The sequence below is a fragment of the Roseovarius sp. CAU 1744 genome, assembly GCF_039839345.1.
Lineage (GTDB): Bacteria > Pseudomonadota > Alphaproteobacteria > Rhodobacterales > Rhodobacteraceae > Roseovarius.
On the sequence record NZ_JBDOQV010000006.1, the window covers coordinates 1 to 110,822 of the forward strand.

Here is a 110,822-nt window from a genome sequence, read left to right on the forward strand (position 1 = left end):
GACCGCGTGATCACCAATCTCGGCGTGCTCGACGTCACCGGGAACGGCCTGAAAATCATCGAACTCGCCCCCGACGTCTCCCGCCAGGACATCATCAACGCAACCGAAGCCAATATCGTTTGACCCCGGATCACCAGCCAAACGCAGGGGCGGTACTTATGGTGCCGCCCTTTTGCTGTTCAGTTGCCGTTCAGTTCGTCGCCAGGTTCAACGCGCAGCCATCACTGACCAGTTCGGGGCGTGTCTTGCACAGCCCCTTTGCCACCTCGAAGGCCGCCAGCACCTTGGGCACATAGTCACGTGTCTCGGCATAGGGCGGCACGCCCGCATGTTTCTTGACCGCGTTTTCGCCGGCGTTATATCCGGCGATGGCCATGATGGCGTCTCCTTTGAATTCGCCCAGAAGCCAGTCAAGATAGGTGACGCCCCCCTTGATATTCTCGGCGGATGACAGGCTGTCCGTGACGCCGAAACGTTTTGCGGTGTCCGGCATCAACTGCATCAGCCCTTGCGCCCCCTTGCCGCTGACTGCGTCGATGCGCCCCCCGGATTCGACCGAGATGATTGCCAGGACCAGCGCCGGCGAGACATCGGTGCCGACGGTCGCGGTCAGGATATTGGCGCCCTGCGCCTGCGCGATCGTCTGCAATGTCTGCAAACGGGGGCCGGTGATACCGCGGCCATTCGGGCCGTCCGACAGGCTGTTCACCGCCTGCAGGAACCGGTCAGCGGCGTTTTCGCCGACATCCGGCGATACCTTGTCCCAGAACCAGCTGTAATCGCCCACAGCCACCGGTGCGGGCGCGGCCGCGGGTGGCGTCTTGACCGCCAGGATCTTCTTCTGCTCTTCCGGGTCGATCTGGACGGTGATGCGCTTGCGCGTGCCCGGCTTGGGCGGGCTTGCCATCTTGAAGGTAAAATCGGGAAATGCGGGCGGATCATTGGCCTGGGACGGCCCGGCAAGGGCAATAATCGCAAGAATTGCCGCGAATCTGGAAATATACATGGTGTGACGCTGCTCGACCCTGTTCTCGTTGGGCCAAGTATCGCAAAAGTCCGGTTTTTCCGCCAGTATTGTCTGTTTTTCAGAAACCACAAAACTGCCCGCACCCGCCGATTCCTGCGCCGCAGATCGTCCATCGGCAGGTTTTTGACTTTTTTAATTGTTTATTTTCAACGTGATAACTGAAACCCCCGCAAAAAAAAGTAGCGGTGCAAAAAAGGAACTATTGCCGCCCAATTCCTGCCTGATTTGGCTGGCTATATCTTTCCCATACCGCAACGGCAGCGAGCCAACAGAGAGAACGGCTCACAGTTTGCTCAAGCGGTTGCGAACCTAACTAGTGATCCTTTGGAGGGACCAAACATGATTAAGTTTTTCAAAAACTTCGCCAAAGACGAAGACGGCGCTGTAACAGTTGACTGGGTCGTTCTGACCGCTGCAGTTGTTGGCCTGGCCGTTGCAGGTGTTGCCAGCGTTCGTACCGGTGTTACCACCCTGGCCAGCAACATCCAGCTCGAAGTTGAGGCCACAACGGTCGGCGCTCCGGCACCGTAAGCACTGCCTGACGCGAAATTTCGAGGGGCCGCAGGTTTCGCAACTGCGGCCCTTTGTATGACAAACATCTGGAAAGAGAACATCTTCATTTTGTGCGTGCACCTGATTTGACTTGAATGCCAGACCATTGTTGCACGCCAGCAAACAGTAGGGACGAGTTCGACATGAGACTTACAACAATCCGTTCATTTCTGAAGAACGAAGACGGCGCGGTGACCGTTGACTGGGTCGTGCTGACAGCCGCCATCGTTGGCCTCAGCGTCGCTGGTGTTGCGTCGATCACAAACGGTATCAACACCGTCGGTACCAATGTCGAATCGGCGCTGGCCAACACGACCGTCGACAACGGCAACACTCCCTGATTTCGCTTCTCGCAGATTTTGTTGATGGCCGCGGACTTGTCTGCGGCCATTTTATTCCAGGCAGCATTTGCCTTCGGTTGCCAACGCTATGAAAAGATCACTGTTCCCTGTCGCGAAACAATCATCACGCCACCAAGATTTCGCCACATTCGAAAGCAATATGTAACCATTGTATGCGTACCTGACCGGTACCGCGAACGAATAGTAACCGTGAAAGGACTTAGCCATGCGAATGGTTTTCGGACTTGTACTGATTGTGGGTCTCGGACTGGCAGGTTTTGCCGTATATATGGCCAAGAGCTATATTCAGGGCTACCAGCAAGAGCTGGCCAATGAACGCGCCCAACGTGCCCCGGCCATCGAGACGGTCGAAGTATACGTTGCCGACAAACCGCTCAAATATGGCGAAGTGCTGCGCAAGGACAGCGTGCGCCTGACGGCATTCCCCAGGACTTCGCTGCCCGAAGGTATCTATGAAACCTACGAGGCGCTGTTCCCCGAGGGAGAGGACGAGCCGCGCACCGTTCTGCGCTCGATGGAAAAGAACGAGGCCGTGCTGGCCGTCAAGGTGACGGGCCCCGGTGAAGATGCCGGGCTGACCTCGCAACTGGAACGCGGCATGCGCGCCTTCGCGATCAAGGTCGATGTCTCCAGCGGCGTGTCCGGCTTCCTGCGTCCGGGTGACCGCGTCGATGTCTACTGGACCGGTCGCGTGAATGGCGACAACACGCGCACCGAAGGAAATTCTCAGGGTGATGTGACCAAGCTGATCGAAACAGCGGTGAAACTGATCGCCGTCGATCAGGTCGCCAATGGCGATACCACCGGTGCAATCATCGCCCGTACCGTAACCGTGGCGGTCAAACCGCAACAGGTTGCCGCGCTGGCCCAGGCGCAGACCACCGGTCGGCTGTCATTGTCGCTGGTCGGTGCTGAAGACGACACCGTGGCCGAAGCGATTGAGGTGGACCAGCGTAGCCTTCTGGGACTGACCCAGGTACCCGTCGCACAAGCCGAAGCACCCGCACCGGTCTGCACGATCAAGACGCGCCGAGGCAGCGAGACCATCGTCTCGCAGATCCCCTGCACCAACTGATCCCCCTGTAAAATCAGGTTCCGACGGGGCGCTGCTGTTGCGGCGCCCCGTTGCATTTTGGAAACTATTGCAGACAAGACACAATAAATGTGGCCCGAAAGTCTTTGATTCTTGAAAAAATTTTCAATCTGCAGCACAGTGACGGCAATCTTGGGCGTTAAGACCCTATAATCGAGGCGTGATCGGAAAGGCAGGTCACATGAAAATTCATGATCTCTTCAAAGCTGCCCTTTTGGGGCTGGCAGTGGCCGTGGGGCCGTTTGCCATCTCTGTGCAGGCAGAAAACATCAAGGTGGTGCGCAAGGGTGCCACGCGCGACCTGAACGTCGCGATGAACCGCGCGGTCGTTGTCGAAAGCGACACACCCTTCGCCGAACTCAGCATCGCCAACCCGTCGATCGCTGATTTCTCCACCCTCTCAGACAGCACGATCTACGTGCTTGGCAAGACACCGGGGCGCACGACCCTGACGCTGCTGGATGCAACCGGGCGGCTGATCACCAATGTCGACGTGCATGTGACGCCGGACGTTTCCGAATTCAAGGAACGCCTGCGTCAGATCATCCCGAATGAGAAGATCGAGGTTCGCTCGGCCAATGACGGCATCGTGCTGTCGGGCAGCGTATCCAGCACGGCCCGCATGACGCGGGCGCTTGAACTGGCAGAACGGTATGCGCCCGAGCGGGTATCGAACCTGATGGTCGTATCGGGCCAGCAACAGGTGATGCTCAAGGTGCGCTTCGCCGAGATGCAGCGCAGCATTTCGAAATCGCTCAGCTCGTCGCTGGGTCTGAATTACCTGGGCAATGATGTCGTCGTCGGATCCGAGACAGGCAACTTCCTGGTCGGTGGTAACAGCGTCACCAATCCCGTCTTTACGGTCGGCGAAGGGACCGAAGGCTTCCTGTCTGTCGGTCTCGACCTCGGCGACACGGAACTTTCAATCGTTCTGGAAGCGCTTGAAAACAAGGGCGTTGTAAGAACCCTGGCTGAACCCAACCTAACAGCCCTGTCGGGTCAGGAAGCCAAGTTCCTTGCCGGTGGTGAATTCCCGATCCCGGTCAACCAGGACGAAGACACGATCACGATCGACTTCAAACCCTTCGGTGTCGAGCTGAACTTCGTGCCGCGGGTTGTCGATGACGGTATCATCAACCTGGAAATGGCCGCGGCGGTCTCTTCGATCGACACCACCAACAGTATCGTCCTTGACGGGCTGCAGCTTCCGGCGTTCCGCCGCCGCGATGCCTCGACCACCGTGTCGATGCGCGACGGTCAGAGCTTTGCCATCGCGGGCCTGCTTCAGGACGACTTCCGCGACAGCAACGCGCAGGTACCGTGGCTTGGCGATGTGCCGGTTCTGGGCGCCCTGTTCCGCAGCGCCGATTACCAGCGCGCGCAGACCGAACTGGTCATCATTATCACTGCGCATCTGGTATCCCCGACGCGTGGCGAGGCCTTTGCCCTGCCCACCGACCGGGTCAAACTGCCGACCGAGAAGGATCTGTTCCTGAACGGCCGTGTCGCGAAAGAGGTCAGAAGAGGCACGCCCGCTGGTGAAGTCGCCAAGCAGGATTTCACCGGCTCTTACGGCTATGTGATGGAATAATGGAAAGGCAGGGGCACATGAAACATCTTCTTCTCGCAACTGCAGGGCTTCTTGCACTGGGCGCCTGTTCACAGCAGGGCCAGGTCTACAAGTCCTACTTCTCCGAAGCCGGTTCGGTCATTGACGGCGGCAGCTTCGGCAACGCCAACATGCAGAACCACCTGGTGATGACCGGCCAGCAGACCTATGTCGAAAACCTGTCCAACCGGTTCTCGAACGAGGTGCTGAGCACCGTCAACTTCGCCTTCAACTCATCGCAGTTGGACGCGGCGGCGCAAACCACCCTGCGTGAACAGGCGAAATGGATCCGCCAGTTCCCCGAGGTGCGCTTCAAGGTCTACGGCCATACCGATGCGGTGGGCTCGAACGCCTATAACAAGCGCCTCGGTCTGCGCCGGGCGAACGCGGTGGTCAACTACCTGGCGTCGCAGGGCGTCAGCCGCAAGCGCCTGGAAGCGGTCGTTTCCTTCGGTGAGACACAGCCGCTGATCGTGACCCAGGGCCGCGAACGCCGCAACCGCCGGACCGTGACAGACGTTTCCGGGTTCGTGGCCTCGCATCCGATCGTGATGGACGGCAAATACGCCGAAGTCGTGTACCGGGAATATGTGGAAAGCGCAGAGCCGAAAACGCAGCTGTCGACTGTCAGCGAAGGCGAATCAGTGGTCGAGTCGGAATAACCGGCCGCCGCACCGAAATCTCCCTGCCCGGCTTGGTCCGGGCCACCTGAAAAGCCCGCCCCAAGGCGGGTTTTTTTTGTCTCTCGATAACGCACAATTACGATCTTTTGGCCCAAATGTTGCCCAGATTTTAAGTCACTCTCCTTACAACGCTTAGTGCGTTCCCCGTGGAGAGGGGGCCGCTGTGCAAGGCGAGACGGTGAACAGATGATGGACAGCCCACCGGTTACATGCCGCATAGCGCCTACAGGAATAGGACTTTTGGTACGATGACGAGCAGCGCAATAAAGAATCCAGATCCCAGCCCTATCGTTGCATGCACGATCAGCAGGGATGTTCAGAATTTCGATTTGCTGATTGAAGACATGGAGGCCGTCCTGGGGGAATCCTGGGGCGATCTCGGCTTTTCCGAGGCATTGGCGTTTTTCAATCAACCCGAAGCGGAAGCATTGGAGTTTGTTGCGATCGCCGTGGATGAAACCGACGAAGAAGACCTGGTGATGCTGGGTGAGGTCATCTCGCTGGCCAAAGCACGGAAAATCAAGGTTATTCTGATCGCCGAAGATGTCAGCCCCGCGGCGCTGCACCAGCTTTTGCGTCAGGGCGCGGACGAGTTTGTGCCCTACCCGCTTCCCGAAAATGAACTTCAGGCCGCCATCGAACGCCTGCAGAAGCCCGACCCGGCGCCGCAGCCGGGGCATACGCCGTTCAATGATTCGACGCCCGACAGCGACGGTGTCGTGCTGGCCACCCACGGTATGGCGGGCGGCACCGGCTCGACCACTTTGGCGGTCAACCTTGCCTGGGAACTGGCGACCGTTTCCAAGACGGATGCACCGCGGGTCTGCCTGATCGACCTGGATCTGCAATTCGGCTCGGTCTCGACCTACCTGGACCTGCCGCGGCGCGAAGCGGTCTACGAGATCTGGACCGACACCGAATCAATGGACGAGGACATTCTGAAACAGGCCCTCGTAACATTTGACGAAAAAATGTGGGTCTTGACCTCTCCTCCCGACATGCTGCCCCTGGACATGATCACACCCGAAGATGTGAACCGCGTGATCGAACTGGCCCGCAGCAAGTTCGACTATGTCATCATCGACATGCCCTCGACCCTGGTGCAGTGGACCGAAACGGTGCTGACATCGTCGCAGATCTATTTCGCCACGCTGGAACTGGACATGCGTTCGGCCCAGAATGTGCTGCGCCTCAAGCGCGCCCTGAAGGCCGAGGAACTGCCGCTGGAGAAGCTGCGGTTCTGCATCAACCGGGCGCCCAAATTCACCGACCTGAACGGCAAGTCACGCGTCAAGCGCATGGCCGAGAGCCTTGAGATCGGGATCGAGGTGCATCTGCCCGATGGCGGTCGGCCCGTTGGCCAAAGCGCCGATCACGGCCTCCCGTTGTCATCGTCGGCGGCGAAGAACCCGCTGCGCAAAGAGATCGCAAAACTGGCTGCCTCGCTTCACGAATTGGGAAAAAGCGAAGCCGAAGCCGCGTAAAAAGGTAGAGACGAATGTTTTCACGGTACAAGAAACCCTCGGCGGGTGCCGCCAAACCGGCAAACAAGCCGGCGGACGAGACGAAACCAGAAGTAGAAACCCAACCGGTCGAGCAGGGGCAGGCCAGCTCGCTGCGCCGTCCCGTGCCGGTTACGCCCGCCAAGGCCGTCCCCCAGGACAAGGAACGCAAGCGCAAGGAGAGAATGGCGGAGATCAAGCTGGATCTGCACCGTTCCCTCCTGGACAATCTGAACCTCTCGGCGCTCGATACCGCGACGGAATCCGATCTGCGCGCCGAAATCAGCGCCATCGCCGGCGAAGTCCTCGAAGAGCAGAGCATCGTTCTCAACCGCGAAGACCGCGCAACCCTGACGCAAGAGCTCTATGACGAGGTTCGCGGCCTTGGCCCGTTGGAGACGTTGCTGAAAGACGACACCGTGAACGATATTCTGGTCAATGGCCCGCAGCAGATATTCGTGGAGCGCGCCGGCAAGCTGGAACTGAGCGACATCACCTTCAAGGATGAAAAGCACCTGCTCAGGATCATCGACAAGATCGTGTCGGCCGTGGGACGGCGGGTGGACGAATCCAACCCCTATGTCGACGCCCGTCTGCAGGATGGTTCGCGTTTCAACGCGATGGTCCCGCCGATTGCGGTGGATGGCAGCCTGGTCTCGATCCGTAAGTTCAAGAAGGACAAGCTGGGCATTGACGACCTCGTGAAATTTGGCGCGTTTTCCGAAGAGATGGCCGCCTACCTCCAGGCCGCGGTGGCGACACGGCTGAACGTGATCGTCTCGGGCGGTACGGGTTCGGGTAAGACGACCACGCTGAACGCGCTGTCCAGTTTCATCGACAATTCCGAACGCATCCTGACGATCGAGGATACGGCGGAACTTCAGCTGCAGCAGACCCATGTGGGCCGGATGGAAAGCCGCCCGCCCAACGTCGAAGGCAAGGGCGAGGTTTCGCCCCGCGACTGCCTGAAGAACGCCCTGCGGATGCGCCCGGACCGGATCATCGTGGGTGAGACCCGCGGCGAAGAGGTGATCGACATGCTGCAGGCCATGAATACCGGCCACGACGGCTCGATGACCACGATCCACGCCAACAACCCGCGCGACGGAATCAGCCGTCTGGAAAACATGGTCGCCATGGCGGGGATCGAGATGCCGCTCAAGGCGGTGCGGTCTCAGATCTCCTCGGCCGTGAACCTGATCGTGCAGGCCAGCCGGCTTCAGGACGGGTCGCGGCGGATGGTCTCGATCACCGAAATCACCGGGATGGAGGGTGACGTGATCTCGATGCAGGAGATCTTCCGCTTCCAACGTGTCGGCCTGACCGCGGACAACAAGATTATCGGCCACTTCACCGGCACCGGTGTGCGGTCGAACTTCACCGAGCGTTTCCGGCTGTGGGGCTACGATCTGCCGCCCAGCATTTTCGAACCCATCGCCGCGGAGTAAGCGTCATGACCATCAGTGCAGAACCGATTATCTACGGCCTTATTTTCATAGGCGTTCTTGTCCTTGTCGAAGGCCTTTACCTGACCGTTTTCGGGCGCTCGATCAGCCTGAACAGCCGGGTCAACCGCCGCCTGGACATGCTGGATAAATCCGGCAACCGCGAAGAGGTGATGGAAACTCTCCGCAAGGAGATGCAGCAGCACCTCAAGGCGCGCAAGATCCCGCTCTATTCGATATTGTCGACCAAGGCACAGAAGGCCGCGATCGCCTTTTCACCGAAACAGCTGATCATGCTGATGATCGGCCTCAGCGTTCTGGCGTTCCTGGGCCTGTCGGTCGGTACGTCGACCTCGTTGCCGGTGCGCGGTCTGGTCTCTGCCGTGATGGGGGTCGGCGGCGTGTTCACCTGGATCAACATGAAGGCTGGCAAACGCATGGCAATGCTCGAAGAGCAGTTGCCGGACGCGATCGAACTGATGGTGCGCTCGCTCAAGGTCGGCCATCCTTTTACCTCGGCAATCCAGATCGTCGCAAGCGAGGTTGCCGATCCGCTGGGAACCGAATTCGGGGTGCTGTCGGACGAAGCTGCCTATGGCCGCGACATCGGCGAGGCGCTCAAGGACATGGCCGAGCGTCTGGACATGCAGGATATGCGCTTTCTTGCGGTTGCCGTGACGATCCAGCAGCAATCCGGTGGTAACCTGGCCGAGATTCTGGCCGGCCTGGCAAAGGTGATCCGCGCCCGTTTCCGTCTGTTCCGCCGGGTCAAGGCGATCACCGCCGAGGCGAAATGGTCCGGCAAGTTCCTGTCGGGCTTCCCCATCCTGGCGCTGATCGGCATTCAGCTGTTGGAACCGAATTATTATGATGAAGCGATGGAGCACCCGTGGTTCATCCCTGCGGCACTGATCGTGGGCACTTTTCTGATACTGAACCTGATCGTCATGCGCGCGCTTGTGAACATCAAGGTCTGAAAAAGGAATAAGTCATGAAATCTACGGCTCAGATCATTGATGTCCTGACGGACACGCTGGGGCCCTTCGGGCCGCTGATCGCGGTCGGCACGCTGGGCGTGCTGATGATCCTGATAACCATTCCCCTGATGCTGAAGGAGCGTCAGGACCCGCTGGAGAAACTGAAGAAGGCGTCGCGCTCGGGCGTTGTCGAAGAGGCTGAGAAAAAGAAGCGGCTGCGCACCGGGTCGCGGAACGAAAAGCTGGACAAATACGCCAGTTTCCTTGAGCCGCAGGATGCCAAGGCGTTTTCGCAGATCAAGCTGACATTGACGCAGGCCGGTTACCGCCACCGCGACGCAGTACGTTTTTTCCACTTTGCGCAGATGGCCCTGGGCATCGGGTTCCTTATCATCGGCGTTCTCTTCTACATGCTGTTCGTCGCTGGCGCAGAATCCACCACCCAGCAGATGCTGCTGTACATTCTTGGGCCTGGCGGCCTGGGCTACATGCTGCCCAAATATTGGGTCACCAAACGACAGCAGAAGCGCCAGGAAGAGATCACGGACGGTTTCCCGGATTCGCTTGACATGATGCTGGTGTGTATCGAGGCGGGGCAGTCCATGGACCAGTCGATCATCCGGGTCGCCAACGAGATCCGGGCGTCCTACCCGGCCCTGTCGGAGGAATATGAAATCGTCTCGCACCAGATCAAGGCCGGCCGTGACAAACCTTCGGTTCTCAACGAAATGGCCGAGCGGTGCGGGGTGCAGGACATCTCGAGCTTTGTGACCGTCCTCGTGCAGTCGCAGACATTCGGTACCTCCGTCGCGGACGCGCTGCGCGTCTATGCCAGCGAAATGCGTGACAAACGTGTCATGCGCGCCGAAGAAAAGGCCAACAAGCTTCCCACCAAGATGACATTGGCCACGATGATGCTTACAGTTCCCCCACTGCTGATCATCCTGGTTGGCCCGTCCGTTCTGGGCATCATGAAACTGTTCGCCATGGGCGCGAGCAACTAACGAGGTCACATGAAGCACGCGGGGGCGTTTCTGGTACTGTCACTCGCCCTGGCTGGATGCAGCCAGGGCCCTATTTCTGAAAACCCGTATGCGCCGGGGCTGCAAAAAAACGGCGCGGCCGTGGATGGCCTTGTTGTCGGGCACCGGCTGATGGCGGCCGGCGAATATGATCTGGCTCTCGACGCCTTCTCCCGCGCAGCTCTGACACACGGCTTGAACGCAGATGTGCTGGCCGGCCTTGGCACCGCCAACTTGGGACTTGGCCGTCTTGGACAGGCAGAGGATCTGCTGCGAAGAGCTCTCAAGCTTGAGGGCAATTCCCCGGAAATATGGAACAATCTGGGGGTCGTGCTGATCGAACAGGGCAAGAATGCCGAAGCAGAGCAGTTTTTTCGCCGCGCCTATGCGCTGGACAATGGCGAAAGTGACTCAATTCGTGATAATTTGCGCTTAGCACTCGCAAAATTGGAAAATTCTGATTATGGTGAGGCACGAGAACAAGAATACAAAGTGGTACGGCGTGGCAGCGGCGAGTTCGTGATACGCAAGATACCATGATCGAGGCAGAGGCAGTAAAAGGACGCAAAGATGCGCCATCCCATATTCCTTACTTTGTGCGTGACAGGCGCAATTGCGCTGTCAGCCTGTGACAAGAAATCCACCCAGGATGTCGACAGGGCGTTTCAGGACGTTAACGTCATCGACGAAAGCAACCTGAACGACGTGATGCTCACATCCGCCGACCCGAACGAAGGGGTTTCATATTTCCAACGCGCCGCAGCGGCCAATCCCGACCGGATCGACCTGCAACGTGGCCTGGGCAAATCGCTGGTGCGCGCCAATCGCAACACAGAGGCGGTTTCAGCCTGGAAAAAGGTCGTTTCTCACGAGAAGGCCACCGACGATGACCGCGTCGATCTGGCCGATGCGCTGATCCGCAACAATGATTGGGACGAGGCCGACACGCTTCTGGATGCGATCCCGCCCACATACGAGACGTTCAAACGCTACCGGCTCGAGGCGATGATCGCCGACAGCAACGAGGAATGGGAGAAGGCCGACAGTTTCTATGAAATCGCCGTTGGCCTGACGACCCGCCCCGCCGGTGTTATGAATAACTGGGGGTATTCGAAGCTGACCCGGGGCGATTTCTCGGCCGCGGAAAGCCTGTTTTCGGATGCCATCCGGCAGGACCGTTCGCTCTTTACCGCCAAGAACAACCTGATCCTGGCGCGCGGGGCGCAGGGAAAATACTCGCTTCCCGTGATCGAAACCACGCAAGTGGAGCGTGCTCAGTTGCTTTATACGCTTGGCCTATCCGCCGTGAAACGCGGTGATACGACCATCGGCAAAGGCCTGCTGCGCGATGCGATCGACACCCATCCGCAGCATTTCGAAGCCGCGGTTCGCAGCCTGCGCGCGCTTGAAGACAACGTCGTGAACTGATCGGGCGGGCGATCGCTGATGGCCCTGGAAATCACCTCGACCGAGGCCTTGTGGTTCCTGCCATTTGTCCTGCCGATCTGCGTGTGGGTCGCTTGGACTGACCTGAGCCTGATGCTGATCCGCAACAAGGCCGTCGTGACGCTGGTTGCGGTTTTCCTTGTCGTCGGGCTGATTGCCCTGCCGCTGCCGGAATATCCGTGGCGGCTGGTAACGATGTTCATCGTCCTGCTGATCGGGATTGCCATCAACGCGGCCGGACTGGCCGGCGCCGGCGATGCCAAGTTCATTGCCGCCGCCGCGCCGTTCATTGACCCGGGCGATGCCGTCATCCTGTGCATGCTGTTCGCGGCAAACCTAGTGGCGGCTGTCACAGCGCACCGGATCGCCAAAAATACCGGCCTGCGCAACCTTGCGCCGAATTGGGAAAGCTGGTCACGCCCTGAGAAATTTCCGATGGGTTTTTCTCTGGGCGGCACATTGGCGATCTACTTGATTTTGGGCGTAATGTACGGCCAATAAAGAACTTTTTCAGATCTGGTCAAATCAAGGGGCTGCAAATTAGCCCGCCGCTGCCGCATCATCTCCACAATTTCTGCACCTTTCGCCTGCATATTTACCGCGTGCCTGCGTGCGTTGCGCGGGCCTGAGACTTTTGTAATCAAGTGCGGGCCAAAACCGATGAACATGCAAGTGACCCCGGGTGTGCAACCACCGCCCCCTCCTGTCAGCCTCGATGATATGCGGCTGCCCATCGTCATGATGCGCGATATCCTGATCAAGACGATGTTCCGCAAGAACATTGATCTGGTATCCGAACTGGCCACCGCGATCTGCCTGCCGCGCGCGGTAACGCAGGAACTGGTGGATCAGGCCCGCAGCCAGAAACTGCTGGAGGCGACCGGCACGCTGAACGCCAATAGTGGCGGCGAAATGGGATATCAGCTGACCGATGCCGGTAAGGCCCGTGCGCTGGACGCTTTGGCCCAGTCGGAATATTTCGGCGCCATGCCCGTGCCGCTGCAGGTCTATCGCGAACAGGTCAAGCGCCAGTCGATCCGCAATATCCAGATCACCCGCGATCAGCTGACCGGCGCAATGGGCCACCTGGTGCTGCCCGACAGCCTGCTGGACCATCTTGGCCCGGCGGTCAGCGCGGGCCGCTCGATCCTGATGTACGGACCGCCGGGCAACGGTAAATCCAGTATTTCCAACGGCATCCGCGACGCGATGGGCGACAAGATCTATGTCCCCCGCGCCATCGAATACTCGGGCCAGGTGATCACCGTCTATGACCCGATCGTGCATTCCAAGGCCGAGCAGGAGGTGGATGACCCGAACTCCCTGCGGCGCAAGCGCACCTTTGACGCGCGCTATGTCAAATGCGAACGCCCCACCGTGATCACCGGCGGTGAGCTGAGCCTGTCGATGCTGGATCTGGTCTATAACCCGACCGCCAGAACCTACCAGGCCCCGCTGCAGCTGAAATCGACCGGCGGCATCTTCATCGTGGACGACCTTGGCCGTCAGGCCGAACCGCCGCAGGCGCTGGTCAACCGCTGGATCGTGCCGCTGGAGGAATCAAAGGACATCCTTGCCCTGCAATCGGGTGAGAAATTCGAGGTGCCGTTCGACACGCTGGTCATCTTCTCAACCAACTTCCACCCGAACGAGATCTTCGACAACGCGGCCCTGCGCCGGATCTTCTTCAAGATCAAGATCGACGGGCCGGATCAGGCGGATTTCCTGAAGATCTTCGCCATGGTCGCGAAAAAGCGCAAGATGCCGCTGGACGAAGCCGCCCTCGTGCATCTGCTCAAGGTGAAATACCCGACGATCGAGAACATCTATGCGAACTACCAGCCGATCTTCCTGATCGACCAGATGATCTCGATCTGTGAATTCGAGGGCATCCCCTATCAGATGACCCCCGATCTGATTGACCGGGCCTGGGCGAACATGTTCGTCAAACAGGAAGCGATCGCCCACTAAAGCCGCTTTCCTTCGACATGCCGGCACCCTAACCTGCCGGCATGTCCGCCCTTCCACCGCTTTTTCGTGATTGGTTCGCCAGCCGTGGCTGGTCAGCGCATCCGCATCAACATGAGATGCTGGCGCGGGCTGATGATCCGGCACTGTTGCTGATTGCCCCGACCGGCGGCGGCAAGACACTGGCCGGTTTCCTGCCGACGCTGACCGAGCTTGCCGATGGTGGTCACGAGGGTCTGCACACGCTCTATATCTCGCCGCTCAAGGCCTTGGCAGCCGACATCAAGCGCAACCTGCGCACGCCGGTCGATGAAATGTCCTTGCCGATACGGATCGAGGACCGCACCGGCGATACCTCGGCCACGGTCAGGAAACGCCAGCGCGCCGACCCGCCGCACATCCTGCTGACAACTCCTGAAAGCCTCGCGTTGCTGACATCCTACGAGGACGCGCCGCGCATGTTTGCGGGCCTCAAACGCGTGGTGGTCGATGAAATCCATGCGCTGACGGATTCGAAGCGCGGCGATCAGCTGATGCTGGCCCTCACGCGGCTGCAGGCATTCTGCCCCGGGCTCCGGCGCGTGGGGCTTTCTGCCACGGTAGAAGACCCCGAGGCCATCGCCGCCTACCTGGCCCGCCACCCGGACCCGTGCCGCATCCTGATGGCCGATCCCGGCCCCGACCCCGACATCGCAATGCTGGAAACAACCGACCCACCCCCCTGGGCCGGGGGTGGTGGCGCCTATGCCATCCCGGCGGTCATCGAACAGATCCACCGGCACAACACAACGCTGATCTTTCACAACACCCGCGCACAGGCAGAAATTTTCTTTCATAATCTGTGGCTTGCAAATGCCGAAGGCCTGCCCATCGGCATCCACCACGGCAGCCTGGACCGCCAGCAGCGCGAACGGGTCGAAGCGGCCATGCAGCGGGGTGAACTGCGTGCCATTGTCTGTACCGGCAGCCTTGATCTGGGCATCGACTGGGGCGACGTGGACCTTGTGATCCAGGTCGGCGCCCCCAAGAATGTCAAGCGGCTGGTTCAGCGTATCGGTCGTGCCAATCACCGCTACAACGCCCCATCGAAGGCGCTGTTGGTACCCGCCAACCGGTTCGAAGTGGTGGAATGTCTCGCCGCGCTCGACGCGGTCAGGGAACATGACCTGGATGGCACTCCGCGCGGTCCGGGGCCGCGCGATGTGCTGTGCCAGCATATACTGATCCGCGCCTGTGCCGGTCCGTTCGACGCGACGGAACTTTACGCCCAGATAGCCACCGCCGGCGCCTATGCAGCGCTGACACCCGCCGAGTTCGACGATTGCCTGACCTTCTGCGCCACCGGCGGTTACGCCCTCAGGGCCTATGAACAATGGCAGCGCCTGTTACAGCGCCCTGACGGCCTCTGGCAGCTGCGCGACCCCCGCGCGGCGCAGCTTATCCGCATGAATATCGGCACGATCCAGGACAGTGACAAACTGAAGGTACGCCTGAGGCGCACCCGCGGCGGCAAACCCCTGGGGGAGGTCGAGGAAGGTTTTGCCGCCTCGCTGACCCCCGGTGACACGTTCCTGATCGGCGGCCGGATCGTACGCTACGAGGGCCTGCGCGACATGACCGTCGAGGTCAGCCGCGACCGCGGGCGCAAACCGAAGGTGGCGGTTTTCTCCGGCACCAAGTTCGCCACCTCCACCCAGCTCAGTCACCGTATCCTGCGGCTGTTCGATCAGCAAAGCTGGCCGGAACTGCCCGACCACACCGCCGATTGGCTCATGCTGCAGCGCCGGATGTCGCAGCTACCGCAGGAAGGGCGGCTGCTGATCGAAAGCTTCCCGCATGACGGGCGCGAACACGCCTGCATCTACGGCTTTGCCGGGCGCAATGCGCAACAGACGCTGGGGCTGATCCTGACCAAACGGATGGAGGAACTGGGCCTGGATCCGCTGGGATTTGTCTCGACCGACTATGCAACGCTGATCTGGGGGCTGAAACCGCTGACCGATGCCGGCCCGCTGTTCACGCGCGATGCGCTGCGCGAGGGGCTGGAAAGCTGGCTGACCGGCAACACCTTGATGAAACGCACGTTCCGCGCCTCCGCCACCATCGCCGGGCTGATCACGCGCAACACGCCGCAGGCTCGCAAATCCGGGCGACAGGCGACGTTCTCTTCGGACATCCTCTATGACACGCTGGTCAAATACGACCCCGATCACCTGCTGTTGCAGATCACCCGCGAAGAGGCGATGCGTGGCCTGATAGATTTCGGCCGGATCGAAGAGATGATCGCCCGCATCGAAGGCCGGATCGACCTGAACCGCCTGCCCCGCGTGACCCCGCTGGCCGCGCCTCTGTTTCTCGAAGTCGGGCGCACGCCGGTCGACGGTGCCGCGCAAGAAAGGCTGCTGCAGGAAGAGACCGACCGTTTGATGCGGGCGGCCGGGTTGTCAAACTAGCCCTTGTCAACGACCCCGGCGCGCGGCACAAGAACGTATCATGAACGGATACGATTTCACCTTCGCCGGCACCACGCTGACGGCACTGGGTTCGGGCGCGCTCTACTGGGCGGCGCAAGACCTGCTTTGCGTGTCCGACCTGCACCTGGGAAAGTCTGAACGCCGCGCAAGACTGGGCGGCCCGCCATTGCCGCCTTATGAAAGCCGTGACACCCTCTCTCGGCTGGAATCGGACCTGCGCGCGACGGGTGCAGGCACCGTCATCTGCCTTGGCGACAGCTTCGATGACCGCGCCGCGGCGGAGGCATTGCCAGAAGCCGAAAAGCTCTGGATCGCATCGTTGCAGGCCGGCCGCAGATGGGTCTGGATCGAAGGCAATCATGATCCCGGCCCCGTCGATCTGGGCGGCACTCACCTGGCCGAATTCGCAAGAGATCCGCTGACGTTCCGGCATATCGCGAATACCAGGGAAAAGAACGAAATATCAGGGCATTACCACCCCAAGGTCACCATTCCCACCGGCGGTCGCCGTATCACCCGTGCTGCCTTTCTGATCGACGATCACCGGGTCGTCCTGCCCGCATATGGTACCTATACAGGCGGCTTGCGCAGCAATGACACTGCGGTGCAGACCCTGATGCGCCCCGGCGCGCTGGCGGTGCTGACAGGATCAGCCCCCTGCCCCGTCCCGCTACCGCGCACAGCGACCTAGATCAGCCCGGCCTGCTTGACATTGACGCGGTACTTGCGGCTGACGGGGATGCGATCCCCGTTGGCGAGCACGACGAACAGCTTGTAGGAATTCTCCTTCTCAACCGTGTCGATCGCCTCATGGGCAACCCAATGCGAACGGTGCACACAGTATCCGTATACGGGTTCCATTTCGGCCACCGCATCGGCCAGCCGCATCCGCAACGTGACCTCACCATTGGCAGTTACCACCTTCACCATATGGTCATTCGCGCTAAGCCGCAGCACGCGGCCGCGCTTGTCCACGGACAGACGTCGCATTAGCCGTGGCGGTCGCGCGCCCCCGCGCACCGAGCTTCCCCAGGCGTGGCCACGTTCGGCCAGAAAGCCATAGCTTCGATCTTCGATACCGGGCATCACCCGCCGCCCCGCGACGATGATCGCAGCGCATAACATCACGTAGGCCGCAAATACCGGTACCGGCTCGACCTCGCCCGTCGGCAGGAAGTACCACGTCATCAGCCAGACCACCGGCCCGAAAACAAAGGCCGTAAGCACAACAAAGGTCGCATCCAGCAACAGCGGATGTTTCTTTCCGATCAATGACAGGCTGATCGCCCTGATCGTGTAACCGGTCACGATCGAGGCGCTCACCAGCAAGGTCCAATAAAGCCCACGATCGGGCCAGTCCATGCTGAAATATGTGCCGAAAGGCCCGGCAATCGTGCCGATCAGGATCGACGTCACCCAAATAAACAAGGTTAGCGGGGAAAAGAATGTCCGAAAGGTTTCCCGGAAGTTATGGCTTATTCTTGAACCCAAACGCATTCGCTATGCACATTCACCTCTTTAACGTGTATAAACGTACACCATTCCCGTCAACCAACTATTCACACGGGCTGTTCGCCCTCCTAGTATCGGCCGGATATAGCGACGTACAGAATGGGAAATATCCCGAAAATGTCCCCCGACAAGGCCAAACAGATTCGCAGCAGCTTTTCCGCACAATCGTTGATGGCGACACTCGGCGCGGAAATTGCTTTGCTAGAGCGCGGCACAGTCGAAATCCGTGCGCCAATACTTCCCGGCAGCCGGCAACAGCATGGGATCGCCCATGCCGGCCTGACCTTCAGCATCGGTGACAGCGCCGCCGGCTATGCCGCTTTGTCCACCATGCCCGACGGGTATGAGGTGCTGACCACGGAGATGAAGATCAACCTTCTTGCGCCTGCAAAGGGCGACTACCTAATCGCGCGTGGCCGGGTGATCAAACCCGGGCGGCGGCTGGTGATCGTGCAAGCCGATGTCTTTGCTGTCGAAACCGACGAGGAAACCCATGTCGCCCTGCTGACCGGCACGATGATGCCCATGGCGCCGGCGTAAAAAACCCCCAGAGATGCTCCGGGGGTCTATAGGTTTATCGTAGACGGTCTTGCACTGGTCAGGCGGTCAGACCCTCAGGCTCTGACAGGCCATTGGCCCGGCAACAGGCAGTCACCGTGTTCGCCAGCAGGCAGGCGATGGTCATCGGGCCCACGCCGCCCGGTACCGGCGTGATCGCCCCGGCAACCTCCTTGGCGCTGTCGAAATCGACATCGCCCACCAGGATATTCTTGCCGTCCCGTTCGATCCGGTTGATGCCCACATCGATCACCGTGGCGCCCGGCTTGATCCAGTCCCCCGGCACCATTTCAGGGCGGCCGACGGCTGCGACGACAATATCGGCACCGCGGACCACATCGGCCAGATCCTTGGTGCGACTGTGGGCAATGGTCACGGTGCAGCTGTCACCCAGCAGCAGTTGGGCCATCGGCTTGCCGACAATGTTCGACCGTCCCACCACAACCGCATTCAGCCCGCTCAGCGATCCATGATGGTCACGCAGCATCATCAGGCTGCCCAGCGGCGTGCAGGGCACCATTGATTTCTGCCCGGTCCCCAACAGGCCCACATTCGAGATATGAAACCCGTCCACATCCTTTTCCGGGTTGATCGAGTTGATCACCAGATCCTCGTTCAGATGCTTGGGCAGCGGCAGCTGCACCAGAATGCCATGCACCGACGGGTCGTTGTTCAACTGATCGACCAGTGCCAGCAGGTCGGCCTCGGACGTATCCGCGTCAAGCTTGTGCTCGAACGAGTTCATCCCGGCCTCGATGGTCTGCTTGCCCTTGGACCGCACATAGACCTGGCTGGCGGGATCTTCGCCCACCAGCACCACCGCCAGGCCCGGCGTGATGCCGTTTTCCTCTTTCAGGCGCGTCACATGGCCTGCCACTTTTTCGCGTACGGTGGCGGCAAAGGCCTTGCCGTCAATAATCTGCGCCGTCATTCCATCGTCCTCTTGCTGTCACGTAGTTGCGGGAGGGCGGGCGGGGCGATGGGCCCTGTGGGCCCGAGCGTCGCCCCGCCCTCCCGATCAGAACAGGCCTTCGATCTGGCCACCGTCATTCAGGCGGATATTCTCGGCGGCCGGGGTGCGCGGCAGGCCCGGCATGGTCATGATCTCACCACAGACCACCACGACGAATCCCGCACCGGCACTCAGGCGCACCTCGCGGACCGGCACTGAATGGCCGGTCGGCGCGCCGCGCAGGTTCGGATCGGTCGAGAAACTGTACTGCGTCTTGGCCATGCAGATCGGCAGATTGCCGTATCCCTGCTCTTCCCACAGCTTCAGCTGATCGCGGATCTTCTTGTCGGCCAGCACCTCGTCAGCGCGGTAGATCGACTTGGCGATCCGGTTGATCTTGTCCCACAACGACATCTCGTCGCCATAGATCGGGGCAAACTGGCTGGCACCGCTGTCGGCAACCTCGGCCACGCGCTTGGCCAGCGCCTCCGAACCTTCGCTGCCCAGTTCCCAATGGCGGCTGACAATCGCTTCCGAGCCCTGGCTCTTGGCGTATTCCTGCACCGCCGCAACCTCGGCATCGGTATCGGTGACGAAATGGTTCACCGCGACAACAACCGGCACGCCAAAGGATTTCAGGTTGCCGATGTGACGGCCCAGGTTGGCGCAGCCGGCCTTTACCGCCTCCACATTCTCGTCTCCCAGATCGGCCTTGGCCACGCCGCCATTCATCTTCATTGCCCGCACGGTTGCCACCAGCACCACGCAATCGGGCGCCAGGCCGGCCTTGCGGCACTTGATGTTCATGAACTTCTCAGCGCCCAGATCGGCCCCGAAACCGGCCTCTGTCACCACGTAATCGGCAATTTTCAGCGCTGTTGTCGTCGCCGTGACCGAGTTGCAGCCATGCGCGATATTGGCGAAGGGACCACCATGCACGAAGGCCGGGTTGTTTTCCAGCGTCTGCACCAGGTTGGGCTGCATGGCATCTTTCAAGAGCACGGTCATCGCGCCCTCGGCCTTGATATCGCGGCAGAAGACCGGGCTGCGGTCGCGCCGGTATGCCACGATCATGTCACCCAGACGTTTTTCCAGGTCCTCCAGGTCCTTGGCCAGGCAGAGGATCGCCATCACCTCCGACGCCACCGTGATGTCAAACCCACCTTCGCGGGGGAAGCCGTTGGCGACGCCGCCCAGGCTCACGTTGATCTGGCGCAGCGCCCGGTCGTTCATGTCCACCACCCGGCGCCATTGCACCCGGCGCACATCGATTTCCAACTCGTTGCCCCAGTAGATATGGTTGTCGATCATCGCGCTCAGCAGCGAATGCGCGCTGGTGATCGCGTGGAAATCGCCGGTGAAATGCAGGTTCATGTCCTCCATCGGCACGACCTGCGCATAGCCGCCCCCGGCTGCGCCGCCCTTCATGCCGAAGTTCGGGCCAAGTGACGCCTCGCGGATACAGATCATCGCCTTCTTGCCGATCCGGTTCAGCCCGTCGCCCAGGCCCACCGTGGTCGTGGTCTTGCCCTCACCCGCCGGCGTCGGGTTGATCGCCGTCACCAGGATCAGCTTGCCGGATTTATTGCCCTGGACCGAGTTGATGTAATCCTGGCTCACCTTCGCCTTGTCATGGCCATAAGGAAGCAGGTGTTCGGTGGGTATTCCCAGCTTGTCACCAATTTCCTGGATCGGCTTCTTCTTCGCTTCACGGGCGATTTCGATGTCGGATTTATAGCTCATGTTTGGTCCTCGTTTGGGCAACCGGGCTGGAATGTCAGCCCGGGTTTACCGAGTCTTCCATCGTATACAGAACGCAAATCCGACATATACCGCATCTGTTGCGGCGGAAAGCCGGGGAAAAGTTTCTTTTCGGAAACTCGGCGGCCCTGAATTTACAGGCCTAAATCGGCCTGCCCCGCCTCTTTCACACTTTCCCCGAAATGCGACCAGACCCGCTGATCGGGGATGTGCAGCCGCAACGTCTCACCCACCCGCAGGGGCCCTTCCCGTTCAACCCAGGCTGTCACGCCACGGCGCCCCTTGGCGGCGGGTTTGAACGCCTTGCCATGCCCCGGCCGGTCCTTCTCGATCTCCTTCGCCGGGTAGATACATGCCCGGTTCTGCATGTCGATCACCAACGTTGTGCCATCCGCGTTCTGCAACCGGGACGAGGGCGGCACATGGCTGAAATCCGGGATCCCCTCGATCACCATCGATGCCCCCAGCCATTCGGGTTGCAGATGCGGCAGCCCGATCTCGGCGGCGATTACCGCCATCTCCTCGGCCGAGACGATCGAGAACTGCCGCACATTGCGGATCTCGGTGCCTTCGGGATGCTGATCGCGCACCCGCACACAGGAGCGGCGGGTCAGGCCGCCATGCACCTCCCCCGTGGCCCCGGCATAGGTCGTCTCAACCGCCTGCAGCGGGACCGAGCGGATACCCTCCCCGCCCGGCTCGACCCGGCCCAGCCAGGTGATCGTTGCGCTGAAACCGGTTGGCAATAGGGCGGGCATTGCTGGCATCTCCTGATGGTCGGACCAGGCCACTGTCAATGCGCTGCGCCTTTGCGTCAACTCAGAATTTGTGACACCGGCCGCACCGCACCTGATGCCCCTGTCTTCACCTTTCCTGAAATACTCCGGGGTTTGGGGCAGCGCCCCAAGGCCTGCGCGGCCCGAGCGCAAAACGCATCCGGGCACGCGAAGCGACCGCAACTCGAAAACAGTTGCAAGGCGGCTCAGACGGTCAGGGTAAAGAACATCCGGCGAAACGGGAACAGGACCGAGCCGTCCTTGCGGATCGGATAGGCCGCGTGCATGACTTCCTCGTAGCGCGAAATGATGTCGGCCTTTTCTTCGGCGTTCAACGCCTCGAGCACCGGGCGCGCATAGGTGCTCTCGGTGAAGCGGCGCACAGGGTGGCTCCCCTCTTCGGCGCCAAGGCGTTGAAAGTACTCGGTTTCCCACAATCTGAACTGCCCCATCTGGGCCAGCAACTCTTCGTATTTCACCGGCGCCATCACGCCAGGTGTGCCCATTTTTTCGACCCGGTCAGGATACATTTCCTCGGCCAAGGACAGCCAGACGCGATGCGAGGGCGACTTGTTCTGATGCGGCATCTGCACCGCCAGGGTGCCGCCCTTGCCCAGCATCCGCGCCAGTCGGGGCAACAGTTGTTCGTGATTGCCGACCCAATGCAGCGCGGCATTGGAAAAGATCAGCCCCGGCGCCGACCGCGGGTGCCAGTCGCGAATATCCGCCTGCTGGACGCTGCTGTAACCCTTGGATTGCCGCGCCTTGGTCAGCATCGCCGGCGAGGCATCGACGCCGATCACCTTCCGGCCCGCCGCGCGGGCGGACAGCGCCTCGCCCAGGGCGCCATTGCCACACCCGAGGTCAATCACGTCGCCCGCGCCCATCCGGCCCACGGCGTTCAGCAGATCCAGCCCTGGCCGCAGCCGCAGATCGTGAAACCGGGCATAGGCGCCCGGGTTCCAGTCAGATGATCGGGCAGCGCCACTCACGTCGACGGCTCAGGCTCCAGCCCGCCATCGCCGCGGCGCGGTTTGGGCTTGGTCTTGGGAATGGCCGTGACCGACGGTGCCGTGCCGTCCTCGGGCGCATCGCCGTCATCATCGGCTTCGGGCGGCTCACCCTTGATCACACGCTGGATCTGCTCACCGGTCAGGGTCTCGTATTCCAGCAGGCCCTTGGCCAGACGTTCCCATTCTTCCTTCTTGTCGGTCAGGATCTTGAAGGCGCGTTCATAAGCTTCGTCGATCAGGCGCTTGACCTCATCCTCGATCAGCTGCTTGGTCGCCGCTGAGATCGAGAAGCCGCCGGCGGCATTGCCCATATAGCCCTCGTGCGCCTGCTCGTAATCGACATTGCCGACCTTGTCGGACATGCCCCACCGCAGCACCATGGCGCGGGCCAGACCACTGGCCTGCTGAATGTCGCCCGCCGGGCCGTTCGACACGTCGTCGGGTCCGTACTTGATGATTTCCGCGGCCTTCCCGGCCATGGTCATCGCCAGCTTCTCTTCGCATTCGGACTTGTGCCAGTTCAGCCGGTCGATCTCGGGCAGGCTGACCACCATACCCAGCGCGCCGCCGCGCGGGATGATCGTGGCCTTGTAGACCGGATCGCATTTCGGCAGTTCCAGCCCCACGATCGCGTGCCCGGCCTCGTGATAGGCGGTCTTTTCCTTCTGCTCGTCGGTCAGCACCATGGACCGACGCTCGGCCCCCATCATCACCTTGTCCTTGGCGTTCTCGAAATCGTCCATGGTGACGAAACGCCGGCCAACGCGGGCAGCGGTCAGCGCCGCCTCATTCACCAGGTTGGCCAGGTCGGCGCCCGAGAAACCGGGTGTGCCGCGGGCGATGATCCGCAGGTCCACATCCGGGCCCAGCGGGGTCTTGCGGGCGTGCACGGCCAGGATCTTCTCGCGGCCCTTGATATCGGGGTTGGGCACCGTGACCTGGCGGTCGAAGCGGCCCGGACGCAACAGCGCCGGGTCCAGAACATCCTTGCGGTTGGTCGCGGCGATGATGATCACGCCTTCATTCGCCTCGAACCCGTCCATTTCCACCAGCAGCTGGTTCAGCGTCTGCTCGCGCTCGTCGTTACCGCCGCCATAGCCCGCGCCGCGGTGCCGGCCCACGGCGTCGATCTCATCGATAAAGACGATACAGGGCGCGTTCTTCTTGGCCTGTTCGAACATGTCGCGCACGCGGCTGGCGCCGACGCCCACGAACATTTCGACGAAATCCGAGCCCGAGATGGTGAAGAACGGCACGCCCGCCTCACCGGCGATGGCCCGCGCCAGCAGCGTCTTACCGGTACCCGGAGGGCCCACCAGCAGCGCGCCCTTGGGAATCTGGCCGCCAAGACGGCTGAATTTCTGCGGATGGCGCAGGAATTCGACGATCTCCTGCAGTTCTTCCTTGGCCTCGTCGATGCCGGCGACGTCATCAAAGGTGACACGGCCCTGCTTCTCGGTCAGCATCTTGGCCTTGGACTTGCCAAACCCCATCGCGCCGCCCTTGCCGCCGCCCTGCATCCGGTTCATGAAATAGATCCAGACGCCGATCAGCAGCGCGAAGGGCAACAGCGACAGCAAGAAGGTCTGGAATCCCGACTGTTCCTGGCTTTCGGCCGAAACCGGGATGCCTTTCTCGATCAGGAGCTGCGTGACCTCGGCATCCTGCGGCTTGACGGTGATATATTCCTTGCCATCGGAGTCGCGGAAACGGACAGTTTCTCCATCCAGCGTCACCTGGCTGACATTGCCGCCCTCCAGCGCGGCGATGAACTCGGAATATTTCATCGACTTGCTCTGCAGCGTGTTGCCCGACCCGCTGAACAGGTTGAACAGCGCCAGGATCAGCAGGAACAAGACAAGCCAAAAGGCGATATTTCTCGCGTTGCCCAAGGAAACTCTCCTATGAAATCGGTCAGACCCGGTTCTAGCACAGGGCCTGCCTGTCTTAAATAGAGATCATCGCGCCATCTTCAACGACAAACTATAGCCGATCAATGCGATAACAATGAGGCAAAAAAGTCTTCTTCGTCGCGCAGCAGTTCGGCCTGCCAGCCCTTGCCGAAGGATACTGTCGGCGCCGCGATCAGTTTGTCGCCCTGCCAGACCGCGGGTGCTGCATGCTGCGAGGCCTCGGGCAGGCCACTGCTGCGCCAGTCCGGGCATTGCCGCAATCCGTCGGGCCCAAGCGCGCCGATTTCGAGGCCGGAGCCGTTGACCACACCGGTCAGTTGCCAGCGCCCATCCCATATTTCCCCGACCGGCAGGCGCAGCCCGGCGACGGCATTGTATTCCCGCACCACCCGTAGCTGGCTGGGCTCGACCAGAACGCGACACCCCTGCAGGGTCATCCCAGTACCGCCACGGATCGATTCCATCAGCAGGTCGATCGCGCGCCCGCGCGGCACGTATTCCGCATTGCCGATCCAGGCCAGGATCGACTGCAGCAGCCGTCTCTTGACCTCGTTCTGCAATGTCCGGAATTCCTTGCGCGCAATCAGTATGTCGCCGGATTGAAACGCCACCATGTCGCGCGCAGCCAGGAAAACATACCAATAGAGCGTCTTGCGGACCTCTCCCATGTGGTGCGCCACCGTCGAAAGCGTGCTTGCCGTGATCCCCAGCGGTGCCAGTTCCGCCAGCTGCTTGCGGGCGCGGACGCGTTCATAGGCGGTGTCGGAATTTGTCGGATCGTCGATCCACCGCACATCCCTGGCGCGCAGCGTGTCGCGCAGCTCTTTGCGGGTAGTGCGCAGGGCCGGCCGGCAAAACGTAATGCGCCCGTGCTGCCGGGCCGCGGACATGGCGGAAAGCCCGTCGACACCCGCCTCGCGCGCCAGCCGCATCAGGAAGGTCTCTGCCTGGTCGTCCGCGGTGTGCCCCAGCGCGACATGAGAGATCCCGCGCGCCTCGGCCCAGTCCGCCATCAGCCGGTAACGCGCCCGCCGCGCCTGATCGGGCAGGTTGCCGCGGCCATCCCATCCCGTCCATCTGAGGCTGTCATGCGGGATGCCCAGACGTTCTGCGTAGGCGGCCACCATGCGCGCTTCGTCGGCGGATTCGGGGCGCAACCCGTGATCGACCGTCACCGCCCGCAGCCGTGGACCGCCATCGCTTGACCAGTCGTGCAACAGGTACATCAGCGCCATCGAATCGCTGCCGCCAGAGACCGCGATTCCCAGCTCCTCGGGCGCGCGCGGCAGGAAGTGCCCGGCGATCCGGTCCCGCAGCAGCGCGATTCGGCCGGAGTTCACTGGCAGCCCAGTTGCGACATCTTTGCTTGTGCCTGCCCGGCGGCGGCATCCTGCGGGAACCGCACCCCCACCTCGCCCAGCGTGATGCAGGCCTGATCGGACTGGCCCAGCTGTCCCAGGATATTCCCGACACGATAGAGCGCCTCGGCAGCCACCGGTCCGGTTTCGTTGGAACTGAAAAGATCAAGATAGGCGCGCCCGGCCTCTTTCAGATCGCCGGATTTCTCAAGCGCCTCGCCGCGCAAAAGCCCTGCCCTGTCGGTCAGTGGACCGCCCGGATAGGCCTGCTGAAACGCCGCGAACTTGGCGGCCGCCTCGGCAAAGTTGCCCGCTGTCATCGCTGCTTCGGCGGCCTCGAAATCGGCTTTCTCGCCCACTGCCAGTTCTGGGCCGGCTTCCACCGGTTCGACGCCCGCGTCGGTCCCGGTATTCGTCGCCGGCGCCACCCCGCCCAGGGTGCTGCCGGTTTCCAATGTCGAGATATCGCAGCCGCTTTCCAGTTCGCACAGCCGGAATTCCAGATCGCCGATACGGTTGGTGCCGTCGCTCACAACCCGGTCGATGCGAAATTCAAGCTGTTCGGTCTTGGAGGTCAGGCGCTGCAATTCGGCCTCGATCGCGCCCAGCCGGTCCAGGGCCGATCCGCCAACAGACACGTCGCCGCTGGCGCCGGTTGTGCTCAGCTCACGCTTAAGCCGCTGAATCTCAACGTAAAGGATCGAGAGCTCCTGGCGGATGTCCGCCAGTGTCTCCTCATTCTGCGCCCACCCCCCGGCGGGGAAAACGACGGCCACCAAGGCCAGCACAGCAACAAATCGGCGCATGGGGGATCCTCCGCGCTTAGCTTACCGGCGTGACCGATACCACGGTCACCGCCCGGCGGTTCTTGGCATAGCAGGCTTCTTCGCTGCAAATCTCGATGGGCCGCTCCTTGCCATAGCTGACCACCTTCAGGCGGTTTGGCGCAACGCCCCGGCTGACCAGGTATTCCTGGACCGAGTTTGCCCGCCGTGCGCCCAGGCCGACGTTGTATTCGCGTGTGCCCTGCTCATCCGCGTGGCCTTCGATCACGGCGTTGAATTCGGGATTGGACATCAGCCATTGCGCCTGTCCGTCCAGCGTGGTCTGCGCGTCGGGCGACAGGTTGGACTGATCGACCTGGAACAGCACGCGGTCGCCCACGGTTTGCTGGAAATACAACGGTGATCTCGGGTCTTGCGCACTGCCCGGGGCATGCGCCCCGCTGCCGGCACCACCCGCGCCGCCGCCATTCGCCCCGCCGAAACGGTCGGCATTCGTGCAGGCCGCCAGCGCCAGCCCGGCGCACAGGATTACTGTCTTGCTCAGATAAGTCATAGGTTTGCCCCACTCGTTTGTTTCATTGCCCTGTCCTCTTCTATCACAGCACATCCGCCATGAGAATTGCGGTATTTGTCTAATTCTGCAGGGGCGACCAGGCGGGATCGCTGGCCCCGGTATCCGTTGGCACGGGTTTCAGGTTGCGGCCGCTGATATCGACCGAATAAAGGCTCGCCCGGCCCGATGCGCCCTGGGTTTCACGGGTAAACATGATGACCCGTCCGTTGGGCGCCCATGTCGGCCCCTCATCCAGGAATGAGGCCGTCAGCAGCCGTTCCTCGCTGCCATCCAGCCGCATCACGCCGATATGAAACCGGCCCTTGGATTGCTTGGTAAAGGCCACCAGGTCCCCCCGCGGCGACCAGACCGGCGTGCCATAGCGCCCCTGGCCGAAACTGATCCGGCGCGCCTCGCCGCCGCCCGACGACATGACATAGAGCTGCGGCGTGCCCGATCGGTCGCTCTCGAACACGATCTGGCGGCCATCGGGGCTGAAGCTGGGCGCGGTCTCGATCGAGGGCGCGCTTGTCAGGCGCGTGCTGGACCCGGTGGCAAGGTTCATGCTGAACAGATCGGTATTGCCGCCCTGGGTCTGCGAAAAGATCACCGTTTGCCCGTCCGGCCCGAAACGCGGCGCGAAACTCATCGTGCCGGCCTGGGTCTGCAGCACGCGGCGGCTTACATTGCCGATGTTCAACTCGTAGATGCGCGGCTCGCCGGTCTCATAGCTGGTATAGAGGATGCGGTCGCCCGTCGGCGAAAATCTTGGCGCCAGCACGATCGAGGAACTGTCGGTCAGGTATTTCACGTTGGCGCCGTCGTAGTCCATGATGGCCAGGCGCTTGGAGCGCGCATCCTTGGGGCCCGATTCCGCGACAAAGACCACCCGGCTGTCGAAATAGCCGCCTTCGCCGGTGATCCGGCTATAGACCTGATCGGCCACCTTGTGCGCCATGCGCCGCCACCCATCCTGGGTACCTACCAGCTGCAGACCCTGCCCCAGTTCCTGCCCGGCAAAAACGTCGTAGACCCGGAACCGGACCACCAGCTTACCCGCCGCATCGACGCTGACCGCCCCGGTGATCAGCGCCTGGGCGTTGATCGCCTTCCAGTCGGCAAACTGCACCGGGCTTGAGAAGCTGGTGATCTGGCTGATGAACGCCTCGCTGGGCAGTTCGCGGAACAATCCCGTACCGCTCAGGTCAGCGGCGATGACCCGCGCGATATTGCGCCCCAGCTCGGCCGCCGCCCCGGTATCGGCGACGAAATCGGGCACGGCATAGGGCAAGGGCTCGATCACCCCTTCGTCGATCTCAATCCGCAGCGGCCCCGGGCTTTGCGCGGCCAGCGGCGCGGCAAGAAGCGTCAGCGCCATCAGGAGGGTCAGAAACCGTTTCATCATTTGATCCTCATGTTCTCGGGATTGAATGTCATCTCAATATCACGCCAGTGATCATATTTGTCGCGGGGAAGATCAAAGCCATTTGCCCCGCAGCGCAAAACCGCCCGCCTGGCGGCCTCGTAGGCCTTGCTGACCGCGCCGCCCGATCCGCCCGTTGCGCTGAGTTGTTTGATCGAGGTGGGTTTGCCGGCACTGTCAAGCGTGACCCCCACGACGACGGTCACCTGCAACGCGTCCGTGCTCAGGCTGCCGACGTTCCAGCAGCGCTGGACCGCCACGCGCAGCGCATCCTTTTCACCGCGCGTCATCGGCGGCCCGCTGGGCGTGGCCGTCCCGGTCTCGGCGCCGCCGATGGCGGCGGCCACCGCATCATCGACCGCGTTGTTGTCCACCGCCGGCTCGTCGGGCGCCTGCTGCGCGGTCTGGGTTTCCGCCTGCGGTTCGGGGCGCGCCGGGCGGGTTTGCGGCCGCAGGGACCGGCTGGGCGCCGCCTGCGCCGGCTCCTCGGCCTCGGTCACGATTTCGGTGGTGGCCTCCTCGGGCGCCGTCGCATCGGTTTCCTCGCGCGGGGTATCTGCCGCCTGGTCCGGCACGGTCTCGGGCTGGACCACGTCATCCACCTGCGTATCCGGTTCGGGCTGCGCCACCGGCTCTGGTGCGACACGGTCGGCATCCTGCGGCTGCGCCTCGGGCGCCACATCGGGCACCAGCACGGCCGTATCTTCCGCGGGCGGAGTCAGTTCCGGTGCCTCGTCACTCACTTCCGCTTCGGCAGGGGGCGTGACCTCGGTCACTTCCGGGCGCGTGTCGGGCGGCGGGGTCGCGGCCACTTCTGGCTGCGTGATCTCGGGCTGGTCATCGGCCCCGGACCCCAGATCAGGCGCGCTCTCCTCCACCTCGGGCGCCTCGGGCGCGGCAATATCCACGGCGGTTTCCGGCGCGGTCTGCGGCGCGATCAGGGCCGCGTATTCCTCGCCGGATATCGCGGTCACGTCGGTCACTGCGAAAGGCAGCGGCTCGGCCCTGAACACGCCGCCGAACAGCGCCCAGCCAATCAGGGCCAGATGTCCCGCCCCGGATATGATCTGACCGGTATTCACGCGCGCCGTCAGCCGTCCCGGCCGTCCAGCGTCGGACCGCCGGTATCGGTGACCAGACCGATATCATTGAACCCGCCGCGATTGAGCGCGCCCATCACCTGAACCACATCCGCGTAGGAAACCGACCCGTCGGCGCGCAGATAAACCCGCGCACTGTCTCGTTCGGCAGCGATCGCCTGCAACTTGGACACCAGTTCGTCACGCGCCACTTCGGTGGTCTGGATCGTCACGGTACCGTCGGCGGTTACCGTCACGGTCAGCGGCTCCTCCTGTTCGCCCGGCAGCGCCGCGGCAGCGGTCTTGGGCAGTTCGACCGGCACGCCCACCGTCATCAGCGGTGCCGCCACCATGAAGATGATGAGCAGCACCAGCATCACGTCCACAAAGGGCGTGACATTGATCTCGGCCATCGGACGCGAACGCCCCCGGCCCCGCCGCCGGCGTTCACCCTCACCGGATTTCTGAATGACACCACCTGCCATCGTCTAGCTGTCCAACTGACGGCTGAGGATGGTGGCGAACTCGTCGGCAAAGGCCTCGTACCCCGCCACGATCCGGTCGCTATCGGCGCTGAGCTTGTTGTAGAAGATCACCGCCGGGATCGCGGCCAGCAGGCCCAGCCCCGTGGCCAGCAGCGCCTCGGCAATGCCGGGCGCGACCACCGCCAGGTTGGTGCTCTGTTGTTCGGCGATCTCGATGAAGGCGTTCATGATCCCCCAGACCGTCCCGAAAAGCCCCACGAAAGGCGCGGTAGACCCCACCGTCGCCAGAACCTGCAACCCGTGTTGCAACCCCTCGCTTTCCTTGGCGATCGCCACATCCATGCTGCGGTCGATCCGGGCCGTGGCCCCGGCGATCAGCCCGCCATCGTTGCGATGCGAACGCCGCCATTCGGTCATGCCGGCGGCAAAAATCTTCTCCGACTGACCGCCGGGTTCCGGACCGATCTCGTCGAACAGCTGGTCAAGCGGTTCGCCCGACCAGAAGCGGCGGTCGAATATATCCGCCTCCCGATGCGCCTTGCGATAAACGATCATCTTCTGGATGATGATCGACCAGGCCCAGAACGAGGCCACGATCAGCATCAACATGACGATTTTCACGATAAAGGTTGCGCGTGCGAATAGCGCCCACATGGAGAAATCAATCTCCTGTGCCATTGCCAGGGTTTCTGCTTCCATCTGCCTGCTCTTTTTGTGACTGCCCGGTTGTTCCCAAGCTTATTGAGGGGCAAACTAGCCGATTTTAAAGGGGAAGGCCAATCACATCGCACGATTGGCGGTATTTTCCCGTGTTTAATGCAGCATCAGGCGGATATTTGCCGGCAATCGCGCCGGTTGACCCGCCTCGTTGATGCAGACAACGGTCACGACGGCCTGAAACAGCAGTTCCTCACCGCGCGTCACCTTCTGGTCCAGCACGAGCCGCGCACCGGTGACGGCCTGCGTCGTGGTCTCGACGATCAGGGCATCGTCGAACCGCGCCGGCGCAACGTAATCCGCCTCGACCCGCCGGACGGCAAAGACGATCCCGTCATCGCGCATCGCGTTCTGGTCGATCCCGATTTCCCGCACCCAATCGCTGCGGGCGCGTTCGATGAACTTCAGGTAATTGGCGTAATAGACGATCCCGCCCATGTCGGTATCTTCGTAATAGACGCGGATCGGGAAATGGTGGGCCATGGCCCGGACCCTACGACCAGTCCTCGCCACAAGCAACTGTTCTCAGATAGAGTTCGCTACGCTCACGCAGATGCGTTTTGCGCTCGGGCCGCGCAGGCCTTGGGGCACGGCCCCAAACCCCGGAGCGGTTACCAAGGGACGAACTGTCGATTGAGGCTTCCCACCCCTTTTCCGGGCGCGGGGTGGGCGGGTGGGCGCGTCCGGAAAAGGGGTGGGATCAGCCCAACGGATAAGAGGCCAACGCATCATAGATTGCGCCTTCGGGCGTCAACGTCGATTGATAAAGTACGAACTCGCGAACGGTAAATTCCGGCAGCGAGAACGCGCCGGCCCGGGCCAGAAACCCATACAGTCTTTCGATTTCGCCCGGCGCCTTGCGCTGCCGGAGCCGCGCCAAAGTCACATGCGGGCGGAATCTTTCGCGCGGCAGGTGGATTCCGGCTTTGCGCACCGCGCCGCGCACCCGCGTCCGCAATCCGGCAAGGTCCGGATCAGCGGCCACCGACGCATAGACAAGCCGGGCCTTGTCACCGCCAAAGACATCCAGACCGGAAATCCGCAGACGGGGAACCGGCAAGCGGATCGCGGTCAGTTCCTCGTGCAGCGCGGCCAGCGCCGCCTCGGGCTGCTCGTCCAGAAAGGCCAGTGTCAGGTGCAGGTTCTCCGCCGCCACGCACCGCCCCACCGTCAGCGACCCCTGCACGCTCTGCAGCGCCTGAACGACGTCCTGCGGCAGCGGCAGACCGATGAAGGCGCGTATCACGGCTCAGTTCCGTCGGGCTTCCTGCAGCCGCGCAAACAGCCGCAGCGCGTGGCTTGGATCCTGCGCGACGGGCGGCAGGACCGGGTCATAGCTCACCCGGATCAGATCGCCGATTTCAGGCCGCAGGATCACGCCGCCCCTGTCGGGCAACGCGGCCAGCGGCGATCGTTCGGCAAAGGCCCGGTCCGACCACAGAACCATTGCCTGCACCATCTGGCTCAGCGCCAGGGTGTCTGCCGGCACGGCGGACAGGTCTTCGTCCATTCGAAGAAACACGAAACACGCCTTGATGGCGCCGTCCTCGTCAAACCGGAAAATCCGGTACTGATTGGCGTCCGCACCCTTCAGCCAGTCAACCAGCGGGGCCAGATCGGGGATCAGCCGGTCCAGGTCGGGCACGTCCTTCAATTCGTCCCATTGCCGAAAAAAGAAGAACATCAGGTTGGCGCCGAGCTCTGGGTCGGTCTCGGCCACCTGATGCCCGGCCAGCGCGGCAACCGCCTCGACCGCGCCCTTGACGACGCTCAGCGTCGCGTCCTCGACCCCAAAGACAATCGGCGCGATCGGCCGCCCCCAGCGGGCAAACAGAAATGTCCCGTCCGCACGGGTGAACAGTGCTTCGATCTCGTCGGGTTGCATGACCTCGGGCTCCTGTCTGTGACCGCGCCGGACATATCAAACCCGCCCCCGGGGTCAACGCCGCTGTGCCTGATCCCTTCGAAACACCGGCAGCCAAACCCGTGGATTACTTGCCGAACAGGTCGCTTTGCGTCTTTCCCGACGGTGCCGCCAAACCCAGGTGTCGCCAGCCGCGTTGTGCCAGCATCCGTCCGCGTGGCGTTCGCTGGATCAACCCCTGCTGCAGCAGGAAGGGTTCGATCACTTCCTCCAGCGCATCGCGGCTTTCCGAGAGCGCCGCGCTGATCGTCTCGATCCCGACCGGGCCGCCCTGGTAGGCCTCGGCGATCAGCCCCAGATACCGCCGGTCCGCCCCGTCGCATCCCAGTTGGTCCACGCCAAGCCGCGTCAGCGCATGATCGGCCAGATCGCGCGTGACCCGCCCGTCCCCTTCGACCAGCGCAAAATCCACCACCCGCCGCAGCAGCCGCCCGGCAATCCGCGGCGTGCCGCGGGCCCGGCGCGCAATCTCGCGCGCGCCGTCCTCTTCGGCCGGTGCGCCCAGCAAGGCGGCATTGCGGCTGACGATCTCAAAGAGTTCATCTTCAGTATAGAACTGCAGGCGCACCGGGATGCCGAAACGGTCACGCAGGGGCGTCGTCAGCAGGCCCAGCCGTGTCGTGGCGCCCACCAGCGTGAAGGGCTGCAATTCGATCCGCACGGTACGCGCCGCCGGACCCTCACCGATCACCAGATCCAGCTCGAAATCCTCGAGCGCCGGATACAACACCTCCTCCACCGCCGGATTCAGCCGGTGAATCTCGTCGATGAAGAGAACATCATTACGTTCAAGATTGGTCAGGATCGCCGCCAGATCGCCCGCCTTGGCCAGCACCGGCCCCGAGGTCATGCGAAACCCCACACCCAGTTCCTTCGACAAGATCTGCGCCAGCGTGGTCTTGCCCAGGCCGGGTGGGCCGTGAAACAGCGTGTGATCCATCGCCTCGCCCCGCTGACGGGCAGACTGGATAAAGACCTTCAGATTGGCCCGCGCCTCGGCCTGGCCGATGAATTCGTCCAGAGCCTGCGGCCGCAGGCTGCGATCCTGGTCGTCCGGCAACGGATCGGCGCGCAATGTCGGATCGGGCTCGGACATCCCCTACCCCTTCGGTGCCAGCAGTTTCAGCGCCGCGCGGATGAGCGCGGGGGTATCCGCCTCCGGCGCGTCGCCCGCGGCCTGCGCGACCGCGCCGGCGGCCTCTCCCGGCGCATAGCCCAGGTTGCCCAACGCGGAAAGCGCCTCGGCCTGGGCGCCGGAACCTGCCAGCGTGGCCGCGGCTGCCGGTATCTCAGCCGGGGTTACCGGATCGTCGCCATCCGTGTCGACCACCGGTGCAGGCGCGGCCCCCATCGCCATCACCTGCGGCGCCTTGTCTTTCAACTCGTTCACCACGCGCTGCGCGGTTTTCGGGCCGATCCCCTTGGCGGCCTTGACCGAATGCCAATCCCCCAGCGCGATTGCCCGACCAACGCCATCGGGCCCGAGCGTGCCGAGGATGGCCATCGACGCCTTGGCACCGATCCCCTGCACACTCATCAGCAGGCGATGCCATTCCTTTTCCACCAGCGAGGTGAACCCGAAGAGCTGCAGGTTGTCTTCACGCACCAGCAGGTCCGTATACAGCGCCACATGCTCGCCGGCACCCGGCAGCGCTTGCAGGGTACGTTCATTGCAATAAACCAGATACCCCACGCCGCGCACGTCAATCAGCGCATGGTCTTCGGCGCGGTAATCGACACGCCCTGCAATTCTGCCGATCACGCGTGCTGCCTTTCGGCCCGGCCTTGTGCGGGGCGCGCATGATGCGCGTGACAGATGGCAATCGCCAGCGCATCCGCGGCATCCGCGCTGGCCGGATCGCAACCCGGCAATTGCACCCGCACCATATGGCCGATCTGCGCCTTGTCCGCATGGCCCACACCTACGACCGTCTTTTTCACCCGGTTGGGCGCGTATTCCCCGACGCTGACCCCGAACTGCGCCGGCACCAGAACTGCAACGCCCCGCGCCTGACCCAGTTTCAGCGTTCCGGCGCCGTCCTTGTTGACAAAGGTCTGCTCCACCGCCGCGGTATCCGGCGCGTAGGCCTCGAACACGGCGGTGAGCTGCTGATAAAGCGACAGGAGCCGCGCCGCCATATCGTCACCGCGCGATTTGCAGACCCCATTGGCGACGTGGCTCAGACGGCTGCCCGCCACGTCGATCACGCCCCAACCAAGGTTGCGCAACCCGGGATCAATTCCTAAAACCCGCATGAATCTGCCCTGCTCTTATTGTGTTTTCCCAGCACTAGCACGAAACGGGAACAAACACCAAGCAGAATGCGCGGCCTCGCGCGTGACCCATGCGCGCCGACCGGCGCAGAACTTTGCAAGACAACCGTATGCAGACAGGACAAGCCATGCAGTTTCTGCATAGGGACAATGCAGTTTTCGCGTGTTGTCAAATGACCGGGCCGGGACTAGCTCGGCGCCGAGACATCAAACTGTTACAAATGGCGCCGCGCCCACAAAAGAAGGAAGGTCATCATGGCCGCTATCGACACAAACCGTACTCTCGCCACCGCCGGCATCGTTCGCCAGGCCATCGAAAAATGCATCAGCGCCGTCGCGACATATTTCGAGATTCGCGCGACCCGTCGGGCATTGGCCCAGCTCTCGGATCGGGAACTCGACGATATTGGCCTCAATCGCGGCGATATCGAGCATATCGGTTTCCATCACTGACCAGCCGGTTGGCGCGGGCAGTGCCCCCGGCCCGCAGCGTTGCGCAAAAAACATTGGCCCCGCGTCGAGAGAATCCGCGGGGCCTTTTGCTGTCCTTGTGCCACCGTTCAAAAGTTTTTCTAGGCGCGGGCCGCAAGGACTGATTTAATCGCCACGACACGGTGGCGGCAAAAATCAGGACCGGCACCCGAATTCAACAGCCCAGGGGTGCCACCAGATGTCACGTGACGAAGTAGCTGACGCATTCACCCTGCAACGCCGCAACCCTGCGGGTGGCACGCAGCCGCTGACCCAATGGGGTTTTCGCAACGAGACCGACCCGCTGACCGACGTGCTGCTAGGCTCACCCGCGCATCTTTTTCACCGCGCCACCTCTTCGCTTTCGCGCAAGCATCTGCGCGACGCGCCCTGCAACATCCAACTGGCCCAGGCGCAGCACACCGAACTGGTCGACGCGTACCGGCATTTCAACGTCAATGTCCACATGCTCGAGGCCGAACCGGAACTGACCATGCAGGTTTATTCCCGCGACAGCAGCTGCATGACGCCCTATGGCGCCTTTATCACCGCGATGTCGCAATGGTGGCGTCGGGGCGAAAACTATGCCGCGATCCGCGCCTATGAAAAGCTCGGCATCCCGATTTACGACATGGTCACTGCCGGCACTTTCGAAGGGGGTGATTTCAACGTGATCGAAGAAGGTTGCGTGCTGATCGGCTGCGGCGAGGCGCGCACCAACGAAGCCGGGGCAAAACAGGTGGCCGGATGGTTCAAGGCCGAAGGTTGGGAAGTGCGCATCGCCCATATCGACGAATACTACGTGCACATCGACCTGATGGTCGTGCCGGTGGCAGAAAAGCTTACCGCCGTTTGTCTCGCCTGCACCGAACCGGCGATCGTCGACTGGCTGCGCGCCAAGGGGCACGAGATCATCGACGTGCAGTTCGCGGACACGATGGCGCTTGGCTGCAACCTGATGTCACTGGGCAATGACAAGGTGATTGCGCCCGCCTCGTCAACCACGTTGATCGACCAGCTGCGCGCCCGCGGCTTCGAGGTGGCGGCCGTTGAAACCGGCGAGATATCCAAGACCGGCGGCGGCATCCACTGCATGGCCCAGGCCCTGCGCCGCAGGGGATGATCCCTTGCGGTATTGCGCCAGCCTGGTTGCATCTGCGCGATCAAACCTACGTTGGACGAAAACGGAATTTTCGAAAATTCCGTATCGGAAAATTTTAATTTTCCGTCTCGTTTTCTTCGAAGAAAACGGTTCCTTCATGAACGGTGCAGGCGACGGCAAAGAGCTTGTGCGGAAATGCGGTGACAATCGTTTCTGGGCGCACGTGGGCCGCCGCATGGCGAAGCTGCCGGCCATCCGCGCGCTCTAGGTAATCACGCGTATTTACTCAGAGGCTGCATTGTCGAAGGATAGAGGCATGGTGTGGTGCGAGTTTCGAGTATTATTCGACGTGAGTGGTTAACCAGTAAATCAGCCTTATGTATTGTTGTTGTCTTTCCCGTGTCCTGCATCCCCAGCCAGGCATAACGCAGATCATACATTCGGGCTAGATCAAGTTCGGCGTTGCAACAGGTGTCCCAACACGCAGGTTGCAACGCTTCTTGTTTGTGCGGATGATTTTTCGCTCGGCCCAAAAATCAACCCCGCGCCGAAACATGGCGCGGGGGATTTTTTATTTCAAGAAAATCACCTTGCGTCTGGAGTTCACCGCGTAAGTGATACCGAGTTGCGCCGCGCATCCTGACCGGGACAGGCATCGGACACGCTGCAGATTTCGGAACTACTGCAGGAACGGGCGCAGATACTGGGCAATACCGACGGTGATCGGGTCGGACTGCATCATGAACGCGCCTGCCTGTTCAACCAGTGTTCCTTCATTGAGCGCTGCAACGCGCTTGTCATAAATCGCCGAACCGGTATGGGCCATTACCATACCCTTGAACACGAAGAAGCCGACGACCAGCAACACAATCGCACGAAGCGGGATGCCGCGCTGACGGCGGGCCGGACGGAAAACGATCAGGCCGTCCTTGTCGACCGTACCCTTATATCCATGCGCCATCCTGGTGCGCTTGCGATCTAATTTTTTCAGTCGGGCTTCGAACCCGGCGTAATTGCTCATAGTATCGTTCATAGCAGTTTCCTGCGGTCTCGGCCCCCACCGCGATAAAGAAAAAACTAAGTTTGAAATGTGGCAAAAGAAAGGCAGATGCCCGGAAACGACTGATTTATAACTTATTTTCCGATATTTTTAGCAAGCGTTGTCGTCGTCCAGTCGCCAATCTCGCAGCGATCCTCCAGACTGTTTCCAGCCCGTGAATAAACCGCGATCACCTCGTCGGCCTGGCTGTTTAAAATGCCGGACAGAATCACCCGGCCTCCGGGCCGCATGCTGCCGGTAATATCGTCCGCCAGGGCGATCAGCGGTCCCTTGAGGATATTGGCGAAGATCAGGTCGTAGGGCGCCGATTCGACCAGTTGCGGATGATCCAGCCCGGCCGCTTCGATGCAGCGCACCCGCCCCGCCAGGCCATTGGCGCTCACATTGGCCTGCGCCACGTCGACGGCCACCTCGTCAATGTCGCTTGCCAGAATGGTCGCATCCCAGATCCGCGCGGCCGCCATCGCCAGCACCGCGGTGCCGCAACCCACATCCAGGACCGCGCGCGCATCAAACCCATCAGTCACCAGCCTGTCCAGCGCCCGCAGACATCCCAGCGTGGTGCCATGATGGCCGGTGCCAAAGGCCATCGACGCCTCGATCAACAGCGGTTCGGCCCCCTCGGGCACCTTGTCGGCATCATGGCTGCCATAGACAAAGAACCGGCCCGCCTCGACCGGCACCAACTCGCGCCGGACTTTCGAAACCCAATCCGTTTCCGGCAGTTCGGACACCGCAAAAGACCGCGCCCCGTGCAGCGTGGCCAGCAGCGCCAGCCCGGCCTCGTCCGGGGGGGCGTCGAAATAGCCACCCACTTCCCACAGGCCCGAGCCGTCCTCGATCTCGAAAACCCCCACGCCCGTGGGTTCCGGCGTCAGCGCCTCCAGCGCCTCGGCCAGCGCCTCGGCGGGGCCTTTGCCGGTCAGGGTGGTCAAAGCGGTATAGGTCGGCATCGCGCAGGTCCCTCTACTCGGCCACAGCCGGGGCGAGGGACGAGAATATCGTTTCGTTGCCCTTCACCGGGTGGCGCGGGATCAGGCAGGCCAGAACCAGCGACACGAACGCCATCGCCGCGGCCAGCAGGAACACCGCCGCGGGCGAGATCAGCCAGAGATAGCCCAGGGCCGCCGGCAGGAACACCGCCGCGATGTGATTGATGGTAAAGGCCACGGCGGCGGTGGGCGCGATATCGCCCGGGTCGGCGATTTTCTGGAAATAGGTCTTGAGCGCCAGTGCCATCGAAAAGAGCAAATGGTCGATCACGTAAAGCGCTGCCGCCAGTAACACGCCCCAGCCAAAGAAATAGATCCCGCCATAAAGCAGAAAGACGATCACCAGCCCGACATATTCGAAGATCAGCACGTTGCGTTCCCCAAAGCCGAAAACCGCCCGCCCGACCAGCGGGGCAAAGATCATGTTGGCAACCAGGTTTATCAGGAACAGCGCCGTGACCTCATGCACCTGGAAGCCGAATTTCTCGACCATCATGAATCCGGCGAAGACGATGAAGATCTGCCGCCGGGCCCCGGCCATGAACTGCAAGGCATAGTAGAGCCAGTAACGGCGGCGCAGGATCATTTTCTTGATCTGCGGGTTGGGGGCCTCGAACTGCGGATAGGCGAAGAAAGCGAACAGAGCCGCAAGCGCCGTGAAACCGCCGGCGATCAGGTAGACGGTGTTATAGGTCAGGCCCAGTGTTTCCCATGTCATCACGATCAGAACATAGGCTACCAGCGTCGCCGCAGACCCTGCCGCGACCAGCCAGCCCAACACCTTGGGTGCCTGCGCCTTGTCCAGCCATTGCAGCTGCAGAGACTGGTTGACCGTCTCGTAATAGTGAAACCCGATCGAACTGAGCATGGTGATGGTCAGGATCCCCCCCAGCGACGGGAACCACGCCGTCACCGCCGTGGCAGCGCCAAGCAGGATCAGGGATACAAGGCCCAGCACCTGCTCGCGCATGAAGATGATGATCGCGATAACCCCGATGGCGAAAAAACCCGGGATTTCGCGCACCGTATGCAGCCAGCCGATATCCGAGCCGTCGAAATTCGCCGCCTCGATGACAAAATTGTTGAGCAGCGCAGACCAGGTCGCAAACGCCACCGGCATTGCCGCCGCCATCAGAAACAGCAGCGTGACAGGACGGCGCCAGAGCGGCAGGTGGCGCGCCTCGGCCAGGGGAACGGTCTTGGTCATATCCGTCCTTTACGCCCATCGGCGGGCAATGGCGAGGACTGGTTCTGTGCGCCAGCTCACAGTTGGGTTAGGGCATTGTACCGACTTGCCGGCAATATTGTATGGCCCCTCTGGCACCGGCCCGCGCACTGCGCTAGCGATTGGTCAGTCATGACCCGAGGTGCTTCATGCCCAAGATCAAGATCGCCCTCAACGGTTTCGGCCGCATCGGCCGTACGATCCTGCGCATCCTGCTGCAGAATGGCCGGGATTTCGACCTGGTACTGATCAACGAGATCGAAAACCTGGATACCTGCGCCTACCTGTTCCAATATGACAGCGTTTTCGGACCATTCCCCGGATCGGTCACGACAGGTGACGCCTGCCTGACCGTCAATGACCGCACCATACCCTTCCTGAACACCGCCGACCTCAGCACGCTCGACCTCTCCGGCGTCGATCTGGTGCTGGAATGTACCGGCATGGGCGGCGCGCGCGCGGTGGCCGAGCGGGGGCTGAAGGCGGGTGCGCGGGCGGTTCTGGTCTCGGGCCCCGCCTCCGAAGCGGATATCACGCTGGTGATGGGAGCGAACGAGCAGGAACTGGCAGATCAGCGGATCATCTCCAACGCCTCGTGCACCACCAACGCGCTTGCCCCGCTGGCGAAGCTGCTGGATGACGCCTATGGCATCATCAGCGGGCAGATGACGACGGTGCATTGCTATACCGGCTCGCAACCCACGATCGACAAGCCGCGCGACGCCCCTGAACGCTCGCGCGCGGCGGCGCTCTCAATGGTGCCGACAACCACCTCGGCACAGCACCAGACCGGGCTGGTGCTGCCGCATCTCAAGGGCCGGATCGAGGCCCGTGCCATCCGCGTACCCACCGCCAGCGTGTCGGCCATCGACCTGACCGTACAGACCCGCGAAGAGGTAACCGGGGATGCCGTCAACGCGCTGATGCACAGGGCTGCGGCGCAAAGCCCTGTCTTCGGCTGGACCGATCAGCCGCTTGTTTCCGCCGACCTGCGCGCCCGGCCCGAATCCATCATCCTGTCGGGACGTGAAACCTCGGTGTCGACGGGCGGCCTGCTGCGGGTGTTTGGCTGGTACGACAATGAATGGGGATTCTCTCAGCGCATGCTCGACATGGCGCGGCGCATCGGCACCCGGCCCCGGTAACTCATTCGAGCGCGCCTGCGCGCGCACAGGATCTCTCGTCGTCCGCCTCCGGCCTCCTCCTCGGCGCTCTCGGGCAACTGTGACGTATCGAACGCAGGTTGCATTTCGGGGGTCCGGGGGGCGCCCCCCGGGGCCTGCATGGCCCGAATGCAAACTGACCGGCGTGAGCGACAGCGAACTCCGCCTGGCACCCCCCTGCGATCCGCTTGGGTGCGCCACATCCGCCCTTACAAAACCCGCGGATGGCACATAGAAAGACGACATGATTTCGAATCCGGGGAAGAACATGAAAATCGCAACCGCCGCCTATCCGCTCGATGCCACGAAGTCATGGGATGACTATGCGGACAAGATCACCACTTGGGTTGCGGAGGCTGCGCAACATGGCGCCGATCTTCTGGTTTTCCCGGAATATGCGGCGATGGAACTGGCGATGCTGTCGGGTCCGGAGGTGGCCGGTGATCTGCAGGGCTCGCTGCACGCGGTCTCCGGGCGCATCGCCGATGCGGATGACCTGCACGCCGAGCTGGCCACCAAGCACGGCGTGCACATCCTGGCCGGAAGCGCGCCTGTCTTCGATGACAAGGTCGCCGTCCGTCCGGTCAACCGCGCGCGCCTGTTTTCGCCCACCGGCGGGCGCGGTATCCAGGACAAACAGATCATGACCCGGTTCGAGCGCGACCCGATGGAGATGGTTCCCGGCGGCCCGCTGCGCCTGTTCGAAACCTGCCTCGGCAAGATCGCCATCCTGACCTGCTATGACAGCGAATTCCCCCTGCTGGGCCGGGCCCTGGCCGATGCCGATCTGATCCTGGTGCCGTCCTGCACCGAGACGCTGTCGGGTTACTGGCGGGTCCGGATCGGCGCGATGGCCCGCGCGCTGGAGGCGCAATGCGTAACGGCGATGGCCTCGCTTGTTGGCGATGCCCGATGGAACCTGGTGGCTGACATCAACACCGGCATGGGCGGTATTTTCGGCCCGCCCGATGCCGGTTTTCCCGATACCGGTGTGCTGGCCGAAGGCACGCTCAACACGCCCGGCTGGACCTACGCGGAGGTCGACCTTGGCGCCATTGCCCATGTCCGCACCGATGGCCGGGTCCTTGGCCGCGCCCATTGGGCCGAACAATCGGGCCGCGACACTCCTGTCACATCTGAGCGCCTTGGATGATTATCCCCTTGAAAATCGCCTCAAACAGGACCATTTAAAGGCGCGTTCCGCCGCTTGGCGGAGAATCCACAAGTAGGAGAGACCATGGCCAAGGAAGATACGCTCGAATTTCCCGGTGTCGTCAAGGAACTCCTGCCTAACGCGACATTTCGGGTCGAGCTTGAAAACGGCCATGAAATCATCGCGCACACGGCAGGCAAAATGCGCAAGAACCGCATCCGGGTTCTTGCGGGTGACAAGGTGCAGGTAGAGATGACGCCCTATGATCTGACCAAGGGCCGGATCAACTATCGCTTCAAGTAAAGGTGAGGTCTGCATCCCGGAGGATGGCAACCCGATTTCGGACAAGATGCAGAAACACCGGCATAAAACGCGCCTGATCCTGGGGTCAGGCAGTCCGCGGCGTCGCGAGTTGCTGGCGCAGTTGGGTATCGTGGCCGATGACATCCGCCCGCCCGACATCGACGAGACGCCGCAGCGGGCCGAATTGCCCCGTCCCTATTGCATCCGAATGGCTCGTGAAAAGGCGCTGGCCGTCAAGTCGGGCGCCGATGACATCGTTCTTTCGGCCGATACCACCGTGGCCCTGGGCAGGCGGATCCTGGGCAAACCGGAAACCGCGGCCGAGGCGGCCGAATTCCTGCTGTCCCTCTCCGGGCGGCGCCACAAGGTTATCACCGCCATTGCGGTACGCCGTGGTGACAGGCTTTGGGAGCGGGACGTTGTCACCACCGTCAGGATGAAACGCCTCTCGGACGAAGAGTTGAACGCCTACCTTGCCAGCAATGACTGGCAGGGAAAGGCGGGCGGCTATGGCATTCAGGGGCCCGCGGGCGCCCTGATCCCCTGGATTCAGGGATCCTTTACCGCGGTCGTCGGCCTGCCCCTGGCGGAAACCGCCGCGCTTCTGAGCGCCGCCGGCTACCCCGTGCACGAGGACGCAGTATGAAAGGCCGCACCATCGCCCTGGATCACGTGAACAAGACCGAGGCCGCCGCGCTTCTGGTCGATGGTCGGCTTGAGGATCTGTTCCTTGACCACGACACCCCGTCGCCCGGCACGATCTACCGCGCGGTCGCCGGCCGTCCGGTCAAGGGACAGGGCGGGATGTTCGTGAACACCCCCGACGGCCCCGGGTTTCTGCGCCAGGTCAAGGGGCTTTCGCCAGGTGACAGCCTGCTGGTCCAGGTAACCGGCCACGCCGAACCCGGCAAGGCGATGCCGGTGACCGCGAAAATCCTGTTCAAGAGCCGCCACGCGATCATCACGCCCTCCGCGCCGGGCATCAATATCTCGCGCGCGATCCGGGATGAGGAAATCCGCGTCAGCCTGCTGGAGATCGCTCATGAGGAAATGGCAGGGCGCGAAATGGGGCTGATCCTGCGTTCCTCCTGCGCCGAAGCCGCGGCCGATGACATCGCCCACGACATCGCCCAGATGCGTGACCTAGCCACCGCAGTGACCGGCGATGCCTCGGGCGAAGGCACGGAAAAACTGCTCGATGGTGACAGCCCCCATACGCTGGCCTGGCGGGAATGGACGGACAAGGCCGACATCGTCACCGATGACGGGTGCTTTGCCGATCTCGGCATTCTCGACCAGATCGACTTGCTGCGCGACGCCAGGGTGCCCCTGCCCGGTGGCGCGTGCATTTACATCGAGCCCACCCGCGCGCTGACCGCCGTGGACATCAACACCGGTGCCGACACCTCCCCCGCCGCCGGGCTCAAGGCCAACCTGGCCGCCGCCAGGGAACTGCCCCGGCAGCTCCGTCTGCGTGGAATCGGCGGCCAGATCACCCTTGATCTTGCACCGATGAACAAGAAGGATCGCCGCCAATTCGAAACCGCCCTGCGCGCCGCCTTCCGCTCCGATACGGTGGAGACCGCCCTTGTCGGCTGGACGCCGCTTGGCCATTATGAACTGCAACGCAAACGCGACCGTATCAGCCTGAATGAGTTCGCCATATGAGCTGCCCTATCTGCGAAAAAGACACGATTGCCGCCTATCGTCCCTTCTGTTCCAAACGCTGCGCGGACATCGATCTGGGCAAATGGCTCAAGGGTGAATACGCCGTTCCGTCACAAGATCCCGAGGACGCGGAAGAGGCCCTGGAACAGGTGATGCAGCAATCACCGAAACCCCATTGAAAAAGTTTCCAATCCCTCTGGACACCCCGCCCCGCCTCGCCTAGAACGCCTGCACCCGAACGCCCACGCGTTCCCCGTGCCCGGGTAGCTCAGGGGTAGAGCAGTGGATTGAAAATCCTCGTGTCGGTGGTTCGATTCCGCCCCCGGGCACCACAGCATCAGCTACCACATTGGTTTTGATCCAGCTTTTGGCAGTTGCCAGGAGCCGTAGACCGTGTCGGAGACCATTTCCCGCCCCCTCACCTTCGGAAAAGACGGTGTTTTCTACTTCAGCAGACGCATCCCGTAGGAGCTGAAAAACCACTACACAGCACCGCGTATTGCCTGCTCTGGACCTGTCGCGGAATTGTTGCGCTCCTTTGACTTGGTATTTTGCTACAAAGGAGAGTCATCATGGCATCGAATCCAACCCCGGAATTCAGCGCCGAAGCAGTGGGCGTAGCCTTGACGAGCGGGTTGCTGCTTGTCAGTTGGGTGCTGCATGTCCCAGTCTTCTTTGAAGAACGAGCCGCCATCGGCACAGCCGTTTCTCTTTTGCTTTAGGCGGTTTTTCAGAAAGTCGGACGTAGGATGACCATCCTCAGCAATTCTTCAACAAGCTACAGGCATTTATCTCAAAGCTGTCGGTTCGCGGTTGCCGGAATTTGGTGAACGCTTAGAGGGCGGGGTTCAGCCAGTCCCTAGGCCAGCAACTATGCCGCCGCGTGAGACAGGTCTTTCAGAAGTTCATCGACCTGCTCTTTCGCCGTTGCAATCGATCGGCTGTGCCGCGCATCCCCGAACTCCTGGTATTCTATTGAGACGGAATGGATCTGCTCTGCACCAAGGTACTTTGAGACCGTCGTCAAGTGCGGGACGAGGTGCCCCATCTCCTCGCGCGTTCCGCCCTGGGCGAAGCCGAACTCGCCCGAACTGGTAAGAAGCACAAGCGTCTTGCCCGACAAAACCGGTTCGAGCGGGTAGTCCCCCCGCGCGAGATCGAAGGTAAAAGTTTCGTTCACGCGAACCACCTGGTCAACCCAAGCTTTCAGCGCCCCAGGCATGCCGTAATTGTACATTGGCGTGGCGATGACGATCACGTCCGCCTGGCTGACCTCCGAGATCAGCTGGTCGGACAGTGCGAGCATCTCGTGCTGCGCGCCGTTCCGCTCGGCCCGGGGCGTGAAGGCCGCGGCGATCCAATCCTCGGAGATGATGGGAGGTGGGTTGGTTCCGACGTCGCGATGTCTAACGTCGCCCACCCCGTCGCGCCCCGTCCAGCCGTTCACGAACCTGTCTCCAAGCATGCGCGAAAGCGAGCCGTGCTTCCTGGCGCTCGCATTGATATAGAGAATGTTGGTCATTCCTCTGACTCCTTCGATTTGTTGGCCCGGGCGTCGTGCTGAAGCGTTTTGCGTTTCGCCGTCCGGGCGCGTTTCATGTCCATCCGAGATGCGGTTTCGAAGGTGGTGGTACAAATGCAAAATTTCTAATTACAATGAAGTTTTTTTCATCTATTAGGTTCCATGTTCCAGAATCTTCCCTCCCTGGCTGCGCTGCGGGCGCTGGAAGCCGCGGTTCGGCTTGGCAGCTTCAAGGATGCTGCCGGCGAACTGTCCGTTTCTCCGACGGCAGTTTCCCACCATATCAAAACTCTCGAGCATAAGCTGGGTGTCACTCTCTTCGTTCGCGGCACCCGTAGGGTGACGGCGACGACGGCCGGAACACACCTTGCCGAAGCGGTGAACCGGGGCCTTTCCGGGATTGTCGCTGCGGTAGATGATCAACTCGAAGGTGAGAAAATATTGACCGTCTCCACCACGCCAGCGTTCGGCGCGCTATGGCTTGTTCCCCGCCTTCGACGGTTCCAGAACCGGTTCCCCCGCTATCGGGTACAATTAGAGACCGACACTGCCCTGGTCGACCTGACGCGGGACCGCCGTGTCGATATCGCGATACGGTATGGCACAGTACAGGCGGCGGGCCTGACTGATACGCTTCTTTGCGAGGAAGCCTTCGGGGCCTTTGCCGCACCGGGCTACCTTCAGACGGAAAGCGACGCTGCGGCATTTGATTTCATCGAAACCAGATGGCGGCAAACCGGGCTGCACCGGATCGGCTGGTCGGAATGGTTCGCGGCTGCGGGATGTCCGAATATGGCAATGACCGCGCAGGTACGTAGTTTTGAACAGGAACACCACATGGTGCAATGCGGTATCGCCGGACAGGGCATGATCCTGGCCAGCACGATGTTGGTGTCGGATTTCGTTAGGCAGGGGCTGCTGTCTCCCTATCGCCCGGAAATCCGGTTGCCCGGCATGGCCTATACGCTGCTGACCACGCCTGAGGCGGCGGCGTCCCGCAAGTGCCGCGACTTTCGCAAATGGATCACCTCCGAGATATCCAGCGCGTAAGTGACCTATATGGCTCGTACTGCCGTTCACTTTGATATTGCAGCATGGCTAGACAGAAATGTGGGCCCCGGTTTTTTGGGCCCACATCAGGATCACACTCTCAGGCAATCAGAGGTCTTCAATCTGTGTCGAACGGATGCCCGGCCAGCTTTCGAAGGCGCCGGTGATCACCGCTTCCTTGTCTTCGAGGTATTTCTCAAAAATGGCCGCGTTGACGAAGAGGTAGAGCTTGCCATCGACGATGTCCGCGTAGCGAACGTCTCCGTCAAGCTTCTTGCCCACGTAGACACCAAAGGCGCAGAAGCCGCCGAACTGGGGCAGATAGGACTCGGGGGCGGCGTCGAAGCGGCTCTTGGTTTCGGCTGAGGCAAAATAATAGTCGACACCATCATAGGCTGACGTATGAACCGCATCGCCGATTGCGGGAGCCTCGCCACTGAACATCGACACAGGGTCAATGCCGTGCATTCCCAGTGAGTTTCCCGTCAGGGTGAGGCCATTGACGACATTGTATTCGTCCGCGGCAAAGGCATTTGCGGTATGGTGAAGTATCGCGGCAGAGGACAGAACAAGAATGGTGATCCAGGTACGTACGGTTTTGAGGGTTGTCGGGGTCATTTGTAGCTCCATAATTGAAAGGTTTAGGATCGGGTTTTAGGCGCCCGCTGCGATCCGCTTGACAGCATCGTCTGTCCACCAGACGCCATTCGCGACCATCCGGAAATTTATGATGGCAGCGAGATAGCCATCGCCCTCGGGCACTTTCGCGCCGGCGGTGGCGTCCCGCACCACGGCGACCTCATAGCCGAGTTCAAGCAGGTCATAGAGATGCGCCTGCGTGCAGAGGTTTGCGGACATGCCGGCCAGGATCACCTTGTCGACCCCGCGCTTCCTGAGCTGCAGGTTCAGGTCGTTCTGCGCCGGGCTGTAGACCTTGTGGGGCGAGCAGACGATGGTTTCTCCATCCTCGATGTATTTCTTGTATTGTGGCATCCAGTCGGCGCCGGAGCCGTCAAAGTTATCGAGATTCAGCGGGCCGGGACGGTCGAACATGCCGATGCCATGCATCGTCGCTTCGAGCGTGCCCTCGAAGTTCCACTTGTGGTCGTGCGGATAGTAGTAATGCGGCGAGATGAAAACCGGCATGCCCGCCGTCTTCGCCGCGATGAAAAGCCGCTCGATATTGTCGACCGTACCCTGTTCGGTGACGCTTTCTCCGACCACGCCCCAAGTCACGCCGTCCTCCGACAAAAAGTCGATTTGCGGGTCGGTTACGACAAGGGCGGTACGTTCGGGATCAATTGTCATGTCGATCTGCGGCAAACCCGGCTTTTCCGGATCAGCATAGAGCGCGCGAGCCTCGTCGGTGGCGGCTGAAGCGCTTTGACCGGTGATGGCCACAGCGCCAGCCGCCGCCGCACCGGCTGCGCCAGCCAGTACACGACGGCGGGCTTGATCAACATATTCGTGGTCAATGCCGCAGTGGCAGTCTTGATCGTGTTTGTGTTTCATGTCTGGTCTCCTTTGTTTTGGTTGAGACGGCGCAATTCGTTCTGCGCTGCCAGGTCGGCGGACTGTTCTCCTTGCATGTCGGCACATCTGTCCGGTTCACGGCGGTCTGGACGCCGTGGGGGCAAGGGGAAACTCCGCTTTCCTCGGGAACCGGCGCCGCGTCTGCCGCGCCAGAATTCTGCTTTCGATCCGGTGCCTTACAGCCCCAGTTCGGACAGGCCCTGGTGATCCTCAGGTCTTGGCCCGTCGGGGCGGTTACCTTCGAAGGCCCGAATTTCCTTGGTCAACCGACAGTCAAGTTCGCGGGTCCGTTTCGCGGTTAGAAATTTTACGATTGCCACGCGCCCACTGATGAAGTCGGCGCGGTTTCGCCAGATGCTGTTTGGCCTATAGGCTGGTGCGGCCTTTTCAGGCGATTTCGAATTCCAGCCGTCTTCGGCCATGCGGACATCCTTTATGGCAGTATCCTGGATGAAAGGAAGAAGGGACGGTCGGGACATGTCTGCTCTTTCTCTTTGGCGGGGAAAGGCGCCCCGGCCGACGAGGCAGGGAGGAAGACAGGGCCGGGGCGCAGTTTTGACCGGAAGCTCGTCGCTTCCGGTCGCTGCCGGTAAATGCACGAGAGCCCCGGTAGTCGGGGGAACGGCTGCAGCAGGGGTGGGAGGAAACCCTGCATCGGGAGCCATGGGGCTTTGGGGATGTGTCATGCGGCAGTCCTTGAAAGGCGTTAAAATAGTTAACCGATCGGTCAATCTCTTAAGGGTGTACAAATCTGTTAACCCTGTCAACCGTGAATTTAATCGACCGAAAACGCTACATAAGATGGTAAATTTTACGTGTGTTTTAGGGTACATGACCGATTTTACTTGAGGCGGTCGCCACCGAAGGCTAAAACTGATCGGTCAACTATTGAGGCGAATCATGCAAAAAACAAAACGGGACGAACTCGTTCGCAAGGCGCTCGACACTTTTTATCGCAACGGCTTTCACGCCACGGGAATGGATATGATCGCCAAGGAAACCGGCGTATCAAAAACATCCATCTACAAGCATTTCCGCACCAAGGAAGACCTCATCCTTGCTGTTCTCAGGTTGCGCGACGAGAACTTCCGGAACTGGTTGTTCCGGCGTATAGACGAGCTGTCCGACACGCCGCGTGAAAAACTTCTGGCAATCTTCGATGCGCTCGAAGAATGGTTTGCCATGCGTGAATTTCGCGGCTGTATGTTCATCAAGGCAAGCGCCGAATACCAGGAACATGATGATCCCATTCACGCCCAATCGACGGAACATAAACGCCTTCTGGCAGACTACTTCAGCAAGTTATGCAAGGTAGCTGGCGCGACAGAGCCAGAGCAACTTGCCCAGCAGATCCTGGTTTTGAAAGAAGGGGCGATCGTGATGGCCGTGCTGGGTCGTGGCCTTGAGGCCGCAAGAGATGCGAAGAACACCGCGCGCGTCCTGATCGACGCACATATGCCAGCGACGGACTAGCCGACACCCCAAACGGGTCGGCCAACGCCGCCACAATGCGCGGGACCACTGCGACGCGCGCGGTCATCGCCAAAGTTGTCGCGATCCCTTGTTATGCTGGCGGCGCGCGCCCCCCAGATATCCGTGATGGTCTTTGCACAATCCAGCGCCAGGCCCCGCACGCGTAACTGACAGGCAGATAGTTTCCAGTTATTTGTCAACCGATCGGTAAACCCGCCTAAGTTTAAATTCCTACGGGATCAGGGCGGAATTTTTCAGAATTGCGTTATTGTTAAACCGAGTTGCGCGACAGGATATTTCGCATCTTTGCAGAACCTAAGTTGAAAAAACGCTGTACAACGCACAAAAGTCTGGTTTCGGAAAGGACCGGGTAAATCCGCCGCTCGTCAGGGTTTTGCCGGTATTCCGTTCATCGCAATCACGCGGTGTTCAGCCCCGACGCGACGTTGATCGTCTCGCCCACACCCGTAAATCGGCCAGCGCCTTGACGGTGGCCGCCAGGGCCAGAACGCAAAGTGCCGCCTTCGACATCGTTTCCATCGTTCCCTCGATCAGCATGGCATGGACCGCGCTTCCCACGACGACGACCGCCGTGAAAGCCGTGTGAACGCGGCGCCAGGTACGCAGATGCAGGTTCAACCGTCGGCGGAAGGCGGCGAGAAGCGCCGCGGCAAAGGCGGCCCACATGGCGATCACGCCCCAGGCGGAAAACGGCGTCGGCGAAACGAATAGCAGCGCATCGATCACATCCGGCGGGCTGGTGAGCCAGAGCGCCGCCACGTGGATCACCACCGCTGCGATCAGCCCGCCACCGACCCAGCGGTGCATCCGCCGCCCGCGTGACCGTGGCAGGCCGGGCAGATACCCGGCCACCAGCAACGGCTGAACGAGCAGCAGCGCCATTGCGATTACCCCGGCAAAACCGGCAGCTATGTAGACGGGTTGGCGCCAGGCCAGAAGAGGGCTGGTCGCGGCGGCGGCGACTGGAACGGTCACAGCGGCGGCCAAAGCGCACCATATCAGGGCCTTTCGGACCCATTTCATCTCGTACAAGTTCACGTCGGTCAGGCCGGCTGAAGGATGAAATGGGCCTCCAGGCTGATATCTTTCGCGCTGGCCATCACCGGACGCAGAAACACGGTTTCAAAGTCGCCGCTGTCATAGGCCAGATGGCCATGCGGCTGACCAAAGGCGGGTACGATCTGGGGCATCTCGAGCCGGAATACGCCATCCGCATCGGTAAGCGTTGCACCATGGCTCTGCGGATCACGCTCGTGCCCCTCGGTCGTATGCGCCCATATCTGAATGCGCTGGCCCGCCAGCGGCGCCCCATCGCCCGCGCGCCGCACGGTGCCCGTCATCCAGAAACCACCGCCGCCGATCTTTTCCACGATCGGCGCACCGGGGCGGTAATTGTTGGACCCGCCCCGCATCGAACGCGTAGCGGTAAGACCCTTTGCACGGGCGGGAACAAGGAGGCCGGAAACTCCGGTCGCCACCACGGCGCCCCCCGCGGCGACAAAGTTTCGACGGCTGAACGGCACTTTGGTCATTGGGATTTCTCCTGTCGGACGTGCAATTCCTGGGGTGATCTACACCGATCTGACGCGCCCACGCGAATGTCTTGCGCGATTGCGAATGATACCAAAATAGAGGAACCGGCGCATCCGATAAACCTGACCCACAGATTCGTGATGACCCGATCGGCCCCTTCCCGCCGGTGGCGGACAGCCTGCGCTGCGGCCCGCCGGTTTCATGCACCACATGCGCCATCTCGCGAAGGTTGCGGGCGCCCTCCTCCGGGTCGTCGAATGCTCCTGCGGCCATCCGGCCCGGTCGCCTGCCCGCGATCAGTTGCCTAAAGTTGACATAAAACCGTTCCTTGAATCTTGGCCGGGCCGGTCGCTGAAAACACTAACGTAATGTTTTCGTGGCATTGGGGAATGTGCGACACCTGAAGGGAAAACCGAACGATGACGTCACCCGCGTATACGGGTTCCGCGGCCGCCGTGCCGGACACCCCGCCCGATGGCGGGGTCACGGACCTGCGCAGAACCCAGTCCGCGCAGGACGCCATCGCCGAAGTCATCGATTCCATGGAACAGGGGGTTCTGGTCTGGTCCGAGGACGCGGTCTGTGAAATGTACAACCAGCGCATCTTTGACGTGCTGGAGCTTGGGCCGCGGGATCTGCATCCCGGCATCCGCCGCTCGGAATTTCTGCGCATGGCGGTCGCGCGGGGTGAATTCGACGCCGAAACCGCCGCCAAGGCCGAAAAGCGGTTCGAACAGCTTGCCCCGTTCTCCTTTGACCGGGTGATGCCGTCAGGCGCAGTCATCGCAACCACCGCGCGGCCCAGGAAATCAGGCGGGTTCGTGGTGACCTTCACCGACGTGACCGAGGCGCGGCGCAAGGAGCTGGAGCTGGAGGCGCAGCGCGAGAAATCGCGCGCCGCGGAAATCCGGGCGAACGAGGCGCTGGCGCATGAGCGTGACCGCAAGAAAGAGGCGCGCGGGCTGGCGCAGCTGGATGAATGGCTGCAAAGCTGCAAGTCACTGAATGAACTTCTCTTGGTGGTCGGAAGGTTCCTCAGCCGGCTCTTCGAAGGTTCTGCCGGCGAGCTTTACATCTATAGCAATTCCCGCGACGTGCTGGATGGTGCCTGTTCGTGGGGCATTGACAGCCCCAAGGCGCATATTCAGCCGGATGAATGTTGGGGGCTGCGCCGCGGGCGGCTGTATCAATACGAAACCGGCCAGGTCAATTTTTCCTGCAACCATGTGTCTGACGCGATCACCGATGACCATGACGGGCGCTATCTGTGTATTCCGATCATCGCGCATGGCGACACCGTGGGCCTGCTGCACATCCGATTTGCACGGACTGGCACGGATGAGCAGGATGCCGTGATCGCCCCCGGCCTGGTAGAGTTCGCGATACGCTGTTCGGAACGTATCAGCCTGGCCATCGCCAATGTCAAACTGCGCGACGAGTTGCGCGATCAATCCACGAAGGATCCGTTGACGGGTCTCTATAACCGCCGCCATTTCCTGGACCGGTGCCGGCGCGAAATCAGCCATGCCGAAAGATGCGGCCAGCCGCTCGGGCTGATCTCGCTCGATGCGGACAGTTTCAAGAAGTTCAACGACACCCACGGCCATGATGCGGGCGATCAGGTTCTGCGCGGCATTTCCGATGTGATGATGGACATGTTCGGCGGGGCGGAAACGGTGGCACGGTTCGGCGGCGAGGAGTTTTCGATCCTGCTGCCCGGCGCCACGCCTGAGACGGCGCTTGAGCGCGCCGAAGCGTTACGCGAGCGGATCGAAAACAACGTGCTGCGATATGATGACCGCGCCCTGCCCAAGGTCACGATTTCGGCCGGTGTTTCGGCATATCCTGCCAACGGCACCTCTCCGCAGGAGCTGCTGCGCCAAGCTGACCGCGCGCTTTACCAGGCCAAGGATAGCGGCCGAAACCGGGTTGTCCTGGCCGCGGCGCCACGTCCAGCCGCGCCGGTGGCAGAAGACGGATGAGGCACCCCGGGGCCGAACCCAACTTGCGGCAATATCCGCCTGACTGCCGGCGAATCCGCGGGTTTGCCCAAAAGGTAAGGTTCTCCTGACTTGCGGCAACTGCACCTCTGCCGCATCCTGACTCCATTAACCATTTGTTTGTTTATTTGTACCCGCGCCCCGGGGCAGCAAGCCTCGGGGCGCACCTTAAGGTTATGTTTTTTCAGTTGTCTTTCTCCGCTGGAAGGGGAGTAGCATGTTTGCCCTGTTTTTTGGATTTGCATTTTCACTGACAACCGCCCTCATTGTCATTCTGGGCGACTACCTTATCAAACTGGCAGCAGATGACGGGCAACCGGTACATTCGACACTGGTCATGACCGGCTGCGCGCTTTACGCCGTGTCGGCGGTGCTGTGGTATTTCGCGCTGCTGCACGTGACACTGGCGCAGGCGGGGGTGGCCTATTCCATGCTGACGCTGCTGGCACTCTGCGCGCTTGGCGCGATGTATTTCGACGAACAGCTCTATTTCAGGGAATATGCCGGGATTGCCTGTGCCCTGCTGGCGATGGTCCTGATGGTGCGGCTCGCCTGAGCCGGCCTAGACCGTCATCGCCTGCGCCTGCAGGTTGCGGTAGAAAGGCAGATGGTGGTCCAGGAATTCCTGCAGCTGAGGCGCCTCGCGCGCGCACGCCTCGAACTCGCGCTGCTTGCGCGCTGCCTCCCCCTCGTCAACCGGGCGAATGCCGGCCGAAGAGCTGACCGCGCCATGCCAATCGCCGACCTGTTCCCAGTCTTTCGGAATGTCCGATTGCCATTCAAACGCATCCTGGCGGAATGGCAGGCCGATACGCGCCCACAGCGCCTGCATGATCCCGACCGTATCTGCCTGCACGGATTCGGCTTCGATCACCAAGGGCTGCAAACCGTGATGCCGCAACCCCTCATAGAGCCGCCATTGCGCCTCGATCCCGATCTCCTCAAGCGTCATCGTCGGGTCCAGCCGATAATAGGACAGGATCGACGCGACGGGGTTCCGGATCAGGAACAGATGTGTCAGCCGGTCGACAAACGCCGGATCAGAGAGAATCTGCGGGGTGACGTAATAGGCCATGTCCTTGAAAAAGACCGGCCCCTGCCGCGCCCTTTCCAACAGCATGTCGCGGATCGCCTCGTAGGTAACGGGGTGATCGTCCTGAACATCGAAATGCGGCATCCTGGCCACCTGGCGGTGCACATAATAGTCGTACATGAACGGCTCATGCGCGCACCACAGATCGCCGCGTTCGCGCATGACCCGCTCGGTGGCGGTGGACATGGATCGCGGATGTGACCAGAGAACAATAACCTTGTGCATTTCCAAGGGCTAGCACAGGGTTCCTGATGCGCGCCAGCAAATTGACATCAGCGCAATACATGAACGGCGCATTTCGCATGACGCACCACCTTTGCCGCGGTCGACCCCAGCATCAGGTCCTGCATACCCGGGCGGTGGCTGGCGATCACGATGCAATCGACATCATGCGCGGTGACCCAGTCCAGCAGGGTTCGACCGGCATGGCCCGAGATGACGGCGCAGGTAGCATCCGGCAGGTCGCGGGCCATTTGCGCCAGCGTATCCAGCATCGACCTGCGCTGTTTCTCCATGAACTCCGGCGGCAGGAATGACGCCGCATAGCCCGGGATCTGCTCGATCACATGTACAAGATTGATTTTGCCGGCATCATCGGCCAGCGCCCTGGCGATTTCGACCGCGCCCTGGGCATCTCTTTCGGCATCGAACGAGATTGGAACAAGGATGTTGCTGTACATCGGGACCCTCCCTTTGGTGGATTTCCCAATTGTCGCATGATTGTCGGCGGACCGCCTTGATACAAATCAGTCGAAGGTTGCAGCCACCTCGTACATCACCGGTTCGAAACTCTTGCACAACCCGTTGATCTCGCGATTGCGGCGGCGCATCTCATCACTGCGCAGCATGGCCAGGAAATCCTCGCGCTGCCGCCATTGTGAATAATTGGCAATCCGGGTCTGGGCGTCGTTCACATGCAGTCCCGCGGCGATGAACCCCGCCTGTTTCGAGATGAACTCCTCGTAGGCGGCGGTCAGCAGGTCCAACAAGTCCTGACAGGTTCCCGGCGTCATCTCGAATGTGGTGATAACGGTCTGATGGCTTTCGGATTTGGCTATGACAGGCATGGAATTCCTCCTCGATAAACCCAGCCTAACAGGTTGCGCGCGCCGGGCAAATTCTTTGCCGCCTTAACATTCGCTTTACCCTTTTTAAGGATGGTTAACGCGGAGGTAACCATGCTGCGCCTGGCCGTTCTATTGCTGGTCTTTGCCACGCACGCCCAGGCGGGCCCCTGGCCGCGCGGCAAGGGCAAGGTGTTCTATTCCGCCCATGCGAACGGTGAATATATCGAGGAATTCGGCATCATCCGGCAATATGGCTCGATCTACGCGGAATACGGGCTGACCGACAAGATTACCCTCGGCGTCGATTATAACGGCAGCGAGATCGCCACCGACAAGGCCATCGCCTTTCTGCGGATTCCCCTGGGCAGGACCGACCGCACCTACAGGTTCGCCGCCGAGCTGGGCGCGGGCCTTGTGGATGGTGAAACGGTTCTGCGGCCCGGATTCTCTGTTGGCCGCGGCATCACCTGGCGCGACCGCAGCGGCTGGATCACGCTGGATACGCGGGCCATCCTCGGCGAGGCCTCGGCAGGGATGCGGATCGAATCGGACTTCACCTTCGGGATCAGCGCCACGCCGCGCACCAAGGTCATCCTGCAATTGCAGGGCGGCATTCAATCCGAGGGCGATGATTACCTGAAATTCGCGCCTTCGGTCGTCTTCGAACTCAAACAGCGCAAGGCGCGCAGCAAACGAAAGAAACGCAAAGGCAAACAATATGTGGAATTTGGCATTACTACGGGCATCGTGAACTACGAAAATTACGGCGCCAAGCTGGGCATCTGGCGTGAGTTCTGATCAGGCCGCGCCTTCCACGGCCTTTCGGATGCGTACAGCGTTGATTTTCCACCCGTCTACAAGCCGGGTCATCTGGTATTCAAGAATATGCAGCGCGCCATCCTGATCGCGGATCATGACGTTTTGCCACAACAGCCCGTCCACCGTTTCGATCGAGAGAAAGTTCATCTCGGCCGGGCGCCAGACCATCGGATAGCCCTTCCGGACCATGACCCCGAAATTCTCGGGCGTGCCGAAGACCTGGCGTATCGTCGGGCTGGCATAGCTGAAAGCGGTCGTGAAATCATCCACCTGGAACGCCGCGATCTGGGACGAGATCACCGACCGGATCGCCGCCTCGTCCGCGCGGGCGGGACCGCACAGAAAAAGCGCGGCACAAAGGGAAAGGAAAATCTGTCGCATGGGTACCTCCGCGCTTTAAGCTAGCCCGCGCGCGCCCCGGATCAAATCGGCGGGCCCGCAAGGCCAGATTGAACTGGATCAACACTGCCGCTCATGTTTATCTGCGCCCACAACTTCGCCGGAGACCGCCCATGCACCCCCTGACCACCTACGCCGCCGTGATGCTTGTCGCCGGGATCGGAATACCGGTGCTGGCCGCGCTGAATTCCGCGCTCGGCACGCGGTTGGGGTCGCCCGTTGCGGCCGCCGCGATCCTCTTTTGCGTGGCACTGTTCAGTACGCTTCTGGTCCTGATCCTGAATCAGCCACGGGCGGTCATGGGGGTGACGAGCGCCCCCAAGCACCTGCTGCTGGCAGGCTGTCTGGTGGCCTTCTACGTGCTGACCATCACCTGGGCGGCACCGAAATTCGGCGTCGGCAACGCGGTGTTCTTCGTCCTGCTGGGCCAGCTTATCAGCGCCGCGGCGATTGACCATTTCGGTCTCTTCGGCGCTCAGGTCTCACCGCTGTCGCTGACACGCGCAAGCGGCATCGCGCTGATGGCCGCCGGCGTCTTCGTCACCCAACAGGTCTGACACCCCGGGATCACCCCTGCCCTGCCAGCGCCCGCAACTGCGCCCAGACCGCATCCTCCAGCGGGACCGGATCGACCTCGCGCTTGCTCTGCCCCGGCATCCGCGCGCCGTCGTCCAGCGCCACGCCCGCTGCCACCTGGTTCAACCGGTCGCGGAAATCGCCCGAAACAGATGGATCCATCAGCAGGTAATACTGGCCCAGATCATGCGGCGGCCCCTCGGGTGACTTCAGCGGCTTGACATCGCGGCTGACCACCCCCCCGGTCATGCCCGCCGCCAGGATTTCGGCCATCAGGCCAAATCCCCAGCCCTTATAGCCGCCCATGCTGACCAGCGATCCGCCCAACGCCGCCTCGGGGTCAGTTGTCGGGTTGCCATCGGCGTCCACCGCCCAGCCTTCGGGGATCTTTTCCCCCGCCGCCTTGGCCATGGTGATCTTGCCCAAGGCCACGGTGGTGGTGGACTGGTCGAACTGCATCGCGATCCCGCCCTTGCCGTCCGGCACAGAAAAGGCGATCGGATTGGTGCCGATCACCCGTGTCTTGCCCCCCGGCGGCGCTACAATCGGCGACGCGTTGGTCATCCCCAGCGCAATCAGACCTTCCGCCGCGATTTGCTCGGTAAAGAACCCGAGCGAGGTGCAGGTATGCGCATGACCCACGGCAAGGCTCGCCACGCCGCACTCGCGCGCGGCCGCAAGCGCCTCTGGCAGGCCCCGGGCGAATGCGGGTTGCGCAAACCCGTATTTCGCGTCCACCATCACCGCGCCCGGCCGCGGTCGTGTGACCACAGGTTCGGCATCGCCCCTCACCCGCCCGGTCCTGAGCTGTGCGCAATAGCTTTCAAGGTAATACAGCCCGCAAATCTTGTTGCCCACCGCTTCGGCCTTGCGCACCGCGCGGGCCACCTCGGCGGCAATCCAGGGCGCCGCCCCGTGACGCTCCAGCGCGGCCCGGGTCAGCGTTTCGATCTGATCAAGTGCAATATTCGGCATGTGTCCTCCGGTCGTCCGATGGAACTGTGAAGAGAGGATCCGGCCGGGTCAATAACTCCGCATCGTATTCGTCCGATTGGGCCTTCTGCAAAACGGACGGAGTCGCCGTTCATGATCCGTCGTTCAAGCAGCGCGGTGACAGAACTCGCAGGGTTCGCTTTGAGCTTAACACAGCCCTCTGTCAGTGTTCACGAAACCAGCTGGCCGCCGTCCAACTTCACCACCCGGTCCATCCGCGCGGCAAGCTCCATGTTATGCGTGGCAATCAGCGCCGCCAACCCGGTGTCGCGCACCAGATCGACCAGCGCCGCGAATACCTGGTCCGAGGTGCCGGGATCCAGGTTGCCCGTCGGCTCATCGGCCAGTAGCAGCCGCGGCCCGTTTGCCAGCGCCCGGCAGAACGCCACCCGCTGTTGCTCGCCCCCCGACATGGCCGAGGGGCGGTGCCCCGCCCGCTCCGCCACGCCCACCCGCGCCAACAGGTCATAGGCCCGGGTTTCGGCCTCGGATTTCGCAACCCCGTTGGCCAGCTGCGGCAGCACGATGTTCTCCAGCGCCGAAAATTCCGGCAGCAGGTGGTGGAATTGATAGACAAAACCCACATCCCGTCTGCGCGCCACCGTACGCCGGCGGTCGCTCAGACCGTTCATCCGCGTGCCCCCGATCGCGACCTCGCCGCGATCAGCGGTGTCCAGCAGCCCGGCGATATGCAGCAAGGTCGATTTTCCCGCCCCCGAGGGCGCCACCAGCGCCACCATTTCACCGCTGGCAATCGCCAGATCAGCGCCGTTCAGTACCTGTACCGCGTTGCTCTGACCCCGGTTATAGGTCTTCTCGACACCCTTGAGGGCCAGCATCACCTCACTCATAGCGCAGCGCCTCCACCGGGTTCATCCGCGCCGCCCGCCGCGCCGGGAAAATCGTGACCACGAAGGACAGGCCTAGCGACAGTGCCACCGCCGACAGCACATCGCCCAGTTGCAACTGCGCCGGCAGATGGTAAATCCCCCGGATCGACGGATCCCACGCCTGCCCGCCCGACAGCCAGTTCACCAGCGAGAAGATCGGGTCGATATAGACGGCAAAGAGGCATCCCAGAATGACCCCGAACACCGTGCCGATGATGCCGGTGAAGGCGCCGCAGATGAAGAAAACCCGAAGGACCGAGCCCTCGGTCAGCCCCATCGTGCGCAGGATGCCGATATCGCGGCCCTTGTTCTTGACCAGCATGATAAGGCCGCTGGTGATGTTCATCGCCGCGATCAGCACCAAGATCGACAGGATAATGAACATCACGTTATCCTCGATATCCAGCGCGCGCAGGAACCCGCCGCTGGCGTCGCGCCAGGTCCAGACCTGGCTGCGTTCGCCCGCCGCGCGCAAGAGATCGGTTGTCATCCGGTCGATGTCTTCGGGATCTTCGACCATCACCTCCAGCTCATCGGCGCGCCCCTCGCGGTTGAAGAAGCTCTGCGCCTCGGCAAAGGGCATGTAGATGCGCGTGCGGTCGATGTCATAGCGCCCGGCGGAAAAAACATAAGCCACGTCATAGACGTTGACCCTGGGCAATGTTCCGCTCAGCGGTGTTCTGACGCCATTGGGGTTTATGATCTTGATTTTGTCACCAACGGTTAAATTCAGATCCTGTGCGATCCCGGATCCGACTGCCACCGCAGCCTGATCCGCCCCCTCTCCGACACCTTGCGTGATCTGAAAATCATCAATGTTACCAATTCCGGTGTCGGGATTGTTTATCCGGGGGATGGTCTTTAGGTTTTCCAACGTGATGCCATAGATTTGCACCCCAGTGTTTCGGTCCCGCGAGTTGGCCATGACCTGCCCTTTGATGAGCGGTGCCACGCGGGTGACACCGGGCACAGCCCGAACCCGTTCGGCCATCGCATCATAATCGTGCAGGGCGCGGTCAATATGGCCGGTCTGGCTGTCGACGACCCCGGCGTTGTAGATCGTCACATGGGCGTTCGCGCCCAGGATGGTATCTACGAACTCTGCCCGGAACCCCGCCCGCACCGCCAGGGTCGCAATGAGCGCGAAGACCGCCAGGGTGATCCCGATCAGGCTGATCCAGGTCATCACGCTGACGCCGCCCTCGGCGCGTTTGGCACGCAGATAGCGCCAGGCGATCATCCACTCGAACGGGGCGAAGGGGGCGGGGCTGGTGGCCACGGGCGAAACCTCGGTCTGTCAGTTCGCGCGGACACTGCGCGCGCCGGCGGGCAAGGTCAAGGTCGGCCAGCGGGAAATTCGCCGCGCTCGGGCCGGCGGGGGCCCTGCCGCCCGCGCATTAATCTGCGGCAAGCGCGTTCGGCATGTTCATCACGCGGGCGCCCTGCGCCGCAGGACGGCCCGGCGCAGGATCGCCCGCAGACTGCCGAAGACACACAGACCGGCCAGAAAACCCGCCAGGCCAAAGCCGACACCATCCATCGTGACCGGGACCGCAGGGCGGAAATCCTGCCAGGCCTTGTGCGCCACCTCCCGGTCGGTCATCCGCCATATCATCGCTGCCCGCCGGGCCGGAGCTTCGGGGCGCAAGACATTCAGATCATAGGATAGTTTACGATATCGGGTGAATACCTGACGCATTGATTCCGCCCGCGCCCCGGCCATCCCGCCGGCGCGTGCCATGTCCGCCAGCGCCTCCTGCCGGGTCAGCCCCAGCGCACCGGCATCGGCGTCAAACCGTTCCACCACGCGCGAAAGCTCGTCCACGGCACCTGCAAGACGTTGCGTATATTGTTGAGAATATTCGGGTAATTGCGAAAATGCCACGGCACCCGCAAGCCCGCCGACGACTGTCACGGCTCTCAAGATCATCTGTTACCTGCCTCTTTTTCGAAACAGTATAACCGATTTCAAGGATTTCGCGAAACGCTGCGTGCGCCCATCACCGTCACAGGCCCCGCACCTGATGGTCGGCATAGATTTTCGCAATCTTTTCAACCGCCTGTTCCGGTGGCAGTTCCTCGCTTTCGCCACTGCGGCGGCTGGTCAGTTCAACCACGCCATTCTTCAGACCGCGTGGCCCCACAGTGATGCGCCAAGGCAGCCCGATCAGGTCCATGGTGGCAAACTTGCCCCCGGCCCGCTCGTCCCGATCATCATAAAGCGGTTCCAGACCAATGGCTTGCAGCGCGTCATAAAGGCTTTCACACGCGGCGTCGGCCTCGGCGTCACCCTGTTTCAGGTTGACGATCCCGGCGTGATAGGGCGTCACCCCTTCGGGCCAGATGATGCCCTTGTCGTCATGGCTGGCCTCGATGATCGCGCCCACCAAGCGGCTGACGCCAATGCCGTGACTGCCCATATGCACCGGCACCGGCTTGCCATCGGGGCCCTGAACCGTGGCCCCCAACGGTTCGGAATATTTGGTCCCGAAATAGAAGATCTGCCCCACCTCGATGCCCCGGGCCGAGCGGCGGCGCGCCTCGGGGATCTGGTTGAATTTCTGTTCGTCATGCGTTTCGTCGGTGCGCGCGTATAGCGCGGTGAACTCTTCCATCACCGCGCGGCACTGGTCGACATCATCATAATCGATCTCGCGTTCGCCCAGCCGGATATCGGTCACGGCGCTGTCATAGAACACCTCGGATTCGCCGGTCTCGGCCAGCACCAGGAATTCATGCGTATCATCCCCGCCGATGGGCCCGCTATCGGCGCGCATCGGAATCGCCTGAAGGCCCATGCGCTCGTAGGTCCGCAGGTAGCTGACCAGGTGCCGGTTATAGGCGTGCAGCGCGTCTTCCTTCGTCAGATCAAAGTTGTAGCCGTCCTTCATGTAGAATTCGCGGCCCCGCATGACGCCGAAACGCGGGCGCACTTCGTCGCGGAATTTCCACTGGATCTGATACATGGTCAGCGGCAGATCCTTGTAGCTGCCCACATGCGCGCGGAAGATATCGGTGATCAGCTCCTCAGCGGTCGGCGTGAACAGCATATCGCGATCATGCCGGTCCTTGATCCGCAGCATCTCGGCGCCATAGGCATCGTAGCGCCCGCTTTCCCGCCACAGATCCGCCGACTGGATGGTCGGCATCAGCATCGCCATGTGACCGGCGCGCGCCTGTTCTTCATGCACGATATTTTCGATCTTCCGCAGCACCTTGAAGCCCAGCGGAAGCCACGAATAGATCCCGGCGGCGGCCTGTTTGATCATGCCCGCGCGCAGCATCAGCCGATGGCTGACGATCTGGGCCTCGGCGGGGTTTTCCTTGAGTACCGGCAAGAAATAACGGGACAGGCGCATCGGTGAACCTCGGGTAAGATACGTTTTGTCCCGTTTATGGCTTTGCGATAGGGCATACAAGCCATCACCGGGCCGTTTTCGCGCCAGCACCCTTGAAAGCACCGCGCGGTTGGGCGATGTGTAGGGACGGTAAACTTCCGAGGCGCGCATGGCCCTGCCAGTCAGGACACAAATGAAATACTGGGGGATCGCGTCGGCGATTTTCCTGCTGGCGCTGTGGTTTCTGGGCGACGTGATCCTGCCCTTCGTGCTGGGCGGCGCCATTGCCTATTTCCTTGACCCGGTGGCAGACCGGCTGGAGGCGATGGGATGTTCGCGCGCGCTCTCGGTGGCCATCATCACGCTGGTGGCGCTGCTGATCTTTGTGGTGATGGCGCTGTTGGTCATCCCCACCCTTGTCGAACAGGCAATCGCGCTGTTCAATGTCGCGCCGCAGCTGACCAAGGACTTGCAGGCGTTCATGGCAGCCAAGTTTCCGCAGCTTCTGGATGCGGATTCCACCGTTCACAAGACGCTGCTGTCTGTCGGCGAGACCATCCGCGAGCGCGGCGGGCAGTTGCTGGAATCGGTGCTGAGTTCGGCGGTTTCCATCCTGAACGTGGTGATGCTCTTCGTGATCGTGCCGGTGGTGGCGTTCTATCTGCTCTACGACTGGGATAACATGGTGGCCAAGGTCGACGACCTGCTGCCCCGCGATCACGCCCGGGTTATCCGCAACCTGGCCCGCGAGATCGACAAGACCCTTGCCAGTTTCATCCGGGGCATGGGCACGGTCTGTCTGATCCTGGGGACATATTATGCCATCGCACTGATGCTTGTCGGCCTGCAATTCGGGCTGGTGGTCGGCGCGCTGGCCGGGCTGGTGACCTTCATCCCCTATGTCGGCGCGCTTCTGGGCGGTGCGCTGGCCATCGGGCTGGCGCTGTTTCAGTTCTGGGGGGACTGGATTTCAATCGGTCTGGTCGCCGGTATCTTCGTCCTGGGACAGGTGATCGAAGGCAACGTGCTGACCCCCAAACTGGTTGGAAACTCGGTCGGGCTTCACCCTGTCTGGCTGATCTTCGCGTTGTCGGTATTCGGCACGCTGTTCGGCTTTGTCGGAATGCTTGTGGCGGTGCCGCTGGCCGCCGCCATCGGCGTGCTGGCGCGATTTGCCATCGGCCAGTACAAGGACAGCCGCCTCTATCGCGGGCTGGACAATCAGGACAGCGCCTGATGCCCCAACAGCTTAGTTTCGATCTGTCGGTGCGTCAGGCATTGGGGCGCGAGGATTTCTTTGTCTCGCCCGCCAATGCCGCTGCTGTTGGCATGATCGAAGGATGGACGGGATGGGTGGGGCGCAAATTGCTGCTGACCGGCCCCTCCGGTGCGGGCAAGACCCATCTGGTCCATGTCTGGGCCGCTCTGGCCGAGGCGCGGATCATCGCCGCCGGCGATCTTGCCCCGGATGCTGTACCGGCACTCGCCACGCGGAATGTCGCTGTCGAGGACGCGCATCTGATTGCGGGAAACGGCGCGGCGGAAGAGGCGCTGTTTCACCTGCATAACTTGGCGCTTGCCGAGGGGCATTCGCTGCTGATCACCGCGGACCGGCCGCCGCGACGCTGGGGGCTGGCGCTGCCCGACCTGGTCAGCCGCATGCAGGGCACGGCGCTTGTGGCGCTTGATCCGCCCGATGACGAACTTCTGGCGGCGGTGATGATGAAGCTTTTCGCCGACCGGCAGCTTGCCCCCGCACCCGAGACCATCCCCTATCTGATCCCCCGGATGGCGCGCTCCTTCGACGCGGCGCGCCAGGTCGTAACCGCCCTCGACAAAAGCGCCCTGGACACCGGCCGCCCGATCAACCGTTCCCTGGCCCGGCAAGTGCTGGACAAGTTGGCCAAGTAGCGGCAGAATCGTCACCTTCCTGTTACACTCACCGGTCAGAAGGCCCCCATGTCAAACGCAGATTTCCTGAAATCCCCCCTGCCCGAACCGGTTGATCTGCCCGATATCGACATTGCCGGCCCTTCCCGGTTCTATAACCGGGAACTGAGCTGGCTGGGGTTCAACTGGCGGGTACTGGAAGAGGCGCAGAACCCGCGCGTTCCACTGCTGGAGCGGCTGCGGTTCCTGTCGATCTCGGCCAACAACCTGGATGAATTCTACAACGTCCGCGTGGCCGGGCTGCGCGAACTGGCCCGTGCAGGCAACACCACCCCCGCCGCCGACGGGCTGACCCCCGCCGAACAGCTGGTGCTGATCAACGAGGACGCCCGCAAGCTGCTGCAGGCCCAGCAATCCACGTATGAGACCCTGCGCCGCGAAATGGAGACCGAGAACATCATCATCCTCGACAGTGCGTCGGTCGAGGATGAAGACCGCGAGATACTGGCGGATGTGTTCCTGAACAACGTGTTCCCGGTTCTGTCGCCGCTGGCCATCGACCCGGCCCACCCGTTTCCCTTCATTCCCAATCTCGGCTACTCGCTTGCCCTGCAACTGGAACGCAAGAAGGACAAGCGCCCGCTGCAGGCGCTGCTGCCGATCCCCGCACAGATCGACCGTTTCGTTACCCTGCCTGCCCCCGAGGGCACGCACCGCACCCTGCCGCTCGAAGAGCTGCTGCTGCTGCATCTGGACAGCCTGTTCCCGGGGTACAAATACAAGGGACATTGCGCCTTCCGCGTGCTGCGCGACAGCGATCTCGAGGTCGAGGACGAGGCCGAAGACCTGGTGCGCGAGTTCGAAGTCGCCCTGAAACGCCGCCGCCGCGGCGAGGTGGTGCGCATGAAAATCTCCTCCGGCGCGCCGCAGGAATTGCGCGACGTGATCATGGAAGAGCTGCATGTCGATCCTGACGAGGTGGTCGAGGTCGAGGGCATGATCGGCCTGCGCGACCTGGGCGAGCTGGTGCTGGACGACCGGCATGACCTGCTGTGGCCGTCCTTCACGCCCCGCGTGCCCGAACGGGTGCAGGACCATGACGGCGACATGTTCGCCGCGATCCGGCAGAAGGACATGCTGCTGCATCACCCGTATGAGACATTCGACATGGTGGTGCGGTTTCTCAACCAGGCGGCGCGCGACCCCAACGTGGTGGCGATCAAGCAGACCCTTTACCGCACCTCGAAACTTTCGCCCATCGTCGAGGCGCTGTGCGAGGCCGCCGAGGATGGCAAATCCGTGACCGCGCTGGTCGAACTGAAGGCGCGGTTCGACGAGGCCGCCAACATCCGCCAGTCCCGGCGGCTGGAGCGCGCGGGCGCGCATGTGGTCTATGGCTTTCTTGACCTCAAGACACACGCCAAGATCAGCACCGTTGTCCGCCGCGAGGGCGACAGCCTGGTGACCTATACCCATTACGGCACCGGCAATTACCACCCGATCACCGCCAAGATCTACACCGATCTCAGCTTCTTCACCTGCGATGCCAAGCTGGGACGGGACGCGACCAAGGTGTTCAACTTCCTCTCGGGTTACGCGCAGCCCGAGACGCTGGAGAACCTGGCGATCTCGCCGCTGACGCTCAAGCAGAGCCTGCTGGACATGATCGCGGCCGAGGTCAAACACGCAAAAGACGGCAAGCCCGCCGAAATCTGGGCCAAGATGAACTCGTTGATCGACCCCGATGTGATCGACGCGCTCTATGCAGCCAGCCAGGCCGGGGTGAAGATCAGCCTGGTGATCCGCGGCATCTGCGGGCTCAGGCCCGGGATCAGGGGCCTGTCGGAAAACATCCGGGTGAAATCCATCGTCGGGCGGTTCCTGGAACATTCGCGCATCGTCTGTTTTGGCAATGGCCACGGGCTGCCGCACAAGAAGGCGCGGGTGTTCATCAGTTCGGCCGACTGGATGGGCCGCAACCTCAACCGGCGCGTGGAAACGCTGGTCGAAATCGAGAATCCCACGGTCAAGGCGCAGATCACCAGCCAGGTGATGGCCGCCAACATGGCGGATGTGGCGCAAAGCTGGGTCATGTCCGCCGATGGCAGTTTTCATCGCACCGCGGTGCCCGAAGGGGAATTCGCCTTCAACTGCCACAGGTTCTTCATGGAGAACCCGTCACTGTCCGGGCGCGGTTCGGCCGGGGCATCCGACGTGCCGAAACTGACCCATACCGAAGATTGACCGATCTGCAGGACTGTCGCATAGAGGTAACCAGTGTATCCGGGAGATGTGATGGACGGCAGCAACGAAAGCAGCCAGGGCGACGGGGGCCCGTTCGGCAGGCCGCTATTTGACAAGCCGTCAGCGCGGGCGCTGAGCCGGGTCGGGGTTGTCGATATCGGGTCGAACTCGGTCCGGCTGGTGGTGTTCGACGGCGCGGCGCGCAGCCCGGCCTATTTCTTCAACGAGAAGATCATGTGCGCGCTTGGCGCCGGCATGTCGGAAACCGGGCGGCTGAACCCGGAAGGACGTGAGCGGGCATTGGCCGCGCTGACCCGGTTTCGGTTGCTGGGCGACAGTATGGGAACCGGCCCCCTGACGATGGTCGCCACCGCCGCCGTGCGCGAGGCCGAAGATGGCCCTGAGTTTTGCGAGGACGTCAGGAAAGCCACCGGCGGCAAGGTCTGGGTGATCGACGGCAAGGAAGAAGCCCGCCTGTCCGCGCAGGGCGTGCTTCTGGGCTGGCCCGGCTCTTATGGGCTGGTGTGTGATCTGGGCGGCTCGTCGATGGAAATGGCCGAGATCAATGGCGGCCATGTCGGGAAATGCGTCACCTCTTCGCTGGGGCCGCTGAAACTGCGCGACCTCAAGGGCGGCAAGACTGCCCGCAAGAAACATATTGAAGAGACGCTGGCCGCGATGCGCGCCGAGATGGGCCCGCAAAACAACCGCCTGTTCCTTGTGGGCGGGTCGTGGCGCGCCATCGCCAAGATCGACATGGAGCGGCGGGGCTATCCGCTGCATGTGCTGCACGAATACCGGATGTCGGCCAAATCCGTGCGCGACACCGCGCGCTACCTGGAGATCGCCAATATCGAAGAATTGCGGCTGCGCGCCGGTGTCTCGACCGCGCGGATGGCGCTGGTATCGCACGCCGCCGAAGTCCTGCGCGAGATCGTCAAGACATTCCGGCCCCGCGACATCGCGATTTCCAGCTATGGCATCCGCGAGGGGCTGCTCTACGAGCAGATGCCGCAACAGTTGCGTGATCGCGACCCGCTGATCGAGGCCTGCAGATTTGCCGAGGCAAAGGACGCCCGCGTGCGCGGTTTCGGCAAGGTGATCTTCAACTTCATCCAGCCGCTTTTCCCGAAAGCCAAGCCCGAGGAGATACGGTTGTTCAAGGCCGCCAGCCTGCTGCACGATGTCAGTTGGCGGGCGCATCCGGATTACCGCCCCGAGGTTTGTTTCGACAACGCCACCCGAGCCAATCTGGGCGGGCTGAAACATTCAGAACGCGTCTTTCTCGGGCTGGCGCTGTTGTATCGTTATTCGAACAAGCGAGAGGGGACGCGTTTCGAAGACCTGTATCCGTTGCTGGACCCGGAAAAACAGCGCCAGGCCGAAATCCTGGGCAAGGCCATGCGGTTCGCGGCGATGTTATGGCTCAGCAAGGAAGCGGAACTGGGTGAGCTGAAATGGCATCCGCGCAAACGGCTGCTGGAACTACGTTTGTCGCCGGAAAGTACGCCGCTCTTTGGCGAGGTGGCGCAGGCGCGGTTCCTGTCGCTTGCAGGGTCGCTGGAGGCGGAAACGCTAATCAAGACTGCGCGGGCCTGAGCGCCTCAGATATCCACTTCGCCCTGCGGTTCTTCCAACTGCTCTTCGGGCGTCTTTCGGCGCAGGATGATATCGCCGTTTGGCAGGATTTCGGGCGGGTGATAGGCGGTCCAGTCCTCGACCTTGTCCACCAGATCGGCCAGTGCCGGCCCCATTTCCTTGACGAAATCACGCAGGGCGGGCTGCATCTCTTCGGCCAGGCCGCGCAGGTCGTCCATCGCCGGTTCCATCTCCTCGATGATACCGCGGAAAAACAGCCTTGCCCCCTCTTCCATCAGCGACAAGCCGTCGTCCTCGCCGGCCTCCTGTGCCGATACCGGCAGAGACAGGGTTGAGATCAGTGCAACGGGCAGAACGAGATGTCTCATAGCCAAGAATATAGGTGCCGAATTTGACAATTGAAGGTCATATATCAAGGTCGATCGTGACCGGAAAGTGATCCGAGGCGGTAATCAGCGCATGGCGCAGCTCGGGCAGGGTCCAGCAATTGGGGTCATCGAACGGGTGCCAGATCCGCCATTCCGGGGTTTTCGCGCGCAGGCCCGGCGATACCATGATGTAGTCAAGCAATGCCTGAATATAGCGCTTCTCGGATGACAGGTAGAACCGCGAGGTGGTGTTGATCGCCCCGATCCGGCGTTGCAGGGCGCGGCGCGCATGGGGGTCATAGAGGCCCAGCTCGGGTGCTGCCCCCTCGCCCATCAGGATTTCGACCGATGAATGACCAAAGAGGTTCTCATATTCGTCCAGCCCCGGCCCGTCATTCATGTCCCCCATGACGATCAGGTGTTCGCCCGCCCGCAGATGCGCTTCGATCCGCTGCCGCAACCATACCGCCTGCGCCTGCTGCTTGCGGCGGTTGGCGATGGCCTTGCGCATGATCTCGTCCCGGCTGCGCGCGCCGTGCGGCGCCTTGGATTTCAGATGCGCCCCGATCAGGCGCAGATCGGTGCCGTTTTTCGTTCTGGCCGCAACTTCGAGCGGCGGCTTTGAAAACCCCACCAGGTCCTCGGTATTGTCGATGTCCAGGTCGATCCGGAATACCCCGTCAAACCGCGGCGCATCGCGCGACCCCTTCTTGCCGGTCTCGTCGCCCTTCGGATCGTGACGCGCGGTCAGAACATCCGGGTCGTACATCAGCGCGATTTCCTGCTGGGTTTCGTTTTCGAACCCCACCAGCGCCCTGTTTGTGCGCAACCCCATGGCGCGGGCAAAGTTCTGCAGCGCCGGTACGGTGGCGCGGCGGCCGTTGTGATCGGGCGCCTCGATCACCATGACCGCGTCTGCATCCATCGCGGTAAAGACGATGCCAAGCGCCGCCAGCTGGTCCGAACGGGTGACATCGTGCCGGCGCGACCATTCGCCGTCATCCAGCAGATTGCCGTCTTGGTCAAAAAGTGCGTTGAACCATTCCACGTTATAGGTGGCGATCCGCATGTCAGGCCCCTTCGCTGATTTCCTCCCAGGCGCGGTTGATATCGACCAATCGTTTTTCCGCCAGCTTGATCGCCTCTTCCGGGACGCCGCGCGCCATCATCCTGTCGGGGTGGGTTTCGCGCACCAGGCGCCGCCAGACACGGCGGATTTCCTCTCGCGGCGTATCGGGTTTCACCCCCAGAACCAGGTAAGGGTCCGGCTTGGCATCCGGCACGAAACGGCTGCGGATACGGGCGAATTCAGGCGCGGGGATCCGGAAAATCTCGGCCACCCGTTCCAGAAAGAGATCTTCGTTCGGGTGGTAGACCCCATCGGCCATCGCGATGTGGAAAAGGCCTTCCATCAGGTCGAACAGCGCCCCGGTTTCCGCCCCGAACATGCCCCGGATGCGAATGGCATATTCCTCGAATCCGGCAACGTCCTGGCGGGCAAGGTTAAAGACCCTGGCGGCGTTGGCCTCATCCTCTTGGGCAATCTGGAACACCTCGCGAAAGGCGGTCACCTCGTCGCGCGTCACCAGCCCGTCGGCCTTGGCCATCTTGGCGCTCAGCGCGATTACCGCGATGGTAAAGGCCACGCTGCGTTCGGGCGGGGTGCGCAGGCGGTCGAAAACCGCGCTCAGCCCCTCGCCGCTCGCCAGCGCGGAAAGCGCCTCGGATATGCGTGACCAGATCGACATGAGTGGCACCCTATCGCCATCCGATCGGCTTGTCAGGCGGGGCTAGAGAAGTTTCTGCATCAGGACCAGGTCCATCCAGCGCCCGAATTTCCGGCCTGCCTCGGGCACCGTCGCGACAAGGCGATAGCCGATCTTCTCGTGAAAGGCGACTGCGCGGGGATTCTCGCTGCTGATTCCGGCGATCATCGAATGAATCCCTGCAGTTCGCGCATGTTCTTCAAGCGCCGTCATCAATGCCTGCGACACGCCCGTGCCCCAGGCATCCGGCGCCACGATCACCGTGTTTTCCGCCGTGAACGCATAGCCCGGCCCGCTGCGGAAAGGGGCGTAGGTTGCATGGCCCAGAATGTCATCCTCGTCGGCGGCAACCAGATAGGCCCTGCCCTCGGAAAGGCAGGTTTCGATCGTCCGGGCCAACCCGGTGGCGTCCTTTTCCACGGTTGTGAAGGTGATCGCCGTATCCCTGATCTGCGGGTTCCAATAGGCACAAATCGCTCCGGCATCCCCAGACGCGGCGGCGCGGATGATCATGTCAGTACTCGGCGGCCCGCAGGGGTCGTGAATTCTGCGCTGAATGCCGCTTCGCCCTTTTCGATCACCACCCTGTCATCGGCCAGGTCCGCCGCCAGCACAGCGCGCAGCTGCTCCGCCTCGGGATGGCGGATGGTCAACCGCATCAAACGGCAGCCAGAGGCGTCCAGGCGCTGCGCCGGATGCGCGCTGCCGGCCCATTCGATCAGCGCGGGAAACGCGCCATCATGGGGCAGGATACCGTCTGCGGGCACCGCCATCTGCCAGCGCAGATCACCGCGTGACAGGGCAACCGGGTCGCCCGCCCCCCGATGACGCGCTACCGCCGCCACAAGATCATTTGTCCGGCAAATCCAGTTGCTTATCCGCGGATCACCCGTGAACCGATCCAGATCGAACCAGCGCGGATAGCCCGGCATCGGCGCCTCCGGGTCGGTCGAGATCACCTCGAGGTAAAGCCCGTCCGCCAGCCCCAGCAGCAGGTTATGGGTGCTGAAATGAGCGTGTTTCCCGCCCGGCTGCAATGCCACGCCAAGGGCGTCTTCGACATATGCGCGCCCCTCCTCCAGCGTCTCGGCTGCAACCGCCAGGTGATCCAGTTCCAACATTCCGCGCCCTCTTCTTCGGTCACTGACCGTAAGCAACAAGGCTCAGGACTGTCCAGAGCGTCACCAGCACCGTCGGGTAAAAACTGGCGGCGAAGCCGAACGCCCGAAGCGGCGGCGACAGGTGGTAGCCGGCCCAGAAGATCAACCGCGCAAACGCGAAGTTGAGGCCCAGCACCACGATCACCCCCGGCCCGTGATCCGCCAGAACAACTGCCGCAGCGGGCCAGACGCACAGCGCCAAGACACTTTGTTCGGCGGTATTTCCCAGCACTCGCTGGTCGATATCGGCCGCACTGCCGGGCGCGAAGGCCGCGCCATCAATGATGGTATCATCAAAAAACCGGCGCTGCGCCAGGCGCCCGACCATCAGCAGCATGACGATCCCCGGTGCCAGAAACGCGGTCATGATCGTTGGCATCAGGGTGAAGATCGGCAGGCTGACGAATCGTGCCGCAACCCAGAGAAGCCCGACCGACCAGAGCAACCCTGCCGCCATGCCGACCAGAATAAGGCCGCGCTTGGTCATGGTGCGGGTGGCTCCCACAATTCGACCGGATTGCCCTCGGGATCGGTGATCCGGGCAAACCGGCCGGTTTCGGGTGTGTCCCATTTCGCGGGGCGGGTTTCGACCGCGATTCCCGCATCCGTGAGCCGTGCGATCAGTTCATCCAGCCCCTCGACCCGCAGGTTAAGCATCCATTGCCGGGTTTCCGGCCAGTAATCGGTCTTGGCCTCGAATGGGGCAAAGACCGAAACACCCGCCTCCTGCGGCCAGGGGCCAAAGCTGGTGATCCCCAGATGGGTCGCATACCAGCCGGCCAGCGCCGCCGGGTCGCGCGACCGGAAGAACACCCCGCCGATGCCGGTGACGCGGCCCGCCATATCAGCCGCGTGCCGTGCCGATCAGCTGCAGGATATTCTGCGCCGCATCGGGGATGTTGGTGCCCGGCCCAAAGATCGCCTTGACCCCCGCGTTCTTCAGGAAATCGTAATCCTGCTGCGGAATGACGCCGCCGCAGATCACGATGATATCGCCCGCGTCCTTTTCCTCGAGCACCTTGATCAGCTGCGGCGCCAGCGTCTTGTGCCCCGCCGCCTGGCTGGAAATGCCGATCACATGCACATCGTTGTCAATCGCATCCTGCGCGGCCTCTTCGGGCGTCTGGAAAAGCGGCCCGACATCGACGTCAAAGCCGATATCGGCGAACGCGGTGGCGATCACCTTGGCGCCGCGGTCATGGCCATCCTGGCCCATCTTGACCACCAGCATCCGTGGACGACGGCCCTCTTTCTCGGCAAAATCCTCGACCGATTTCTGGATCGCGGCAAAGCCCTCGTCCCCTTCATAGGCCGCGCCGTAAACACCGGCCAGCGTTTTCACCTCGGCACGATGCCGCCCGAATTCCTTTTCCATCGCCATACTGATCTCTCCTACCGATGCCCTTGCGCGCGCGGCCTCGACCGCTGCCGCCAGCAGATTTCCACCTTCTTTCGCCTGCCGCATCAGATCATCCAATGCAGCCTGGCACGCCGCCTCGTCGCGGCTGGCGCGGATCTTCTCGAGCCGGGCGATCTGGGCCTCGCGCACCTTGGCGTTGTCGATGTCCAGAATGTCGATCGGGTCTTCGCGGTCCTTGCGGTACTTGTTGACGCCCACGATCACCTCGTCGCCGCGGTCGATCATCGCCTGCCGGGTGGCGGCACTTTCCTCGATCCTCAGCTTGGGCATGCCGCTGGCTACCGCCTTGGTCATGCCGCCCATCTCCTCGACCTCCTCGATCAGCTTCCACGCCTCTTCGGCCAGATCGGCGGTAAGCTTTTCGACATAATAGCTGCCCGCCAGCGGGTCGACGACATTGGTCACACCGGTTTCTTCCTGCAAAATCAACTGTGTGTTGCGCGCAATTCGCGCGCTGAAATCGGTGGGCAGGGCAATCGCCTCATCCAGCGCGTTGGTATGCAGCGATTGCGTGCCGCCCAGCACCGCGCTCATCGCCTCGTAGGCAGTGCGGATCACGTTGTTATAGGGATCCTGCTCCTGCAGGCTGACACCGCTGGTCTGGCAATGGGTGCGCAACATCTTGGAACGTTCGTTCTTGGCGCCGAACTCGGTCATGATCCGGTGCCACAAGAGCCGCGCCGCACGCAGCTTAGCCGCCTCCATGAAGAAATTCATGCCGATGGCGAAGAAGAAGCTCAGCCGCCCGGCAAACTTGTCCACGTCCATGCCCGCCTCGATCGCCGCGCGCACATATTCGCGCCCGTCGGCCAGCGTATAGGCCAGTTCCTGAACAAGGTTCGCACCGGCCTCCTGCATGTGGTAGCCCGAGATGCTGATCGAGTTGAACTTGGGCATCTCGTTCGAGGTGAATTCGATGATGTCGCTGACGATCCGCATCGAGGGTTCGGGCGGGTAGATATAGGTGTTGCGCACCATGAATTCCTTCAGAATGTCGTTCTGAATGGTGCCCGACAGGACCGATTTGTCATGCCCCTGCTCTTCGCCCGCGACGATGAAGCTGGCCAGCACCGGGATGACCGCGCCGTTCATCGTCATCGAAACGCTGACCTGATCCAGGGGGATGCCGTCAAACAGGATCTTCATGTCCTCGACGGAATCGATCGCGACACCCGCCTTGCCCACATCGCCCACGACGCGGGGGTGGTCGCTGTCATATCCCCGGTGGGTGGCCAGATCGAAGGCGACCGAAACGCCCTGCTGGCCGGCGGCCAGGTTGCGGCGATAAAACGCGTTCGATTCCTCGGCCGTCGAAAAGCCCGCATATTGGCGAATGGTCCAGGGGCGGCCCGCATACATCGTGGCCTTCACCCCGCGGGTGAACGGCGCAAATCCGGGCAAAGAGCCCATATGGTCCAGCCCGTCAGTATCTGACTGGGTGTAGAGCGGCTTGACGGCGATCCCTTCCAGGGTCTGCCATGTCAGGTCGTCCAGCGGTCGCCCTCTCAGCTCCTTTTCCGCCAGGTCACGCCAATCGTCGGTCGTCTTTCCCATCTTCTTGTCCTCTTTTCGTATCACCGGCGCGCGGATGTTTCCCCGCCTTTGCCGGTCCGGTTTCGTCAATCAATCGGGCCAGGTCATCGGCCCCCGCACGCAGCCAGAATAGATCGTCCGCATAGGCTTCGCGCAGCATTCTGACCTGGTCCCTGTCAAATATCTGCCAGCGGCCATCGCCCTCTGGCACAAGTTCGGGGTCTTCGCCCCTTTTGGTCAGCATCGCCCGCAATTCGGCCCGGCCAGGTGCACGGTTCAGCCATTCACGGGCATGGTGCACCGGTGGGGCCGATACCCCTGTCATGGCGGCAAGCCTGTGTTCGGGCAGGCCGCCGAAAACTTCGAATGGCTGCACCTGAATCTCGACCCCGCCCACCGCGCAGGCCAGGTCCGTGATGACGTCACGCCAGCCGCGGCGCCGCGCCGCCACACGCGCCAGCACATCCGCCGCTGGCACCGGATGCCCCTGCGCCACCGAATGGGCGGCAATCGAACACCAGAAACTGTCCTGCGACCGTATCGACAGGACGATGCGCGTCAACCGGCCGCCAAAAACCTCGGCATAGCGGGCCATCCGTTCGCCGATACCGCTGTAAAGGCACCCGTCCTCCAGCAGGTGTTCCGGCGCCCCGATCACGTTTTGATCGCTGATGACAAGCTGCCGGACGCCCCGCGCGCGCGCCAGGTCCAGGTTGTCGGCAAGGCGCGCACGGGCGCCCGCCAGCTGTGCATCCGGCGGCAGCGCCGCATCGGCGCACACGCCGGTCGTTTCACGCGCCGGTGTCCAGAACCCGACCCCCGCAGCCCCGAGCCGTGTGAGGCCGGATCGCATGTAGTGCTGAAAGCTGGCCGAGCCCGTTCTGTGGGCCCCCAGATGCAGGATTACGTCCATCGTGCCTGAACCTTTCGCCGTGCTGCCGGATGATGGGCCATTTGAAATGTCATGACCTGCATTCTGACACTCCAAAGCTATCAACGAGATTAATGTTCAAATTTTCGCGGCCCCAGGCACGATTCCTGTTCGCAATCCGGATCCAGACCCTTATATTTTGGCAGACAGGAGAGGTGATGGAAAAGTTTTTACCCTTTGTTCTTATGATGTTGCTTGCAGGCCCCGCCCTTGCGCAAGAGGCCACAGATGACGAAAGCATGTTTGAACATCCCCGCATCATGTCCGGCGAAACGGTGGATTTGAGCGAATTTTTATGGATAAACCGGCCTCTGATCGTCTTTGCCGATACCCCGGCCGATCCGCGCTTCATCCAGCAGATGGAATATATCGAGTCGCGTCTGGATGCGCTGGCCGAGCGTGACGTCATCGTTCTGACCGACACCAACCCCGCAGCCAAAGGCACGCTGCGCAAGCAATTGCGTCCGCGCGGTTTCATGCTGGTGCTCATCGGCAAGGACGGCATCAAGTATCTGCGCAAACCCTTCCCCTGGGATGTGCGTGAAATCACCCGCACCATCGACAAGCTGCCCATGCGCCAGCAGGAAATCCGTGAGGGGCTTGGCGGCAGCTGACCCTGCGGCGTCACAACCATTCCACCGCCCCCATCGCCACGACCAGAAGGCCGGTATGCGGATCCATCAGCATGATCGTCGACGGATCGGCATCGTAGGCCAGCACCGTGCGCGGATTGTCCAGCGCATAGCGAAAGGCGCTTTCGGTATGCGCATTCATGCACATCCGCCCCTCGAGCGCCGCGCGCCGCATGTTCATGCCCGTGGGGCGATCCGTGTTCACGATCTCGGCCAGCGCGACATCCGGTGCCAGGGTCGGATCGTGCAGCGCGACCGCACCGCGCCGCGACAGCATGCCCGGCACCTCGGGCGCGGCCGACACAACGGAAAGCGGTGCTTTCACCTCCATCTGGACCAGCCGGAAAACGGCCGCCGCACAGTCACCGGTGGCGTGAAAGGCGACGGTCTCACCAATGGCAAACCACCGCTCCATCCGGTTGCGCAGGGCGCCTTCATCCTCGCGCCAGCATCCGGCCAGGGCGGCCAGCACCAGGCCAGTCAGCACGATACGTGCCCGCCCGCCTGCCGCATATGATCCGCCCCGTTGGAACATCAGGTCACTCGAACTCCATGATCACGTCGTCAACCGCAAGGCTGTCACCCGGACCGGCCTTGATCGACGACACGATTGCCTTTTTCTCGGCCCGCAGGATGTTTTCCATCTTCATCGCCTCAACCGTGCACAACGCCTGGCCCTCCTGCACCTCGTCCCCCTCGCTGACATTCACCTTCACGATCAGGCCGGGCATCGGGCACAACAGCATCTTCGATGTATCAGGTGGCAGTTTCTCGGGCATTAACGCCGCCAGTTCCGCCTGGCGGGGGGTGCGCACATGCACCTTCAGCTCCGCCCCGCGGTTGCGAATGCGAAATCCGCCGCTGATCTTGCCCACTTTCAATATCAGCGGCGTGCCGTCGACGCTGAGCACGGCCAGGTGGTCGCCGGGCGTCCAGTCGCTTTCGACCTTCATCTCGCCACCCGCCGCGAACCTGACGTTCGCCCCGCCGCGATAGGCGTCGATCGTCACGGCGTGATCCTCGCCCTGCAGCGTAACCACCCACTCCTCGCCCACATGACGTTCGTGGTTGTCCATCCGGCCCGACACGCGGGTGCGCCTGATCTCGGCCACCCGGTGCATGGCGGCGGCACTGGCCGCGATCCTGCGCAACGTATCGCCGTGCAGCGTCACACCCTCGAACCCGTCGGGATATTCCTCGGCGATAAAGGCGGTGGTCATGTCGCCCGAGACGAATTTCGGATGGTCCATCACCGCCGCCAGGAAGGGCAGGTTATGGCCGATCCCCTCGATCTCGAAACTGTCCAGCGCCACCCGCATTTCCTCGATGGCCTCATCGCGCGTCGGCGCCCAGGTGCAGAGCTTGGCGATCATCGGGTCATAATACATGCTGATCTCGCCGCCCTCATAGACGCCGGTATCGTTGCGCACGGCGCGCGCATCCTCGGCCACCTCTAGGGGCGGGCGATACCGGGTCAGGCGTCCGATCGAGGGCAGGAAACCGCGATAGGGATCCTCGGCGTATAGCCGGTTCTCGATCGCCCAGCCATTGATGCCCACATCGGCCTGCCTGATCGCAAGCTCTTCGCCATTTGCCACACGAATCATCTGTTCGACCAGATCGACCCCGGTGATCAGTTCGGTAACCGGATGTTCGACCTGCAGGCGGGTGTTCATCTCGAGGAAATAGAAATTCTTGTCGCCGTCGACGATGAACTCGACCGTGCCGGCGCTGGTATAGCCCACCGCCTGGGCCAGCGCGACAGACTGGTCGCCCATCGCCTTGCGCGTGGCCTCGTCCAGAAACGGGCTTGGCGCCTCCTCGACGACTTTCTGGTTGCGGCGCTGGATCGAACATTCACGCTCGTTCAGGTAGATTCCGTTGCCGTGGCTGTCGCACAGCACCTGGATCTCGATATGCCGCGGCTGGGTGACGAATTTTTCGATGAAGATCCGGTCGTCGCCGAAACTGCTGGCGGCCTCGTTCTTCGAGCTCTGGAACCCCTCGCGCGCCTCGTCATCGTTCCACGCGATGCGCATCCCCTTGCCGCCGCCCCCGGCGCTGGCCTTGATCATCACCGGATAGCCGATCTCGTTCGAGATCTTGACCGCCTCCTCGGCATCCTCGATCAGGCCCATATAGCCGGGCACGGTGCTGACCTTGGCCTCCTGCGCGATCTTCTTCGAGGTAATCTTGTCGCCCATCGCCTCGATCGCGCCCTTGGGCGGCCCGATAAAGGCGACGCCCTCTTTCTCGAGCGCCTCGGCGAATTTGCTGTTCTCGCTCAGGAATCCATAGCCGGGATGCACCGCCTCGGCGCCGGTCTGACGGATCGCGTCCATCACCTTGTCGATCACGATATAGGATTCGGACGCGGGCGGCGGCCCGATATGCACCGCCTCGTCCGCCATTTTCACATGCAGCGCGTTGCGGTCGGCGTCCGAGTAGATCGCCACCGTCTTGATGCCCATCTTGCGCGCGGTCTTGATGACGCGGCAGGCGATCTCACCCCGGTTCGCGATCAGGATCTTCTTGAACATATCTCATCCCCTCTATCAGTCTTGGGCCGCGCGGCATCGCGCACGGAATTGACAAAAAGAAAACCACCGGCGCGCCCGAAGGCACCGGTGGTTTCTGTCTGAACGGTCGCACCCGTCAGGGCGCGGAAATATCTGCTAGCAGCGGTTCGGATAGGCCTGGCAATAGGCGACGTTGCCCGCCGCGCCGACCAGCGCGCCCGTGGCGACGTTGCCGCCGACGACAACCGCCGTGCCGGCCCCCGCCCCCGCACCGATAAGGGCCTGCTCGCCAAAGGTGTCGCCACAGGCCGAAAGACCGGCACAGGCCGCGACGGCCAGCATGAATTTGGATCTGATACGCATAGAAGATAGCCTCGTGTCTGCTTCTCGTTGTTTATTGCGCGATTCAACGCCATTCCGGCGCCCGGGTCAAAGCATATCGACCGGGCGGCAAACCGGTGCGCAGCGCGCCGCCGATCCGCAGCAGCCGCCTCCGGGCGCAAAAAAATGGGCGGCCTGTACCGTAATGCACAAGACCGCCCGTAAGGGGAAGGGTAACGGATTAGACTATGCGTCTCGGTCCATTGGGGGGGGACCGCCACTACGCCCTTGATGCTGCACGCAAATTCGGGGCGATCCAAGCGCATTACGCGCGCCACAACCGCATCGGCTGTATTTCGCGTATTCACACAACTTTTGGGCAGAAACACGCCGTTTTCGCAACCGGGCGGAGAATATGTCGCATCAAATACGCGTTTTACGAAGGTCATTCGCCTGCCTCCGTGCCATCAAAGGCGTCCGGAAACGCCGCTTTGGCCGCCGTGATGTCCAGTCTCAGCAACGCCTCGTAGCTTTGCGAATCAAAGGGATCTTCCGCCGCTACCACCTCGCGGCCCAGCAGCCAGCTCAGCCGGCCCGCATCCAGATTGCCGCGTTCAAACGGCTGATCGCCGAAATGCTCCCACAGCGCCTGGACAAAGGCCGCATCCGCGCGCCGGTCGGCAGGTTTCCGGTCGCGAAACCGTTCGCGGCGGATCAACGGCGTGGCGCCCTTGGGATTGGCGCGGCGGATGGTGAACTGAAAATCGGTACCCGGCAGGCGGCCCGGAAACCCGCGATGCTTCAGCATGATAGATCCTCCGGCGTCGGCGCGCGCGCCCGATCGGTCCGAACCGACGGCCCGCATCGCTTGCGGCTAGTATTCTCCGGTCTGCTCAGGCGCGGCCGAAGCGGGCTCGACCACGACGAATTCATTCTCGGCCGGCCGGGTGCAGGCTGCGGCCAGCCCGATGAGGCCAACGGCCATGATGAAGCTGAAGCCCTGTGACATGCCTGTCTCCTGTTGTGCTGGTCGTGGATTTGCCGCATCAGAAAACCTCCCATTTGCAGGTGTCTTCCTCGATGCTGTAGGCCTCGAACACCTGGCTGACATCCGGGTCGATGACCCCGAATTCGCTTTCGCGGTCGGCCAGGGAAATAATGATCTGTGACGGCAAGGGCCCGACATTTGACAGCCTGGGCAGGGCGAAGCTGTTGCAAAGATGCTCAAGGTCGGCGCTTACCGCGTCGAAATCCGCCTCGGCGGCCGAAAACGCCGGCGCAACGAAACGGAACCGATAGACCAGCCCGCCCCCGGGCCTGTCCCACAGGGTTTCCTGCAGATAGGTCTCAAGCCCCGAGGGCAGCACGACCGTGTCCGCATCGCTCGCCCAGACACCACCGGGAAAGGCAGCAGCGGCAAGGTATGTCAGCACGCCCCTCATCCGGCCCACCGTATCCAGCGGGCCCGGTTCGCCGGGTCATTCAATACCGCGTCGATCCGCGCCTCGGCCTGCTCCCGTGGAAAGCGGCCAGCCACCTGCCCCCCCGCAGTCACCTCCAGCCCCGAGGCGATGCGCGTGACCCGCACCGCCGGCGCGAACCCGCGAAGGTTGCTGAGCGCCCGCCAGACATCCTGCCGCACCTGCCGCGCAATCCGCAGCCGCGACCCGCCCTGCAGCGTTGTCGAGACCGCCAGATCAAACCGCACCGGCAGCCGCCGCGCCAGGGTCAGCACGTCGCCATCGCGAAGGATATGCCAGCGGTTGCGGGGCATCCGGTCTCCTTGTTCAGACTGTCTTCAGAGCGGGATATTGTCGTGTTTTTTCCACGGGTTGCTCAGTTTCTTGTTGCGCAGGGACGCAAACGCCCGGCTGACCCGCATCCGCGTGTTATGCGGCATGATCACCTCGTCGATAAAGCCACGTTCGGCCGCGACGAAGGGGTTGGCGAACCGGTCCTCGTAATCCTTGGTATGGGCTGCGATCTTGTCGGCATCGCCCAGATCCGCGCGGTGAATGATCTCGGTCGCGCCCTTGGCGCCCATCACTGCGATCTCGGCGGTGGGCCAGGCATAGTTGAAATCGCCGCGCAGGTGCTTGGACGCCATCACGTCATAGGCCCCGCCATAGGCCTTGCGGGTGATGACCGTGACCTTGGGCACCGTTGCCTCGCCATAGGCAAACAGCAGCTTGGCGCCGTGCTTGATCACCCCGCCATATTCCTGGGAGGTTCCCGGCAGGAAGCCCGGCACGTCGACGAAGGTCAGGATCGGGATCTCGAACGCGTCACAGAACCGCACGAAGCGCGCGGCCTTGCGGCTCGAGTCGATATCCAGGCACCCGGCCAGCACCATCGGCTGGTTTGCCACCACGCCCGCGGTCTGCCCCTCCAGGCGGATGAACCCGGTGATGATGTTCTTGGCAAAATCCTCTTGGATCTCGTAGAAGTCGCCTTCGTCCGCGATCTTTTCGATCAGCTCCTTCATGTCATAGGGCGTGTTGGCATTGTCGGGGATCAGGGTATCGAGGCTTTCTTCGACCCGGCCCGGCGTGTCGAAGAACGGACGCACCGGCGCCTTGTCGCGGTTGTTCAGCGGCAGGAAATCGACCAGCCGCCGCACCTCGGCCAGCGCCTCGACATCATTCTCGAACGCCCCATCGGCGACCGAGCTCTTGCGGGTGTGGGTCGATGCGCCGCCCAGTTCCTCGGCGGTGACCTGCTCGTTGGTCACCGTCTTGACCACGTCGGGGCCGGTCACGAACATGTAAGAGGTGTCCTTGACCATGAAAATGAAGTCGGTCATCGCCGGGGAATAGACCGCGCCACCGGCGCAGGGGCCCATGATCACGCTGATCTGCGGGATGACGCCCGAGGCCATGATGTTGCGCTGGAACACGTCCGCATATCCCGCCAGAGAGGCCACGCCCTCCTGAATGCGCGCGCCACCGGAATCGTTCAGCCCGATCACCGGCGCGCCGTTCTGCATCGCCATGTCCATGACCTTGCAGATCTTCTGCGCGTGGGTCTCAGAGAGCGATCCGCCGAACACGGTGAAATCCTGGCTGAAGACATAGACCATGCGGCCATTGATCGTGCCCCAGCCGGTGATCACGCCGTCGCCGGGCATCTTGACCTTGTCCATCCCGAAATCGGTGCAGCGATGCGCCACGAACATGTCAAACTCTTCAAAGCTGCCCTCGTCCAGCAGCAACTCGATCCGTTCGCGGGCCGTCAGCTTGCCCTTGCCATGTTGCGCGGCAATGCGTTTTTCGCCCCCGCCAAGGCGGGCCTCGGTGCGGCGATCTTCCAGTTGCTGAAGGATATCTTTCATGGCGCTCCCCTTTTTCGGTCGTTGCATGAACATAGGGAGTTTCGGCCCGATGGGGGAAGTAAAAACCAGCAAATTTGCAAACCTTTGAAAACAACAAAGAGCTAATATGTAAATTTGCTAATCTTCCACCGACAGGCGTGGACTTCCCCGACCCACGACCTTACCCAAGGCACATGGCTCACAATGTCAATGTCCGGTTCCTCGATCGCCGGACATCACCCCATATCCTGACGCTGATCTTGCTTGCCGGGCTTTCCGCCCTGGCGATGAACATCTTTCTGCCCAGCCTGCCCGGCATGACCACCTATTTCCAGACCGATTACCGGCTCTTGCAGCTGTCGGTCGCGCTCTACCTGGGAATCAACGCGGGGTTGCAGCTGGTTGTGGGGCCGGTATCGGACAAATGGGGGCGGCGCCCGGTGATCTTGTGGGGCACGGTGGTGTTCCTGCTGGCCACGCTGGGCTGCGTTCTGGCCACCAACGCGTATGTCTTTCTGACCTTTCGCATGTTGCAGGCGACAATCGTGGTGGCGATGGTTCTCAGCCGCGCGATCGTGCGCGACATGGTGCCGGACGAGCAGGCCGCCAGCATGATCGGCTATGTCACCATGGGCATGGCCGTCGTGCCGATGATCGGGCCGGCGATCGGCGGGATGCTGGACGCGGCGTTTGGCTGGCAGGCAAATTTCTGGCTGCTTATGGCGCTTGGCCTGCTGGTCCTGTGGCTGACCTGGGCCGATCTGGGCGAAACCGCACCGCTCTCGGGCCGCACTTTCCGCCAGCAGTTCAGCGATTACCCCGCGCTCTTTGCCTCGCCGCGGTTCTGGGGCTATGCCATGGCCTCGGGCCTCTCTTCGGGATCGTTCTTTGCCTATCTGGGCGGCGCGCCCTTTGTCGGAGACCAGGTCTTTGGACTGCCCCCGGAAAAGTTGGGCTTTTACTTTGGCGCCCCGGCAATCGGGTATTTCCTGGGTAATTTCCTGTCCGGCCGGTTTTCGGTGCGAATTGGCATCAATCGCATGGTCTACTGGGGCACGCTGTTCAACGCCGGCGGCATCGGCCTGAACCTCGCGCTGTTTTACGCAGGCCTGGGGACTGAAATCAGCTTCTTCGGCCTGATGACCTTCATGGGCCTGGGCAACGGCATGGCCATTCCCAATGCCACCGCCGGGGCGCTTTCTGTCCGCCCGCATCTTGCCGGCACGGCCAGCGGCCTGGCCGGGGCGCTGATGATCGGGCTGGGCGCGGCACTGTCGGCGCTGGCCGGCGCACTGCTTACCCCGCAAAGCGGCGCCTTCCCGCTGCTCTGGATCATGCTGACCACCGGCCTGCTGGCGATCGTCACCATATTGCTGGTAATCCGCCGCGAACGCAGCCTGAGTTCGCCCTGACCCCCTTGCGCCCGCATCTTTGCAAACCTATCCTGCTGGAAAGCAAACTTGCAAAGGCAGAAACGGACTCATGCCGACACAAAAGCTCTATGCAGGGGCCAAGCTGCGCGAGACCCGGCAGCGGCTGGGGCTGACGCAAAAGGATTTCGCCGCCAAGCTGGGCGTCTCGCTGCCCTATCTCAACCAGATGGAGAACAACAATCGCCCGGTCAGCACGACCGTGGTGCTGGCGCTGGCGCAGGAATTCGGTTTCGACGTGACCGAGCTGAGCACCGGCGATGCCGAACGCATGGTCAGCGACATGCGCGAGGCGCTGGCCGATCCGATCTTCGGCGACACCTCACCACCGCTTGCAGATTTACGACTTACCGCCTCGAACGCCCCGGCGCTGGCCCGGGCCTTCCTGGAACTGCACAGCGCCTATCGACAGACCCATGAACGCCTTGCCTCACTGGACGAAGCCCTGGGGCGAGAGGATTCCCGCACCCAGTCCAGCCCCTGGGATGAGGTGCGCGACTTCTTTCACTATTGCGATAACTACCTCGATGCGGTCGATCGTGCGGCGGAACGCTTCGCCACCCCCACCGGCACGCAACGCACCATACGCGATATCGCCATTGACCGGCTGTCGGCGCTTGGGATCACCGTCGCCGATGCCGACACCGATCAGTTGCGGGTCTTCGACCGGTCGAACGGGACGCTTTATGTGTCGTCCCGCGCAGCCCCCGAAACGCGCATCTTTCAGATCCTGCTGCAACTGGCGCTGCTGACGCAGGACAAACTGCTGGAGGCAACGCTGAATTTCGCCAACTTCCAGTCCGACGCCGCGCGCGCCATCGCCAAGATCGGCCTGGCCAATTATTTCGCCGGGGCGGCGCTGATGCCCTATACCCGGTTTCTGGACGCCGCCCGCACCACGCGGCACGACCTGGAGGTGCTGTCGAACCGGTTCGGCGCCTCGATCGAACAGGTTGCGCACCGGCTATCGACCCTGCAGCGCCCCGGTGCCAAGGGGGTGCCGTTCTTCTTCGTGCGTGTCGATCAGGCCGGCACGATCACCAAGCGCCACTCGGCCACGCGGCTGCAATTCGCCCGGTTCGGCGGTGCCTGCCCGCTTTGGAACGTGCACCGCGCCTTTGAAACCCCGGGGCGGTTCCTGCGGCAACTGGCCGAAACACCGGACGGCGTGCGCTATATCAGCCTGGCCCGGGATGTCTCGAAATCCGGCGGCTCCTACGGGGCGCCGGTGCGCCGCTTTGCCATTGCCCTTGGCTGTGATGTCAAACATGCCGAGGCGCTGGTCTATGCCGATGACATGGACCTGACCAATGCCCGGGCCTACGAGCCCATCGGCATCTCGTGCCGCATCTGCGAACGCACCGATTGCCATCAGCGCTCGGTGCCGCCGCTTGAACGCCGCCTGTCGATCACGCCTGATGAACGCGGCGTCCTGCCCTACAGGGTCGGCTGAGTTTCAGGCCGATAGCATCCGGTAGATTTCATCCTTCAACGCGCCGCGCTTCTTGCGCATGTCCACTTCGGTCATTTCCCCGACAGGATCAACGCTGGTTTCGGCCCGGTGCACCGCCCGGTTGATCTGATGGTATTCGTCGGCCAGGCGCGCGAAATGCGCGTCGCTCGCCTTCAATTCGGCAATCCGCGCATCGAATTCAGGGAATTCCTCGTGCAACTCGTGGGGGGTATGGGACATTTCGGGCCTTTCCTCTTGGTCGTTTCCAATGGGATAGACCCCTCCGGGCAAGCCGGCTTTGACACGGATCAATTGCGACGCCCTGCGGACCTGTGGAGCTCAGCGGCGGGCCGCGCGCCACCCCGCCGCCCGTGCCTCGGCCACGCTGCAGAACCAGCGTTCGCCATGGTCGCTGCGGATCGTTGTTGCGTCGTAGAATTGCTGGCCCGGCAGATGAAAGATGCGCGCACCCGACTTCGAGATATTGCCCTTGATGACACATCCGGCATCAGGGGCGGCGGATTGCGCCACTTTCGTTCGGCGATGCTCTGCCGGGCGTTGGAACGCCCCCGAATGCAGGCCCAGATGCGCCCGTTTCGCCGCACGTTCATCCGCGACATAGGCGTGAGAGTATCGGCGGAAGGCCACTGCCATGCCGTTCCGCACCAGATCGCGGCCCATATCCCGGCCACCCACCCGGCAGGTGGCCACGACCCGGTCATAATGATCCCTGTCCATCGCGTCACAACTGGCCCGCACACCCTGATAGCGCGCCCGCGCCGCGCGGCTGGCCCATGTGCCGCAATCCCAGTCCTGCCCCTGGGAGGTCTGGCAGGTCTGGCCAATCTCGGGCGCGTCGATGCCGTGCAGGCGCACCCGCACCCCGCCGACATCGAGCGTGTCCCCGTCGATGACCCGTACCACGCCCTCCACCCCTGCCAGGGCGGGCGCGGCCAGCAACACCAGAACAAGAGTAGAACAAATCCTTAACATCCGGTTAATATCCGGGGCATTGCGCCGGATATCAAGCGGTTAGTTCCGGTAACGTTAACGCTGTGCTTCGCGCCAGCGCGGGCTTATCCACGGTTCGGCATTGTCTGCCGCAAGCGGTGTCAGACCCAGGACGTGGTCGGCCATTTTCTCACCCACCATGATCGACGGACCATTGAGGTTGCCATTGGTGATCTGCGGGAAAATGCTGCTGTCGGCAACGCGCAGCGCCTCGACGCCGATCACCCTGCCCTCGGGGTCAACCACGGCCTCCGGATCATCGGCGCGGCCCATCCTGCAGGTGCCGCAGGGGTGATAGGCGCTTTCGGCATGTTCGCGGATGAAATCATCCAGCTGCGCATCACTCTGCACCTCGGCGCCCGGCTGGATCTCGTGCCTTGCAAAGGGCTTGAACGCGTCCTGCGCAAAGATCTCACGCGTGAGCCGGATACATTTGCGGAAATCGACCCAATCGCTTTCTTCGCTCATGTAATTGAACCGGATCACCGGGTCGGCGGCCGGATCGGCGCTGCGCAAGGTGACTGCCCCGCGCGATTTGCTGCGCATCGGGCCGACATGGGCCTGGAACCCGTGCCCCTCGGCGGCCGCCTTGCCGTCATAGCGCACGGCGATGGGCAGGAAGTGAAACTGGATATCGGGGTAATCCACCCCCTTGTCCGAGCGGATGAAACCACAGCTTTCGAATTGGTTGCTGGCGCCGGGCCCGCCGAAACCCATCAGCCAGCGCGCGCCGACATAGGCCTTGCCCGCAAGGTTCCAGTACCGGTACAGGCTGACCGGCTGGCTTGCCGCCATCTGGATATAAAGCTCCAGGTGATCCTGCAGGTTGCCGCCCACCCCGGGCCGGTCCGCCACCACCTCGATGCCGTGTTCCGCCAGATGCGCGCCCGGCCCCACGCCCGAGAGCATCAGGATCTTGGGCGAGTTGATGGCCGAGGCCGAGATGATCACCTCGGCACGCGCCCGGATGAGCTTGCGCTTGCCCCTGACCGTCGCCTCGACCCCCACGGCGCGGCCTTCCTCGATGACCACGCGATGCACGAGGCCGCGGATGATGTCGCAATTCTCCCGCTTCAGCGCGGGCTTCAGATAGGCATTCGCGGCTGACCAGCGCTGACCGTTCCGGACGGTCATCTCGAAAGGGCCGAAACCTTCCTGCTTTTCGCCGTTATAGTCCTCGGTCAGTTCGTATCCCGCCTGCCCGCCGGCCTCGACAAAGGCGCGGGTCAGCGGGTTGGACATGGTGCCCCGGGTGATGCTCAGCGGGCCGTTGGCGCCGCGCCAGGCCGGATCGCCGCCATGGCCTGCATCGTCCCAGCCTTCCATGCGCTTGAAATAGGGCAGCACATCGGCATAGCCCCAGCCATCGGCCCCCTGGTCGCGCCAGTGATCGTAGTCGCGGGCATGACCGCGCACATAGACCATGCCGTTGATGCTCGATGACCCGCCGATCACCTTGCCGCGGGGACAGGCCAATTGCCGGTTGTTCAGATGCGGCTCGGGCTCGCTCTGGTAACCCCAGTCATACATCTTCATGTTCATCGGATAGCTCAGCGCGCCGGGCATCTGGATGAACGGGCCGATATCGCTGCCGCCATGTTCGACAACCAGCACTGACTTCCCGGCCTCGGCTAGGCGATAGGTCATCGCGCAGCCGGCGCTGCCCGCCCCTACGACAACATAATCTGCTTCCATGATACCCCCCTAGTTCTCAGTCGTCGCATTGGCGCGACGGGGTGGGCGGGCGGGCGGCGCGCCAATGCGACGATACCGCCCCCGTCCGGCAGCCTGCCCCGATGAAACCCGCATCACTCGCCCCTCGGGAAACGCTGGTTTTCCTCGACCACGTTCAGATCCATGTGGTTGCGCATGTAGCGCTCGGACGCCTTCTGCAGCGGCTGGTAATCCCACGGGTAATAGCCACCCTTCCGCAGCGCCTCGTAGACCACCCATCGCCGCGCCTGGCTTTCGCGCACCTCGGCATCGAACCGCTCCAGGTCCCACCGCGCCGCGGCCTCGGCCCGGAACCGTTCCAGCGTATCGAAATGCGCCGGGTCCCCGGCCAGGTTCCGCAACTCGTGCGGGTCGGCCTCGAGGTCGAAAAGCTGCTCGGGATCAAGCCCGCAATTGGTATATTTCCATCTTGCATGGCGCAGGCAGATCAAAGGCGAATAAGACGCTTCGGCGGCATATTCCATTGTCACCGGGCTCTGCCGTTGCGCGCCCTGCCCCAAGGGCTTCAGGCTTTCGCCCGCGACCCAGGGCATCACCTCGGCCATGTCCACCCCGGCCAGATCGCACAGCGTCGGACATATGTCGACGGTGCTGACCGGGGCGCCGATCCGCCCGGGCGCCATCCCCGGCGCCGAGATCATCAGCGGCACCCGTGCAGAGCCCTCGTAGAAGCACATCTTGAACCACAGCCCGCGCTCGCCCAGCATGTCGCCGTGATCGCTGACAAAGAGGATCACCGCCTCCTGGCGTGTCGCCTCCAACGCGGCCATGACCTCGCCGATCTTGTCGTCCAGATACGAGATATTGGCGAAATAGGCGCGGCGCGACTTGCGAATGTCATCCTCGGTAATGTCGAAGGACCGCCAGTCATTGGCGTCGAAGATCCGCTGCGCATGGGGGTCGTGGTCTTCATACGCCATCGCCGGAACCTCCGGCAGCAGATATTCGCAATCCTCGTAGAGATCCCAGTATTTCCGCCGCGCCACATAGGGGTCGTGCGGATGGGTAAAGCTGACCGTCAGGCACCAGGGCCGGTCGTCATGACCGCGCGCCAGATCATAGACCTTGCGGGTGGCGTGATAGGCCACCTCGTCGTCATATTCCATCTGGTTCGAGATCTCGGCCACGCCCGCCCCGGTGACCGAGCCCATGTTATGGTACCACCAGTCAATCCGCTCGCCCGGTTTGCGGTAATCCGGCGTCCAGCCGAAATCGGCGGGGTAGATATCGGTGGTCAGGCGTTGCTCGAACCCGTGCAGCTGATCGGGGCCGACAAAATGCATCTTGCCGCTCAGACAGGTCTGATAGCCCGCGCGGCGCAGGTGATGCGCATAGGTCGGGATATCGGCGGAAAATTCGGCCGCGTTGTCGTAGACCCGGCTGCGCGAGGGCAGCAGACCGGACATGAAACTCGCCCGGCCCGGCGCGCAAAGCGGCGAGGCGGTATAGGCATTGGCAAATCGCGTCGAGCGCGCCGCCAACTTCTTCAGGTTGGGCGCGTGCAGCCACTCGGCAGGTCCGTCGGGAAAGAGCGTTCCATTCAGCTGATCCACCATGAAAATCAGGATGTTGGGGGCGTTCATTCACGTGATCCTTCAACAAGGCTGGACTCGAGGTAGTGCAGCAGAACATCAATCGCCGCAGAGGGTGACATCGGATCCTCGCGCAGCGCCTGGCGGATGTAGAGCCCGTCGATCATCGCCGCCAGACCACGGGTCAACATGCGCGCATCTGTCCCCGCGATCGGGCGGAAGGCGTGCAGCAGGTTCGACCGCAACCGGCGTTGGTAGATATGCAGAAGCCGCCGCGCCTCGTCGGATTTTTGCGCCTGCACATAGAAATTGAGCCAGGCCGAGACAAACTCGGGCCGGAATTGCGCCGGGGCAAAGCTGGCGCGGATGATCGCCTCGATCCGGTCGCGCGGGGTTTTCGCCATCAGCAGCGCACCGCGGACCTCGGCCCCGAACAGCGTCAGGATGTGGCGCATGGCGGCGGCGAAAATCTGTTCTTTCGATCCGAAATAATGATGCGCCAGGGCGCTGGACATGCCTGCCCGCTTGGCGATCTGGCTGACGGTGACATCCAGCGTCCCCTGCGCGCCGATCTCATGGATCGTCGCCTCCACCAGCGCCGAGCGGCGTATCGGCTCCATCCCCACCTTCGGCACTGTTTTCCCCCTTGATTTCGGATTGCCAACTCGTCGTAATCGTGTTTAATTGACTCGTCAATCAATAAAAATACGGTGCCCCTTGCCCGCCCAGCCATCACCCGCCTGTCACATTGACCTTGCACACAGAGACGGCGTCGGCCTAATCTCGGACCGTTCAACGATTGTCGCTGTGCAGCGGGTACATGCCTGAAAATGACGAAAACAACCGTTCCCTTGACGAATGTTTCCGCAGGCGGTGCCGTGCGATCGACAAAATGGAGAAGGTTCCCCTGCCCCGCAGTGGCGACACCCAGTGAACTCAAAACTATCAGGGAGATACAATAATGACGATCCTAACCAATGGCGGCCTGAACAGGCGCCGCTTCTTGCAGACCACGGCCGCAACGGCCATGGCCGCGACCCTGCCGCTGGGCGGTGCGATGGCCGCACCCAAGCGCGGCGGGCACCTGCGTGTCGGCAAGGCCCACGGCCAGACCACCGACACGCTGAACCCGGGCACCTGGGAGAACGGCTTTACCATCGGCATGGCCTTTGCCATCCACGGCCGGTTGACCGAGGTGAAGGCGGACGGATCGCTGGCGCCGGAACTGGCCGAGAGCTGGGAGGCGACGCCGGATGCGAAATCGTGGCGCTTCAAGATTCGCCAGGGCGTTAAATTCCACTCGGGCAAGGACCTGACACCCGAAGATGTTGCGGCCTCGATCAATTTCCATCGCGGCGAGAATTCGACCTCGGCTGCCGGCCCGCTTGTGGCACCGGTCGAGAATATCAGCATCGATGGCGACACGGTCGTGTTCGACTTGTCGGGCGGCAATGCCGACTTCCCCTTCATCCTCAGCGACTATCACCTGACCATTCACCCGGCCAAGGATGACAGCATTGATTGGGAATCGGGAGATGGCTGCGGCAGCTACATCTTGAAGAACAAGAATTTCGGTGTCTCCTGCCAGATGGAACGCAACCCGAACCACTGGCGGGATGACGTGGCCTTCTTCGACAGCATCGAGATGCTGGCGCTGGTCGACCAGAACGCGCGGACAACGGCGCTGGTCTCGGGCGATGTCGACGTGATCGACCGTCTTGACCTGAAGACCGTTGGACTGCTGGAGCGCAACCAGAACATCAAGATCAACTCGGTCGCCGGCACCCAGCATTTCACCTTCGCCATGTCGACCAATCAGGCGCCGTTCGACGATAACAACGTGCGCCAGGCGCTGAAATACGCGATCAACCGCGAAGAACTGGTTGAAAAGATCCTGTTCGGCTACGGTTCGGTCGGGAACGACGTTCCGGTTGGCCAGGGTCAGCTCTATTACAACACCGAGCTTGAGCAGAAGACCTATGATCCCGACAAGGCCAAGTGGCACCTGAAAGAAGCCGGTATGGACAGCCTGTCGGTCAGCCTGTCGGCTGCCGATGCCGCCTTTGCCGGTGCGGTCGATGCGGGCGTCCTGTTCCAGGCTTCCGCCAAGTCGGCAGGCATCAATATCGACGTCGTCCGCGAGCCGAACGATGGCTACTGGTCGGATGTCTGGATGAAGAAACCGTTCTCGGCGGTTTACTGGTCGGGCCGTCCTGTGCAGGACCAGATGTTCGCGACCGCCTATTCCTGTGGCGCTGCGTGGAACGACAGCTTCTGGTGCCACGACCGGTTCGAGGCGCTGATGGTCGAAGCCCGCGCCGAACTGGACTCGGACAAGCGCCGGGACATGTACTGGGAAATGCAGGACATCGTATCGAACCAGGGTGGCGTGATCATCCCGATGTTCGCGAATTACGTCTTCGCGACATCGACCAAGGTGAAGACCTCGGGCGATCTGGCCTCGAACTGGGACATGGATGGCGAACGCTGGGCCGAGCGCTGGTCCTTCGCCTGATCCGGGCACCATCAGTATCGGAAAAGGGCCGGGTTACCCCCGGCCCTTTTTTCGTCCGGTTATGAGCTTTCCGGGCATTGGCATGGCCGATATTGCCAAGACCCATGCACTTGACGCAGAGTTGTCAGAACCATTGGGGCAGCCCCGTGGGAACGAGCAGAAAGCCGAAGAACCGCCCCGATGACCAAGAAACGCCTGAACTTTTTCATCTTTGTGCTGCTTGTGGGCGCGACATTCGGTTTCGGCTATTGCGGTTGGACGAAGGCGCTGGCGCAGGTGTCCGATTTACCGCCGCTGGAGGTGCTTTACCGTACCCTGCTGGCCTTTACCGGCGACAGCATCTACGTGGCCGATCCCGAAGACGGCCAGGCGGGATTGAACTGGATGTTGGGCGTCGCGCGGATTACCGGGCTGGGGGCAACGATTTCCGCGCTGTTCGGACTGGCGCTGGTGTTTCTGGGCGGGGTGGCAAAGCGCTTTCGCGCCGCGCTTGCCCGTGGCCGCCATGTCATCATCGGCGCCTCGGATTTCGCGGTAGATTATGCAGCGCGGCAGGGCAAGATCACGATTTTCGACACCGAAGAAAACCTCGAGAAGCTCGATCCGCAATCGCGGGATGCGGGCGGGCTGTGGCTGCCGGACCGGATGGATGACGACACCGCGACGGGGCGTGCGATCGGGCGCGCACCACGCCAGGTCATTTTCGGCAGCCCCGACGCGATCACCAACGTGCATCGCGCCCGCCTCTGGCTGAGCGAGGTGCCCGAAAAACGGCGGCGGAACACGGAACTGACGCTTCGGGTCGAGGACAATTCGGTCGCGCGCGATCTGTCGCTTCTGTCCGGGGAATTCGGCAACGCCAAACTGATCTCGCGCGGCGAGATGGTGGCGCGGTCACTGGTCACCGGCATGGCGCCGACGCAGCTCGCGCATCTGCGCGGACAGAAACAGGTCCACATCGTTCTGATCGGGCTGGGCAAGGTCAACCTGGCCGTGGCCGAGGAATTGGTGCTGCGCTGCCATCGCCCGGGCCTCTTGCCGCTGCGCCTGACCATCCTGGACAACCGCCTTGGATGCGCGCAGGCGCGGCTTCGGGCTGAACGGCCTGACCTGCTGAACCCGGAATTCCGAAAGTTCGGGCCCCATATCGAGTTTTTCGAGATGGATGCGCTGGAATGCTGTGCCGACGGGCAGGCCGACCTGCTGATTGCCGCAGAATCCCAGACGCCCGTTACCGCCCTGGTGGTGGCCGCAGGCGAGGATGAGCGCAACGTCGCGATTGCCATTCGGCTGCGCCAGCTTCAGCTGGAAAGGCTGTGTCTCAAGGCGCCGATCTACATGCGCAGCGACAGCCTCACCTCGATCGCGCCTGAACCGGTCGAGGATCTGACCGGAGGGATCGTGGCGTTTGGCGGGCGGGTTCTGGATGCCGAAGACCTTGCCCTGGAGGACATCTACGAGGCGCAGGCCAAGGCCATTCACGACCGCTGGCGCGAGACCCTGGGGGACAAGAAAGCGCCGGAAAACGCCTGGGAAAACCTTAGCACGCGCGAGCGCAGGTCAAGCTACCGGGCCGCGCTTGCCTCGGTCGAGATGTTCTATGCGGCGGGGCTTGTGCCGCCATTCGGCATGTCGGTGGCCGGGCTGAGGGCGCATGAAACACCGGTGGACCAGATCCTTGGCGATGACGAACTGCTGCAGCCGCTCTGGCGGGCCGAACATGAACGCTGGAACGCGGAACGCCGCGCCGAAGGATATCGGGGGCGCGTCGATGGCCCACGCGATAACGAGAAAAAGCTGCATCCGCTGATCGTTCCTTGTGACGATTTGCCGGAATCCGAGCGGAACAAGGACCGCAACAACGTGCGCATGGCGCTTGAAAACGGGCGGCAGCGGTTCAGGGACGCCCGGCGCAGCCCGTGCTGGCGCGCGGTATTGCGGGTCGGGGTGATGGGCCCTCTGGCTGTGGAAGAGGCGATGCTGGACCGGCTGGAGGAACAGTTTCGCGCGGCATTTGAAGCTGATGTGCTGCCGGGCATGGGCGAACGGGAGCTGGAAATCCTCAGCCCCAATGCACCGGGTTTTGACCGGATGGCCACACAGCGCCTGCTGACGCTGTGGCACGGGCTGACCGGGCGGCAGGCGCGCGTGTTGCTGTTCAATTCGGCGCGTGTCCCGCTTGTCGACCGGATCGCCGCCGAACACCTGGCCGGCGGGCCGCTGGACCAGCGCGACCGCGCCAAGATGGCGGCAGTGCTGGACCGGCTCGGCCAGGAATCTACCGCGCTGCAGGCTGCTGCCGCCGGCCAGATACGCAGGTTGGACCTGCGCCCGCTTGCTGTTTCGGACGCGGATCTGGACAGCGACCGCGACGCCTATTTCGGCACTGTCAGGCGGGTGCAGGATCAGATCATGGGGCTGGCCGACATGATGATCTTCGAGACCAATGGCGGCAAGAGCCGCTGGACATCTGCGGCATGCGACGCGTGGAAGCATCCCCGATCCGTCAAGCTGCGCCTGTCATAGGGGGTCACGTTCGCTGACCGGCCGAACGGGCGCCGGGTGTTCGCCGCAGCCGGGCCGCAACAGGCGATAAAGGTGGATGCCTAGCCCTGGCTTTGGGCTGCGGCCTCCTGATCCTTCACGCTGGGCGGTGTCCAGCCCCGTTCAGAGCGTTCGTGAAAGGCGCCTTTGCCACGCGCGCGCATCTGCGCGGACTGTTCGTCCATCAACTCGCGCGCACGCGCTAGGTAACCCTCATTCTCATGCACAGGGATATCGGGATCGTAGAGATCGGCAAGTTCGCGCATGGTGCGCTGGTTCTCGGCCACGAAGGCGCGCGCGGTACGCTCGGCTTCGAACGGGTGCATGCCCAGGGCCTCATAGGCCGAGCGGCCCGCGCGGACCGAACTGTCGAACGTGTCGCGGATAATGTCGCGGCAGCCGGCGGCCCAAAGCTCGTAGACATGACCACGGTCCATCGCACGGGCGGTGATATGAACCTGCGGATGGTTCTGGGTGACATACCGCACGAGTTCGGTCGCGCCGTGCCGGTCATCTATGGCGATAACCAGCAGAGAGGCAGAGCGTATTCCCGCAGCCTCCAGCAGGTCCGGGCGGGTTGCATCGCCAAAGAAGGCGCGGACACCGAAGGCGCGCAGCATTTCAAGTTGTTTCGACGAATGATCGAGAACCGTCGTTTCATGCCCGGCGGTCACCAGCATCCGGTTGATGACGCCGCCGAACCGGCCGTGGCCCGCGATGATGATGTGACCGGGCGCCGAAATCTCGTCGGCCTCTTGCGATTCCGCCGATTGATAGCGCGGCAGGACGACGCGGTCATAGAGAATGAACAGAAGCGGTGTCAGCATCATCGACAGCGTGACCACCAGCGTCAGCCGCGGCGTGATGTCGGGTGGCAATACCGCGTTGGCGGCGGCGAACGAGATCAGGACAAAACCGAATTCACCGGCCTGCGCCAGGCCCATCCCGAACAGCCACCCCTGTTCGTCCCGCACCCGAAAGATCCGGGCAAGCACCAACAGCACACCGGCCTTAAGGGCCATCACCCCCAATGTCAGCCCGACGATCAGTAGCGGTTCGGCAACGAGCAGGCCAAAATCGATGGCCGCCCCCACGGTCATGAAGAAAAGCCCGAGCAGCAGCCCCCGGAACGGGTCGATATCGCTTTCGAGTTCATGCCGGTACTCACTGTTGGCCAGAACGACGCCGGCAAGAAACGTGCCAAGCGCGGGTGACAGCCCCACCAGCGTCATCAAGAGCGCGATGCCGATGACGAATGTCAGGGCGGCGGCAACAAAGATCTCGCGCAGATTGGCGTGCGCGATGAACCGGAACGCCGGGCGGGTCAGGAACATGCCGCCCGCGACGACGAGTGCGATAGCCGCCAGCGTGACCAGTGCGGTCTGCCAGCCGCTGAGCCCGTCAACCAGGGACATGGCCGCGCCGTGGCCGTCATCGCCATGCCCTGCCCCGGCGCCGTGATCGCCCAGGGCAGGCAGAGCAAGCAGCGGAATGAAGGCAAGCATCGGGATGACGGCGATGTCCTGAAACAGCAGGACCGAGAAGCTTGCCTGCCCGCCGTCGCTTTTCATCAGGCCCTTTTCGTTCAGCGTCTGCAGAACGATGGCGGTCGAGGACAGTGCAAAGATCAGCCCGATGGCAACAGCGACCTGCCATTGCAATCCGAAACCGACGCCCGCAGCGGAGATCAGCGCCGTGGTCAGCCCCACCTGCAATCCGCCCAGGCCCAGAAGCCGCGCGCGCATCTCCCACAAGAGCCTGGGTTCCAGTTCCAGCCCGACGAGGAACAGCATCATGACCACGCCGAACTCGGCGAAATGCTGGATCGAGATCACGTCCACATGCAGCAGCGCAAGGATCGGACTGAGGAGGATGCCCGCGATCAGGTACCCCAGGACCGAGCCAAGGCCGAGCCGCGATGCGATGGGCACCGACACCACACCGGCGATGAGAAACAGGAAGGCCAGAAGCAGAAAATCGGTCATCGTCTCATCTTTCGATCAATGGCAGGGTGTCGTGGGTAAGGATCTCGGACCGGATGGCGCGGGGCAGATCCAGCTGGTTGTCGCGCAATGCCGCCAGCAGTCGCCTGAACCCCCGCGCATGGGGGTCGGGGTCGGCGCTCAGGGCGCCGTGCTGGACATAGGGCGCCGGGAAGTGCATCTGACACAGCCGCGCGGTCTGTTCGAACGGGGTCAGGAATGTGCGTAAGGGGAAGTGCTGATAGCCCTCCGGGCTGTACGCGGTTTGCGGTCCTCCGGCCGAAATCGCCAGCACCAGCGATTTCCCCTTCAGCCGGTCGCCGCCTTCGCCATAGGCAAAGCCATGTTCCAGAACCAGGTCGATCCACTCTTTGACCAGCGCCGGGCAGGAATACCAGAAAAGCGGGAATTGCAGCACGATGATATCATGCTTCAGCAGGCGTTCCTGTTCGGCCTCGATATCGATGATGTACCGCGGATTCTCGGCATAGAGATCGACGCTGGTTATCCCCTCGACCGATTGCGCGGCGCGCCATTGCGACATGTTGATGCGCGATGAGGCCAGTCCGGGATGCGCGAAGATATGAAGCACGTTCGCCACGGCAAGCTCCTTTCTGTTTCGTCCAGTAGGGAACATGATTTCTTGAATGACAAGCCTTGCGGGCGGCGATCTGAGTTGGGGAAACCGACCTGCGCCACGCGCAGGATCCTGTCCGCACAGGTCATCGGGGCCAAGCTGATTTTCGGGGAATGTCGGGCGACGCCGATCCTGGCTGTCAGCACGGCCGTGTCGACGGTACCGAGCGGTTTGCCGATGTCGACGCCCAGGATGATCCAACGCATCTCGGTCCCACCCTCCGGCGCGGCAAGATCGTGGCGACACCGCCCCCTATCTGGTTCCGCAGGACCGGCATTCCGCTGTAGAGAGCATTCCGAAAAACTTGCCGATGCTCGGCCACCGCCGCACGGGCCGCACGCGCAGAACCAGGATGATCATCGAGCGGCACGATGAAACGAACCGCAATCGAGGTTTTCTGCGCGCCGAAACGTTCCGGTGATCGCCCTAAGATGTCACGAATGCGCCGTGTATGCGGACAAGTGCAGTCGACATATCAGACGACCTTGACCTTGCCCGCGCCATGGCCCAGCAGATTGCCGATGTTCTTTCGAACGGGGGCGCAAGATTCCGTGCCATGTCTCGGCCTCCGAGATAACTGTCGCGATTGCGACGGCAACGCATGGGCGTCACCGCGATCTGCACCTCGTCATTTCAAGTGATTTTGTCAGTGTGACGCGGGTTTTGATTTGAAGTCCTGAAAATCCGCCACTGCGTGGCACTCCTCAGATCACCCGGGGAAGGAATGCGGCCAGGTCATGTGCCTGGCCGCCTCCTCTTCAGGCAGCCTTTTCGGCAGGTTGCCAGGCAAATTTCTGAAACGGCTTGTCAACCGGCGTGTCGGCGAGGTGGTTGGTATAGTTCGACATCACTTTCTGCGCATAGCCAAGGATCACCTCAAGAATGTTCTTCCGGGTGTAGCCCGCGTCAAGAAAGGCCTGCACCGATGCGTCATCCAGATTGCCACGGTCGCGCACGACCTTCAGTGTGAAATCCCGTAGCGCCTCAAGCCGCGCGTTGGGCAGCGGTGTCTGGTTGCGCAGCGCATCGTTGACCGCGTCATCCACGCCCGAGCTCTTTGCGATGGCCGAATGGGCGGGAACACAATAGTGGCAGGAATTCTCGACGTTGATGGCTTGCCAGACAACTGTCAGTTCGTCCTTGTCGAAGCTCGTCTTCTGAAAAAGCTCATGCGCCACCTGATAGGTTTCCAGCAGTTGCGGAGATTCGGCCATCACAGCGTGCAGGTTGGGAACCATTCCAAAGGCAGCAACGGAATTGTCCAGCAGCGGCTTGGCGGCGTCGGGGGCGGTGTCTTGGTCGTAGAGTGTGAATTCGGTCATCTCAGATCTCCTTTGTGTGGTCACGGCGCAGCTTCTGCGCCTGACATCCGGAGAAGTAAGCAATTTGAGTGATCGCTCAATACTTGATTTGAGCAATCACTCAAATGTGAACATCTTTACCGAGAACCTCACGCGACAAATCGGTAAATTGATCCTATTCTGAAGCTCATGACACGAGCACGCCCATATGACAGGGATGTGGCCCTGAACGCCGCGATGCAGCTTTTTTGGCGAAAAGGCTATCACGCCACCTCGCTGAAGGATCTCGAAGCGGCGCTCAAGATGAAGCCGGGAAGCATCTATGCGGCCTTCCAGAGCAAGGAGGCACTGTATCTGGCCTCGCTCGAGCGCTATTACCATAGCACCTGCGAAAGCCTTCAGACCAAGATTGCAGAAGCGGGATCACCGCTGGCCGGGCTGGCCGAATTTCTGCGCGGCTTTGGTATGGCCCGCGAAAACCCGAATGACTACAATGTCTGCATGGTCGTGAAGTCGATGATCGATGCCACCGCCGAAGACGCAAAGATCGGGGAAATAGCCAGGGAATACCTGGACCTGATGTCCGACGAATTCGCCGCGATTTTCCAGCAAGCACAGGATCTGGGGGAACTGGATTCGGATGCCGATATTTCCTATCTGGCCCGCAGATACCAGATGAACCTGACGGCGCTGCGTTTCGAGGCACAGCGCGGCGGCACGGATGCGACACTGGCGAAACTGGCAGAGGAAATGGCCCACGACGTGGAAAAGCTGCGTGTCGCCTGATCGGATCCGTTGCGGCGCTGTCGTCTTTTTTACCCCGGCGGCCGCTCAGGTGTGATCCGACACCTGAGCTTTCAGAAAGCTCACGTTCACGGCGAGGCCGGGCAACAGCCATTGAAAGAGCTGCACAACCGACAGAACCTCGCCACTAACAGCGTCCTGTTCAGCCGCCTCGCGCAGGGCCTCCGGCGTCAGTCCCGTTGCATTGGGCAGATCCCGGGCCAGATCCACGCAGCGCTGGTGTACGGCAGTGACCGCGCCTTCGTAGCGCGGATCAGCAATCGCAGGGCGCAGCTCTTGCCAGGCCAGCGCGAAATAGCTGGGCCAGCGCGCCAGCGCCCGGTAGTCGGTGTTGACGAAGGGAAGGCCCAGCACCTTCTTTATGTCGCCATAGACAGCGCCAAGCGTCGGGTCCGCGTGATGTTCCTCCATCAAGACCGGTCTCGACGGTGGTTGAACCGGCGCGGAAACCGAGCCAACCTGCCCCTCACCCGTCCAGTGATGCCCTTCGAGCAGCAAGCGCGCGAGCGCGGCCATCAGCAGATAGGGCATGTTGCCGCCGTCGAAGATTTCGACACAGTCGTTGATTTCCGCCAGATTCTGCGATGTGTACCCCAGGGCCCCGAGCCTTGGTACGATCGTGGTCGGGCCAAGTTCATTCGCCTGCGCTTCGGCGGTCTGGCGCAGGACGGCGCAGGCGTCGCCGAATGCCGACGACAGGGCGATCGGCTCCAATGCGGACCACAGGCGTTGGTAAAATTTGGGGTATTGGGCGAAGGACATCGCCACAACCCCCATCCATGGCACGCCAAGCCCCACCTTGGTCTCTTCGTAAACCCGCAAAAGCGCGCCCTCGGCCATGACCTCGGGCACAGGGTTGATTGCGGGAATCGGGTCCGGCTTGAAGCGAGGCAGCACCTTATTCGGCATCAGTGAAATCCTGCGGCAGGCTTTCGCTCCACTTGCGCAATTCGTCGAGGAAATGCAGCGCCGAACACCCGAAAGGGGTGATCGAATACTGGACGGATACCGGAGAGGTTTCGAGCACTTCGCGCCTGACCAGACCCTGGCATTCCAACTGGCGCAGGCGTTCGGTGATCATCTTCTTGCTGGCCCCGGCGATCATCCGTGACAAGTCATTGAAACGAACGGGTTCGTCTTTCAGGTGCCACAGGATGGACCCCGTCCATTTGCCGCCGATGATCCGCATCCCGCGCTCGATCGCGCAGGGTTCGTCACAGGCCTCAACGGCGTTCCGGCGTCCCTTGTTATCTTCTTTCACATGCGCGCGCACAGGTGCCTCCAATTAGGTTACCAAAAGTTAACTGGTTGCTTTTTGTTTTCACCATCATCATCTAGGGACCGAAGCAGCGGCATGTCAAGCCGTACTGCGGCAAAGCAAGGAAGCGACCATGAGCAAAATACTGATCCTTAACGGCCATCAGCCATACCCCTTCTCCGAAGGAAGTTTGAACGCGGCATTTGCAGCACATGCACAGAAGCTGCTGGAAGACGCGGGAAACGAGGTACGTGTCACCAAAGTGACCGAAGGGTACGACGTCGAGCAGGAAGTCGCCAACCATATCTGGGCCGACACGGTGATCATGCAGTTCCCGATCAACTGGATGGGCGTGCCCTGGTCGTTCAAGAAATACATGGACGAGGTCTATACCGCGGGCATGGATGGGCGCCTGTGCGCCGGTGACGGCCGTTCGACCGACGCGCCGAAGGCCAATTACGGCATGGGCGGCACGCTGAATGACACGACCTACATGCTGTCGGTGACGTTCAACGCGCCGAAGGAAGCGTTCAACAACCCCGATGAACCGTTCTTTCAGGGCGCCAGCGTCGACGACCTGCTGTTGCCCGTCCACCTGAATGCGCGTTTTTTCGCCATGACGGCGCTGCCGACCTTTGCGGCCTTCGATGTGATGAAGAACCCCGAGATAGAAAGTGACCTCGCCCGGTTCGAAGCGCATCTGAAGGATGTTTTCACGCCAACCGCCACAGCGGCTGCGGCCTGAACGCCCCGGTCGGGCTGTGCCTGCCAGAAAGCCTGGCACAGCCCGACCGGCCATATCGACGCGCAGTCAACAAGGAACACCTGGAATGCCACAGCCTGATATCCACCTCTATACCGCGGCCACGATGAACGGCTACAAGTCGGTCATTTTTCTGGAAGAGGCCGGCGTGCCCTATGACCTGACCTTTGTCGATTTCGCGAAAAAGGAACAGCACGCGCCGGCCTACCTGAAGCTTAATCCAAACGGCAAGATCCCCACCATCGTGGACCGGTCGGAAGATCGGGCAATCTTCGAATCCGGCGCCATCCTGTGGCACCTGGCCGAGAAATACGGAAAGTTCCTGCCCACCGACCCGGTCGCACGGTCCGAAGTTCTGCAATGGCTGTTTTTTCAGGTCGGCCATGTGGGGCCGATAATGGGCCAGGCGATGTATTTCCAGCGTATCGCCGCCCCCAACGGCCATGAGGAGCCGTTTTCGATCAATCGTTACGTGACTGAAAGCCGCCGCTTGCTGGAGGTGCTTGATAAACGCCTCGAGGGGCGGGACTGGATCGCCGCCGCGCAGTACACCATCGCCGACATGGCGACATACCCGTGGGCACGCGCCTTTATCTGGGCTAAGGTTTCCGTCGACGGGCTGCCTAACCTTCAGGCATGGTTCGACCGCATCGACGCGCGCCCGGCGGTGCAGAAGGCGCTGACGATTCCAAAGGCGCAGCCGGCCTTCTGGGGGCACGCGGACGAAACCGAGTTCCTCAGGGAAAACGCGGCGCGGTTCGCGTCAGACGTGAAAGGATGAAAAAGTGAGCGAGAAAGAAAACCCGATCCGCGTTGACATCGTCTCGGACGTGGTCTGCCCGTGGTGCGCGATCGGCTATTACCAGCTGGCAAAGGCGGCCACCGAAACCGGTATCGAGATCGAAGTTCACTGGCACCCGTTCGAGCTGAACCCGCAGATGGCGCCCGAGGGCGAAAACCTGCGTGAACACCTGGCTGCCAAGTACGGCACCACGCCCGAGGGCTCTCGCCAGGCACGTGAGCGCCTGACCGCTCTGGGCGACGCGCTTGGTTTTGCCTTCAACTACGCCGATGACATGCGGATGTACAACACCTTCAGCGCCCATCAGCTGATCGACTGGGCCGAGGAACAGGGCAAGGGGCACGAGATGAAACTCGCGCTCTTCGCCGCGTTTTTCACGCGTCGTGAAAACGTCGCGGACCTGCAGGCGCTGGCGGATGTGGCCGAGGGTATCGGGCTTGACCGCAAGTCGGCGCTTGCGATGCTGGAAAGCGGTCAGCGCGTCGATACCGTGCGCGAGAAAGAAAGGTTCTGGACCTCGCGCGGGATCACCGGAGTTCCGGCAATGATCTTCGACCGGCAGCATCTGGTGACCGGCGCGCAGGGCGAGGATAACTACGCCCGTATCCTTGAACATCTCAAATCGGCGCAGGCGGCATGACGGACGCCCCCGAGATTCACCGCGAAGAAAACGACAGCAAGGGCCGCTACTGGCTGCAGATCGACGGGCACGAGGCCGAGCTGACCTATTCCCGGCTTGGCGGCGCGGCCATCATCATCGACCATACAGGCGTTCCGGACGCCCTTCGCGGACGTCACGCAGGCCACGCACTGGTGGCCCGCGCGGTCGAGGATGCCCGCAAGGAAGGCCGCAAGATCGTGCCACTTTGCCCCTTTGCCAAGGCTCAGATCGCGCGTCATGCCGAGTGGCAGGATGTATTGCAATGAACCGTGTCCGCCCGGGTAAGGCGACCGTGGGCCACCCGGTTTCAACACGCGCATTGGGCTGCCGGCGAGGTTCGCAAATGCCCGGCGCAAGGCATGCGCGCCGAAACTGCCTCTGACGCAAAAAATTTCTCCCGAGGGTCTTGCGGCGGCACGTGCGAAGACTTAGAAACATACCAGATGGTATCTTTCAGCGGAGTGCCCCTCATGCCCCAGCTTGTCGCCTACGGATTTCTCGGCCTTGCCATCCTCAGCGAAGTCACGGGATCAACGCTCTTGCAAAAGAGCGAACAGTTTTCGAAGCTTTGGCCGACGCTCGGCATGGCGGTATGTTTTGTCATTTCCCTGTTCTTCCTGTCGCAGGCGCTCAAGGTCATTCCGCTGGGGGTGGCCTATGCCTTGTGGGGCGGGCTGGGGATTGTGCTGACCGCTATCATCAGCGTTGTCATCTTTCGCTTCACGCTCGATTGGGCGGCGATCCTGGGGATCACGATGATCGTCGGCGGCGTGATCGTACTGAACGGCTTTTCGCAGGTCGCGGCCCACTGAAATGGGCACGGCCCACCACCGCCGCAAACGCCCGGCCGAGATCCGCCGCGCCCTGCTTGACAACGCCATGCAGATCGCCGTCGATCAGGGTCTGGGCGCGGTCACCGTGCAGGCGGTGGCCGCGGCGAGCGGGGTCACAAAGGGCGGTTTGTTGCATCACTTCCCGTCGAAACAGGCGTTGATCGACGCGGTGTTCTTAGACCTGCTTGACCGGTTCTCCGAGGATCTCGAGGAACGCATGCGGGACGATCCGGTTGCCCCGGGGCGGATGACACGGGCCTATCTTTCGTCCGTCCTTGATCTTGGCGCGGATGGCGGCCCGACAGCGGCGTTGTCGATCCTGATGCTGGCCGATGCGCCGCTGCGTCAACGATGGGCCGACTGGACCGAGGCACTGGTCTCGCGCCATCGCGCCACAGATGACAGCGTGGATCTGACGCTGGTGCGGCTGGCCGCCGACGGTATCTGGTTATCGGATCTAGGAGCGGTGCCCGTGCCGCAGCGGGAAAAGTTACTGGCGCGGCTTCAATCAATGGCAAGCGGCACGCACGAAGGCGGCTGACCGATCCCAGCCTTTGGCCGGTCCCACCCCTTGAACAAGAAAAAGCGGCGCCCGTTTGTGCAGGTGCCGCCTCTTTCCAATGTCACATTGGCGCCATTCAGCCCGGACAGGCAGCGCCGGATTCGACCCAGTGTTCGGCCAGTTCGGCAAACACCTCCCAGGTGCCCGGCGCGGCCTCGCGCCCTGGTCCCGGATTCCACGCCCAGCCGACAAGACTGTCATCCCCCATGTGATGGGCCACTTCCTGCAGGCTACGGCCACCATTGCGTTCGGGGTCTTTCAGCTGGGCGCAGATTTCGATCGTGCTCAACCCGATCCAGCCCATGCTTTGCGGCGCAAGCTGCCAATGCCCGTTGCCCGGCACCGAACCGCTCTCGCCGAGGAATTCGACGTTTTCGGCACTGTGGCAGGTGGTGCATCGCATCGCCACGACACCAAAATTATCCTCGGTCCGCTTGACCGGCGGTGAATGCGGCCTTTGCGTGTCGCCCTGCAGCGGCCCGCCGGTCACCGGATGACAGTTCATGCAGCGCGGATGGGTTATGACTTTGGCCATCTCGTCGAACAACGCCGCCGAGCGGGCGGATTCCGGCTCGATGCTTGCGAAGCTTTCGGCTGTTTTCAGCCCGTTCACCTCTTCTGCATTGGCGGACAAGGTGTTGGTCAGCACAACGGCCAGGGTGATCGCGCCTGTCAGGATGCCCGTGTGTTTGTAGAACTTCATATTCTCGATCTCCTTCTAGACGCGCACCAGCGGCAGCCGACGCACCGGCGTGCCCGTCAGGACACGCCAGGCGTTGCTGACGGCGGGGGCGATGGGCGGGGTGCCGGCTTCGCCGATGCCGCCGGGATTGTGGGTGTTCACCGCAAGCTCGATCTCGACCTCGGGCATTTCGTTGATCCGCAGCAGGCGGTAACTGTCAAAGTTCTCCTGCGCGATGCGGCCATCCTCGGCAAAGGTGATCTCGTTGAACAGCGCCGCACTCAGGCCGAACCCAAGCCCACCTTCGATCTGGGCCTTGACCACGTCCGGGTTGACCGCGATGCCGACATCGGCAGCAACCCAGACCTTGTGCACGCGGGGTTCGCCACTCAGCTCGGACACCTCGGCGATATAGGCAAAATGAGACTCGTAGCTGGGATGCAGCGCAACGCCGTAAGCCTTGCCATCCGTCCCGTTCACCCCCTGCCAGTTCGCCATCTCGGCCACGCGTTCCAGCACCCGGCGATCCCGCGGGGACTTGTCGCCCAACAACTCCAGGCGCCCTTCGACCGGGTCCTTGCCCTGGCCCTGCAGCACCTCGTCCAGGAACACCTCGTTGGCGAAGGCCGTGTGCGAATGACCGACCGATCGCCACCACAGATGCGGCACCTTGCTGTCGGTATGCACCCAGCGGGCCTCGAAGGCGCCGAAATCGTAGGGTTTGTGAATCGCTCCCTCGACCGAGAACGGGTCGACACCGTTCTGGATGATGGCCTCAAAGGCCGATCCGCCCATGATGCTTTCAGTCGCGAACGTGTTTTCCCAGCCGATGATACGGCCAGTTTCGTCCAGCGCAGCACGGTGGCGATGCACGACCTGCGGACGGTAATACCCACTCTGGATATCATCGCTGCGGGTCCAGACCAGCTTGTAGGTACCTTTGCCACCCGCCTTGGCCACTTGTGCCAGCTCCTGCGCGAATTGCCCGTCGTATTGCGCACGTCGGCCAAAGCTGCCGCCGGCCAGCAAGGTATTGATCGCCACGTTTTCCAGCGGGATGCCGAGGATGTCGGATGTGACCATCTGGTCGACGCTTTGCATCTGGCTGCCCATCCAGATCTCAGCCCCGTCTCCGCGGTGCTCGATCACGCCGTCCAACGCTTCGAGCGGTGCGTGCGCCAGGAATGGCAGGCGGTATTCGGCTTCGATCACCTGGGTCGGGTTTTCGAACGCGCCACTCAGATCGCCATAGGTCTCGGCCACGACGCCTTCACCGTCGCGCGCGGCAGCGGCGACCTCTTCCAACTGCGCTTCAGCCGACCGGGTTTCGGCCTCGCTCAGATCCCAGTCGATCTCAAGCGCATCGCGCCCCTTGAGGGCGGAATAGGTGTTTTTTGCATAGACCGCGACGCCGGTCGGGATCTGCGCGACCTTTTCCACACCATCGACCGCCAGGGCCGCCGTGGCGTCGACCGACGCGACCTTGCCGCCGATCCAGGGCGAGTGGGCCACGACGACGGTCAGCATGCCCTCGCGGTAGACGTCCAGCGTGAACTGGGCCTCGCCGGTGGTCTTGATCGCGCTGTCGAGGCGGCGCACCTCTTCCTTGCCGATCAGGACGAAATCGGCCGGGTCTTTCAACGTGGGCTCGGTGGGCGGCGTGCTTTCGCTGGCCGCGGCGACCAGTTCGCCGAATTGCGCGGTCTTGCCGCTATTGGCGTGGCTGATCACACCGTTGGCAACGGTGAGCTCCTCCGCTGAAACGCCCCATTCACGGGCGGCCGCATCAACCAGCATCGCGCGGGCGGCGGCACCGGCCTGGCGCATCTGGGTAAAGGCGTTGCGAACCGAGGTCGACGCGCCGGTGCCCTGAATGCCGAAGGCGAAGTTCTGATAGGTTGCCGTGTCGGCGGGCGCGTGCTCGGCGCGCATCTGCGACCAGTCGGCATCCAGTTCCTCGGCGACCAGTGTGGCGAACCCGGTGAACGGGCCCTGACCGAATTCGATGTGTTTGACGATCACGGTCACGGTGTTGTCTTCGCCGATACGGACAAAGGCATTGAGGTCAACGGGACCGGTTGCAGCTGTTGTGGCCATCCTGTTGCCCATGGGCAGGTGCGCTCCGATGATCAGCGCGGCACCACCGGCAAGAAAACCACGGCGGGAGGGAGAGAATGCGGTCATGGGTCAGCCCTCCAACATCTTGGCAGCTTCGTGGATCGCTTTGCGAATACGCACATAGGTGGCGCAGCGGCAGGCGTTGCCGGCCATCGCATAGTCGATATCCTCATCGGTCGGATTGGGGATCTCGGTCAGCAGCGTGGCGGCGGCAATGATCTGGCCGGACTGGCAGTAGCCGCATTGCGGCACGTCCAGGTCGACCCACGCCTTGCGCACGGCGTCCGCCTCGGGGCCCTCCAACGCCTCGATGGTCTGAACATCCGATCCCTCCAGCGCCTCAACAGGTGTCACGCAGGACCGCACAGGCATACCATCGACCATCACCGTGCAGGCACCACATTGCGCAATGCCGCAGCCGAACTTGGTGCCTGTCAGGCGCAATTCGTCTCGCAGCGCCCAGAGAAGCGGCGTATCGCCGGGCACGTCAAGCGCGACCTCTTTGCCGTTTACTGTCAATTCTGTCATCAATCTTTCCTCTTTTCGGGTTGGCCGGCTGAATGCACGTCGCGACGCCGTGGAAATGCCGTTCATCGCTACGGCGACCAGATCACGCTGAGATTTGAACGATAAGGTTACGAAACTCAACCGGTTTACTTTTAGTAACCTACAAATTTTACTTCACTTTCACATTTCACCGGCAAACGTGCATAAAATTGCGTGAAACACCGCCAATTCGAGCGTTGAGTGCCACGTTTGCCGCCAGCGCCCGGCTTGCCGCCTGTTCTGAAAGTTTCGATTGCACGAAAATTTCTCCCTCAGCTTGCCAGTTCCACGGATGCGTCCCTGAGCGTTAAGTCGTGAAGTTCGAGCGCATCACCGTTCAGGCGAACGGCCTGCTTGCGCCGCCAGTCGCCCATCTCTTCGGGGAAGTCGCTGCGCATATGCGTACCGCGCGATTCCCGGCGCCGGCTCATCGCCAGGCACATCGCCTCGGACAGGCGGGCCACCCGCGCCAGACGCCGCGCTTCGGCGAAACCGCCCAGATCGGCCCAGCCGAGCGCCGCGATCTCTGCCTGCAGCGCGCGCAGCTTTTCCAACGTGTCATCCAGAAGCGCCGCGTTTCGCGCAGGGCCAAGACCGCTTTGGGTCAACTGACGCACCCGCGCCAGCAGATCGGCAACCGATCCGCCGTTTCCGTTGCGACGGATGGCTGGCGGATTGCCGGTGTCACGCGCCATGTTCGAACGCGGCTGCAGGTTTGCGGCGGCGTGACGACCGGCGATGGCGCCAAAGGTCATCGCCTCGACCAGCGCCGTGCCGCCGTGACGGTTGGCGCCATGAACACCGCCGGCGACCTCACCCACGGCATATACGCCGGGAATGGTGGTCTGACCGTCCGCATCGACCCGCACGCCACCGATCGTGTAATGTGACGACGGGGAAATCCGCACCGGCCGCGAACGGTAATCGGGCACGTGTTTCGACAGGAATGTCGCGGTCAGAGAATCCGGCGCCCATTCCTGATCAGTGGTGTCGCGGAAATCAATAAAGACCTCGCGCCCGCTGATGATTTCCGACTGGATGATGAAGCTGAGGAAATCCCAGTTGTGCAACGCAGCAAGCGCGGATTGACCCGGCCCCATATGTTTGAGGATCAGGTCTTCATCATCCGAGTTCACCAGCTTCGCCGTCGATGGATAGTCAGGATAGAGGAAGATCGCCGGCGCGCCTTCTTCGTTCACGGCAAGCGGGTAGAACTGGATGAATTCCATATCGACCAGCTCGGCCCCGGCCTCCAGCGCCATCGACTGCCCATCGCCCAGCAGGTTCTGCGGCGTGTCGGTGAATTCGTAGACGCCCTGCATCCCCCCGGTGGCCAGTATCACCGCGCGCGCCGCAATCCAGACCGGCTCGCCGTCGATATCGGCCCAGACGCTCGGGCCATCGCGATGCAGCGAAAGCGCAGACCCCCTGATCCGCCGCACGGTGCTGGCCTTGACCGCCTTGCGCAACTGCGAAAACAGCGCCGTGCCGTGGGTCGAGGAGAACTCCATCATCAGCCCGGTCATGTCTTCGGCGCCATCCGCGCCGTAGGTGTCCTCGAGGATGTCCTTACCGCGCATTCCCGTTGACCGCCGCACCCGAAAACCCCGCGGCGCGCGATCGACCGGGATGTCGTATTTGGCGATGATCGCGCCCATCTCCGCGGGGGCGTCATCGACCAGCCGGCGAAGCAACGCGGTATCGCATAACCCCTTGCCGGTGACTTCCGACATCGCGTCGAACACGTCATCCTGGGGAAAGCCGTCATGGGCCGCATAGGTGAGAAAACCGGTCGAGATCGCCGTCGAGGAAGCCTGCCCGTTAAAGAGCAGGACAACGTCGGCCCCCGCCTCGTTTGCCGCAAGGGCGGCGACCTGGCCGGCGCTGCCCTCTCCAATGACAAGAATGTCGGTTTCGATGATGTTGGTCACGTTCGACTCCTCAGCTCTTTCCCAACACGTTAAGGCGATGGCGCTGCGGAAAGATCAGAAGCCGGGTTTTTTGCCCGAATTTTAATTCGTTTTGTTTCAGCTGGTTAACAAGACCGCAGAAAACTTGCGTCGCGAAATGGTATCAGATTTGATATCTATAGGGTCAGATTTGATACGATGTCCATCCCCGGAAGAAGGTGCTGGAGCAAATGGAATCACTGACCGGCGAAGATGTTCTTGAGACCCTCCCCTTTGGCGTCCTTCGCGTAGAGGACGACCGGATTTCATACGCAAGCCGGATGTTGCGCAGCCTCTTCGACGGCGCGCTCAGTACCCTGCCGAAGCTGATCGAGGCCTACCCGGAGCTGGACGATCTGCACAAGCTCGACGGCGCCGGCAAATCACCTGTCTGGCTGAATGTTAACGCCACGATCTTCTGCGTCACCAGCCAGCGCCGGGAGATCTTTACCGAATACTATTTCCTGCCCAGTTGGTTCGTTTCAGGTACCGACACCGGCCTGGAAGCGCTGCAGAACCACTATGATGATTTCGTCGAGATCTTCGAGAATTGCTTTGACGGCATTTATGTCGCGGATGGGGCGGGCCGCACCCTGTGGCTGAATGCCGGTTTCGAACGCTGCTACGGGCTGAGCGCACGAAACTTCCTGGGTCGCAATGCCAGCAAGCTTGAGCGCGAAGGCTATGTGGAACCGCTGATTACCTGGAAAATCATCTCGACCAAGAAGCGCCAGACGGCCCTTCAGACCACGAAATCCGGCCGCAAGGTGCTTGCCACGGGCATTCCGTTATTCGCGCAGGACGGGTCCGTCCGGCGTGTCATCATCAACTCGCGCGACACCACCGAACTGATCGAGATGCAGGACAAACTGAACGCTGCAGAGCGCGAGATACAGAATTATGAACGCGAGCTACGGCAAATCCGCGAAAGGGCCGCGCAGGACGGCGAGCTGATTTGGTCAAGCGACACGATGCAGGAGGTCGTGCGCCTGGCCATGCGCATCGCCGGAACCGATGCCGCGACGTTGATCACCGGGCCCACCGGTGCCGGAAAGCGCAAACTGGCAGACCTGGTATTTCGCTACAGCAAGCGCAGCAAGAAAAGGGTGCTGCGCGTCGGGTTCGGGAACCTGCCCGAGAGCGCGCTCGACGCGGAACTGTTCGGCCGGGCCGATAGCCCGCCGGGTCGGCGCGACGATGGCTTGCTGGCGCGCGCTTCCGGCGGCACCCTGGTGCTGGAACGTATCGACCTGATGCCACCGCTGATCCAGGAAAAGCTGTCCAGCTGGATCCGCAACGAGGAGACGCGGCGCCGGCACAAGGGG

117 protein-coding genes, 1 tRNA gene and 1 pseudogene (1 of these 119 running past the window's edge) are annotated in these 110,822 nt (G+C 62.1%); 50 read left to right on the forward strand and 69 right to left on the reverse strand.

Annotated features, from left to right (window positions below; translation table 11 throughout):
• A pseudogene (locus AAFO92_RS12790) lies at positions 1-123 on the forward strand (succinyl-CoA--3-ketoacid-CoA transferase); the annotation flags it as partial.
• Between the two features lie 67 nt (positions 124-190).
• Here the strand turns inward: AAFO92_RS12790 and AAFO92_RS12795 are convergent.
• Positions 191-1,006: a lytic transglycosylase domain-containing protein gene (locus AAFO92_RS12795; protein ID WP_347535700.1), complete on the reverse strand. Its 816-nt coding sequence runs from the start codon at positions 1,004-1,006 to the stop codon at positions 191-193.
• 360 nt (positions 1,007-1,366) lie between these two features.
• Between AAFO92_RS12795 and AAFO92_RS12800 the strand changes: the two genes are divergently transcribed.
• The 15 genes from AAFO92_RS12800 to pdeM all read left to right on the forward strand — a co-directional run bounded on the left by AAFO92_RS12800 (position 1,367) and on the right by pdeM (position 16,851).
• Positions 1,367-1,558 carry a hypothetical protein gene (locus AAFO92_RS12800; RefSeq protein ID WP_347535702.1) on the forward strand — a complete coding sequence of 64 codons (192 nt, stop codon included), beginning with the start codon at positions 1,367-1,369 and terminating at the stop codon, positions 1,556-1,558.
• A gap of 164 nt (positions 1,559-1,722) precedes the next feature.
• Positions 1,723-1,920 carry a hypothetical protein gene (locus AAFO92_RS12805; RefSeq protein WP_347535704.1) on the forward strand — a complete coding sequence of 66 codons (198 nt, stop codon included), beginning with the start codon at positions 1,723-1,725 and terminating at the stop codon, positions 1,918-1,920.
• A 226-nt stretch (positions 1,921-2,146) separates the two neighbouring features.
• Positions 2,147-3,016, forward strand: coding sequence for a Flp pilus assembly protein CpaB (gene cpaB / locus AAFO92_RS12810; protein WP_347535706.1), 870 nt, complete (start codon positions 2,147-2,149; stop codon positions 3,014-3,016).
• A 199-nt stretch (positions 3,017-3,215) separates the two neighbouring features.
• The gene (locus AAFO92_RS12815; protein WP_347535708.1) at positions 3,216-4,625 is read left to right on the forward strand and encodes a type II and III secretion system protein family protein; all 1,410 of its coding nucleotides are present in this window, start codon (positions 3,216-3,218) and stop codon (positions 4,623-4,625) included.
• A gap of 17 nt (positions 4,626-4,642) precedes the next feature.
• The gene (locus AAFO92_RS12820) at positions 4,643-5,305 is read left to right on the forward strand and encodes an OmpA family protein (protein ID WP_347535710.1); all 663 of its coding nucleotides are present in this window, start codon (positions 4,643-4,645) and stop codon (positions 5,303-5,305) included.
• Between the two features lie 269 nt (positions 5,306-5,574).
• On the forward strand, positions 5,575-6,810 hold the full coding sequence (locus AAFO92_RS12825; RefSeq protein ID WP_347535712.1) for an AAA family ATPase: 1,236 nt from the start codon (positions 5,575-5,577) through the stop codon (positions 6,808-6,810).
• A gap of 14 nt (positions 6,811-6,824) precedes the next feature.
• Positions 6,825-8,276: an ATPase, T2SS/T4P/T4SS family gene (locus tag AAFO92_RS12830; RefSeq protein ID WP_347535714.1), complete on the forward strand. Its 1,452-nt coding sequence runs from the start codon at positions 6,825-6,827 to the stop codon at positions 8,274-8,276.
• Between the two features lie 5 nt (positions 8,277-8,281).
• On the forward strand, positions 8,282-9,250 hold the full coding sequence (locus AAFO92_RS12835; RefSeq protein ID WP_347535716.1) for a type II secretion system F family protein: 969 nt from the start codon (positions 8,282-8,284) through the stop codon (positions 9,248-9,250).
• 14 nt (positions 9,251-9,264) lie between these two features.
• On the forward strand, positions 9,265-10,254 hold the full coding sequence (locus tag AAFO92_RS12840; protein ID WP_347535717.1) for a type II secretion system F family protein: 990 nt from the start codon (positions 9,265-9,267) through the stop codon (positions 10,252-10,254).
• A 9-nt stretch (positions 10,255-10,263) separates the two neighbouring features.
• Positions 10,264-10,812, forward strand: a complete 549-nt coding sequence (locus tag AAFO92_RS12845; protein ID WP_347535718.1) for a tetratricopeptide repeat protein — start codon at positions 10,264-10,266, stop codon at positions 10,810-10,812.
• A gap of 30 nt (positions 10,813-10,842) precedes the next feature.
• The gene (locus tag AAFO92_RS12850) at positions 10,843-11,700 is read left to right on the forward strand and encodes a tetratricopeptide repeat protein (RefSeq protein WP_347535720.1); all 858 of its coding nucleotides are present in this window, start codon (positions 10,843-10,845) and stop codon (positions 11,698-11,700) included.
• A gap of 18 nt (positions 11,701-11,718) precedes the next feature.
• Positions 11,719-12,219 (forward strand): prepilin peptidase, encoded by a 501-nt coding sequence (locus tag AAFO92_RS12855; RefSeq protein ID WP_347535722.1) that lies wholly within the window; start codon positions 11,719-11,721, stop codon positions 12,217-12,219.
• Positions 12,220-12,378: 159 nt separating this feature from the next.
• Entirely contained in the window at positions 12,379-13,689 is a 1,311-nt protein-coding gene (locus AAFO92_RS12860; RefSeq protein ID WP_347535724.1) for an ATPase, read from the forward strand.
• A 41-nt stretch (positions 13,690-13,730) separates the two neighbouring features.
• Entirely contained in the window at positions 13,731-16,139 is a 2,409-nt protein-coding gene (locus tag AAFO92_RS12865) for a ligase-associated DNA damage response DEXH box helicase (RefSeq protein ID WP_347535725.1), read from the forward strand.
• 40 nt (positions 16,140-16,179) lie between these two features.
• Positions 16,180-16,851 (forward strand): ligase-associated DNA damage response endonuclease PdeM, encoded by a 672-nt coding sequence (gene pdeM, locus AAFO92_RS12870; RefSeq protein WP_347535727.1) that lies wholly within the window; start codon positions 16,180-16,182, stop codon positions 16,849-16,851.
• Here the strand turns inward: pdeM and AAFO92_RS12875 are convergent.
• Positions 16,848-17,576: a LytTR family DNA-binding domain-containing protein gene (locus AAFO92_RS12875; RefSeq protein WP_347535729.1), complete on the reverse strand. Its 729-nt coding sequence runs from the start codon at positions 17,574-17,576 to the stop codon at positions 16,848-16,850. The two genes, pdeM and AAFO92_RS12875, sit on opposite strands and share 4 nt — an antisense overlap.
• A gap of 213 nt (positions 17,577-17,789) precedes the next feature.
• Between AAFO92_RS12875 and AAFO92_RS12880 the strand changes: the two genes are divergently transcribed.
• Positions 17,790-18,212: a PaaI family thioesterase gene (locus AAFO92_RS12880; protein ID WP_347535731.1), complete on the forward strand. Its 423-nt coding sequence runs from the start codon at positions 17,790-17,792 to the stop codon at positions 18,210-18,212.
• A 58-nt stretch (positions 18,213-18,270) separates the two neighbouring features.
• On the opposite strand, the gene folD is transcribed toward AAFO92_RS12880, so the two are convergent.
• The 18 genes from folD to ruvC all read right to left on the reverse strand — a co-directional run bounded on the left by folD (position 18,271) and on the right by ruvC (position 35,225).
• The gene (gene folD, locus AAFO92_RS12885; protein WP_347535733.1) at positions 18,271-19,161 is read right to left on the reverse strand and encodes a bifunctional methylenetetrahydrofolate dehydrogenase/methenyltetrahydrofolate cyclohydrolase FolD; all 891 of its coding nucleotides are present in this window, start codon (positions 19,159-19,161) and stop codon (positions 18,271-18,273) included.
• Between the two features lie 87 nt (positions 19,162-19,248).
• Positions 19,249-20,925: a formate--tetrahydrofolate ligase gene (locus AAFO92_RS12890; protein WP_347535735.1), complete on the reverse strand. Its 1,677-nt coding sequence runs from the start codon at positions 20,923-20,925 to the stop codon at positions 19,249-19,251.
• Positions 20,926-21,077: 152 nt separating this feature from the next.
• On the reverse strand, positions 21,078-21,701 hold the full coding sequence (locus AAFO92_RS12895; protein WP_347535737.1) for a sulfurase: 624 nt from the start codon (positions 21,699-21,701) through the stop codon (positions 21,078-21,080).
• A gap of 224 nt (positions 21,702-21,925) precedes the next feature.
• Positions 21,926-22,645 (reverse strand): methyltransferase domain-containing protein, encoded by a 720-nt coding sequence (locus tag AAFO92_RS12900; RefSeq protein ID WP_347536373.1) that lies wholly within the window; start codon positions 22,643-22,645, stop codon positions 21,926-21,928.
• Between the two features lie 62 nt (positions 22,646-22,707).
• Entirely contained in the window at positions 22,708-24,624 is a 1,917-nt protein-coding gene (ftsH, locus tag AAFO92_RS12905; RefSeq protein WP_347535739.1) for an ATP-dependent zinc metalloprotease FtsH, read from the reverse strand.
• A gap of 101 nt (positions 24,625-24,725) precedes the next feature.
• Positions 24,726-25,985, reverse strand: a complete 1,260-nt coding sequence (gene tilS / locus AAFO92_RS12910) for a tRNA lysidine(34) synthetase TilS (protein ID WP_347535741.1) — start codon at positions 25,983-25,985, stop codon at positions 24,726-24,728.
• The gene (gene ybgF, locus AAFO92_RS12915; protein WP_347535743.1) at positions 25,982-26,809 is read right to left on the reverse strand and encodes a tol-pal system protein YbgF; all 828 of its coding nucleotides are present in this window, start codon (positions 26,807-26,809) and stop codon (positions 25,982-25,984) included. The genes tilS and ybgF overlap by 4 nt, the downstream gene beginning before the upstream one ends.
• Before the next feature lie 16 nt (positions 26,810-26,825).
• A complete protein-coding gene (gene pal / locus AAFO92_RS12920) occupies positions 26,826-27,341 on the reverse strand; it encodes a peptidoglycan-associated lipoprotein Pal (RefSeq protein WP_347535745.1) in 516 nt (171 codons plus the stop codon).
• A gap of 79 nt (positions 27,342-27,420) precedes the next feature.
• Positions 27,421-28,743, reverse strand: a complete 1,323-nt coding sequence (tolB, locus tag AAFO92_RS12925) for a Tol-Pal system beta propeller repeat protein TolB (RefSeq protein ID WP_347536375.1) — start codon at positions 28,741-28,743, stop codon at positions 27,421-27,423.
• On the reverse strand, positions 28,743-29,846 hold the full coding sequence (locus AAFO92_RS12930) for an energy transducer TonB (RefSeq protein WP_347535746.1): 1,104 nt from the start codon (positions 29,844-29,846) through the stop codon (positions 28,743-28,745). The genes tolB and AAFO92_RS12930 overlap by 1 nt, the downstream gene beginning before the upstream one ends.
• Positions 29,847-29,854: 8 nt before the next feature.
• On the reverse strand, positions 29,855-30,328 hold the full coding sequence (gene tolR, locus AAFO92_RS12935) for a protein TolR (protein ID WP_347535748.1): 474 nt from the start codon (positions 30,326-30,328) through the stop codon (positions 29,855-29,857).
• A gap of 3 nt (positions 30,329-30,331) precedes the next feature.
• A complete protein-coding gene (tolQ, locus tag AAFO92_RS12940) occupies positions 30,332-31,027 on the reverse strand; it encodes a protein TolQ (protein WP_347535750.1) in 696 nt (231 codons plus the stop codon).
• 114 nt (positions 31,028-31,141) lie between these two features.
• Positions 31,142-31,528: a tol-pal system-associated acyl-CoA thioesterase gene (gene ybgC, locus AAFO92_RS12945; RefSeq protein ID WP_347535752.1), complete on the reverse strand. Its 387-nt coding sequence runs from the start codon at positions 31,526-31,528 to the stop codon at positions 31,142-31,144.
• 217 nt (positions 31,529-31,745) lie between these two features.
• Positions 31,746-32,291 (reverse strand): RNA 2',3'-cyclic phosphodiesterase, encoded by a 546-nt coding sequence (gene thpR, locus AAFO92_RS12950; RefSeq protein ID WP_347535754.1) that lies wholly within the window; start codon positions 32,289-32,291, stop codon positions 31,746-31,748.
• 3 nt (positions 32,292-32,294) lie between these two features.
• On the reverse strand, positions 32,295-32,930 hold the full coding sequence (locus tag AAFO92_RS12955; RefSeq protein WP_347535756.1) for a hypothetical protein: 636 nt from the start codon (positions 32,928-32,930) through the stop codon (positions 32,295-32,297).
• A gap of 106 nt (positions 32,931-33,036) precedes the next feature.
• Positions 33,037-34,065, reverse strand: coding sequence for a Holliday junction branch migration DNA helicase RuvB (gene ruvB, locus AAFO92_RS12960; RefSeq protein WP_347535758.1), 1,029 nt, complete (start codon positions 34,063-34,065; stop codon positions 33,037-33,039).
• A gap of 3 nt (positions 34,066-34,068) precedes the next feature.
• Complete coding sequence (ruvA, locus tag AAFO92_RS12965) at positions 34,069-34,731, reverse strand: Holliday junction branch migration protein RuvA (RefSeq protein ID WP_347535760.1); 663 nt, start codon at positions 34,729-34,731, stop codon at positions 34,069-34,071.
• Complete coding sequence (gene ruvC / locus AAFO92_RS12970; protein ID WP_347535762.1) at positions 34,728-35,225, reverse strand: crossover junction endodeoxyribonuclease RuvC; 498 nt, start codon at positions 35,223-35,225, stop codon at positions 34,728-34,730. The genes ruvA and ruvC overlap by 4 nt, the downstream gene beginning before the upstream one ends.
• Positions 35,226-35,498: 273 nt before the next feature.
• Between ruvC and AAFO92_RS12975 the strand changes: the two genes are divergently transcribed.
• Together AAFO92_RS12975 and AAFO92_RS12980 are read left to right on the forward strand one after the other, a co-directional pair.
• Complete coding sequence (locus AAFO92_RS12975; RefSeq protein ID WP_347535764.1) at positions 35,499-35,696, forward strand: DUF1127 domain-containing protein; 198 nt, start codon at positions 35,499-35,501, stop codon at positions 35,694-35,696.
• Positions 35,697-35,913: 217 nt separating this feature from the next.
• Complete coding sequence (locus tag AAFO92_RS12980) at positions 35,914-36,837, forward strand: dimethylarginine dimethylaminohydrolase family protein (protein ID WP_347535766.1); 924 nt, start codon at positions 35,914-35,916, stop codon at positions 36,835-36,837.
• Between the two features lie 658 nt (positions 36,838-37,495).
• On the opposite strand, the gene AAFO92_RS12985 is transcribed toward AAFO92_RS12980, so the two are convergent.
• The 3 genes from AAFO92_RS12985 to AAFO92_RS12995 all read right to left on the reverse strand — a co-directional run bounded on the left by AAFO92_RS12985 (position 37,496) and on the right by AAFO92_RS12995 (position 40,075).
• Entirely contained in the window at positions 37,496-37,849 is a 354-nt protein-coding gene (locus AAFO92_RS12985) for a hypothetical protein (RefSeq protein ID WP_347535767.1), read from the reverse strand.
• A 101-nt stretch (positions 37,850-37,950) separates the two neighbouring features.
• Positions 37,951-38,829 (reverse strand): 50S ribosomal protein L11 methyltransferase, encoded by an 879-nt coding sequence (locus tag AAFO92_RS12990; protein WP_347535769.1) that lies wholly within the window; start codon positions 38,827-38,829, stop codon positions 37,951-37,953.
• A 13-nt stretch (positions 38,830-38,842) separates the two neighbouring features.
• Positions 38,843-40,075 (reverse strand): MFS transporter, encoded by a 1,233-nt coding sequence (locus tag AAFO92_RS12995; RefSeq protein ID WP_347535771.1) that lies wholly within the window; start codon positions 40,073-40,075, stop codon positions 38,843-38,845.
• A 167-nt stretch (positions 40,076-40,242) separates the two neighbouring features.
• Here AAFO92_RS12995 and AAFO92_RS13000 point away from each other — a divergent pair, with 167 nt between their 5' ends.
• From AAFO92_RS13000 to AAFO92_RS13035, 8 genes are all read left to right on the forward strand, one after another.
• The gene (locus AAFO92_RS13000; protein ID WP_347535773.1) at positions 40,243-41,238 is read left to right on the forward strand and encodes a glyceraldehyde 3-phosphate dehydrogenase NAD-binding domain-containing protein; all 996 of its coding nucleotides are present in this window, start codon (positions 40,243-40,245) and stop codon (positions 41,236-41,238) included.
• Positions 41,239-41,524: 286 nt separating this feature from the next.
• Positions 41,525-42,409 carry a carbon-nitrogen hydrolase family protein gene (locus AAFO92_RS13005; RefSeq protein ID WP_347535775.1) on the forward strand — a complete coding sequence of 295 codons (885 nt, stop codon included), beginning with the start codon at positions 41,525-41,527 and terminating at the stop codon, positions 42,407-42,409.
• Between the two features lie 84 nt (positions 42,410-42,493).
• Positions 42,494-42,712, forward strand: a complete 219-nt coding sequence (infA, locus tag AAFO92_RS13010) for a translation initiation factor IF-1 (RefSeq protein WP_005978431.1) — start codon at positions 42,494-42,496, stop codon at positions 42,710-42,712.
• Between the two features lie 46 nt (positions 42,713-42,758).
• The gene (locus AAFO92_RS13015) at positions 42,759-43,358 is read left to right on the forward strand and encodes a nucleoside triphosphate pyrophosphatase (protein ID WP_347535781.1); all 600 of its coding nucleotides are present in this window, start codon (positions 42,759-42,761) and stop codon (positions 43,356-43,358) included.
• Entirely contained in the window at positions 43,355-44,380 is a 1,026-nt protein-coding gene (locus AAFO92_RS13020; RefSeq protein WP_347535783.1) for a ribonuclease E/G, read from the forward strand. The genes AAFO92_RS13015 and AAFO92_RS13020 overlap by 4 nt, the downstream gene beginning before the upstream one ends.
• Positions 44,377-44,559, forward strand: coding sequence for a DNA gyrase inhibitor YacG (gene yacG, locus AAFO92_RS13025; protein ID WP_347535785.1), 183 nt, complete (start codon positions 44,377-44,379; stop codon positions 44,557-44,559). Before AAFO92_RS13020 ends, yacG begins: the two co-directional genes overlap by 4 nt.
• 78 nt (positions 44,560-44,637) lie before the next feature.
• A tRNA-Phe gene (locus AAFO92_RS13030) sits at positions 44,638-44,712 on the forward strand.
• A 240-nt stretch (positions 44,713-44,952) separates the two neighbouring features.
• Complete coding sequence (locus AAFO92_RS13035) at positions 44,953-45,102, forward strand: hypothetical protein (RefSeq protein ID WP_347535786.1); 150 nt, start codon at positions 44,953-44,955, stop codon at positions 45,100-45,102.
• 149 nt (positions 45,103-45,251) lie between these two features.
• Here the strand turns inward: AAFO92_RS13035 and AAFO92_RS13040 are convergent, their stop codons facing one another.
• Positions 45,252-45,902 carry an NAD(P)H-dependent oxidoreductase gene (locus AAFO92_RS13040; protein WP_347535788.1) on the reverse strand — a complete coding sequence of 217 codons (651 nt, stop codon included), beginning with the start codon at positions 45,900-45,902 and terminating at the stop codon, positions 45,252-45,254.
• A gap of 162 nt (positions 45,903-46,064) precedes the next feature.
• Between AAFO92_RS13040 and AAFO92_RS13045 the strand changes: the two genes are divergently transcribed.
• Complete coding sequence (locus AAFO92_RS13045) at positions 46,065-46,952, forward strand: LysR substrate-binding domain-containing protein (RefSeq protein WP_347535790.1); 888 nt, start codon at positions 46,065-46,067, stop codon at positions 46,950-46,952.
• Between the two features lie 108 nt (positions 46,953-47,060).
• Here AAFO92_RS13045 and AAFO92_RS13050 read toward each other — a convergent pair whose 3' ends face one another.
• The 3 genes from AAFO92_RS13050 to AAFO92_RS13060 all read right to left on the reverse strand — a co-directional run bounded on the left by AAFO92_RS13050 (position 47,061) and on the right by AAFO92_RS13060 (position 48,964).
• Positions 47,061-47,570, reverse strand: coding sequence for a YHS domain-containing (seleno)protein (locus AAFO92_RS13050; RefSeq protein ID WP_347535792.1), 510 nt, complete (start codon positions 47,568-47,570; stop codon positions 47,061-47,063).
• 36 nt (positions 47,571-47,606) lie between these two features.
• A complete protein-coding gene (locus AAFO92_RS13055) occupies positions 47,607-48,464 on the reverse strand; it encodes a cysteine hydrolase (protein WP_347535794.1) in 858 nt (285 codons plus the stop codon).
• Between the two features lie 197 nt (positions 48,465-48,661).
• Entirely contained in the window at positions 48,662-48,964 is a 303-nt protein-coding gene (locus tag AAFO92_RS13060) for a DUF1348 family protein (protein WP_347535796.1), read from the reverse strand.
• Between the two features lie 421 nt (positions 48,965-49,385).
• On the opposite strand from AAFO92_RS13060, the gene AAFO92_RS13065 reads away from it, so the two are divergent.
• Positions 49,386-49,958: a TetR/AcrR family transcriptional regulator gene (locus AAFO92_RS13065; RefSeq protein ID WP_347535798.1), complete on the forward strand. Its 573-nt coding sequence runs from the start codon at positions 49,386-49,388 to the stop codon at positions 49,956-49,958.
• A gap of 429 nt (positions 49,959-50,387) precedes the next feature.
• Here the strand turns inward: AAFO92_RS13065 and AAFO92_RS13070 are convergent, their stop codons facing one another.
• Both AAFO92_RS13070 and AAFO92_RS13075 read right to left on the reverse strand, forming a co-directional pair.
• Complete coding sequence (locus AAFO92_RS13070; RefSeq protein WP_347535800.1) at positions 50,388-51,002, reverse strand: ferric reductase-like transmembrane domain-containing protein; 615 nt, start codon at positions 51,000-51,002, stop codon at positions 50,388-50,390.
• A 20-nt stretch (positions 51,003-51,022) separates the two neighbouring features.
• Positions 51,023-51,511: a twin-arginine translocation pathway signal gene (locus AAFO92_RS13075; RefSeq protein WP_347535801.1), complete on the reverse strand. Its 489-nt coding sequence runs from the start codon at positions 51,509-51,511 to the stop codon at positions 51,023-51,025.
• 420 nt (positions 51,512-51,931) lie between these two features.
• Between AAFO92_RS13075 and AAFO92_RS13080 the strand changes: the two genes are divergently transcribed.
• Both AAFO92_RS13080 and AAFO92_RS13085 read left to right on the forward strand, forming a co-directional pair.
• Entirely contained in the window at positions 51,932-53,494 is a 1,563-nt protein-coding gene (locus tag AAFO92_RS13080) for a diguanylate cyclase (RefSeq protein ID WP_347535803.1), read from the forward strand.
• A 235-nt stretch (positions 53,495-53,729) separates the two neighbouring features.
• Positions 53,730-54,068: a hypothetical protein gene (locus AAFO92_RS13085; protein WP_347535805.1), complete on the forward strand. Its 339-nt coding sequence runs from the start codon at positions 53,730-53,732 to the stop codon at positions 54,066-54,068.
• A 6-nt stretch (positions 54,069-54,074) separates the two neighbouring features.
• Here the strand turns inward: AAFO92_RS13085 and AAFO92_RS13090 are convergent, their stop codons facing one another.
• From AAFO92_RS13090 to AAFO92_RS13100, 3 genes are all read right to left on the reverse strand, one after another.
• Positions 54,075-54,830 carry a hypothetical protein gene (locus tag AAFO92_RS13090; protein ID WP_347535807.1) on the reverse strand — a complete coding sequence of 252 codons (756 nt, stop codon included), beginning with the start codon at positions 54,828-54,830 and terminating at the stop codon, positions 54,075-54,077.
• A 47-nt stretch (positions 54,831-54,877) separates the two neighbouring features.
• The gene (locus tag AAFO92_RS13095; RefSeq protein ID WP_347535809.1) at positions 54,878-55,285 is read right to left on the reverse strand and encodes a universal stress protein; all 408 of its coding nucleotides are present in this window, start codon (positions 55,283-55,285) and stop codon (positions 54,878-54,880) included.
• 66 nt (positions 55,286-55,351) lie between these two features.
• Positions 55,352-55,672 carry an antibiotic biosynthesis monooxygenase gene (locus AAFO92_RS13100; protein WP_347535811.1) on the reverse strand — a complete coding sequence of 107 codons (321 nt, stop codon included), beginning with the start codon at positions 55,670-55,672 and terminating at the stop codon, positions 55,352-55,354.
• A gap of 111 nt (positions 55,673-55,783) precedes the next feature.
• Here AAFO92_RS13100 and AAFO92_RS13105 point away from each other — a divergent pair, with 111 nt between their 5' ends.
• Positions 55,784-56,470, forward strand: coding sequence for a hypothetical protein (locus AAFO92_RS13105; RefSeq protein WP_347535813.1), 687 nt, complete (start codon positions 55,784-55,786; stop codon positions 56,468-56,470).
• Here the strand turns inward: AAFO92_RS13105 and AAFO92_RS13110 are convergent, their stop codons facing one another.
• Positions 56,471-56,872, reverse strand: coding sequence for a DUF4864 domain-containing protein (locus tag AAFO92_RS13110; RefSeq protein WP_347535815.1), 402 nt, complete (start codon positions 56,870-56,872; stop codon positions 56,471-56,473).
• Between the two features lie 131 nt (positions 56,873-57,003).
• On the opposite strand from AAFO92_RS13110, the gene AAFO92_RS13115 reads away from it, so the two are divergent.
• A complete protein-coding gene (locus AAFO92_RS13115) occupies positions 57,004-57,447 on the forward strand; it encodes a DMT family transporter (RefSeq protein ID WP_347535817.1) in 444 nt (147 codons plus the stop codon).
• Positions 57,448-57,457: 10 nt separating this feature from the next.
• Here the strand turns inward: AAFO92_RS13115 and AAFO92_RS13120 are convergent, their stop codons facing one another.
• The 5 genes from AAFO92_RS13120 to proS form a co-directional block, all read right to left on the reverse strand.
• Positions 57,458-58,441 carry an Ldh family oxidoreductase gene (locus AAFO92_RS13120; protein ID WP_347535819.1) on the reverse strand — a complete coding sequence of 328 codons (984 nt, stop codon included), beginning with the start codon at positions 58,439-58,441 and terminating at the stop codon, positions 57,458-57,460.
• 188 nt (positions 58,442-58,629) lie between these two features.
• Complete coding sequence (locus tag AAFO92_RS13125; RefSeq protein ID WP_347535821.1) at positions 58,630-59,310, reverse strand: ABC transporter ATP-binding protein; 681 nt, start codon at positions 59,308-59,310, stop codon at positions 58,630-58,632.
• Entirely contained in the window at positions 59,303-60,628 is a 1,326-nt protein-coding gene (locus tag AAFO92_RS13130) for a lipoprotein-releasing ABC transporter permease subunit (RefSeq protein ID WP_347535823.1), read from the reverse strand. The genes AAFO92_RS13125 and AAFO92_RS13130 overlap by 8 nt, the downstream gene beginning before the upstream one ends.
• A 150-nt stretch (positions 60,629-60,778) precedes the next feature.
• The gene (locus AAFO92_RS13135; RefSeq protein WP_347535825.1) at positions 60,779-61,279 is read right to left on the reverse strand and encodes a DUF2937 family protein; all 501 of its coding nucleotides are present in this window, start codon (positions 61,277-61,279) and stop codon (positions 60,779-60,781) included.
• A gap of 76 nt (positions 61,280-61,355) precedes the next feature.
• The gene (gene proS / locus AAFO92_RS13140; RefSeq protein ID WP_347535827.1) at positions 61,356-62,708 is read right to left on the reverse strand and encodes a proline--tRNA ligase; all 1,353 of its coding nucleotides are present in this window, start codon (positions 62,706-62,708) and stop codon (positions 61,356-61,358) included.
• A gap of 148 nt (positions 62,709-62,856) precedes the next feature.
• Here proS and AAFO92_RS13145 point away from each other — a divergent pair, with 148 nt between their 5' ends.
• From AAFO92_RS13145 to AAFO92_RS13160, 4 genes are read left to right on the forward strand one after another with little or no spacing between them, the layout of a single operon-like run.
• Entirely contained in the window at positions 62,857-63,924 is a 1,068-nt protein-coding gene (locus tag AAFO92_RS13145; protein WP_347535829.1) for an AI-2E family transporter, read from the forward strand.
• Positions 63,924-64,598, forward strand: a complete 675-nt coding sequence (locus AAFO92_RS13150; RefSeq protein WP_347535831.1) for a DnaA/Hda family protein — start codon at positions 63,924-63,926, stop codon at positions 64,596-64,598. The genes AAFO92_RS13145 and AAFO92_RS13150 overlap by 1 nt, the downstream gene beginning before the upstream one ends.
• A gap of 48 nt (positions 64,599-64,646) precedes the next feature.
• Positions 64,647-66,821, forward strand: coding sequence for an RNA degradosome polyphosphate kinase (locus AAFO92_RS13155; RefSeq protein WP_347535833.1), 2,175 nt, complete (start codon positions 64,647-64,649; stop codon positions 66,819-66,821).
• Between the two features lie 51 nt (positions 66,822-66,872).
• Positions 66,873-68,420 (forward strand): Ppx/GppA family phosphatase, encoded by a 1,548-nt coding sequence (locus AAFO92_RS13160; protein ID WP_347535835.1) that lies wholly within the window; start codon positions 66,873-66,875, stop codon positions 68,418-68,420.
• A gap of 5 nt (positions 68,421-68,425) precedes the next feature.
• On the opposite strand, the gene AAFO92_RS13165 is transcribed toward AAFO92_RS13160, so the two are convergent.
• The 9 genes from AAFO92_RS13165 to AAFO92_RS13205 are packed head-to-tail and all read right to left on the reverse strand — an operon-like array spanning position 68,426 to position 75,580.
• Positions 68,426-68,788, reverse strand: a complete 363-nt coding sequence (locus AAFO92_RS13165; RefSeq protein WP_347535837.1) for a hypothetical protein — start codon at positions 68,786-68,788, stop codon at positions 68,426-68,428.
• Between the two features lie 37 nt (positions 68,789-68,825).
• Positions 68,826-69,857, reverse strand: coding sequence for an endonuclease/exonuclease/phosphatase family protein (locus tag AAFO92_RS13170; protein ID WP_347535839.1), 1,032 nt, complete (start codon positions 69,855-69,857; stop codon positions 68,826-68,828).
• A 1-nt stretch (position 69,858) separates the two neighbouring features.
• Positions 69,859-70,536 carry a molecular chaperone DjiA gene (locus AAFO92_RS13175; protein ID WP_347535841.1) on the reverse strand — a complete coding sequence of 226 codons (678 nt, stop codon included), beginning with the start codon at positions 70,534-70,536 and terminating at the stop codon, positions 69,859-69,861.
• A 42-nt stretch (positions 70,537-70,578) separates the two neighbouring features.
• Entirely contained in the window at positions 70,579-71,067 is a 489-nt protein-coding gene (locus tag AAFO92_RS13180; RefSeq protein ID WP_347535843.1) for an N-acetyltransferase family protein, read from the reverse strand.
• On the reverse strand, positions 71,064-71,675 hold the full coding sequence (locus tag AAFO92_RS13185) for a VOC family protein (RefSeq protein WP_347535845.1): 612 nt from the start codon (positions 71,673-71,675) through the stop codon (positions 71,064-71,066). Before AAFO92_RS13185 ends, AAFO92_RS13180 begins: the two co-directional genes overlap by 4 nt.
• A 19-nt stretch (positions 71,676-71,694) precedes the next feature.
• A complete protein-coding gene (locus AAFO92_RS13190) occupies positions 71,695-72,201 on the reverse strand; it encodes an MAPEG family protein (RefSeq protein WP_347535847.1) in 507 nt (168 codons plus the stop codon).
• Positions 72,198-72,557 carry a VOC family protein gene (locus AAFO92_RS13195; RefSeq protein WP_347535849.1) on the reverse strand — a complete coding sequence of 120 codons (360 nt, stop codon included), beginning with the start codon at positions 72,555-72,557 and terminating at the stop codon, positions 72,198-72,200. Before AAFO92_RS13195 ends, AAFO92_RS13190 begins: the two co-directional genes overlap by 4 nt.
• Position 72,558: 1 nt before the next feature.
• Positions 72,559-74,688 (reverse strand): methylmalonyl-CoA mutase, encoded by a 2,130-nt coding sequence (gene scpA / locus AAFO92_RS13200; protein ID WP_347535851.1) that lies wholly within the window; start codon positions 74,686-74,688, stop codon positions 72,559-72,561.
• Positions 74,660-75,580 carry a hypothetical protein gene (locus AAFO92_RS13205; RefSeq protein WP_347535853.1) on the reverse strand — a complete coding sequence of 307 codons (921 nt, stop codon included), beginning with the start codon at positions 75,578-75,580 and terminating at the stop codon, positions 74,660-74,662. Before AAFO92_RS13205 ends, scpA begins: the two co-directional genes overlap by 29 nt.
• 29 nt (positions 75,581-75,609) lie before the next feature.
• Here AAFO92_RS13205 and AAFO92_RS13210 point away from each other — a divergent pair, with 29 nt between their 5' ends.
• The gene (locus tag AAFO92_RS13210; RefSeq protein ID WP_347535855.1) at positions 75,610-76,212 is read left to right on the forward strand and encodes a DUF4174 domain-containing protein; all 603 of its coding nucleotides are present in this window, start codon (positions 75,610-75,612) and stop codon (positions 76,210-76,212) included.
• Between the two features lie 10 nt (positions 76,213-76,222).
• Here AAFO92_RS13210 and AAFO92_RS13215 read toward each other — a convergent pair whose 3' ends face one another.
• The 8 genes from AAFO92_RS13215 to AAFO92_RS13250 all read right to left on the reverse strand — a co-directional run bounded on the left by AAFO92_RS13215 (position 76,223) and on the right by AAFO92_RS13250 (position 82,401).
• The gene (locus AAFO92_RS13215) at positions 76,223-76,765 is read right to left on the reverse strand and encodes a hypothetical protein (protein ID WP_347535857.1); all 543 of its coding nucleotides are present in this window, start codon (positions 76,763-76,765) and stop codon (positions 76,223-76,225) included.
• 4 nt (positions 76,766-76,769) lie between these two features.
• Positions 76,770-78,770, reverse strand: a complete 2,001-nt coding sequence (locus AAFO92_RS13220) for an acetyl/propionyl/methylcrotonyl-CoA carboxylase subunit alpha (protein WP_347535859.1) — start codon at positions 78,768-78,770, stop codon at positions 76,770-76,772.
• A gap of 135 nt (positions 78,771-78,905) precedes the next feature.
• Complete coding sequence (locus AAFO92_RS13225; RefSeq protein ID WP_347535862.1) at positions 78,906-79,112, reverse strand: hypothetical protein; 207 nt, start codon at positions 79,110-79,112, stop codon at positions 78,906-78,908.
• A gap of 403 nt (positions 79,113-79,515) precedes the next feature.
• Complete coding sequence (locus AAFO92_RS13230) at positions 79,516-79,878, reverse strand: hypothetical protein (RefSeq protein WP_347535864.1); 363 nt, start codon at positions 79,876-79,878, stop codon at positions 79,516-79,518.
• A gap of 66 nt (positions 79,879-79,944) precedes the next feature.
• A complete protein-coding gene (locus AAFO92_RS13235; protein ID WP_347535866.1) occupies positions 79,945-80,079 on the reverse strand; it encodes a hypothetical protein in 135 nt (44 codons plus the stop codon).
• 37 nt (positions 80,080-80,116) lie between these two features.
• Entirely contained in the window at positions 80,117-80,503 is a 387-nt protein-coding gene (locus AAFO92_RS13240) for a DUF6497 family protein (protein ID WP_347535867.1), read from the reverse strand.
• Between the two features lie 5 nt (positions 80,504-80,508).
• Complete coding sequence (locus AAFO92_RS13245) at positions 80,509-80,844, reverse strand: hypothetical protein (RefSeq protein WP_347535869.1); 336 nt, start codon at positions 80,842-80,844, stop codon at positions 80,509-80,511.
• 24 nt (positions 80,845-80,868) lie between these two features.
• Positions 80,869-82,401, reverse strand: a complete 1,533-nt coding sequence (locus AAFO92_RS13250) for an acyl-CoA carboxylase subunit beta (protein ID WP_347535871.1) — start codon at positions 82,399-82,401, stop codon at positions 80,869-80,871.
• Between the two features lie 173 nt (positions 82,402-82,574).
• Here AAFO92_RS13250 and AAFO92_RS13255 point away from each other — a divergent pair, with 173 nt between their 5' ends.
• Both AAFO92_RS13255 and AAFO92_RS13260 read left to right on the forward strand, forming a co-directional pair.
• Positions 82,575-83,792, forward strand: coding sequence for a multidrug effflux MFS transporter (locus AAFO92_RS13255; RefSeq protein WP_347535873.1), 1,218 nt, complete (start codon positions 82,575-82,577; stop codon positions 83,790-83,792).
• Positions 83,793-83,862: 70 nt separating this feature from the next.
• Complete coding sequence (locus AAFO92_RS13260; RefSeq protein WP_347535875.1) at positions 83,863-85,263, forward strand: short-chain fatty acyl-CoA regulator family protein; 1,401 nt, start codon at positions 83,863-83,865, stop codon at positions 85,261-85,263.
• Positions 85,264-85,266: 3 nt separating this feature from the next.
• Here AAFO92_RS13260 and AAFO92_RS13265 read toward each other — a convergent pair whose 3' ends face one another.
• From AAFO92_RS13265 to betI, 5 genes are all read right to left on the reverse strand, one after another.
• On the reverse strand, positions 85,267-85,503 hold the full coding sequence (locus AAFO92_RS13265) for a YdcH family protein (protein WP_347535877.1): 237 nt from the start codon (positions 85,501-85,503) through the stop codon (positions 85,267-85,269).
• A 99-nt stretch (positions 85,504-85,602) separates the two neighbouring features.
• The gene (locus AAFO92_RS13270) at positions 85,603-86,256 is read right to left on the reverse strand and encodes a thermonuclease family protein (protein ID WP_347535879.1); all 654 of its coding nucleotides are present in this window, start codon (positions 86,254-86,256) and stop codon (positions 85,603-85,605) included.
• Positions 86,257-86,310: 54 nt separating this feature from the next.
• Positions 86,311-87,969, reverse strand: a complete 1,659-nt coding sequence (gene betA, locus AAFO92_RS13275; RefSeq protein WP_347535882.1) for a choline dehydrogenase — start codon at positions 87,967-87,969, stop codon at positions 86,311-86,313.
• 113 nt (positions 87,970-88,082) lie between these two features.
• Positions 88,083-89,591 carry a choline-sulfatase gene (gene betC / locus AAFO92_RS13280; RefSeq protein WP_347535884.1) on the reverse strand — a complete coding sequence of 503 codons (1,509 nt, stop codon included), beginning with the start codon at positions 89,589-89,591 and terminating at the stop codon, positions 88,083-88,085.
• The gene (gene betI / locus AAFO92_RS13285) at positions 89,588-90,160 is read right to left on the reverse strand and encodes a transcriptional regulator BetI (RefSeq protein WP_347536377.1); all 573 of its coding nucleotides are present in this window, start codon (positions 90,158-90,160) and stop codon (positions 89,588-89,590) included. The genes betC and betI overlap by 4 nt, the downstream gene beginning before the upstream one ends.
• A gap of 341 nt (positions 90,161-90,501) precedes the next feature.
• On the opposite strand from betI, the gene AAFO92_RS13290 reads away from it, so the two are divergent.
• Both AAFO92_RS13290 and AAFO92_RS13295 read left to right on the forward strand, forming a co-directional pair.
• Positions 90,502-92,055, forward strand: coding sequence for an ABC transporter substrate-binding protein (locus AAFO92_RS13290; protein WP_347535886.1), 1,554 nt, complete (start codon positions 90,502-90,504; stop codon positions 92,053-92,055).
• A 180-nt stretch (positions 92,056-92,235) separates the two neighbouring features.
• Entirely contained in the window at positions 92,236-94,581 is a 2,346-nt protein-coding gene (locus tag AAFO92_RS13295) for a hypothetical protein (RefSeq protein ID WP_347535888.1), read from the forward strand.
• Positions 94,582-94,661: 80 nt separating this feature from the next.
• Here AAFO92_RS13295 and AAFO92_RS13300 read toward each other — a convergent pair whose 3' ends face one another.
• From AAFO92_RS13300 to AAFO92_RS13310, 3 genes are all read right to left on the reverse strand, one after another.
• Positions 94,662-96,584 carry a cation:proton antiporter gene (locus tag AAFO92_RS13300; protein ID WP_347535890.1) on the reverse strand — a complete coding sequence of 641 codons (1,923 nt, stop codon included), beginning with the start codon at positions 96,582-96,584 and terminating at the stop codon, positions 94,662-94,664.
• 4 nt (positions 96,585-96,588) lie between these two features.
• Positions 96,589-97,182: an NAD(P)H-dependent oxidoreductase gene (locus AAFO92_RS13305; protein ID WP_347535892.1), complete on the reverse strand. Its 594-nt coding sequence runs from the start codon at positions 97,180-97,182 to the stop codon at positions 96,589-96,591.
• Positions 97,183-97,976: 794 nt separating this feature from the next.
• The gene (locus AAFO92_RS13310) at positions 97,977-98,540 is read right to left on the reverse strand and encodes a carboxymuconolactone decarboxylase family protein (protein ID WP_347535893.1); all 564 of its coding nucleotides are present in this window, start codon (positions 98,538-98,540) and stop codon (positions 97,977-97,979) included.
• A 168-nt stretch (positions 98,541-98,708) separates the two neighbouring features.
• On the opposite strand from AAFO92_RS13310, the gene AAFO92_RS13315 reads away from it, so the two are divergent.
• Positions 98,709-99,305, forward strand: a complete 597-nt coding sequence (locus AAFO92_RS13315) for a helix-turn-helix domain-containing protein (protein ID WP_347535895.1) — start codon at positions 98,709-98,711, stop codon at positions 99,303-99,305.
• A gap of 45 nt (positions 99,306-99,350) precedes the next feature.
• Here AAFO92_RS13315 and AAFO92_RS13320 read toward each other — a convergent pair whose 3' ends face one another.
• The gene (locus tag AAFO92_RS13320) at positions 99,351-100,232 is read right to left on the reverse strand and encodes a halocarboxylic acid dehydrogenase DehI family protein (RefSeq protein WP_347535898.1); all 882 of its coding nucleotides are present in this window, start codon (positions 100,230-100,232) and stop codon (positions 99,351-99,353) included.
• Entirely contained in the window at positions 100,222-100,596 is a 375-nt protein-coding gene (locus AAFO92_RS13325; protein WP_347535900.1) for a helix-turn-helix domain-containing protein, read from the reverse strand. Before AAFO92_RS13325 ends, AAFO92_RS13320 begins: the two co-directional genes overlap by 11 nt.
• Positions 100,597-100,714: 118 nt before the next feature.
• On the opposite strand from AAFO92_RS13325, the gene AAFO92_RS13330 reads away from it, so the two are divergent.
• The 6 genes from AAFO92_RS13330 (at position 100,715) to AAFO92_RS13355 (ending at position 104,181) form a co-directional block, all read left to right on the forward strand.
• Positions 100,715-101,326 carry an NAD(P)H-dependent oxidoreductase gene (locus tag AAFO92_RS13330; RefSeq protein ID WP_347535902.1) on the forward strand — a complete coding sequence of 204 codons (612 nt, stop codon included), beginning with the start codon at positions 100,715-100,717 and terminating at the stop codon, positions 101,324-101,326.
• An 85-nt stretch (positions 101,327-101,411) separates the two neighbouring features.
• On the forward strand, positions 101,412-102,125 hold the full coding sequence (locus tag AAFO92_RS13335; protein ID WP_347535904.1) for a glutathione binding-like protein: 714 nt from the start codon (positions 101,412-101,414) through the stop codon (positions 102,123-102,125).
• A gap of 4 nt (positions 102,126-102,129) precedes the next feature.
• Positions 102,130-102,786, forward strand: a complete 657-nt coding sequence (locus AAFO92_RS13340) for a DsbA family oxidoreductase (protein ID WP_347535906.1) — start codon at positions 102,130-102,132, stop codon at positions 102,784-102,786.
• On the forward strand, positions 102,783-103,073 hold the full coding sequence (locus AAFO92_RS13345) for a GNAT family N-acetyltransferase (RefSeq protein WP_347535908.1): 291 nt from the start codon (positions 102,783-102,785) through the stop codon (positions 103,071-103,073). Before AAFO92_RS13340 ends, AAFO92_RS13345 begins: the two co-directional genes overlap by 4 nt.
• 204 nt (positions 103,074-103,277) lie before the next feature.
• Positions 103,278-103,619, forward strand: a complete 342-nt coding sequence (locus AAFO92_RS13350; RefSeq protein ID WP_347535910.1) for a multidrug efflux SMR transporter — start codon at positions 103,278-103,280, stop codon at positions 103,617-103,619.
• A gap of 1 nt (position 103,620) precedes the next feature.
• A complete protein-coding gene (locus tag AAFO92_RS13355; RefSeq protein ID WP_347535912.1) occupies positions 103,621-104,181 on the forward strand; it encodes a TetR family transcriptional regulator in 561 nt (186 codons plus the stop codon).
• A 97-nt stretch (positions 104,182-104,278) separates the two neighbouring features.
• Here the strand turns inward: AAFO92_RS13355 and AAFO92_RS13360 are convergent, their stop codons facing one another.
• The 4 genes from AAFO92_RS13360 to AAFO92_RS13375 form a co-directional block, all read right to left on the reverse strand.
• Positions 104,279-104,905 carry an Isoquinoline 1-oxidoreductase subunit gene (locus tag AAFO92_RS13360; protein ID WP_347535914.1) on the reverse strand — a complete coding sequence of 209 codons (627 nt, stop codon included), beginning with the start codon at positions 104,903-104,905 and terminating at the stop codon, positions 104,279-104,281.
• A 15-nt stretch (positions 104,906-104,920) separates the two neighbouring features.
• Complete coding sequence (locus tag AAFO92_RS13365; protein WP_347535915.1) at positions 104,921-107,068, reverse strand: xanthine dehydrogenase family protein molybdopterin-binding subunit; 2,148 nt, start codon at positions 107,066-107,068, stop codon at positions 104,921-104,923.
• Positions 107,069-107,071: 3 nt separating this feature from the next.
• A complete protein-coding gene (locus AAFO92_RS13370) occupies positions 107,072-107,530 on the reverse strand; it encodes a (2Fe-2S)-binding protein (RefSeq protein WP_347535917.1) in 459 nt (152 codons plus the stop codon).
• A gap of 290 nt (positions 107,531-107,820) precedes the next feature.
• Positions 107,821-109,479 (reverse strand): FAD-binding protein, encoded by a 1,659-nt coding sequence (locus tag AAFO92_RS13375; RefSeq protein ID WP_347535919.1) that lies wholly within the window; start codon positions 109,477-109,479, stop codon positions 107,821-107,823.
• A 209-nt stretch (positions 109,480-109,688) separates the two neighbouring features.
• Between AAFO92_RS13375 and AAFO92_RS13380 the strand changes: the two genes are divergently transcribed.
• Positions 109,689-110,822, forward strand: the 5' portion of a protein-coding gene (locus tag AAFO92_RS13380; RefSeq protein ID WP_347535921.1) for a sigma 54-interacting transcriptional regulator. The gene runs 558 nt beyond the window's last position; only the first 1,134 of its 1,692 coding nucleotides appear in the window; it begins with the start codon at positions 109,689-109,691; its stop codon lies off the right edge, out of view.

Bases quoted from the DNA above. Each gene is read 5' to 3' on its own strand.
- AAFO92_RS12795 (WP_347535700.1), bottom strand. From the start codon at position 1,006: ATGTATATTTCCAGATTCGCGGCAATTCTTGCGATTATTGCCCTTGCC.
- AAFO92_RS12800 (WP_347535702.1), top strand. From the start codon at position 1,367: ATGATTAAGTTTTTCAAAAACTTCGCCAAAGACGAAGACGGCGCTGTA.
- AAFO92_RS12805 (WP_347535704.1), top strand. From the start codon at position 1,723: ATGAGACTTACAACAATCCGTTCATTTCTGAAGAACGAAGACGGCGCG.
- cpaB (WP_347535706.1), top strand. From the start codon at position 2,147: ATGCGAATGGTTTTCGGACTTGTACTGATTGTGGGTCTCGGACTGGCA.
- AAFO92_RS12815 (WP_347535708.1), top strand. From the start codon at position 3,216: ATGAAAATTCATGATCTCTTCAAAGCTGCCCTTTTGGGGCTGGCAGTG.
- AAFO92_RS12820 (WP_347535710.1), top strand. From the start codon at position 4,643: ATGAAACATCTTCTTCTCGCAACTGCAGGGCTTCTTGCACTGGGCGCC.
- AAFO92_RS12825 (WP_347535712.1), top strand. From the start codon at position 5,575: ATGACGAGCAGCGCAATAAAGAATCCAGATCCCAGCCCTATCGTTGCA.
- AAFO92_RS12830 (WP_347535714.1), top strand. From the start codon at position 6,825: ATGTTTTCACGGTACAAGAAACCCTCGGCGGGTGCCGCCAAACCGGCA.
- AAFO92_RS12835 (WP_347535716.1), top strand. From the start codon at position 8,282: ATGACCATCAGTGCAGAACCGATTATCTACGGCCTTATTTTCATAGGC.
- AAFO92_RS12840 (WP_347535717.1), top strand. From the start codon at position 9,265: ATGAAATCTACGGCTCAGATCATTGATGTCCTGACGGACACGCTGGGG.
- AAFO92_RS12845 (WP_347535718.1), top strand. From the start codon at position 10,264: ATGAAGCACGCGGGGGCGTTTCTGGTACTGTCACTCGCCCTGGCTGGA.
- AAFO92_RS12850 (WP_347535720.1), top strand. From the start codon at position 10,843: ATGCGCCATCCCATATTCCTTACTTTGTGCGTGACAGGCGCAATTGCG.
- AAFO92_RS12855 (WP_347535722.1), top strand. From the start codon at position 11,719: ATGGCCCTGGAAATCACCTCGACCGAGGCCTTGTGGTTCCTGCCATTT.
- AAFO92_RS12860 (WP_347535724.1), top strand. From the start codon at position 12,379: ATGAACATGCAAGTGACCCCGGGTGTGCAACCACCGCCCCCTCCTGTC.
- AAFO92_RS12865 (WP_347535725.1), top strand. From the start codon at position 13,731: ATGTCCGCCCTTCCACCGCTTTTTCGTGATTGGTTCGCCAGCCGTGGC.
- pdeM (WP_347535727.1), top strand. From the start codon at position 16,180: ATGAACGGATACGATTTCACCTTCGCCGGCACCACGCTGACGGCACTG.
- AAFO92_RS12880 (WP_347535731.1), top strand. From the start codon at position 17,790: ATGTCCCCCGACAAGGCCAAACAGATTCGCAGCAGCTTTTCCGCACAA.
- folD (WP_347535733.1), bottom strand. From the start codon at position 19,161: ATGACGGCGCAGATTATTGACGGCAAGGCCTTTGCCGCCACCGTACGC.
- AAFO92_RS12890 (WP_347535735.1), bottom strand. From the start codon at position 20,925: ATGAGCTATAAATCCGACATCGAAATCGCCCGTGAAGCGAAGAAGAAG.
- AAFO92_RS12895 (WP_347535737.1), bottom strand. From the start codon at position 21,701: ATGCCCGCCCTATTGCCAACCGGTTTCAGCGCAACGATCACCTGGCTG.
- ybgF (WP_347535743.1), bottom strand. From the start codon at position 26,809: ATGCGCCGATTTGTTGCTGTGCTGGCCTTGGTGGCCGTCGTTTTCCCC.
- pal (WP_347535745.1), bottom strand. From the start codon at position 27,341: ATGACTTATCTGAGCAAGACAGTAATCCTGTGCGCCGGGCTGGCGCTG.
- tolB (WP_347536375.1), bottom strand. From the start codon at position 28,743: ATGAAACGGTTTCTGACCCTCCTGATGGCGCTGACGCTTCTTGCCGCG.
- tolR (WP_347535748.1), bottom strand. From the start codon at position 30,328: ATGGCAGGTGGTGTCATTCAGAAATCCGGTGAGGGTGAACGCCGGCGG.
- tolQ (WP_347535750.1), bottom strand. From the start codon at position 31,027: ATGGAAGCAGAAACCCTGGCAATGGCACAGGAGATTGATTTCTCCATG.
- ybgC (WP_347535752.1), bottom strand. From the start codon at position 31,528: ATGGCCCACCATTTCCCGATCCGCGTCTATTACGAAGATACCGACATG.
- AAFO92_RS12955 (WP_347535756.1), bottom strand. From the start codon at position 32,930: ATGCAACCCGACGAGATCGAAGCACTGTTCACCCGTGCGGACGGGACA.
- ruvB (WP_347535758.1), bottom strand. From the start codon at position 34,065: ATGTCCGAGCCCGATCCGACATTGCGCGCCGATCCGTTGCCGGACGAC.
- ruvC (WP_347535762.1), bottom strand. From the start codon at position 35,225: ATGCGGGTTTTAGGAATTGATCCCGGGTTGCGCAACCTTGGTTGGGGC.
- AAFO92_RS12975 (WP_347535764.1), top strand. From the start codon at position 35,499: ATGGCCGCTATCGACACAAACCGTACTCTCGCCACCGCCGGCATCGTT.
- AAFO92_RS12980 (WP_347535766.1), top strand. From the start codon at position 35,914: ATGTCACGTGACGAAGTAGCTGACGCATTCACCCTGCAACGCCGCAAC.
- AAFO92_RS12985 (WP_347535767.1), bottom strand. From the start codon at position 37,849: ATGAACGATACTATGAGCAATTACGCCGGGTTCGAAGCCCGACTGAAA.
- AAFO92_RS12990 (WP_347535769.1), bottom strand. From the start codon at position 38,829: ATGCCGACCTATACCGCTTTGACCACCCTGACCGGCAAAGGCCCCGCC.
- AAFO92_RS12995 (WP_347535771.1), bottom strand. From the start codon at position 40,075: ATGACCAAGACCGTTCCCCTGGCCGAGGCGCGCCACCTGCCGCTCTGG.
- AAFO92_RS13000 (WP_347535773.1), top strand. From the start codon at position 40,243: ATGCCCAAGATCAAGATCGCCCTCAACGGTTTCGGCCGCATCGGCCGT.
- AAFO92_RS13005 (WP_347535775.1), top strand. From the start codon at position 41,525: ATGAAAATCGCAACCGCCGCCTATCCGCTCGATGCCACGAAGTCATGG.
- infA (WP_005978431.1), top strand. From the start codon at position 42,494: ATGGCCAAGGAAGATACGCTCGAATTTCCCGGTGTCGTCAAGGAACTC.
- AAFO92_RS13015 (WP_347535781.1), top strand. From the start codon at position 42,759: ATGCAGAAACACCGGCATAAAACGCGCCTGATCCTGGGGTCAGGCAGT.
- AAFO92_RS13020 (WP_347535783.1), top strand. From the start codon at position 43,355: ATGAAAGGCCGCACCATCGCCCTGGATCACGTGAACAAGACCGAGGCC.
- yacG (WP_347535785.1), top strand. From the start codon at position 44,377: ATGAGCTGCCCTATCTGCGAAAAAGACACGATTGCCGCCTATCGTCCC.
- AAFO92_RS13035 (WP_347535786.1), top strand. From the start codon at position 44,953: ATGGCATCGAATCCAACCCCGGAATTCAGCGCCGAAGCAGTGGGCGTA.
- AAFO92_RS13040 (WP_347535788.1), bottom strand. From the start codon at position 45,902: ATGACCAACATTCTCTATATCAATGCGAGCGCCAGGAAGCACGGCTCG.
- AAFO92_RS13045 (WP_347535790.1), top strand. From the start codon at position 46,065: ATGTTCCAGAATCTTCCCTCCCTGGCTGCGCTGCGGGCGCTGGAAGCC.
- AAFO92_RS13050 (WP_347535792.1), bottom strand. From the start codon at position 47,570: ATGACCCCGACAACCCTCAAAACCGTACGTACCTGGATCACCATTCTT.
- AAFO92_RS13055 (WP_347535794.1), bottom strand. From the start codon at position 48,464: ATGAAACACAAACACGATCAAGACTGCCACTGCGGCATTGACCACGAA.
- AAFO92_RS13060 (WP_347535796.1), bottom strand. From the start codon at position 48,964: ATGTCCCGACCGTCCCTTCTTCCTTTCATCCAGGATACTGCCATAAAG.
- AAFO92_RS13065 (WP_347535798.1), top strand. From the start codon at position 49,386: ATGCAAAAAACAAAACGGGACGAACTCGTTCGCAAGGCGCTCGACACT.
- AAFO92_RS13070 (WP_347535800.1), bottom strand. From the start codon at position 51,002: ATGAAATGGGTCCGAAAGGCCCTGATATGGTGCGCTTTGGCCGCCGCT.
- AAFO92_RS13075 (WP_347535801.1), bottom strand. From the start codon at position 51,511: ATGACCAAAGTGCCGTTCAGCCGTCGAAACTTTGTCGCCGCGGGGGGC.
- AAFO92_RS13080 (WP_347535803.1), top strand. From the start codon at position 51,932: ATGACGTCACCCGCGTATACGGGTTCCGCGGCCGCCGTGCCGGACACC.
- AAFO92_RS13085 (WP_347535805.1), top strand. From the start codon at position 53,730: ATGTTTGCCCTGTTTTTTGGATTTGCATTTTCACTGACAACCGCCCTC.
- AAFO92_RS13090 (WP_347535807.1), bottom strand. From the start codon at position 54,830: ATGCACAAGGTTATTGTTCTCTGGTCACATCCGCGATCCATGTCCACC.
- AAFO92_RS13095 (WP_347535809.1), bottom strand. From the start codon at position 55,285: ATGTACAGCAACATCCTTGTTCCAATCTCGTTCGATGCCGAAAGAGAT.
- AAFO92_RS13100 (WP_347535811.1), bottom strand. From the start codon at position 55,672: ATGCCTGTCATAGCCAAATCCGAAAGCCATCAGACCGTTATCACCACA.
- AAFO92_RS13105 (WP_347535813.1), top strand. From the start codon at position 55,784: ATGCTGCGCCTGGCCGTTCTATTGCTGGTCTTTGCCACGCACGCCCAG.
- AAFO92_RS13110 (WP_347535815.1), bottom strand. From the start codon at position 56,872: ATGCGACAGATTTTCCTTTCCCTTTGTGCCGCGCTTTTTCTGTGCGGT.
- AAFO92_RS13115 (WP_347535817.1), top strand. From the start codon at position 57,004: ATGCACCCCCTGACCACCTACGCCGCCGTGATGCTTGTCGCCGGGATC.
- AAFO92_RS13120 (WP_347535819.1), bottom strand. From the start codon at position 58,441: ATGCCGAATATTGCACTTGATCAGATCGAAACGCTGACCCGGGCCGCG.
- AAFO92_RS13125 (WP_347535821.1), bottom strand. From the start codon at position 59,310: ATGAGTGAGGTGATGCTGGCCCTCAAGGGTGTCGAGAAGACCTATAAC.
- AAFO92_RS13135 (WP_347535825.1), bottom strand. From the start codon at position 61,279: ATGATCTTGAGAGCCGTGACAGTCGTCGGCGGGCTTGCGGGTGCCGTG.
- proS (WP_347535827.1), bottom strand. From the start codon at position 62,708: ATGCGCCTGTCCCGTTATTTCTTGCCGGTACTCAAGGAAAACCCCGCC.
- AAFO92_RS13145 (WP_347535829.1), top strand. From the start codon at position 62,857: ATGGCCCTGCCAGTCAGGACACAAATGAAATACTGGGGGATCGCGTCG.
- AAFO92_RS13150 (WP_347535831.1), top strand. From the start codon at position 63,924: ATGCCCCAACAGCTTAGTTTCGATCTGTCGGTGCGTCAGGCATTGGGG.
- AAFO92_RS13155 (WP_347535833.1), top strand. From the start codon at position 64,647: ATGTCAAACGCAGATTTCCTGAAATCCCCCCTGCCCGAACCGGTTGAT.
- AAFO92_RS13160 (WP_347535835.1), top strand. From the start codon at position 66,873: ATGGACGGCAGCAACGAAAGCAGCCAGGGCGACGGGGGCCCGTTCGGC.
- AAFO92_RS13165 (WP_347535837.1), bottom strand. From the start codon at position 68,788: ATGAGACATCTCGTTCTGCCCGTTGCACTGATCTCAACCCTGTCTCTG.
- AAFO92_RS13170 (WP_347535839.1), bottom strand. From the start codon at position 69,857: ATGCGGATCGCCACCTATAACGTGGAATGGTTCAACGCACTTTTTGAC.
- AAFO92_RS13175 (WP_347535841.1), bottom strand. From the start codon at position 70,536: ATGTCGATCTGGTCACGCATATCCGAGGCGCTTTCCGCGCTGGCGAGC.
- AAFO92_RS13180 (WP_347535843.1), bottom strand. From the start codon at position 71,067: ATGATCATCCGCGCCGCCGCGTCTGGGGATGCCGGAGCGATTTGTGCC.
- AAFO92_RS13185 (WP_347535845.1), bottom strand. From the start codon at position 71,675: ATGTTGGAACTGGATCACCTGGCGGTTGCAGCCGAGACGCTGGAGGAG.
- AAFO92_RS13190 (WP_347535847.1), bottom strand. From the start codon at position 72,201: ATGACCAAGCGCGGCCTTATTCTGGTCGGCATGGCGGCAGGGTTGCTC.
- AAFO92_RS13195 (WP_347535849.1), bottom strand. From the start codon at position 72,557: ATGGCGGGCCGCGTCACCGGCATCGGCGGGGTGTTCTTCCGGTCGCGC.
- scpA (WP_347535851.1), bottom strand. From the start codon at position 74,688: ATGGGAAAGACGACCGACGATTGGCGTGACCTGGCGGAAAAGGAGCTG.
- AAFO92_RS13205 (WP_347535853.1), bottom strand. From the start codon at position 75,580: ATGGACGTAATCCTGCATCTGGGGGCCCACAGAACGGGCTCGGCCAGC.
- AAFO92_RS13210 (WP_347535855.1), top strand. From the start codon at position 75,610: ATGATGGGCCATTTGAAATGTCATGACCTGCATTCTGACACTCCAAAG.
- AAFO92_RS13215 (WP_347535857.1), bottom strand. From the start codon at position 76,765: ATGTTCCAACGGGGCGGATCATATGCGGCAGGCGGGCGGGCACGTATC.
- AAFO92_RS13220 (WP_347535859.1), bottom strand. From the start codon at position 78,770: ATGTTCAAGAAGATCCTGATCGCGAACCGGGGTGAGATCGCCTGCCGC.
- AAFO92_RS13225 (WP_347535862.1), bottom strand. From the start codon at position 79,112: ATGCGTATCAGATCCAAATTCATGCTGGCCGTCGCGGCCTGTGCCGGT.
- AAFO92_RS13230 (WP_347535864.1), bottom strand. From the start codon at position 79,878: ATGCTGAAGCATCGCGGGTTTCCGGGCCGCCTGCCGGGTACCGATTTT.
- AAFO92_RS13235 (WP_347535866.1), bottom strand. From the start codon at position 80,079: ATGTCACAGGGCTTCAGCTTCATCATGGCCGTTGGCCTCATCGGGCTG.
- AAFO92_RS13245 (WP_347535869.1), bottom strand. From the start codon at position 80,844: ATGCCCCGCAACCGCTGGCATATCCTTCGCGATGGCGACGTGCTGACC.
- AAFO92_RS13250 (WP_347535871.1), bottom strand. From the start codon at position 82,401: ATGAAAGATATCCTTCAGCAACTGGAAGATCGCCGCACCGAGGCCCGC.
- AAFO92_RS13255 (WP_347535873.1), top strand. From the start codon at position 82,575: ATGGCTCACAATGTCAATGTCCGGTTCCTCGATCGCCGGACATCACCC.
- AAFO92_RS13260 (WP_347535875.1), top strand. From the start codon at position 83,863: ATGCCGACACAAAAGCTCTATGCAGGGGCCAAGCTGCGCGAGACCCGG.
- AAFO92_RS13265 (WP_347535877.1), bottom strand. From the start codon at position 85,503: ATGTCCCATACCCCCCACGAGTTGCACGAGGAATTCCCTGAATTCGAT.
- AAFO92_RS13270 (WP_347535879.1), bottom strand. From the start codon at position 86,256: ATGTTAAGGATTTGTTCTACTCTTGTTCTGGTGTTGCTGGCCGCGCCC.
- betA (WP_347535882.1), bottom strand. From the start codon at position 87,969: ATGGAAGCAGATTATGTTGTCGTAGGGGCGGGCAGCGCCGGCTGCGCG.
- betC (WP_347535884.1), bottom strand. From the start codon at position 89,591: ATGAACGCCCCCAACATCCTGATTTTCATGGTGGATCAGCTGAATGGA.
- betI (WP_347536377.1), bottom strand. From the start codon at position 90,160: ATGGAGCCGATACGCCGCTCGGCGCTGGTGGAGGCGACGATCCATGAG.
- AAFO92_RS13290 (WP_347535886.1), top strand. From the start codon at position 90,502: ATGACGATCCTAACCAATGGCGGCCTGAACAGGCGCCGCTTCTTGCAG.
- AAFO92_RS13295 (WP_347535888.1), top strand. From the start codon at position 92,236: ATGACCAAGAAACGCCTGAACTTTTTCATCTTTGTGCTGCTTGTGGGC.
- AAFO92_RS13300 (WP_347535890.1), bottom strand. From the start codon at position 96,584: ATGACCGATTTTCTGCTTCTGGCCTTCCTGTTTCTCATCGCCGGTGTG.
- AAFO92_RS13310 (WP_347535893.1), bottom strand. From the start codon at position 98,540: ATGACCGAATTCACACTCTACGACCAAGACACCGCCCCCGACGCCGCC.
- AAFO92_RS13315 (WP_347535895.1), top strand. From the start codon at position 98,709: ATGACACGAGCACGCCCATATGACAGGGATGTGGCCCTGAACGCCGCG.
- AAFO92_RS13320 (WP_347535898.1), bottom strand. From the start codon at position 100,232: ATGCCGAATAAGGTGCTGCCTCGCTTCAAGCCGGACCCGATTCCCGCA.
- AAFO92_RS13330 (WP_347535902.1), top strand. From the start codon at position 100,715: ATGAGCAAAATACTGATCCTTAACGGCCATCAGCCATACCCCTTCTCC.
- AAFO92_RS13335 (WP_347535904.1), top strand. From the start codon at position 101,412: ATGCCACAGCCTGATATCCACCTCTATACCGCGGCCACGATGAACGGC.
- AAFO92_RS13345 (WP_347535908.1), top strand. From the start codon at position 102,783: ATGACGGACGCCCCCGAGATTCACCGCGAAGAAAACGACAGCAAGGGC.
- AAFO92_RS13350 (WP_347535910.1), top strand. From the start codon at position 103,278: ATGCCCCAGCTTGTCGCCTACGGATTTCTCGGCCTTGCCATCCTCAGC.
- AAFO92_RS13355 (WP_347535912.1), top strand. From the start codon at position 103,621: ATGGGCACGGCCCACCACCGCCGCAAACGCCCGGCCGAGATCCGCCGC.
- AAFO92_RS13360 (WP_347535914.1), bottom strand. From the start codon at position 104,905: ATGAAGTTCTACAAACACACGGGCATCCTGACAGGCGCGATCACCCTG.
- AAFO92_RS13365 (WP_347535915.1), bottom strand. From the start codon at position 107,068: ATGACCGCATTCTCTCCCTCCCGCCGTGGTTTTCTTGCCGGTGGTGCC.
- AAFO92_RS13370 (WP_347535917.1), bottom strand. From the start codon at position 107,530: ATGACAGAATTGACAGTAAACGGCAAAGAGGTCGCGCTTGACGTGCCC.